General features: G+C 70.5%; 108 protein-coding genes and 3 tRNA genes (2 of these 111 cut by a window edge). 45 read left to right on the top strand and 66 right to left on the bottom strand.

Translation table 11 applies throughout. From position 1 onward, the window contains the following. A protein-coding gene (locus ACIBVP_RS39905) for a DUF445 domain-containing protein (protein WP_396111764.1) crosses the window boundary here: on the bottom strand, positions 1 to 445 show its 5' end (the start). The gene continues 758 nt to the left of window position 1, outside the view; only the first 445 of its 1203 coding nucleotides appear in the window; its start codon is at positions 443 to 445; its stop codon lies off the left edge, out of view. A 140-nt stretch (positions 446 to 585) separates the two neighbouring features. Here ACIBVP_RS39905 and ACIBVP_RS39900 point away from each other — a divergent pair, with 140 nt between their 5' ends. Both ACIBVP_RS39900 and ACIBVP_RS39895 read left to right on the top strand, forming a co-directional pair. Continuing rightward, positions 586 to 1746, top strand: coding sequence for a pyridoxal phosphate-dependent aminotransferase (locus ACIBVP_RS39900; protein ID WP_396111723.1), 1161 nt, complete (start codon positions 586 to 588; stop codon positions 1744 to 1746). A 245-nt stretch (positions 1747 to 1991) separates the two neighbouring features. Continuing rightward, positions 1992 to 2735, top strand: coding sequence for a hypothetical protein (locus ACIBVP_RS39895; protein WP_396111722.1), 744 nt, complete (start codon positions 1992 to 1994; stop codon positions 2733 to 2735). Positions 2736 to 3114: 379 nt separating this feature from the next. Here the strand turns inward: ACIBVP_RS39895 and ACIBVP_RS39890 are convergent, their stop codons facing one another. Continuing rightward, positions 3115 to 4527, bottom strand: coding sequence for a PLP-dependent aminotransferase family protein (locus tag ACIBVP_RS39890; RefSeq protein ID WP_396111720.1), 1413 nt, complete (start codon positions 4525 to 4527; stop codon positions 3115 to 3117). Between the two features lie 61 nt (positions 4528 to 4588). On the opposite strand from ACIBVP_RS39890, the gene ACIBVP_RS39885 reads away from it, so the two are divergent. Further along, complete coding sequence (locus ACIBVP_RS39885; protein WP_396111719.1) at positions 4589 to 5218, top strand: YitT family protein; 630 nt, start codon at positions 4589 to 4591, stop codon at positions 5216 to 5218. Positions 5219 to 5612: 394 nt separating this feature from the next. On the opposite strand, the gene ACIBVP_RS39880 is transcribed toward ACIBVP_RS39885, so the two are convergent. Further along, positions 5613 to 6434 carry a hypothetical protein gene (locus ACIBVP_RS39880; RefSeq protein ID WP_396111763.1) on the bottom strand — a complete coding sequence of 274 codons (822 nt, stop codon included), beginning with the start codon at positions 6432 to 6434 and terminating at the stop codon, positions 5613 to 5615. A 64-nt stretch (positions 6435 to 6498) separates the two neighbouring features. Between ACIBVP_RS39880 and ACIBVP_RS39875 the strand changes: the two genes are divergently transcribed. After that, a complete protein-coding gene (locus tag ACIBVP_RS39875) occupies positions 6499 to 6708 on the top strand; it encodes a helix-turn-helix domain-containing protein (RefSeq protein ID WP_330843313.1) in 210 nt (69 codons plus the stop codon). Next, positions 6709 to 7221 (top strand): Clp protease N-terminal domain-containing protein, encoded by a 513-nt coding sequence (locus tag ACIBVP_RS39870; RefSeq protein WP_396111718.1) that lies wholly within the window; start codon positions 6709 to 6711, stop codon positions 7219 to 7221. On the opposite strand, the gene ACIBVP_RS39865 is transcribed toward ACIBVP_RS39870, so the two are convergent. Continuing rightward, positions 7218 to 8522, bottom strand: a complete 1305-nt coding sequence (locus ACIBVP_RS39865) for a UDP-glucose dehydrogenase family protein (protein ID WP_396111717.1) — start codon at positions 8520 to 8522, stop codon at positions 7218 to 7220. The two genes, ACIBVP_RS39870 and ACIBVP_RS39865, sit on opposite strands and share 4 nt — an antisense overlap. 190 nt (positions 8523 to 8712) lie before the next feature. On the opposite strand from ACIBVP_RS39865, the gene ACIBVP_RS39860 reads away from it, so the two are divergent. From ACIBVP_RS39860 to ACIBVP_RS39805, 12 genes are all read left to right on the top strand, one after another. After that, positions 8713 to 10029 (top strand): nucleotide sugar dehydrogenase, encoded by a 1317-nt coding sequence (locus tag ACIBVP_RS39860; protein ID WP_396111716.1) that lies wholly within the window; start codon positions 8713 to 8715, stop codon positions 10027 to 10029. Continuing rightward, entirely contained in the window at positions 10010 to 11209 is a 1200-nt protein-coding gene (locus tag ACIBVP_RS39855; RefSeq protein ID WP_396111715.1) for a glycosyltransferase family 4 protein, read from the top strand. Before ACIBVP_RS39860 ends, ACIBVP_RS39855 begins: the two co-directional genes overlap by 20 nt. A gap of 108 nt (positions 11210 to 11317) precedes the next feature. Then, positions 11318 to 12670, top strand: coding sequence for an exopolysaccharide biosynthesis protein (locus tag ACIBVP_RS39850; protein ID WP_396111714.1), 1353 nt, complete (start codon positions 11318 to 11320; stop codon positions 12668 to 12670). Continuing rightward, entirely contained in the window at positions 12667 to 14154 is a 1488-nt protein-coding gene (locus ACIBVP_RS39845; RefSeq protein ID WP_396111713.1) for a Wzz/FepE/Etk N-terminal domain-containing protein, read from the top strand. The genes ACIBVP_RS39850 and ACIBVP_RS39845 overlap by 4 nt, the downstream gene beginning before the upstream one ends. Before the next feature lie 12 nt (positions 14155 to 14166). Next, positions 14167 to 16062: an asparagine synthase (glutamine-hydrolyzing) gene (gene asnB, locus ACIBVP_RS39840; protein WP_396111712.1), complete on the top strand. Its 1896-nt coding sequence runs from the start codon at positions 14167 to 14169 to the stop codon at positions 16060 to 16062. Between the two features lie 12 nt (positions 16063 to 16074). Then, a complete protein-coding gene (locus tag ACIBVP_RS39835) occupies positions 16075 to 18765 on the top strand; it encodes a bi-domain-containing oxidoreductase (RefSeq protein WP_396111711.1) in 2691 nt (896 codons plus the stop codon). Beyond that, positions 18762 to 20738, top strand: coding sequence for an alginate lyase family protein (locus ACIBVP_RS39830; protein WP_396111709.1), 1977 nt, complete (start codon positions 18762 to 18764; stop codon positions 20736 to 20738). Before ACIBVP_RS39835 ends, ACIBVP_RS39830 begins: the two co-directional genes overlap by 4 nt. Before the next feature lie 19 nt (positions 20739 to 20757). Beyond that, on the top strand, positions 20758 to 22263 hold the full coding sequence (locus tag ACIBVP_RS39825) for a right-handed parallel beta-helix repeat-containing protein (protein WP_396111708.1): 1506 nt from the start codon (positions 20758 to 20760) through the stop codon (positions 22261 to 22263). 9 nt (positions 22264 to 22272) lie between these two features. Then, positions 22273 to 23130: a class I SAM-dependent methyltransferase gene (locus ACIBVP_RS39820; RefSeq protein ID WP_396111707.1), complete on the top strand. Its 858-nt coding sequence runs from the start codon at positions 22273 to 22275 to the stop codon at positions 23128 to 23130. A gap of 86 nt (positions 23131 to 23216) precedes the next feature. Then, positions 23217 to 24314 carry an O-antigen ligase family protein gene (locus tag ACIBVP_RS39815; protein ID WP_396111762.1) on the top strand — a complete coding sequence of 366 codons (1098 nt, stop codon included), beginning with the start codon at positions 23217 to 23219 and terminating at the stop codon, positions 24312 to 24314. A gap of 8 nt (positions 24315 to 24322) precedes the next feature. Then, positions 24323 to 25522 carry a glycosyltransferase gene (locus ACIBVP_RS39810; RefSeq protein WP_396111761.1) on the top strand — a complete coding sequence of 400 codons (1200 nt, stop codon included), beginning with the start codon at positions 24323 to 24325 and terminating at the stop codon, positions 25520 to 25522. After that, entirely contained in the window at positions 25500 to 26615 is a 1116-nt protein-coding gene (locus ACIBVP_RS39805) for a nucleotidyltransferase family protein (protein ID WP_396111706.1), read from the top strand. Before ACIBVP_RS39810 ends, ACIBVP_RS39805 begins: the two co-directional genes overlap by 23 nt. A gap of 58 nt (positions 26616 to 26673) precedes the next feature. Here the strand turns inward: ACIBVP_RS39805 and ACIBVP_RS39800 are convergent, their stop codons facing one another. The 3 genes from ACIBVP_RS39800 to ACIBVP_RS39790 all read right to left on the bottom strand — a co-directional run bounded on the left by ACIBVP_RS39800 (position 26674) and on the right by ACIBVP_RS39790 (position 29147). Beyond that, positions 26674 to 27279, bottom strand: a complete 606-nt coding sequence (locus ACIBVP_RS39800; RefSeq protein WP_396111705.1) for a hypothetical protein — start codon at positions 27277 to 27279, stop codon at positions 26674 to 26676. Between the two features lie 552 nt (positions 27280 to 27831). After that, complete coding sequence (locus ACIBVP_RS39795; RefSeq protein WP_396111704.1) at positions 27832 to 28956, bottom strand: asparagine synthase-related protein; 1125 nt, start codon at positions 28954 to 28956, stop codon at positions 27832 to 27834. Between the two features lie 50 nt (positions 28957 to 29006). Beyond that, entirely contained in the window at positions 29007 to 29147 is a 141-nt protein-coding gene (locus ACIBVP_RS39790) for a lasso RiPP family leader peptide-containing protein (protein ID WP_396111703.1), read from the bottom strand. 123 nt (positions 29148 to 29270) lie between these two features. On the opposite strand from ACIBVP_RS39790, the gene ACIBVP_RS39785 reads away from it, so the two are divergent. Next, entirely contained in the window at positions 29271 to 31004 is a 1734-nt protein-coding gene (locus tag ACIBVP_RS39785) for an ABC transporter ATP-binding protein (protein WP_396111702.1), read from the top strand. A 141-nt stretch (positions 31005 to 31145) separates the two neighbouring features. On the opposite strand, the gene ACIBVP_RS39780 is transcribed toward ACIBVP_RS39785, so the two are convergent. Next, positions 31146 to 31361 carry a hypothetical protein gene (locus tag ACIBVP_RS39780; protein ID WP_396111701.1) on the bottom strand — a complete coding sequence of 72 codons (216 nt, stop codon included), beginning with the start codon at positions 31359 to 31361 and terminating at the stop codon, positions 31146 to 31148. A gap of 62 nt (positions 31362 to 31423) precedes the next feature. On the opposite strand from ACIBVP_RS39780, the gene ACIBVP_RS39775 reads away from it, so the two are divergent. Both ACIBVP_RS39775 and ACIBVP_RS39770 read left to right on the top strand, forming a co-directional pair. Beyond that, positions 31424 to 32248, top strand: coding sequence for a helix-turn-helix domain-containing protein (locus tag ACIBVP_RS39775; RefSeq protein WP_396111700.1), 825 nt, complete (start codon positions 31424 to 31426; stop codon positions 32246 to 32248). Further along, on the top strand, positions 32248 to 32403 hold the full coding sequence (locus ACIBVP_RS39770) for a DUF397 domain-containing protein (protein ID WP_396111699.1): 156 nt from the start codon (positions 32248 to 32250) through the stop codon (positions 32401 to 32403). The genes ACIBVP_RS39775 and ACIBVP_RS39770 overlap by 1 nt, the downstream gene beginning before the upstream one ends. Here the strand turns inward: ACIBVP_RS39770 and ACIBVP_RS39765 are convergent. The 3 genes from ACIBVP_RS39765 to ACIBVP_RS39755 are packed head-to-tail and all read right to left on the bottom strand — an operon-like array spanning position 32365 to position 33931. Beyond that, the gene (locus ACIBVP_RS39765) at positions 32365 to 33279 is read right to left on the bottom strand and encodes a hypothetical protein (RefSeq protein ID WP_396111698.1); all 915 of its coding nucleotides are present in this window, start codon (positions 33277 to 33279) and stop codon (positions 32365 to 32367) included. The genes ACIBVP_RS39770 and ACIBVP_RS39765 overlap by 39 nt on opposite strands. Next, positions 33276 to 33683 carry a lasso peptide biosynthesis B2 protein gene (locus tag ACIBVP_RS39760; protein WP_396111697.1) on the bottom strand — a complete coding sequence of 136 codons (408 nt, stop codon included), beginning with the start codon at positions 33681 to 33683 and terminating at the stop codon, positions 33276 to 33278. The genes ACIBVP_RS39765 and ACIBVP_RS39760 overlap by 4 nt, the downstream gene beginning before the upstream one ends. Further along, positions 33680 to 33931 carry a PqqD family protein gene (locus ACIBVP_RS39755; RefSeq protein ID WP_396111696.1) on the bottom strand — a complete coding sequence of 84 codons (252 nt, stop codon included), beginning with the start codon at positions 33929 to 33931 and terminating at the stop codon, positions 33680 to 33682. Before ACIBVP_RS39755 ends, ACIBVP_RS39760 begins: the two co-directional genes overlap by 4 nt. Positions 33932 to 34029: 98 nt before the next feature. Between ACIBVP_RS39755 and ACIBVP_RS39750 the strand changes: the two genes are divergently transcribed. After that, positions 34030 to 34671 carry a phosphatase PAP2 family protein gene (locus tag ACIBVP_RS39750; RefSeq protein ID WP_396111695.1) on the top strand — a complete coding sequence of 214 codons (642 nt, stop codon included), beginning with the start codon at positions 34030 to 34032 and terminating at the stop codon, positions 34669 to 34671. Between the two features lie 303 nt (positions 34672 to 34974). Here ACIBVP_RS39750 and ACIBVP_RS39745 read toward each other — a convergent pair whose 3' ends face one another. From ACIBVP_RS39745 to ACIBVP_RS39645, 21 genes are all read right to left on the bottom strand, one after another. After that, the gene (locus ACIBVP_RS39745) at positions 34975 to 35616 is read right to left on the bottom strand and encodes a response regulator (protein ID WP_396111694.1); all 642 of its coding nucleotides are present in this window, start codon (positions 35614 to 35616) and stop codon (positions 34975 to 34977) included. Further along, on the bottom strand, positions 35613 to 37865 hold the full coding sequence (locus tag ACIBVP_RS39740; protein WP_396111692.1) for a sensor histidine kinase: 2253 nt from the start codon (positions 37863 to 37865) through the stop codon (positions 35613 to 35615). Before ACIBVP_RS39740 ends, ACIBVP_RS39745 begins: the two co-directional genes overlap by 4 nt. Before the next feature lie 723 nt (positions 37866 to 38588). Beyond that, on the bottom strand, positions 38589 to 39884 hold the full coding sequence (locus ACIBVP_RS39735) for a glutamate-1-semialdehyde 2,1-aminomutase (RefSeq protein ID WP_396111691.1): 1296 nt from the start codon (positions 39882 to 39884) through the stop codon (positions 38589 to 38591). Then, entirely contained in the window at positions 39862 to 40431 is a 570-nt protein-coding gene (gene rfbC / locus ACIBVP_RS39730; protein ID WP_396111690.1) for a dTDP-4-dehydrorhamnose 3,5-epimerase, read from the bottom strand. The genes ACIBVP_RS39735 and rfbC overlap by 23 nt, the downstream gene beginning before the upstream one ends. 2 nt (positions 40432 to 40433) lie before the next feature. Then, positions 40434 to 41213, bottom strand: a complete 780-nt coding sequence (locus tag ACIBVP_RS39725; RefSeq protein WP_396111689.1) for a class I SAM-dependent methyltransferase — start codon at positions 41211 to 41213, stop codon at positions 40434 to 40436. A 68-nt stretch (positions 41214 to 41281) separates the two neighbouring features. Continuing rightward, a complete protein-coding gene (locus ACIBVP_RS39720; protein ID WP_396111688.1) occupies positions 41282 to 42475 on the bottom strand; it encodes a polysaccharide pyruvyl transferase family protein in 1194 nt (397 codons plus the stop codon). Continuing rightward, a complete protein-coding gene (locus tag ACIBVP_RS39715; protein WP_396111687.1) occupies positions 42472 to 43404 on the bottom strand; it encodes a glycosyltransferase family 2 protein in 933 nt (310 codons plus the stop codon). Before ACIBVP_RS39715 ends, ACIBVP_RS39720 begins: the two co-directional genes overlap by 4 nt. Continuing rightward, entirely contained in the window at positions 43401 to 44588 is a 1188-nt protein-coding gene (locus ACIBVP_RS39710) for a hypothetical protein (RefSeq protein ID WP_396111686.1), read from the bottom strand. The genes ACIBVP_RS39715 and ACIBVP_RS39710 overlap by 4 nt, the downstream gene beginning before the upstream one ends. Positions 44589 to 44646: 58 nt before the next feature. Further along, positions 44647 to 45900 carry a DUF4910 domain-containing protein gene (locus ACIBVP_RS39705; RefSeq protein ID WP_396111685.1) on the bottom strand — a complete coding sequence of 418 codons (1254 nt, stop codon included), beginning with the start codon at positions 45898 to 45900 and terminating at the stop codon, positions 44647 to 44649. Next, a complete protein-coding gene (locus ACIBVP_RS39700) occupies positions 45893 to 46915 on the bottom strand; it encodes an NAD-dependent epimerase/dehydratase family protein (RefSeq protein WP_396111684.1) in 1023 nt (340 codons plus the stop codon). The genes ACIBVP_RS39705 and ACIBVP_RS39700 overlap by 8 nt, the downstream gene beginning before the upstream one ends. A 2-nt stretch (positions 46916 to 46917) precedes the next feature. Then, the gene (locus ACIBVP_RS39695) at positions 46918 to 47562 is read right to left on the bottom strand and encodes a PIG-L deacetylase family protein (protein ID WP_396111683.1); all 645 of its coding nucleotides are present in this window, start codon (positions 47560 to 47562) and stop codon (positions 46918 to 46920) included. Then, on the bottom strand, positions 47559 to 48341 hold the full coding sequence (locus tag ACIBVP_RS39690) for a glucose-1-phosphate cytidylyltransferase (RefSeq protein ID WP_396111682.1): 783 nt from the start codon (positions 48339 to 48341) through the stop codon (positions 47559 to 47561). The genes ACIBVP_RS39695 and ACIBVP_RS39690 overlap by 4 nt, the downstream gene beginning before the upstream one ends. Next, the gene (locus tag ACIBVP_RS39685) at positions 48338 to 49561 is read right to left on the bottom strand and encodes a class I SAM-dependent methyltransferase (RefSeq protein WP_396111681.1); all 1224 of its coding nucleotides are present in this window, start codon (positions 49559 to 49561) and stop codon (positions 48338 to 48340) included. The genes ACIBVP_RS39690 and ACIBVP_RS39685 overlap by 4 nt, the downstream gene beginning before the upstream one ends. Continuing rightward, positions 49562 to 51061, bottom strand: coding sequence for a sugar transferase (locus ACIBVP_RS39680; protein WP_396111760.1), 1500 nt, complete (start codon positions 51059 to 51061; stop codon positions 49562 to 49564). 244 nt (positions 51062 to 51305) lie between these two features. Continuing rightward, positions 51306 to 51725 (bottom strand): PPOX class F420-dependent oxidoreductase, encoded by a 420-nt coding sequence (locus tag ACIBVP_RS39675; protein ID WP_396111680.1) that lies wholly within the window; start codon positions 51723 to 51725, stop codon positions 51306 to 51308. Between the two features lie 54 nt (positions 51726 to 51779). After that, entirely contained in the window at positions 51780 to 52652 is an 873-nt protein-coding gene (locus ACIBVP_RS39670; protein WP_396111679.1) for a hypothetical protein, read from the bottom strand. 346 nt (positions 52653 to 52998) lie between these two features. Next, positions 52999 to 53072: transfer RNA gene (locus tag ACIBVP_RS39665), tRNA-Phe, on the bottom strand. Between the two features lie 82 nt (positions 53073 to 53154). Then, a tRNA-Asp gene (locus ACIBVP_RS39660) sits at positions 53155 to 53228 on the bottom strand. A gap of 184 nt (positions 53229 to 53412) precedes the next feature. After that, on the bottom strand, positions 53413 to 54528 hold the full coding sequence (locus ACIBVP_RS39655) for a serine hydrolase domain-containing protein (RefSeq protein WP_396111678.1): 1116 nt from the start codon (positions 54526 to 54528) through the stop codon (positions 53413 to 53415). 76 nt (positions 54529 to 54604) lie between these two features. Then, positions 54605 to 54680: transfer RNA gene (locus ACIBVP_RS39650), tRNA-Glu, on the bottom strand. A gap of 72 nt (positions 54681 to 54752) precedes the next feature. Beyond that, positions 54753 to 55001 (bottom strand): hypothetical protein, encoded by a 249-nt coding sequence (locus ACIBVP_RS39645; protein ID WP_396111677.1) that lies wholly within the window; start codon positions 54999 to 55001, stop codon positions 54753 to 54755. Between the two features lie 384 nt (positions 55002 to 55385). Between ACIBVP_RS39645 and ACIBVP_RS39640 the strand changes: the two genes are divergently transcribed. Next, positions 55386 to 55598 (top strand): heavy-metal-associated domain-containing protein, encoded by a 213-nt coding sequence (locus ACIBVP_RS39640; protein WP_396111759.1) that lies wholly within the window; start codon positions 55386 to 55388, stop codon positions 55596 to 55598. Positions 55599 to 56091: 493 nt separating this feature from the next. Next, a complete protein-coding gene (locus ACIBVP_RS39635) occupies positions 56092 to 56382 on the top strand; it encodes a hypothetical protein (RefSeq protein ID WP_396111676.1) in 291 nt (96 codons plus the stop codon). A 76-nt stretch (positions 56383 to 56458) separates the two neighbouring features. Here the strand turns inward: ACIBVP_RS39635 and ACIBVP_RS39630 are convergent, their stop codons facing one another. Continuing rightward, positions 56459 to 56662: a cold-shock protein gene (locus tag ACIBVP_RS39630; protein WP_133905397.1), complete on the bottom strand. Its 204-nt coding sequence runs from the start codon at positions 56660 to 56662 to the stop codon at positions 56459 to 56461. Between the two features lie 359 nt (positions 56663 to 57021). Between ACIBVP_RS39630 and ACIBVP_RS39625 the strand changes: the two genes are divergently transcribed. Both ACIBVP_RS39625 and ACIBVP_RS39620 read left to right on the top strand, forming a co-directional pair. After that, on the top strand, positions 57022 to 58227 hold the full coding sequence (locus ACIBVP_RS39625) for an Ig-like domain-containing protein (protein WP_396111675.1): 1206 nt from the start codon (positions 57022 to 57024) through the stop codon (positions 58225 to 58227). Between the two features lie 66 nt (positions 58228 to 58293). Further along, on the top strand, positions 58294 to 59154 hold the full coding sequence (locus ACIBVP_RS39620) for a helix-turn-helix transcriptional regulator (RefSeq protein WP_396111674.1): 861 nt from the start codon (positions 58294 to 58296) through the stop codon (positions 59152 to 59154). Here ACIBVP_RS39620 and ACIBVP_RS39615 read toward each other — a convergent pair. The 5 genes from ACIBVP_RS39615 to ACIBVP_RS39595 are packed head-to-tail and all read right to left on the bottom strand — an operon-like array spanning position 59127 to position 62299. Continuing rightward, entirely contained in the window at positions 59127 to 59690 is a 564-nt protein-coding gene (locus ACIBVP_RS39615; RefSeq protein WP_396111673.1) for a hypothetical protein, read from the bottom strand. The two genes, ACIBVP_RS39620 and ACIBVP_RS39615, sit on opposite strands and share 28 nt — an antisense overlap. Beyond that, a complete protein-coding gene (locus ACIBVP_RS39610; protein ID WP_396111672.1) occupies positions 59687 to 60376 on the bottom strand; it encodes a hypothetical protein in 690 nt (229 codons plus the stop codon). The genes ACIBVP_RS39615 and ACIBVP_RS39610 overlap by 4 nt, the downstream gene beginning before the upstream one ends. After that, positions 60370 to 60648, bottom strand: a complete 279-nt coding sequence (locus ACIBVP_RS39605) for a hypothetical protein (RefSeq protein WP_396111671.1) — start codon at positions 60646 to 60648, stop codon at positions 60370 to 60372. Before ACIBVP_RS39605 ends, ACIBVP_RS39610 begins: the two co-directional genes overlap by 7 nt. Further along, the gene (locus tag ACIBVP_RS39600) at positions 60645 to 61829 is read right to left on the bottom strand and encodes a WXG100 family type VII secretion target (RefSeq protein WP_396111670.1); all 1185 of its coding nucleotides are present in this window, start codon (positions 61827 to 61829) and stop codon (positions 60645 to 60647) included. Before ACIBVP_RS39600 ends, ACIBVP_RS39605 begins: the two co-directional genes overlap by 4 nt. Then, on the bottom strand, positions 61829 to 62299 hold the full coding sequence (locus ACIBVP_RS39595) for a hypothetical protein (protein WP_396111669.1): 471 nt from the start codon (positions 62297 to 62299) through the stop codon (positions 61829 to 61831). The genes ACIBVP_RS39600 and ACIBVP_RS39595 overlap by 1 nt, the downstream gene beginning before the upstream one ends. Positions 62300 to 62629: 330 nt before the next feature. Here ACIBVP_RS39595 and ACIBVP_RS39590 point away from each other — a divergent pair, with 330 nt between their 5' ends. Together ACIBVP_RS39590 and ACIBVP_RS39585 are read left to right on the top strand one after the other, a co-directional pair. After that, positions 62630 to 63184 carry a PaaI family thioesterase gene (locus ACIBVP_RS39590; protein ID WP_396111668.1) on the top strand — a complete coding sequence of 185 codons (555 nt, stop codon included), beginning with the start codon at positions 62630 to 62632 and terminating at the stop codon, positions 63182 to 63184. Positions 63185 to 63208: 24 nt separating this feature from the next. Then, on the top strand, positions 63209 to 64420 hold the full coding sequence (locus ACIBVP_RS39585; protein ID WP_396111758.1) for a metallophosphoesterase: 1212 nt from the start codon (positions 63209 to 63211) through the stop codon (positions 64418 to 64420). Here ACIBVP_RS39585 and ACIBVP_RS39580 read toward each other — a convergent pair. From ACIBVP_RS39580 to ACIBVP_RS39570, 3 genes are read right to left on the bottom strand one after another with little or no spacing between them, the layout of a single operon-like run. Beyond that, positions 64413 to 67418, bottom strand: coding sequence for a tetratricopeptide repeat protein (locus ACIBVP_RS39580; RefSeq protein WP_396111667.1), 3006 nt, complete (start codon positions 67416 to 67418; stop codon positions 64413 to 64415). The two genes, ACIBVP_RS39585 and ACIBVP_RS39580, sit on opposite strands and share 8 nt — an antisense overlap. A gap of 10 nt (positions 67419 to 67428) precedes the next feature. After that, positions 67429 to 68415, bottom strand: a complete 987-nt coding sequence (locus ACIBVP_RS39575) for a transporter substrate-binding domain-containing protein (protein WP_396111666.1) — start codon at positions 68413 to 68415, stop codon at positions 67429 to 67431. Next, positions 68412 to 69773, bottom strand: a complete 1362-nt coding sequence (locus ACIBVP_RS39570) for a hypothetical protein (RefSeq protein WP_396111665.1) — start codon at positions 69771 to 69773, stop codon at positions 68412 to 68414. The genes ACIBVP_RS39575 and ACIBVP_RS39570 overlap by 4 nt, the downstream gene beginning before the upstream one ends. 200 nt (positions 69774 to 69973) lie before the next feature. Here ACIBVP_RS39570 and ACIBVP_RS39565 point away from each other — a divergent pair, with 200 nt between their 5' ends. Continuing rightward, positions 69974 to 70636, top strand: a complete 663-nt coding sequence (locus ACIBVP_RS39565; RefSeq protein WP_396111664.1) for a DUF5134 domain-containing protein — start codon at positions 69974 to 69976, stop codon at positions 70634 to 70636. Positions 70637 to 70641: 5 nt separating this feature from the next. On the opposite strand, the gene ACIBVP_RS39560 is transcribed toward ACIBVP_RS39565, so the two are convergent. Next, positions 70642 to 71244 carry a PadR family transcriptional regulator gene (locus tag ACIBVP_RS39560; RefSeq protein WP_396111662.1) on the bottom strand — a complete coding sequence of 201 codons (603 nt, stop codon included), beginning with the start codon at positions 71242 to 71244 and terminating at the stop codon, positions 70642 to 70644. A 52-nt stretch (positions 71245 to 71296) separates the two neighbouring features. Between ACIBVP_RS39560 and ACIBVP_RS39555 the strand changes: the two genes are divergently transcribed. Beyond that, positions 71297 to 72502 carry an FAD-dependent oxidoreductase gene (locus tag ACIBVP_RS39555; protein ID WP_396111661.1) on the top strand — a complete coding sequence of 402 codons (1206 nt, stop codon included), beginning with the start codon at positions 71297 to 71299 and terminating at the stop codon, positions 72500 to 72502. A 12-nt stretch (positions 72503 to 72514) separates the two neighbouring features. Here the strand turns inward: ACIBVP_RS39555 and ACIBVP_RS39550 are convergent, their stop codons facing one another. Beyond that, positions 72515 to 72673 carry a hypothetical protein gene (locus ACIBVP_RS39550; RefSeq protein WP_396111660.1) on the bottom strand — a complete coding sequence of 53 codons (159 nt, stop codon included), beginning with the start codon at positions 72671 to 72673 and terminating at the stop codon, positions 72515 to 72517. Beyond that, on the bottom strand, positions 72670 to 73677 hold the full coding sequence (locus ACIBVP_RS39545) for a PfkB family carbohydrate kinase (RefSeq protein WP_396111659.1): 1008 nt from the start codon (positions 73675 to 73677) through the stop codon (positions 72670 to 72672). Before ACIBVP_RS39545 ends, ACIBVP_RS39550 begins: the two co-directional genes overlap by 4 nt. Positions 73678 to 74221: 544 nt before the next feature. Here ACIBVP_RS39545 and ACIBVP_RS39540 point away from each other — a divergent pair. The 9 genes from ACIBVP_RS39540 (at position 74222) to ACIBVP_RS39500 (ending at position 83235) form a co-directional block, all read left to right on the top strand. Then, complete coding sequence (locus tag ACIBVP_RS39540; protein ID WP_396111658.1) at positions 74222 to 76180, top strand: BTAD domain-containing putative transcriptional regulator; 1959 nt, start codon at positions 74222 to 74224, stop codon at positions 76178 to 76180. Between the two features lie 115 nt (positions 76181 to 76295). After that, positions 76296 to 77183 (top strand): hypothetical protein, encoded by an 888-nt coding sequence (locus tag ACIBVP_RS39535; RefSeq protein ID WP_396111657.1) that lies wholly within the window; start codon positions 76296 to 76298, stop codon positions 77181 to 77183. Between the two features lie 163 nt (positions 77184 to 77346). Continuing rightward, on the top strand, positions 77347 to 78042 hold the full coding sequence (locus tag ACIBVP_RS39530; RefSeq protein ID WP_396111656.1) for a sensor histidine kinase: 696 nt from the start codon (positions 77347 to 77349) through the stop codon (positions 78040 to 78042). A gap of 7 nt (positions 78043 to 78049) precedes the next feature. Further along, complete coding sequence (locus ACIBVP_RS39525; protein ID WP_396111655.1) at positions 78050 to 78721, top strand: response regulator; 672 nt, start codon at positions 78050 to 78052, stop codon at positions 78719 to 78721. A 15-nt stretch (positions 78722 to 78736) separates the two neighbouring features. Continuing rightward, a complete protein-coding gene (locus ACIBVP_RS39520; protein ID WP_396111654.1) occupies positions 78737 to 79174 on the top strand; it encodes a hypothetical protein in 438 nt (145 codons plus the stop codon). A gap of 18 nt (positions 79175 to 79192) precedes the next feature. Beyond that, a complete protein-coding gene (locus tag ACIBVP_RS39515) occupies positions 79193 to 80860 on the top strand; it encodes an MDR family MFS transporter (RefSeq protein WP_396111652.1) in 1668 nt (555 codons plus the stop codon). A gap of 138 nt (positions 80861 to 80998) precedes the next feature. After that, on the top strand, positions 80999 to 81712 hold the full coding sequence (locus ACIBVP_RS39510; protein WP_396111651.1) for a hypothetical protein: 714 nt from the start codon (positions 80999 to 81001) through the stop codon (positions 81710 to 81712). Beyond that, positions 81709 to 82353: an NAD(P)-dependent oxidoreductase gene (locus ACIBVP_RS39505; RefSeq protein WP_396111650.1), complete on the top strand. Its 645-nt coding sequence runs from the start codon at positions 81709 to 81711 to the stop codon at positions 82351 to 82353. The genes ACIBVP_RS39510 and ACIBVP_RS39505 overlap by 4 nt, the downstream gene beginning before the upstream one ends. A 15-nt stretch (positions 82354 to 82368) precedes the next feature. After that, the gene (locus ACIBVP_RS39500; RefSeq protein WP_396111649.1) at positions 82369 to 83235 is read left to right on the top strand and encodes a TIGR03560 family F420-dependent LLM class oxidoreductase; all 867 of its coding nucleotides are present in this window, start codon (positions 82369 to 82371) and stop codon (positions 83233 to 83235) included. A 72-nt stretch (positions 83236 to 83307) separates the two neighbouring features. Here the strand turns inward: ACIBVP_RS39500 and ACIBVP_RS39495 are convergent, their stop codons facing one another. Next, a complete protein-coding gene (locus tag ACIBVP_RS39495; protein WP_396111647.1) occupies positions 83308 to 84726 on the bottom strand; it encodes an erythromycin esterase family protein in 1419 nt (472 codons plus the stop codon). Between the two features lie 302 nt (positions 84727 to 85028). Between ACIBVP_RS39495 and ACIBVP_RS39490 the strand changes: the two genes are divergently transcribed. Next, positions 85029 to 86222, top strand: coding sequence for an acyltransferase family protein (locus tag ACIBVP_RS39490; protein WP_396111645.1), 1194 nt, complete (start codon positions 85029 to 85031; stop codon positions 86220 to 86222). Positions 86223 to 86275: 53 nt separating this feature from the next. Here ACIBVP_RS39490 and ACIBVP_RS39485 read toward each other — a convergent pair whose 3' ends face one another. From ACIBVP_RS39485 to ACIBVP_RS39450, 8 genes are all read right to left on the bottom strand, one after another. Then, positions 86276 to 87202: a proline dehydrogenase family protein gene (locus ACIBVP_RS39485; protein ID WP_396111644.1), complete on the bottom strand. Its 927-nt coding sequence runs from the start codon at positions 87200 to 87202 to the stop codon at positions 86276 to 86278. Between the two features lie 109 nt (positions 87203 to 87311). Then, complete coding sequence (locus ACIBVP_RS39480) at positions 87312 to 88088, bottom strand: SDR family NAD(P)-dependent oxidoreductase (RefSeq protein WP_396111643.1); 777 nt, start codon at positions 88086 to 88088, stop codon at positions 87312 to 87314. A gap of 40 nt (positions 88089 to 88128) precedes the next feature. Beyond that, positions 88129 to 88992, bottom strand: a complete 864-nt coding sequence (locus tag ACIBVP_RS39475; RefSeq protein ID WP_396111642.1) for a GNAT family N-acetyltransferase — start codon at positions 88990 to 88992, stop codon at positions 88129 to 88131. 10 nt (positions 88993 to 89002) lie between these two features. Continuing rightward, positions 89003 to 89647 carry a hypothetical protein gene (locus ACIBVP_RS39470; RefSeq protein WP_396111641.1) on the bottom strand — a complete coding sequence of 215 codons (645 nt, stop codon included), beginning with the start codon at positions 89645 to 89647 and terminating at the stop codon, positions 89003 to 89005. A 43-nt stretch (positions 89648 to 89690) separates the two neighbouring features. Continuing rightward, entirely contained in the window at positions 89691 to 90968 is a 1278-nt protein-coding gene (locus tag ACIBVP_RS39465; protein WP_396111640.1) for an erythromycin esterase family protein, read from the bottom strand. 28 nt (positions 90969 to 90996) lie between these two features. Continuing rightward, positions 90997 to 92046 carry a methyltransferase gene (locus ACIBVP_RS39460; RefSeq protein ID WP_396111639.1) on the bottom strand — a complete coding sequence of 350 codons (1050 nt, stop codon included), beginning with the start codon at positions 92044 to 92046 and terminating at the stop codon, positions 90997 to 90999. Between the two features lie 31 nt (positions 92047 to 92077). After that, a complete protein-coding gene (locus tag ACIBVP_RS39455; RefSeq protein WP_396111638.1) occupies positions 92078 to 92866 on the bottom strand; it encodes an SDR family NAD(P)-dependent oxidoreductase in 789 nt (262 codons plus the stop codon). A 29-nt stretch (positions 92867 to 92895) separates the two neighbouring features. Continuing rightward, positions 92896 to 94074 (bottom strand): RCC1 domain-containing protein, encoded by a 1179-nt coding sequence (locus ACIBVP_RS39450; RefSeq protein ID WP_396111637.1) that lies wholly within the window; start codon positions 94072 to 94074, stop codon positions 92896 to 92898. A 390-nt stretch (positions 94075 to 94464) separates the two neighbouring features. On the opposite strand from ACIBVP_RS39450, the gene ACIBVP_RS39445 reads away from it, so the two are divergent. Then, positions 94465 to 95037 carry an NUDIX hydrolase gene (locus ACIBVP_RS39445; RefSeq protein ID WP_396111636.1) on the top strand — a complete coding sequence of 191 codons (573 nt, stop codon included), beginning with the start codon at positions 94465 to 94467 and terminating at the stop codon, positions 95035 to 95037. Positions 95038 to 95084: 47 nt separating this feature from the next. Here ACIBVP_RS39445 and ACIBVP_RS39440 read toward each other — a convergent pair whose 3' ends face one another. Together ACIBVP_RS39440 and ACIBVP_RS39435 are read right to left on the bottom strand one after the other, a co-directional pair. After that, positions 95085 to 96200 (bottom strand): DegT/DnrJ/EryC1/StrS family aminotransferase, encoded by a 1116-nt coding sequence (locus ACIBVP_RS39440; RefSeq protein ID WP_396111635.1) that lies wholly within the window; start codon positions 96198 to 96200, stop codon positions 95085 to 95087. Beyond that, positions 96197 to 96652 (bottom strand): sugar 3,4-ketoisomerase, encoded by a 456-nt coding sequence (locus ACIBVP_RS39435; protein WP_396111634.1) that lies wholly within the window; start codon positions 96650 to 96652, stop codon positions 96197 to 96199. Before ACIBVP_RS39435 ends, ACIBVP_RS39440 begins: the two co-directional genes overlap by 4 nt. A 191-nt stretch (positions 96653 to 96843) precedes the next feature. Here ACIBVP_RS39435 and ACIBVP_RS39430 point away from each other — a divergent pair, with 191 nt between their 5' ends. Beyond that, positions 96844 to 98028 (top strand): glycosyltransferase, encoded by a 1185-nt coding sequence (locus ACIBVP_RS39430; protein WP_396111633.1) that lies wholly within the window; start codon positions 96844 to 96846, stop codon positions 98026 to 98028. A gap of 970 nt (positions 98029 to 98998) precedes the next feature. Here ACIBVP_RS39430 and ACIBVP_RS39425 read toward each other — a convergent pair. Then, complete coding sequence (locus tag ACIBVP_RS39425; protein WP_396111632.1) at positions 98999 to 100450, bottom strand: DHA2 family efflux MFS transporter permease subunit; 1452 nt, start codon at positions 100448 to 100450, stop codon at positions 98999 to 99001. Between the two features lie 304 nt (positions 100451 to 100754). On the opposite strand from ACIBVP_RS39425, the gene ACIBVP_RS39420 reads away from it, so the two are divergent. Then, entirely contained in the window at positions 100755 to 102101 is a 1347-nt protein-coding gene (locus ACIBVP_RS39420) for a nucleotide sugar dehydrogenase (protein ID WP_396111631.1), read from the top strand. After that, positions 102098 to 103084 (top strand): NAD-dependent epimerase/dehydratase family protein, encoded by a 987-nt coding sequence (locus ACIBVP_RS39415; RefSeq protein ID WP_396111629.1) that lies wholly within the window; start codon positions 102098 to 102100, stop codon positions 103082 to 103084. Before ACIBVP_RS39420 ends, ACIBVP_RS39415 begins: the two co-directional genes overlap by 4 nt. 60 nt (positions 103085 to 103144) lie before the next feature. Here ACIBVP_RS39415 and ACIBVP_RS39410 read toward each other — a convergent pair whose 3' ends face one another. The 9 genes from ACIBVP_RS39410 to ACIBVP_RS39370 all read right to left on the bottom strand — a co-directional run bounded on the left by ACIBVP_RS39410 (position 103145) and on the right by ACIBVP_RS39370 (position 111038). After that, positions 103145 to 104752, bottom strand: a complete 1608-nt coding sequence (locus ACIBVP_RS39410; protein WP_396111628.1) for a PQQ-binding-like beta-propeller repeat protein — start codon at positions 104750 to 104752, stop codon at positions 103145 to 103147. A gap of 114 nt (positions 104753 to 104866) precedes the next feature. After that, positions 104867 to 105334 (bottom strand): hypothetical protein, encoded by a 468-nt coding sequence (locus tag ACIBVP_RS39405; RefSeq protein ID WP_396111627.1) that lies wholly within the window; start codon positions 105332 to 105334, stop codon positions 104867 to 104869. A gap of 49 nt (positions 105335 to 105383) precedes the next feature. Then, the gene (locus ACIBVP_RS39400; protein ID WP_396111626.1) at positions 105384 to 105740 is read right to left on the bottom strand and encodes an antibiotic biosynthesis monooxygenase family protein; all 357 of its coding nucleotides are present in this window, start codon (positions 105738 to 105740) and stop codon (positions 105384 to 105386) included. 8 nt (positions 105741 to 105748) lie between these two features. Next, positions 105749 to 106984, bottom strand: a complete 1236-nt coding sequence (locus ACIBVP_RS39395; protein WP_396111625.1) for a beta-ketoacyl synthase N-terminal-like domain-containing protein — start codon at positions 106982 to 106984, stop codon at positions 105749 to 105751. After that, positions 106981 to 108243, bottom strand: coding sequence for a beta-ketoacyl-[acyl-carrier-protein] synthase family protein (locus ACIBVP_RS39390; protein WP_396111624.1), 1263 nt, complete (start codon positions 108241 to 108243; stop codon positions 106981 to 106983). The genes ACIBVP_RS39395 and ACIBVP_RS39390 overlap by 4 nt, the downstream gene beginning before the upstream one ends. After that, positions 108240 to 109133: a cupin domain-containing protein gene (locus tag ACIBVP_RS39385; protein ID WP_396111623.1), complete on the bottom strand. Its 894-nt coding sequence runs from the start codon at positions 109131 to 109133 to the stop codon at positions 108240 to 108242. The genes ACIBVP_RS39390 and ACIBVP_RS39385 overlap by 4 nt, the downstream gene beginning before the upstream one ends. A gap of 16 nt (positions 109134 to 109149) precedes the next feature. Beyond that, positions 109150 to 109395, bottom strand: coding sequence for a phosphopantetheine-binding protein (locus tag ACIBVP_RS39380; protein WP_396111622.1), 246 nt, complete (start codon positions 109393 to 109395; stop codon positions 109150 to 109152). A gap of 11 nt (positions 109396 to 109406) precedes the next feature. Next, positions 109407 to 109724 (bottom strand): TcmI family type II polyketide cyclase, encoded by a 318-nt coding sequence (locus ACIBVP_RS39375; RefSeq protein ID WP_396111621.1) that lies wholly within the window; start codon positions 109722 to 109724, stop codon positions 109407 to 109409. Positions 109725 to 109973: 249 nt separating this feature from the next. Then, on the bottom strand, positions 109974 to 111038 hold the full coding sequence (locus tag ACIBVP_RS39370; protein ID WP_396111620.1) for a medium chain dehydrogenase/reductase family protein: 1065 nt from the start codon (positions 111036 to 111038) through the stop codon (positions 109974 to 109976). Positions 111039 to 111264: 226 nt separating this feature from the next. Between ACIBVP_RS39370 and ACIBVP_RS39365 the strand changes: the two genes are divergently transcribed. Both ACIBVP_RS39365 and ACIBVP_RS39360 read left to right on the top strand, forming a co-directional pair. Then, positions 111265 to 111741: an ester cyclase gene (locus ACIBVP_RS39365; protein ID WP_396111619.1), complete on the top strand. Its 477-nt coding sequence runs from the start codon at positions 111265 to 111267 to the stop codon at positions 111739 to 111741. Beyond that, positions 111741 to 112655 (top strand): NAD(P)-dependent oxidoreductase, encoded by a 915-nt coding sequence (locus tag ACIBVP_RS39360; protein WP_396111618.1) that lies wholly within the window; start codon positions 111741 to 111743, stop codon positions 112653 to 112655. Before ACIBVP_RS39365 ends, ACIBVP_RS39360 begins: the two co-directional genes overlap by 1 nt. 69 nt (positions 112656 to 112724) lie before the next feature. On the opposite strand, the gene ACIBVP_RS39355 is transcribed toward ACIBVP_RS39360, so the two are convergent. Further along, positions 112725 to 112990, bottom strand: partial view of a hypothetical protein gene (locus ACIBVP_RS39355; RefSeq protein WP_396111617.1) — the 3' portion only. Its footprint extends 199 nt past the window's final position; 266 of the gene's 465 nt are visible here — the last part of the coding sequence; the start codon falls outside the window, past its right edge — the gene reads right to left on this strand; it ends in the stop codon at positions 112725 to 112727.

Genomic DNA, 112990 nt, shown 5'->3' with positions numbered 1-112990 from the left:
TGACCACGGCCTGCTCCATGACCGCCTGCACGTCCTCGTCGCGCAGCACGGCGACCACGCCGCGCACCACGGTCGCCAGTTCGGCGGTCACCCGCTCCGCGTTGTCCGGTTCCGCCACCCACGCGCCGAGCCGGGACGCGACGCCGACCCGGCGCAGGCGTTCGCGCACGACCTGCTCGGACAGGAAGTTCGCGCCGACGAAGTCACCGAGGCTGTTGCCGATGGCGTCCTTGCGGGTCGGGATGATCGCGGTGTGCGGGATCCTGATCCCCAGCGGGTGCCGGAACAGCGCGGTCACCGCGAACCAGTCCGCCAGCGCGCCGACCATGCCCGCCTCGGCGGCCGCCCTGACGTACCCGGTCCAGGCGGGCTCGCCGGGCCACAGCGACATGACCAGGAACACCACGGCCGCGCCGACCAGGAACGACAGCGCGACCAGCTTCATCTTGCGCAGCGCACGCCGCTTCTCCGCCTCACCGGGAATCGGCGCTGCGACTGTTTGTCCGCTCCGCGAGCTCCGCTCACGGATGTGTTTGCTCTCGGTCAGTTGCCGCACACCACCATTGTCCGTGAGGATTCGAGACCGTGCGTCGTCCTCCTCTCGTGTCCCGCCTGACCCCGTTCACGTCGACGATCTTCGCGGAGATGACCGCGCTCGCGACCAGGACCGGGGCGGTGAACCTCGGCCAGGGCTTCCCCGACACGGACGGTCCCGCGAGCATGCTCGCCGCCGCCCAGGAGGCCATCGCGTCCGGCGTGAACCAGTACCCGCCCGGTCCCGGCCGCCCGGAACTGCGGGCCGCGATCGCCGCCCAGCGCGCCCCGTACGGGATCGAGTTCGACCCGGACACCGAGGTCCTCGTGACCGTCGGTGCCACGGAGGCCATCGCGTCGGCTCTGTTGGGGCTGGTGGAGCCGGGTGACGAGGTCATCCTGTTCGAGCCCTACTACGACTCGTACGCCGCCTCTGTGGCACTCGCCGGGGCGGCCCGGAAGGTGGTCTCCCTCGTCGACGGGGACCGGTTCTCCGTCGACCTGGACGCCGTGCGGGCCGCGATCACGACGAAGACCCGCGCGATCCTCGTGAACTCGCCGCACAACCCGACCGGGACCGTGTTCACCCGCGAGGAACTGGCCGGGATCGCGGCGCTCTGCGTCGAGCACGACCTGATCGCGATCACCGACGAGGTGTACGAGTCCCTCACCTACGGCGGTGTTCCACACCTGCCGCTGTGCACGTTCCCCGGCATGGCCGAGCGGACGGTGACGATCTCGTCGGCCGGGAAGATGTTCAACTGCACCGGCTGGAAGATCGGCTGGGTCTGCGCGCCCGCCGAGCTGGTCGGCGCGGTGCGTGCGGCCAAGCAGTTCCTGACCTTCGTCGGCGGCGCGCCGTTCCAGCCCGCGGTCGCGCACGCGCTGGAGCACGAGTCGGCGTGGGTGACGAAGCTGCGCGACGACCTCGCCGTCAAGCGGGACCGGTTGTCGGAGGGGCTCGCGGCGGCCGGTTTCGGCGTGCGGCCCAGCTACGGCACGTACTTCGTGTGCGCCGACGTGCGGCCGCTCGGGTTCGCCGACGGCGCCGAGCTGTGCCGGCAGCTCCCGGAGCGCATCGGTGTGGCAGCGGTGCCCGTGCAGGTCTTCACCGATTCACCGGACCAGTGGAAGCACATCGTCCGCTTCGCGTTCTGCAAGAAGGACGAGGTGCTGGACGAGGCGATCGAGCGGCTCCACAAGTTGGGGTGACGGAACGCATCCACATTGGAACCTGAACGGGCGGGGTCGAGGAGCACCGCCACGTCGGCGGCACAAAGGATCACCGGACGTGATCAACATTGCCCCATACGGCCGATACGGTGCGCTTTTGCCGTCTTTCCGGGTGGATCTCACGCGGCTAGGGTGCAGAGTGTCGGTGTGGTGCTAGATAGTGTGCACTGTCGGCACGGGTACCCCTGCCGGCGTACTCGCGTTGACGGACGGTGGTGGTCGCGGTGGAGCTGGGTCGCCTGCTTCGCCGCGGGCTGTTCGTCGTCGCCGTCGCCGCGGCCGGGTGGCTGCTGTCCGCCGTGTTCGCCGGTTCCGCCGGCGCTGAGGCACGCCACGACGAGCAACCACACTCGATGGAGCAGTCGTCCGGCGGCCTGCTCGGCGGTCTCCTGGGCGGGGTCACCCAGACGGTCACCGGGCTGACCGACGCGGTCGTCGGCGTCACCGGCTCGCTCACCGACACGACCACGACGCTGCCGGTACCCGTCGAGAACGAGACACCGGAGCCGGTCGTCGAGGAGCCTGTCTCGCCGCCCGCCGACGACGTGACGACCGGCACCGCGGGGACCGAGCGCGTCGAGACGCCGCCGCCCGCCCCGGAGCCCGTCGCGCCGGCGCCGGTGGCACCGGTCCGGGCAACCGCCCCGGTGGTGGCCGCCGCACCCAAGCCTGCCGCTGCGCCGGTCATCGCGCCGCGGCCCGCCGTCGCCGAGGAGCACGACCCCGCAGGCGACCGGTCCTTCACCGGTTCCGACCCGGAACCGGTGAAGACCCCCGCCGGCCCGTCCACTCCCGGCACATCGGTATCGGCAGCTCACGACCACCCGGGCCACGCCCGCGCGCACCACGGCGTGCTCGTCACGCACACCGCACCGGCCCACCCGGCGGACGCCGGGTTCACCACTCGCAGCCGCGCGATGGGCGCCGCGGGCCGAGACGTCGGTTTACCCGCGGCCACGCCTGACTGAACAGCCGGCGACACCGGACACCTGTGTCCCCAGCTGCCCACAACGACTTTTGACGTGATCCAGGCGGCCGAACCCACTGGTCCGAACGAACTCTCCCGGCGTCCCCCGAAAACATCACAAGCCACCCGACCTGCCGACCGCGCCCGGTCAGGTCGGGACCTGGCCCCGGCGCCGCGATGCCCCCGCGGCGCCGGGGCTCCCCCTCTGGCAGCTCGTCCCAGTCGGCACAACGAGGGGCTGTGCCGGCCGGCCCCTGCCGAGCGCGCCCAGAGGCGAGCAGTGCGCTGGATGGCATTCCTCCCGCCCGGCCGATCGGCCGACGGTGGACTAGGCCATCCAGCGCACTGCTTTCTACCCTGTATACAGTCCTCCGGTCCAGTCATGTGACCGGAATGAACCCGTTCTCCGCGATCGGGGCACGACATTCAGCGACTGACGCCGCCGCCGCGGTGAGCCTGCGCACCGCTTCGCCCAGCACGTCGACGGGCTGGGTGTACGGCACCCGCAGGTAGCGCTCGAGTCCCCCGTGCGGGGTGAAGAACGAGCCGGGCGCGATGCGGACACCGAAGTTCTGCGCCACGGCGGCGAGCCGGGTGCTGACCGGCGCGGGCAGCAGGCACCAGAGGCTCAGCCCGCCGTCCGGCACGGTGAACGCCCAGTCCGGGCACTGCTCGCGGAGCAGCGCGACGAGCGTGTCCCGTCGTTCGACCAGCACGCGACGGCGGTCGAGCATCGGCTCGGGCGGGCCGTCGAGCAGTTCGCTCAGCACGAGCTGTTCGAACACGGCCGATCCGAGGTCGAGGCCGCGGCGGGCGGTGGTGAGGCGGGCGATGACCTCCGCGGGTGCGCGGACCCAGCCGAGCCGCAGGCCACCCCAGTACGACTTGCCCGCGGAGCCGACGGCCACCACCAGGTCACCGCCGAACGCGCTGAACGGCGGCAGCGGCGCGGCGGTGAAGTCCAGGTCGACGTTGGTTTCGTCGATCACGACGGGGGTGCGGGCGCGGCGGAACGCGGCGCCGAGGCGCCTGCGCCCGTCCGCGTCGAGGCGGGCGCCGGTGGGGTTCTGGAAGTCGGGGATCAGGTAGGCGAGGCGGGGCGCGGTCTGGCGGAGCGTGGCCTCGACGCCGTCGAGGTCCCAGCCGGACTCGGTCATGGCGACCGGCACGGGCACGGCGTGCGCACCGAGGATCGCCTCGATCGCGTTCGGGTAGGTCGGCTGCTCGATGAGGACGCGGTCGCCGGGACCGGTGAACAGGCGCAACGCCATGGCGAACGCGACGTGGGCGCCGTTGGTGACGAGGATCTGGTCGGGCGTGGTGGGCAGGCCGCGTGCCGTGTACCGGTCGGCGAGGCGTTCCCGCAGGTCGGGCATGCCCTGTTCGTAGTAGCCGTGGGAGCACAGCTCGGTGGCGAGACGTGGTGCGGCAGCCTCGGCGGCGGCCGCGATCCCGGCGATGGCGGGTGGCACGGCGCGGGCGAGGTCGATGGTGTCCGGGTCGTCGGGCGGTTCCCGGTGACCCGCGGTCGCGGGGATGGCGGTCCACGACCCGGCGCCGCGGCGGCTGACGACGAGCCCGTCGGCCTTCAGCCGTTCCCAGGCGCCGGCGATCATCGTGCGGCTGACGTCGAGGGCGGCGGCCAGTTCCCGTTCGGGTGGCAGCGCGGTACCCGCGGGGAGGCGTCCGTCGAGGATGAGCAGCCGCAGGCCGGCGGCCAGGTCGGCCGTGCCCTGCCGGGAGCCGTGACGGCGCCAGTTGCCGAGCAGGTGTGCCAGACGTCTCGCGTTCACCAGGCCAATTTATGGAGATTGGCTATTGATGACAAGCCAATGTTGATCGCAACATGGCCACATGACCGTGGTCGATCTTCATCAGGTTCCTGTTCGCACGTCACCTGTCCGGCGCCTGGCCCAACTGTTCGGCGGCCTGGCCCTGTACGGGGCGAGCATGGGCCTGATGATCCGGTCGGGCCTGGGCCTGGACCCGTGGGACGTGCTGCACGAGGCGCTGTCGGAACTGACGGGGCTCACGTTCGGCACGGTCACCGCGTTGACCGGCGCACTGGTGCTGCTGTGCTGGATCCCGCTGCGGCAGCGCCCGGGCATCGGCACGGTGTCGAACATCCTGGTGATCGCGGTGGCGGTGGACCTCACGCTCGCCGTGCTGGCGCCACCGTCGGCACTGGCGCCGCGGATCGTGCTCATGGTGGCCGGGGTGGTGCTGAACGGCCTGGCGTCGGCGGCCTACATCGGTGTCCGACTGGGACCGGGCCCGCGCGACGGGTTGATGACCGGCCTGCACGCGCGGACGGGCTGGTCGATCCGACTGGTCCGCACGGCGATCGAACTGACGGTGCTCGCAACGGGCTGGCTCCTCGGCGGCACGGTAGGCGTAGGCACGATCCTGTACGCGCTGGCCATCGGCCCCCTGGTACAGGCGTTCCTCCCCCTCGTAACGTGGCAAAAACCCCCAACCAAATAAAGAAACACACCACCCCGCGAGTCACGCCCCAGAACACCGCGAGTCACGCCCCCACGCATAACGAGTTGGCGATTTCGTGCAGGCCCCGAACATCGAACAGCTGCACAAAACCACCAACTCACTACGCCCGGGAACGCGACTCGCGAGACTCAGGAAACGCGAGTCGCGCCCCCACACATCCCGAACTGGCGGTCTCGTGCAGATCCCAGACGCCGCGCAACTACACGAAACCACCAACTCGCTGTGTCCGGGAACGCGACTCGCGAGGTTTAGGGAACGCGAGTCGCGTTCCTACGCATCGCGAACTGGCGGTCTCGTGCAGGTCCCAGACGCTGGGCGGCTGCACGAAATCGTCAACTCGTTGTGTTCGGGGGCGCGACTCGCGGGGGATTGGTTATATGAAGGTCACTAGGGCCAGGGCTTGGTCGTCGTGGGGTTTGGGGCGGGGCCAGCGGGTGCCGTTCGGGTCGTTGTTTTCCGCGGTTCGGACGGCGTCCAGTACGGATTCCGGGCCCTCGGTTAGTGCCAGGTCGCGGACGGCGGTCCAGTCTGGGAAGACGTGGTAGGTGTCTACGCCGCAGGAGACGCCGTCGGTCGCCATCAGGACTGTGTGGACGTCGGCGCGGGGCCAGGTGGCGCGTTCGGCGTAGTGGGCGGCGTCGGGGTCGGCCTCCGCCACCCAGAAGCCGCCTTCGGTGTTGCGGCGGCGGCTCATGGAGGTGGCCGCCGCGCGTAGGGCCATCAGGTGGTCGTCGTCGTAGCCCGCGCCGGACGCGAGGCGGTCGCGGTAGCCGCTGCCTCTCGGCATGGACGCGAGGCGGTTGTCGGTCACGAGGTGTGTGCCCGTCGTGGTGAACGCGACGATCGGGCTGTCGGCCAGGACGAGGGCTTCGACGCGGGTGTCGTTCCAGCGCAGCAGCGCGACCGTGCTGGACGGGGACTCCCCGGGCACCAGGCCCTGGTCGCGGGCGAGGGCCTTGATCGCGGCGGCGAGCAGGTCGGCGAGGTCGGCGTCCGGGTAGCCGACCAGGCGACCGGAGAGTTCGTGTGCGAGCCGGTTCGCGTACCAGCCGCCGGACGGGAGCGCGGGGTCGAGCGAGGTCGCGCCGTCGAGCAGCACGACCGCGTTCGGCAGCACCACCACCACGTCCTCGCTGGGACGGACCGCGCCGTCCGGCCCGACGCCGGGCCGTTCGGCCACCTCGATGCTGGGCACCATGATCAGAATATAGATGTCAACTCAAGTTGACAGTTCGACGCTGTCAACCTATGTTGACATCATGACGGAAGCGACACAACTGGCCGCCGCCGCGGGCGACCGGGATCCCCGGGTCGGGCTCCAGGCGGTCGCGGCGCTGCGCAAGCTCCTCGAGCGGCTGGAGGCCGTGCAGGTCCGCAACGCGCGGACGAAGGGTTGGTCGTGGCAGGAGATCGCCGCCGAGCTGGGTGTTTCGCGCCAGGCGGTGCACAAGAAGCACGGGAGGGCGTAGATGTTCAACCGGTTCACCGCGGTCGCGCGGCACGTGGTGCACGAGGCGACGCGGCAGGCCCGCAACGAGGTGACCGACGAGCACCTGCTCCTCGCTCTCCTCGACCAGCCCGGCACGACCTCGGCGCGACTGCTTTCCGACGCGGGCGTCACGCCGTCCACGGTCGACACGGCGTTCCGTGAGGCCGAGCGGAAGGGCGGCCTGTCGGACGCCGAGGCCGCGGCGGTGCTGAGCGAATTGGGTATCGACGTGGACGAGGTCGTGGCGAGCGTAGAACGCGCGCTCGGCGAGGACGTGCTCGTGCCACCAGCGGGCCGCAACCGCTTCACCCGCACGGCGAAGGACGTGCTGCGTGGCGCACTGGACCAGGCGAAGTCACTCCGGGCACGCGAACTGGGCGACCAGCACCTGCTGCTGGCGCTGGCCGCCCACGACGGTGTGGCGGGTCAGCTGCTCGCCACGCACGGACTGTCGTATCTGGACGTCCGCGCGCGGCTCGCGGTCATGGGTTAGCGGCGGCCCAGGCCCAGCCATTCGAAGCCGGCGCGGCGGAGGACGTCCGGGTCCAGCAGGTTGCGGGTGTCGACCACGATCGGTCGGTTGACGACCTCGGCCAGCTTGGACCAGTCGAGGCCGCGGAACTCGGGCCACTCGGTGAGGACCACCAGGGCCTCGACGCCCTCCGCCGCGCGGTACGGGTCGTCGACCAGGGTGATGCCGTCCAGGTCGGCGCGGGTGTCGCCGGTGCGCAGCGCCGGGTCGTACGCGGTGAGCTTCGCACCCGCCTGGCGCAGCAGCGCCGACACGGCGAGCGCGGGGCTGTCGCGGAGGTCGTCGGTGCCCGCCTTGAAGGTCAGGCCCAGGACGCCGAGGCGCACCTTGGACAGTGAGCCGCCGCGCTTGCCGGTGACGGCGAGGCGGACCTTCTCGACCATGCGCTGGCGCTGGCGGTTGTTGGTGTCGATGGTGGCGCGGATGAGCCGGAACTCGAAGTCGGCCGCGTCGGCGAGCTGCAGCATCGCCGAGGTGTCCTTCGGCAGGCAGGAGCCGCCCCAGCCGGGGCCGGGGTTGAGGAACGCCTGGCCGATGCGCTTGTCGTAGCCCATGCCCTCGGTGACGTCGGAGATGTCGGCGCCGAGGCGGTCGCACAGTTCGGCGACGGCGTTGACGTACGACAGCTTCATCGCGAGGAAGCAGTTGGCGGCGTACTTGACCAGCTCGGCGGACGCGGCGTCGGTGAGCACGGTCGGGGCGCCGAGGCGGGCGTAGAGCGCGGCCACCTTCTCCGCGGCGTCCTGCTTGTCGCAGCCGACGACGATGCGGTCGGGGTGCAGGAAGTCGTGGACCGCGGAGCCCTCGCGGAGGAACTCGGGGTTCGACACGACGGCGACGTCGTCACGCTCCAGCAGTTCGGCGGTGCGCTGGGCGGTGCCGACGGGCACGGTCGACTTGTTGACGACGACGGCGCCGGCGGGCAGCAGCGGCCCGACCTCCTCCAGCACCGACTCGACCACGGACAGGTCGGCGACGCCGCCGACACCCATGGGTGTCGGCACGCACAGGAACACGACCTCGCTGCCCTCGACGGCAGCGGCGGCGCCGAGCACGAACGACAGACGGCCCGCGGCGAGACCGCCGGACACCAGGTCGGCGAGGCCCGGTTCGAGGATGTCGACCTCGCCGTTGGAAAGGCGCTTGACCTTCTCGGCGTCGACGTCCGCGCACACCACGTGGTGACCGAGCGAAGCCAGGCACGCACCGGTCGTCAACCCGACATATCCGGTTCCCACAACCGCAATCCGCCGTACGAACACGGGCCGGACTCCCCTCCTGATCCCCAACACGTCACGAAGAACGCTACATGTCTCGTAACGGGAACCGGCCGACGGCCGACTCACTGTCTGAACCAGGGTGCGGTTTCGGGGCCCCGCACAACATCCCATCGGAGGAACGCGTGGTAATGGCACGCTTCTTTTGTGCTGCCCTCAGACAGGCGGGCACGAGATGAGAGTCAGCGTTTTCGGCCTCGGCTACGTGGGCTGTGTCTCGGCCGCGTGCCTCGCCTCCCGTGGCAACGACGTCGTCGGTGTGGACGTCAACCCGACCAAGGTCGACCTCATCACGGGCGGGCACGCCCCGGTGGTCGAGGAGCGGATCGGTGAGCTGACGGCGGAGGTCGTGGCGACCGGGTTGCTGCGCGCGACCACGGACGTGCGGGACGCGGTCGCGAGCTCGGACGTGTCGCTGGTGTGTGTCGGCACGCCGTCGGCGCCGAACGGCAGCCTGTCCACCGCCTACCTGGAGCGGGTGGCGGAGCAGATCGGCGAGGCGATCGCGGAGCGGGACACCCGCCACACGGTGGTGTTCCGCAGCACGATGTTGCCGGGCACCTGCCTGAACCTGCTGGTGCCGATCCTGGAGAAGGCGTCCGGCAAGACGGCGGGCGTGGACTTCGGGGTGGCGGTGAACCCGGAGTTCCTGCGTGAGGGGTCGAGTGTCCGGGACTTCTTCGACCCGCCGAAGACGGTGATCGGCGAGCTGGACGCCGCCAGCGGTGACGTGGTCGCGGCCCTGTACGAGGGGCTGCCCGGGGACGTGTTCCGGGTGGCGATCCCGGTCGCGGAGATCACGAAGTACGCGGACAACTCCTTCCACGCGCTCAAGATCGGTTTCGCGAACGAGCTTGGCGCGATCTGCGGGGCGCTGGGCCTGGACTCGCACGCGGTGATGGACGTGTTCGTCGCCGACCGCAAGCTCAACATCAGCCCCGCCTACCTGAAGCCGGGGTTCGCGTTCGGCGGTTCGTGCCTGCCGAAGGACCTGCGCGGGCTGGTGCACGCGGCGCACCGCGCGGACGTGCACGTGCCGATCCTGTCGCATGTGCTGCCGTCGAACGAGGAGCACCTGAAGCGTGCGTTCGAACTGGTGGCCCGCACGGGGAAGCGCAGGGTGGGCCTGTTCGGTCTGTCGTTCAAGCCGGGCACGGACGACCTGCGGGAGAGCCCGATGGTGGAGCTGGCGGAGCGGCTGCTCGGCAAGGGCTACGACCTGAAGATCCACGACGCGAACGTGAGCATGTCGCGGCTGCTGGGCGCGAACCGCGAGTACATCGAGCAGCGCCTGCCGCATCTCGGCCAGTTGCTCGCTGCCGACGTGGACGAGGTGCTCGCGCACGCGGACGTGTACCTGGTCGCCACGACCGACCCGCTCGTGTTGGCGGCACTGCCGCACGGTGGTGATCGCACGCTGATCGATCTGGTCCGCCTCCCGGACGCGGAAGCGCGCCGGGCTGACAAGGGGTATGTCGGCCTTGCCTGGTAAAGCTCTGATCCTGGTCGAGAACCTGTCCGTCCCGTTCGACCGCAGGGTCTGGCAGGAGTCGCAGACGTTGCGGGACGCGGGCTGGGACGTGCACGTCATCTGTCCACAGGGGACGAAGCGGGACCGGGAGCCGTACGTCGAGCTGGACGGTGTGCAGATCCACCGCTATCCGCTGGACGCGGCGACCGGCGGACCGCGCGGCTATGTCAAGGAGTACGGCGCCGCGCTGTGGCATACGATGCGGCTGGCGCGTGCGATCAGCAAGGCGGGCAAGATCGACGTGGTCCACGCCTGCAACCCGCCGGACCTGCTGTACCTGGTGGCGAAGATGTTGCGGCGCAAGGGCACGCGGTTCGTCTTCGACCAGCACGACCTGTGCCCGGAGCTGTACCTGTCGCGGTTCGCGAACCGCGGCAAGGACGCCCTCTACAACGCGGTGTGCCGGCTGGAACGGGCCACGTACAGGGCCGCGGACGTGGTGATCTCGACGAACGAGAGCTACCGGACGGCGGCGATCACGCGTGGGGGCATGGACCCCGACAAGGTGTTCGTGGTGCGCAGCGCGCCGGTCATCGACCGGTTCCGGCAGGTCGCCCCGGAGCCGGAGCTGAAGAAGGGCAGGCCGCACCTGCTGTGCTACCTGGGGGTGATGGGCCCGCAGGACGGCGTGGACTACGCGCTGCGTTCGCTGGCGCTGCTGCGCGACGAGCTGGGACGCGACGACTGGCACGCCGTGTTCGTGGGCGCGGGTGACACGTTCGACGAGATGGTGGCGCTGGCGAAGCGGCTCGGCCTCGACGACGTCGTCGAGTTCACCGGCCGCATCCCGGACGAGGACCTGGTGCGGTACCTGTCGACGGCGGACGTGTGCCTGTCGCCGGATCCGCACAACCCGTTGAACGACGTGTCGACGATGAACAAGGTCATGGAGTACATGGCCATGTCGCGGCCGATCGTGTCGTTCGAGCTGACGGAGGCGCGGGTGTCGGCGGGCGAGGCCGCCGTGTACGCGCCGGCGAACGACGAGCTGGAGTTCGCGCGGCTGACTGCGCGGCTGCTCGACGACCCGGAGGAGCGGGCCCGCATGGGCAAGCTCGGCAAGGAACGCGTCGAGGGTCCGCTGGCGTGGAGCAACTCGCAGAAAGCACTGCTGGCGGCTTACGAGGCCGCCACATCTTGACCAAGAGTAACCGTCGGGGTGTAACCAAAGTCAGGCCAACCGCGACGGGACTCGTGAGGCGCCCGGCCCGATCAGGTGCCGAAGTACCTCGAAAGGGGGCCCGACGCGATGAACGACGCTGTCTCCGACGCCGCTGACTCAGCACGGCTCGCCATCATCTGGCACGTACTGCGGCTGAGATGGCGGTTACTCTTAGCGATCGCCGTGGTGGGCGCCGTTGTGGGTGCGGGTGTCTCGGCGCTGTTCTCCCCCGGCTACGAGACGTCCGCGAACGTGCTGTTACAGGGCCCGCGTGACCCGGACGAGCTGCTGACCGAGGCGCAGGTGGCGCACAGCTCGGTGGTGCTGGACCGGGCGGCGGCGGCGCTGCGCTGGGGGGTGTCGGGCACCGAGCTGGCCGACGACGTGGTGGCCGGGGTCGCCGACGGCAACATCATCGGGATCACGGCGATGGCGGACTCCCCGGAGCGCGCGCAGCAGCTGGCGGACCGGGTGGCGCAGGAGTACGTGACGTTCTCGACGCAGTTGACGGCGAACTCGGCGGACCCGTCGGCGCAGCTGTCGCAGGAGCAGCAGGAGACGCTGCGCCGGCAGATCATCGAGACGAACCAGAAGATCTCGGACCTGCACAACTCGGCGGGGCAGGGGCAGACGATCGAGAGCGTCGGGGTGCGCACGGAGCTGGAGTCGCTGCGGTCGGCGCTGTCGCAGGCGGTCGCGAAGCTCGACGAGCTGGAGACGGTGTCGGGTTCGTCGAGGATCGTCGTGATGGGTCCGGCGGACCGCCCGCTCGGCCCGGCCGCGCCGACGATGACGCATTTCGTCGCCGGTGGCGCGGTGGTGTTCTTCCTGCTCGGCCTGTTCGGGCACCTGTTCGCGGCGCGCACGGACCGGCGGCTGCGGGACGAGACGCAGATCGGGGCGGCGCTGGGCACGACGGTGCTGGGCGCGATCGACGTGCCGGAGGAGCCGTCGGCGGCGCCCGAGCCCGCGACGGTGTGGCGGCGGCTCGCCCGCCTGGTGGTGGACGACCGGCCGTGGCGTGTGCCGGAGCTGCCGCCCGCGGCGGACGAGGCGGGGCTGGAGATCCGCTACCGCCGCGCGGTGTCGCGGTTGCGTGAGCACCTGCCGCCGGGACCGGGCCGGGTGCTGGCCGTGGTAGCGCGGGACGACGCGGCCGCCCGCCGGGCAGCGGCCCGCCTGGCCGACTTCGCGGCCGAGACCAGGTTGACGGTGCAGGTGGTCGAGGTGGCCGCGGACCGGCCGACGGTGCCGGACGACGCGGTGCCGGGGGTGCTGGTGGTCGTCACCGTGGGCACGTGGACCGGCTGGCAGCTGGTGGAGCTCACGGCGGCCTGCGCCGACGCCGGGCACGACGTCCTCGGCCTGGTCGTCACCCACCGCACGCGTGCGGTCGTCCGCGAGACGCGCACCGAACCGGCGCTGGCAGGTGCGACGTGAGCCAGGCGAACACACCGCAGCACCTCCTCGACTTCTCCCGTCTGTGGACGGCGATCCGCCGCGGGCGGCGCCTGTGGATCGGTTTCGCGCTGCTCGGATTCCTCGCGGGCGGGCTGCTGACGGTTCTCATGCCGCCGACGCCGAGTGCGGTGACCCGGATCCTCGTGGTGCACGAGCAGGACGGCCCGTCCGACGGCGGCAGCCTGATCCGCACGGACGTGGCGTTGATGAGCACCACCAGGATCGCGGCGGACGCGGTGCGGCGGCTCAAGCTGGACGAGCGGCCCGAGGAGTTCCTGAAGACGGTCACGGTCGTCGGCGTCACCAACAACGTGCTGGAGGTGACGGTCGAGGGGCCGACGGGCGCGGAGGCGGCGCGGCGGGCGAAGGCGATGGCGGAGGCGTTCATCGCCGACCACGTGGGCCGCATCCAGTCGGCGGCGCAGGCGGAGGCGAAGGCGCTGACCGACCAGCGCGCCCAGGTGCAAGCCGAGCTGAAGCAGGTGAACGGGCAGATCTCGGGTGCGGAGGCGCAGGCGGCCCAGGAGCAGGAGAACCAGGAGAACGGCGAGGAAGCCGCGCCGCCGCCGTCGAACGCCGCGAACCTCGACTCGCTGTACGCGCGGCGGGCCGAGCTGACCGACCAGATCAGCCAGCTGACGCAGCAGGCGCAGCAGGCGGGTCTCGGCGCGCCACGGGTGTCGGCGGGCACGCAGATCGTGGACGCGCCGCGGCCGGTGCGCACGTCGTTGAAGGTCACCGGGGCCACGCAGGCGGGCATCGGGCTGGTGTTCGGCCTGGTCATCGGTCTGACGCTGGCGGCGGTGAGCGGGGTGGTGCGGGACCGGCCGGTGCTGCGCCGGGACGTCGCGGCGAGCCTCGGCGCGTCGGTGATCGCGCAGCTGCCGAGCCGCGGGCTGGGCCGTCGCCGCTGGCAGCTGCCGGACAAGAAGGCCGACGAGGAGCACGCGCGGGTCACGGCGACGCTGGTCCGGCTGGTGCGGGAGGGCACGGACCCGGTGTCGGTGCTGGAGCTGGGCGCGCCGAAGGTCGCGGCGAGTCTCGCGGCCGCCGTGGACGCCGAGGTGGGCAACGAGCACGTGCTCGGCGTCGGGTCGGTGGCGCCGGGTGCGCCGTGGACGGACCTGCCGCATCTCGGCACGGAGACGCTGCTGGTGGTGCGTGCCGGGTTCGCGAACACGGCGTGGCTGCACACGGTGGCCCGGCAGCTCGCGGAGCTGGGCATCCCGATCGTCGGCGTGGTGCTGGTCGACCCGGATCCGCGGGACAGGACGGACGGGACGCTGTGGGACGGCCTGCACACCGCGCTGCGTGGCCGGACGAAGCACGCGGCGTCGACCAACGGCACGAACGGGACCAACGGCTCGAACGCGGACCTGCCGACGAAGCGGTTCGCGCCGGTCGCGGCTCCGGGCCACGACCGACCCACGACGAAGCTGGCCCGGCGCAGGACACAGGGCTGAGAGGGCATACGCATGTGTGGCATCGCAGGCAGCTATCTGTGGCCGGACGGCGGTCCGCTGACGGACCGGCTGACGAAGACGCTCGCGCACCGCGGCCCGGACGGCTCCGGCCGCTGGTCGGGACGCGCGGGTGACGGCGAGGTCCACCTCGGGCACCGGCGCCTGTCGATCATCGACCTGACGGAGACGGGCGCGCAGCCGATGGTGGCCGAGGGCCTGGTCCTCACGTACAACGGCGAGCTGTACAACGCGCCGGAGCTGCGCCGGGGGCTGGAGTCACTGGGTGAGCGGTTCCGCGGCACGTCGGACACGGAGGTGCTGCTGCGGGCGTGGCGGCGGTGGGGCGTGGACTGTCTGCCCCGGCTGCGCGGGATGTTCGCGTTCGGGGTGTTCGACGAGCGGACCGGTGAGCTGACGCTGGTGCGTGACCAGCTGGGTATCAAGCCGCTGTTCTACGTGCGGCGCGGCGGTGGCGCGGTGTTCGCGTCGGAGCTGAAGGCGCTCGCGAACGAGCTGGGTGACCTGACGGTGGACGACGCGGCGCTGGTGGCGTCGCTGCTGTACTACTGGGTCCCGGACAGCCGGTGCGCGTACCGGGAGGCGTCGAAGCTGCCGCCGGGTTCGTGGTTGCGGCTGCGCCCGGACGGCACGTCGGAGAGCGGCACGTACTGGTCGCTGCGGGAGGTAGCCGCTTCGGCCCGCGAGGTGTCCGATGTGGACCTCGCGGCCGTGGTGGAGGAGTCGACGAAGGCGCACCTGCTGTCGGATGTGCCGGTGGCGACGTTCCTGTCCGGTGGTCTCGACTCCAGCTATCTGACGGCGCTCGCGGCGAAGCACCAGCCGGGGATCTCCGCGTACACGATCGGTTTCCGCGCGGAGGACGCGAAGTTCGAGGCGATGCCGGACGACCTGCGCTACGCCCGGGTCGTGGCGGCGAGGTTCGGCGTGGACCTGCACGAGATCGAGATCGCGCCGCGGGTGCTGGACCTGCTGCCGAAGATGACCTACCACCTCGACGAGCCGATCGGTGACCCGGCGGCGATCAACACGTTCCTCATCTGCACCGCGGCCCGCGATGCGGGGGTGAAGGTGATGCTGTCGGGCATGGGCGCGGACGAGTTGTTCGCGGGATATCGCAAGCACCTGGCGAACACGCTGGCGCTGGGCTACCAGCGGATCCCCGGTGCGGTCCGCCGTCCGGTGCACGCCCTGGTCGACAGGCTGCCGGTGGCCACGTCGAAGCGTGGCTACCGTTCGGTGCGGTTCGCGAAGCGGTTCCTGTCGTTCGCGGACCTGCCGGAGGAGACCGCGTTCCGGCGCAGCTACACCATGTACGACCGGGCGGAGCTGACGGCGCTGGTGAGCCAGGACCTGTCCGGCACGGTCGACGAAGTGCTGACCGAGCACGCGGACACCTACCACGACAACGAGCTGACCGACTTCGTGAACCGCATGTGCCTCGCGGACTCGCGGATGTTCCTGCCGGGCCTGAACCTGGCGTACACGGACCGGTCGAGCATGGCGGCGTCGACGGAGGTGCGGGTGCCGTTCGTGGACGTCGAGGTGGTGAAGGCGGCGTTCGCGATCCCCGGCAACCGCAAGATCGTGCGCAGGCAGGGGAAGGTGGCGTTGAAGAAGGCCGCCGAGCGGATCCTGCCGAGCGAGATCGTGTACCGCCCGAAGGGGCTGTTCTCGGCGCCGCTGCGTGCGTGGATGAGCCGCGATCTCGCACCGCTTGTCCGCGAGGTCGTGGAGGAGGGTCTGCTGGTGCGCAACGGTTTCCTGCGCCGCGAGGCGCTGCGGCGGTTGGTTGACGAGGACCGGACCGGTCGGGAGGACCGGTCGAAACACCTCTGGCACGTGCTGACGCTCGAACACTGGTACCGCGCCGCTCTCTCGGCTGAGTAAAGGACAAGGGTCTTGAAGCAGGTTGTGCAGAACTACAAGAGCGGCGAACTGGCGCTCCTGGACGTACCGGAGCCGGCGTGCAAGCCGGGCGGGGTGCTGGTGCGGACGCTGTACTCGCTGATCTCCACCGGTACCGAGCTGATGAAGGTCAGCGAGGCGAGCAAGTCGTTGCTGGGCAAGGCGAAGGCACGCCCCGACCAGGTGGCGAAGGTGATGCAGAGCGTCGCGACGAACGGCCTCGCCGCCACGTACCGCAAGGTGACCAGCAAGCTCGACTCGTACACGCCGCTGGGGTACTCGCTGTGCGGCGTCGTGACGGCGGTCGGCGAGGGCGTCACGGATGTGTCGGTGGGTTCGCTGGTGGCGTGCGCGGGCAACGAGCACGCGCTGCACGCGGAGCTGAACTGGGTGCCGAAGAACCTGTACGCCCCGGTGCCCGCCGCGCTGGCGCCGCAGCACGCCGCGTTCGGCACGGTCGGGTCCATCGCCATGCAGGGTGTGCGGCGCGGCGAGCCGCAGCTCGGCGACGTGGCGTTGGTGATCGGGCTGGGGTTGATCGGGCAGCTGGTGGTCCAGCTGTTGGTGGCGTCCGGGGTGACGGTGATCGGTGTCGATCCCGATCCGGTGCGGTGCGAGCTGGCGGAGTCGGTGGGGGCGTCGCTGTGCGCGGCTCCCGGCTCGGACACGGTGGCGAACGCCGTGGCGTCGCTGACCAACGGGTTCGGGGTCGACCAGGTGTACCTGGCCGCCGGTGGAGCGTCGAACCAGCCGGTCGAGCTGGCGGCGAAGCTGGCACGCGATCGCGGGACGGTCGTGGACATCGGGAAGTGCAGCCTGAACCTGCCGTGGAACGCGTACTACGAGAAGGAGTTGGATGTTCGGTTCTCCCGCTCGTACGGGCCTGGTCGGTATGACCCGTCGTACGAGTTGGAGGGGCGCGACTACCCGATCGGGTATGTGCGGTGGACGGAGCGGCGGAACCTGGAGTGCTTCCTGGATCTCGCCGCGCGTGGGCGGATCGACGTCGCGCCGCTGATCACCCACATCGCGCGGTTCGACGACGCGGTGGAGACGTACCGCTCACTGAACGACGGCGAACTGAAAGCCGTGGCGGTCCTGTTCGATTACCCCAGCGATGAGGCCCCGGATTTGTCGGTGCCCGCTGGTAACGTGGAAACCGGGGGCCCCCAGACCGCGCGAATGGGACTCTCGCACGAAGACGCCACCGAGAACACTTCAGAACCCCCCACCGCGAACGGTAATGTGGAAATCGGGGGGCCCCAGAACACGCGAATGGGACTCTCGCACGGACATGATTCCGCGGACGCTTCCCCAGCCCCCGCGGTCAACGGTAGCGTGGAAAACGGGGGCCCCCGGGGCGTGCGAATGGGACTTTCGCTCGGGGATGATTCCTTGGACGCTTCCGCCGAAACCGCCTCCGGCGGTAATGTGGAAAACGGGGGGCCCCAGGGTGCGCGAATGGGACTTTCGTACGGAGACGGTTCCGGGGCGGGGTTCGCGGGCGCCGGTTTTGACGGTAGCGTGGAAATCGGGGGTTCCCCGGGTGTGCGAATGGGACTCTCGTTCGGGGATGGGGCTTCCGGGGCTTTCGTTCGTCGTGGTTCTGTGGGTAGCGTTGAAAGTGGGGGGCCCCGGGAAGCGCGAGTGGGACTTTCGTCCGGGGGTGGGGGACGGTCGGGCTTGACTGGGCAGGGGGTGGCTGTTCGGAAGTCGACTGTGCGGGTTGGGTTCATCGGGGCCGGGAACTACGCCTCCTCGATGCTGTTGCCGCATCTTGCGGAGAACCAGCAGGTCGACCTGCACCACGTGGTCACGACCTCCGCGCTGTCCGGGGCCAACGCCAAACGGAAGTTCGGGTTCCGGCACGCCTCCACCGATCTCGACGACCTGCTCGACGACGACAGCATCGACGCCGTCTTCGTCGTCACCCGCCACAGTTCGCACGCGGCACTCACCGACCGGGCCCTGCGCGCCGGCAAGGCCGTTTTCGTCGAGAAGCCGCTCGCGTTGTCCGAAGCGGAGCTGGCGGCGGTTCGCGCGACCATCGACGAGACCGGGAACGACCGGCTCCAGGTCGGGTTCAACCGGCGGTTCGCACCTCTGCTGAACGAGACTCGGCGGCAGTTCGGGCGGCGGGTCGGGCCCGCGTCCGTCCGCTACCTCGTCAACGCCGGACGGCTCGACGGTGGCAGCTGGTACACGCAGTCCGCCGAGGGCACGCGGTTCGCCGGTGAGGGTGGGCACTTCATCGACACCGTGTCGTGGTTGCTCGCCGACGATCCCGTCACCGTGTACGCCACCGCCACCCCCGGGCACGCCGACCTGCAAGTCCTGCTGACCTACGCCGACGGGTCGACCGCGACCGTCACCTACACCACGACCGGGTCCGCGCAGTTCCAGAAGGAGACCATCGACTTCACCGCCGACGGGAAGGTGCTGCGGTTCGACGACTTCACGCGCGGTGCCGTGTTCGGGCGCAAGAAGTGGGTCAGTTCCCGGCTCCCCAAGGCGCGGGACAAGGGCCAGGCCGCCGAGCTGCGCGAGTTCGTCGAAGCGATCGCGTCCGGTGGGCCCATGCCGGTCTCGTTCGAGTCGCTCGCCGCCACCACCCGCGCCACCCTCGCCGTCGAGACCAGTCTCAACACCGGGGCGCCTGTCCACGTTCGCGAGCACGCGCCATGAGACCCACCTGGTACCTCCGACGCCTCTCCCGCATGGGGCCGCGCGAAGTCGCGGCCCGGGCGGTCGTCGCCGCGCGGGTGCACCGGTGGCGGCGGGTGCTCGACGACGACGTCGCCATGAACGCCGTGTGGCTGCCGCGGCGACGGTTTCTTCCCGTGCTGCCCGACCAGGCGCTCGCGGCCGTGACCCCCGCCGCCAAAGCGCGGTTGCTCGCCACCGCCGACGAGCTGATGTCCGGGCGGGCCGAGTACTTCGGGGTCGTGCGGGACGACATGGTGTCGCCGGACTGGTCGTGGGATCCCAAGACCGGCAGGCGAGCGCCGACCGACCGGTACGCGTTCGACATCCCCTACCGCGACGAGCACGCCGTCGGTGACATCAAGCAGCTGTGGGAGCCGTCGCGGCACCAGCACCTCACTGTCCTCGCCGCCGCCTACGCGCTCACCGGCGAGGAGCAGTACGCGGACCGCGTCGCCGAACACCTGCGTTCGTGGTGGGCGTCGAACCCGCCGCTGCGGGGTGTGCACTGGGTGAGCGGCATCGAGCTGGGCATCCGGCTCATCTCGTGGGTGTGGGTGCGCAGGCTGCTCGACCGCTGGTCCGGTGCCGCCGAGCTGTTCGAGGACAACCCCGAGGCACTGCACCAGATCTGGCACCACCAGCGGTGGCTCGCCGCACTCGGCAGCCACGGGTCGTCCGCCAACAACCACGTCATCGCCGAGACCGCCGGGCAGCTCGTCGCGGCCTGCGCGTTCGACTGGTTCCCCGAGTCGCCGTCGTGGCGGTCCGCGGCGCTGCGGCAGTTCGACGAGCACCTGCACCGCAACACCTTCGCGTCCGGGCTCAACCGTGAGCTCGCCACCGAGTACCACGGGCTCGTGCTGGAGCTGGGGCTCGCGGCCGCCGTCGAGGCCGACGCCGCCGGGGTCCGGGTGCCGGACACCACGTGGCTCGTGCTGATGCGGATGTGCGACACGCTCGCCGCGATCGTCGACGTGCGGCTCAACCCACCCCGGCAGGGCGACGCCGACGACGGGCACGGGCTGATCGTCGACGGCGCCGATGTGCACCGCTGGGCGAGCCTCCTGCACGTCGGCGACCAGCTGTTCGGCAGGCAGCGCTGGTGGCCGCGGGTGCCGGTCGACGACGTCCGCACCTCGCTCGTCGCGTCGCTGACCAACGGCGCGCACAACGACGCGGTCCGGCCGGGCAGCAGGCCCGACCACCTCGCCGACGCCGGCATGACGATCCTGCGCACGGCCGACGGGGAGCCCGGCGAGATCTGGTGCCGCTGCGACGGCGGGCCGCACGGGTTCCTGTCGATCGCCGCGCACGCGCACGCCGACGCGCTGTCGGTCGAGGTGCGCCACGACGGTGTCGAGATCCTCGCCGACCCGGGCACTTACTGCTACCACGGGCAACCCGAGTGGCGCGGCTACTTCCGGTCGACGCTCGGGCACAACACGCTCGAGTTGGACGGCCGGAACCAGTCGCAGTCGGGCGGGCCGTTCATGTGGACCCGGCACGCGCGCACCCAGGTGCTCGCCGCGGAGCCGGGCCAGGGTGACATCGCGATGTGGCGTGCCGAGCACGACGGGTACAGCCGCGGCCGCGAACCCGCCGTGCACCGCAGGACCGTCCGCCTCGACCGGAACATCCGCGAGCTGGAGATCCACGACGAGGTGCTGTCGGTCGGCGGGCGCGACTGCCGACTCGCGTACCACCTCGGCCCGCGGGTCACGGCGTCGCTGGAGGGCAACACCGCGTTGCTGTCGTGGGACGACCGTACGGCGGTGCTCGAGCTGCCGAAGAACCTCGAGTGGACCGTGTGCCGCGGCGCGGAGGACCCGCCGCTGGGCTGGTACTCCCCGGACTTCGGGCTGCTCGAACCCGCCACCGCGCTCGTCGGCACCGGTCGGGCGGGTGGTGACCAGGCCGCTTCGTTCGTGACCGTGCTCCGTTTCTCCTGCTGATCCCTCCGGAGGTTCTCCCGTGCGCACTCCACAGTGGACCCGATGGGCGCTGCTGTGCGCGTTGCTCACGTCGCTCACGTCCTGCACGAGCACCACCGAGCCGGTGAGCAAGGACCGCACGACTACCGCACCCGCGAAGGTCGCCGCCGTCTGCGGGCACACCAAACCCGGGCCTGCGCAGGCGCCCGACGGGGCGATCACCGTCGATCCGGCGGTCGACAGCGACCTGTCCGCCAAAACCGCGGCCAACCCGCCCGGCACCACGTTCTGGCTCGCTCCCGGCACCCACACGCTGGGTGGCGACGAGTACGGCTCGATCGAACCGAAGGACGGCAACACCTACCTCGGCGCCCCCGGCGCTGTCCTCGACGGCAAGCGGGTCAACAAGTACGCGTTCGTGTTCCACGCGGGTGACGTCACGATCCGCGGCCTCACGATCCGCGGGTTCGTCCCGCCACCCAACGAGGGCGTGGTGAACCACGACTCCGGTGACGGCTGGGTCATCGAGGACAACACGATCGAGAAGAACGGCGGCGCGGCGCTCATGGCCGGTTCGCGCCAGGTGGTGCGCGGGAACTGCCTGCGGGACAACGGCCAGTACGGCATCAACGCCTACAAGGACGGCGACCTGACCGACCTGCTGGTGGAGGGCAACGAGATCACCGGCAACAACACCGACGACTGGGAGTCCAAGCTCGAGGGCTGCGGCTGCACCGGCGGTGTCAAGTTCTGGGCGGTCGACGGCGCCGACGTGCGCGGCAACTGGGTGCACGACAACCGGGGCGCCGGGCTGTGGGCCGACACGAACAACAACGACTTCCTCATCGAGCAGAACGTCATCGAGGACAACGACGGGCCCGCGATCTTCTACGAGGTCAGCTACAACGCGGTCATCCGGGACAACACGCTGCGGCGCAACAACATCGTCGAGGGCCGCACGTTCGCCAACCGCGGCGACAACTTCCCGTCCGCCGCGATCTACCTGTCGGAGGCGGGCGGCGACGACCGCGTGCCCGCACGCACCGACAAGATCGACATCTACGACAACGTGCTCGTCGACAACTGGTCCGGCATCACCCTGTGGGAGAACGCGGACCGGTTCTGCAACAGCGCGGCCAACACGTCCGGCGGCTGCACGCGGCTCGTGGACGACATGGAGAAGTGCACGCCACCGGACATCTCCAAGGACCCGCTGTTCGACGACTGCCGCTGGAAGACCAAGCGGGTGGACATCCACGGCAACAGGTTCTCCGTGGACACCCGCAAGATCGGCTGCAACGCGTTGTGCGCGCGGATGGCCGTGATCTCCAACTACGGCACGTTCCCGGACTGGTCGCCGTACCAGGGCGACATCGTGCAGCAGGCGATCACGTTCGCGCAGGACAACACGTGGCACGACAACCACTACACCGGCCCGTGGACCTTCATGGCGAAGGACACCGGCCGGGTCATCCACCCGGCTCAGTGGCAGTCGGCGCCGTACTCGCAGGACAAGAACAGCACGTTCGTTCAGTCGGGGGGCTGAAGGAGAGACATGAACGAGACCCAGGTACAGGACTTCTGGAACGCGCACCCGTGCGGCGATCACATCGTCGGCGGGCTGCGGCAGGAGTTCGCCGACGACTACGAACGGTTCTTCGCGGCCTACGACCGCTGGCGCTACGACCAGGAAGGCCACATCCCGGCCTGCCTCGACCGCTTCGACTGGCGGGACAAGAAGGTCCTGGAGATCGGCCTGGGCCAGGGTGCCGAGTCCGAGCAGCTGATCCGTCGCGGCGCCCGCTGGTCCGGGCTGGACCTGACCGCCGAGTCCGTCGCCCGGGTCGGCGCCCGGCTCGCGCTGCGCGACCTGCCGCACGACGACCTCAAGCAGGGTTCGGCGCTCGCCATCCCCTACCCGGACGACAGCTTCGACCACGTGTTCAGCCACGGCGTGCTGCACCACATCCCCGACATCCGCACCGCGCAGGCCGAGATCCACCGGGTGCTCAAGCCCGGTGGCACGTTGGTCGCGATGCTGTACGCGCGGCGGTCGCTGAACTTCCAGCTGAGCATCCGGTTCGTGCGCCGCGCGGTGCTGGCGGGCGCGTACCCGTTCCGCGGCTTCGTCCGCGGCGACGGCATGCTGCGCATGCACCTGGACAACGCGGCGTCGACCGGGCTGCGGCGCTACCTGTCGTTGGAGACGTTCACGCACCGCAACACCGACGGCCCGCAGAACCCGTTCGCCCGGGTCTACTCCCTCTCCGACGTTGCTCGTGACTTCTCCTCCTTCGAGATCGTGGACTCCTTCCAGCGGTACATGCACGCACCACCGCTGCCCGTGCACCGCCTCCCGTTCGGTGACCGGCTCGGCTGGCACCTCTGGGTGACATTGAAGGCGCGGCCGTGAGCCTCGCCCCCACGCGGACCTTCCTGCCCGAGCGGACGTCACCCCGTCTGCTCGGCGCGGTGTGGGCACTGCTCGTGATCAACACCATGGGCTCGCAGGGTTCGATCACGATCTTTCCCATCCCGCGACCCGTGGCGCAGATGGTCACGATGGGGGCCGTTGTCGCCGCGTTCCTGCTGGCGCTGCTGCTGAACCCGAAGATTCAGCTGCGGTCCAGCGCATACCTCCTCCTGCTCACGCTGCTGCTCGCGGTCAGCATCGCGTCGAGCCTGCGGCTCGAGTCCGGGCTCGGCGCGTTGTTCCGGTGCTTCCGGTTCGCCATGTTCGTCGGCACGCTCTGGCTCGTCAGTCGCTGGTGGGACGACTGGCTCTCCCTACTGCGCCACCACGTCCGCGCGTTCGCCGCGGTGCTGTTCACCGTCGCACTCGGCCTGGTCATCGCCCCTGGCATGGCGCGACCGGAGACATACGGCGGCCGGCTCGTCGGTGCCATCTGGCCGTTGACGCCACCACAGATCGGCTTCTACTCGGCCACCATGACCGGCCTGGTGATCCTCCTGTGGCTGGGCAACAAGACGACGCGTTCGAGCCTGTTGTGGCTCGCGGTGCCCGGGATCGCGCTGCTGTTGCTGAGCCACACCAGGACCGCGCTGCTCGGGCTGGTCGGCGGTCTCGTCGTCGCGTTGCTGGCGCTCGCGACCACGTCGGCACGGGCCAGGAAGCTGTTCGCCCGTTCCGTGCTGGTCGCTGGTGCCGGTGCGGTCGTCGTCGGGTCGGCCGTGCAGGCGTGGTTCCGGCGCGGGCAGGAGGACCTGAGTTCGCTGACCGGCCGCGAGAAGGTGTGGGACGCGTTGCTCGCCGCGCCCCGCTCCCTCGAGGAGGAGATCCTCGGCGTCGGCCTGACGAACAAGTCGTTCGAAGGTCTGCCCATCGACTCCAGCTGGCTGGCGGTGTACCAGGAGCAGGGCTACCTGGGGCTCACGATCGTCGCCGCGTTCCTGGTGACCCTCCTTGCCGTCGCGTGCCTGCGGCCGCCGTCGCTGCCGCGTGCCATGGCACTTTTCCTCATCGTCTACTGCGTGATCGCCTCCTACACCGAGGCCGGGCTCGGTGACGCGTCGCCGTACCTGCTGAACCTGACACTCGCCGCGGCGTTGCTGACCCGCACCAAGGAGGCCAGTTGATGGACGCCATGCGCGTGCTCGTGGTGCACAACCGGTATCGCTCCGAGCAGCCGAGCGGCGAGGACAACGTCGTCGACCAGGAAGTCGCCCTGCTGCGGACGGGCGGCCACCACGTGGACCGCTTCGAGCGGCGCAGTGACGACATCGCGGACATGTCCTTGGCGCGCAAGGCACTCGTGCCGGTGCGCGTGCCATGGAATCCAGCCGCTCGTGCCGCGCTGGCCGAGCGGTTGCGGCGCGAGCGGCCGGACGTCGTGCACGTCCACAACACGTTCCCGCTGTTGTCGCCCGCCGTCCTCGACGCGTGCCACGCGGAGGGTGTGCCGGTGGTGGCCACCCTGCACAACTACACGCAGGTGTGCCCGTCCGGCACGCTCTACCGCGACGGCGCGACCTGCACCGCGTGCGTCGGGAAGTTCCCGCTGCCCGCGCTGCGTCACGGCTGCTACCGCGGTTCGACCGTGGCGACGGTGCCGCTGGTCGTGAACCTGCTCGCGAACCGCCGCCGCTGGTGGTCCACGGTGTCGAGGTTCTTCTGCATCTCCGACGCGCAGCGCCGCACCCTGATCGCGAACGGCATGCCCGCCGACCTGCTGACCGTGAAGTACAACTTCGTCGAGGACACCACGCTGCGCAGGACCGGCCCCGGCGACCACCTCCTCTACCTGGGACGGCTCACCGACGAGAAGGGTGTGCGGCTGCTCATGGCGGCCTGGGACCGGGTCGCGCGGGCGGGTGGCCTCGGGGTGCCGCTCGTGATCGCGGGCGCCGGCCCGCTCGGTGACGAGGTGAAGGAGTGGGCGCGGTCCCGTTCCGACGTGCGATTCGCCGGTTTGCAGGACAAGGCTTCGAGTCGTGCATTGATCTCCCGTTCTGTCGCTGTGGTGGTGCCGTCGCAGTGGCTGGAGACGTTCGGGCTCGTCGTGGTGGAGGCCATGGCCGCCGAGGTGCCCGCGGTCGTCGCCGGGCACAGCTCGCTCGCCGAACTGGTGGACGACGGCGTGACCGGCCTGACCCACACGCCGGGAGACGCTGCGTCGCTCGCGGTGGCGCTCGGTCAGATAGTTCGTGCCTCCACCTCCCTCGGGCACGCCGCACGCGCCCGGTACGACCGCGAGTTCACGCCGTCTGTCGGGCTCGCGAACCTCGTCACGCAGTACCAGCGCGTCATCGAGGAGAGCCGTCGTGGCGCGCAGACTGTGCGGTGAGGAGAACTATCCGGCGGCCCTGCTCGCGGTCGCCGGGCACGGGTTGCCAGACGCCGCGCGGCCGTTTCCGTCCGCGCCGCTTTCCGACGACTCATGGGCCTCGCTCCTGACCGCGGCCAAGGCGCACCGGATGCTGGGGCAGCTTCGGGCGGCCGTGGACGCCGGTCGGCTGCGCGTGACCGATGCCCAGCGGCAGCAGGCCCGCGGTGCGCACCGGGCGGTGCTGTTGCGGGTGTTGTCGCTGGAGCAGCATCTGGTGTCGCTGCACGACGTGCTGGCCGGGATCGAGTGGCGGGTGTTGAAGGGCAGCGCGTACGCGCACCTCGACTACCCCGAGCCCGCGTTGCGGTCGTTCATCGATCTGGACCTCCTGTTCCGGCCCGCGGACTTCGGGCGGGCCGTCACCGTGCTCTCCGAGGCCGGGTTCACCCGGATACTCGCTGAGCCCCGGCCCGGGTTCGACCAGCGGTTCGACAAGGGCACCACCCTGCGGGGCAACGGGTTCGAGATCGACCTGCACCGGACGTTCGTGCTCGGACCGTGGGGGGTGCGGGTCAACATCGACGAGTTGTGGGACGCGGGCGAGGAGTTCACCGTCGCGGGGCGGACGCTCGTGGCGTTGTCGGCGCAGAACCGGTTCCTGCACGCGTGCTATCACGCGGCGCTGGGTGATTGGCCGTTGCGGCTGGGGTCGCTGCGGGATGTCGCGCAGATGCTGCCGGGCTCGCTCGACGTGCTCGACCGGGCTCGGACGTGGGGGGTGCAGGCCGTGGTCGCGGCGGCCGTTGCCGACGCGACCCGGTTGCTCGGGTTGCCCTCTGATGTTCCTGTGCAGGACTGGGCTCTTTCTTATGTGCCGACCCGGCGTGAGGAGCACTGGCTCGGGCTCCACACACAGGCCGACAAGACCTTCGCCGCGCAGGCGATCGCCACCGTGCCGGTGTTGCCCGGCTTGCGGGACAAGGCCGCTTATCTGCGGGCGCTGGTGCTGCCGGACTCGCGGTACACCGCCGGGCGGCATGCTTCGGCGTTGGCGCGTTTTCGGTTCGGCGTAAGGGAAGCGTTGCGGGGGCGCGGCCGCCGCGCCGGTTGAATCGAACATGTGATCAGCTTACGCCGAATGGAGCAGTCGTCCACCGAGTTCGCAGAGTTCACTCTTTCGGGTACTTGGACGCGCGTGCGTTGTTGATGGCGGCCCGGAGTTGCAGCCAGGTCGGATCCGCTCTGGTCGCGGTGGTCACCGTTGACCGGTCGTCAGGCGTCCAGGCCCGCGTCCCGTCGGTCGTGACGACGTGCTCCCACAGATCGCCGTCATCGGGCACCTCGGAGGTGGAACTCACGAACGCGGCGACCGCGGCTCGTGGCGCTTCGTTGTCGGTGGCGTGCGCTGTTCCCGAGGCAGTGAGAACCGACAGGAGGACCAGTTCGCCGGCACCGTTCGCGACGACGAGTTCGCCTGTCCTGGTGGCGCACAGACCGGTCACCGGTGAGCCCGCCACCACGTCGTGCTCTTCGGCACGGCCGTCGTCCACGTCGACTTCGAGGAGAGTTCCCTCAGGCGTGCCGACCCAGAGCACGCCGGGACACGTGCCGAACGCGATGTTGTGACGCGACCAAGCCCGCACCTGTTCGAGCCGTTCGGGCGGACACGGGTAGTCCGGACTGGCCTCGCCAAGGGTCGTCGCCAGGACTCGGTGCAGCGCCGGAAACGTGAACACCTCGAGCGAGTTCTCATATGCGTTGCCGCGGATCGCCACGTGACGTCCATCGGAACTGAAGACCGGTGCCGCGTAGCCGTCGGCGTCGCACCCGCAGCACAGCGGGCGTGATCTGCTGGGCGACGCGTGCGAAGAACGCGAGCGTCGCGCCTTGGTCGCTGCACAACGTCACCACCAGCCCACCGGCCGGGTGCTGGACAATCCCGGTGTCCCACCGCGGTCCGGTACCGACCGTTCCCTTGGCCCGGTCCAGGACATCGGAGTGCTCCCACGCGTCGTCGCCACCGCGTGACGACGGCGACGCCCACACCGTCCGACCGTCTGGGGCTGAACGCCATGCCGCGTACGAGGCCGTGGGCGGGACGTCGTCCGGTTCGGCGAGGCCGGCCGGGCTCCACCCACTCTCCCGAGACCAGGAGGAGTGGCTGGTCGGGATGCCACACCACGGCGGGTGGGCGCCGCACCGAACGGCAGAACTGGCTGCTGGACGCGGACTGCGGGGTCACCTCCCACTACGAGCACGTGGAGACGACGTTCGCGTTCCGCACCCGCGTCCTCGACTACCTGTGGACCGGGCCTGCCGGAGTGCGGTCAGTGGTGCGGGTGCTCGGCCAGCCATGCCTGTTGCAGGAGGGACATCGACGGGGCATGCGGCGTGGTCGACAGCCAGTTGTCGCGCAGGGCCTCCGCGTTCACCAGGTCGGTGTCGACGCCGACGCCGTTCCACGTGCGGGCGAACTCGCGCGTGTGCCTGGTGAACACGGCGTTCGCGAACAGGGCCTTCGTGCGGCGTTCCAGCACGTCGCGTGGCAGCAGGTCGCCGAACAGGGTGCGCATGGTGGCGGTTCTGCCTGTCCAGCCCAGGAACCCGGCGCGGGCCGCCACCGCGGCCACCACAGACGGTTCCGCGAAGGCCTGTACGTACTCCACGTTCATGTCCGCGCCCAGGGCGCGCATCGTCTCGTAGCCGATGCGAGCGCAGCGGCGGGTCGCGAACTGCCACGTGTTGCGGCCCGCGTGCAGTGCGAACGCCGCCATGTCCGCCGCGTCCTTGCGGGCCAGCTCGGTCTCGACGTCCGGGTGGAGCCACGGTCTGCGGTAGCGGTCGCGCATCGCGGTGCGGCGCCGCAAGAGGGCTGGGGCCAGAGCTTTCGGGACGTCCCGGTAGATGGTCGGCGGGACGCGGCCCCGTGATTTCAGGACCTTGGTCAGCGGCGTGATCCGCTTCAGGCCGAACGTCTCGTCGCCGCCCTCGCCGGTGAGGAGCACGCCGCCGCGGGCCAGGTCCATCATGCGGAGGGTCGGGGCGAAGTTCGGGGGCCACAGCAGGCCGTGCCTGCGCAGGACCGGGGTCGCCACCGGGCCGAGCGGGTCGTGTTCGTCGTGGACGGTCAGGACGATGCGGTTCGTGATGCCGAGGTGGTCCAGCACCCGCTGTTGCCAGCTCGCCTCGTCACTGTCCGCCGCGTTCGGGTACGACAGGGTGACCGGCGTGGGCAGTGGTAGGCGTTCACGGCGGGCCAGGGCCACCGCCGCGGCGAGCAGCACCGACGAGTCGCGGCCGCCGGAGAAGGCCACCAGGCACGGGGATCTGTGCAGGTGGTGCAGAAGCAGGTCGTCCAGTACCTGTCTGGGAGAACCGGCCGGGGGCATCGGCAGCGGGTCGAAGCCGTTGACCCAGCCGCCTGCCACCTCCAGTGGGTCCAATGTGTACAAGGTGCTCCTTATGAGCTAGTGGCGGGCCTTTCAGACCCGCCACCGCCGGCTCACGAGTAGTCGTCGTTGTCGCCGAGGATCGGCAGGATCCATGTGAGGCTGTCGCTGGACTCTCCGAACAGACACGCCTGGGTCAGTTCCGACAACGACCCCAAAGCGGCGAGGCCCGGCGCTTCGTAGGGCTGGCGCATATTTTCACCTCCTCCCGGGTGTGACTGGTACGTCGTCAACCAGTCCGAATCATTACCGGCCGAGACGGTCCGGGCAGTAACGAAAGCGGTACGTAATCGGACTTTGTAGGTATGCGCCGGTTGGTGAAGACCCCACGACTGATCGCCTCCGCCGCGCGGGAGGTGTGGCGCGCGGACCGGGGTGGCGCTGTGCTCGCTTCTGTCTACCAACTACTGGGTGCCGTTGCGGCGCTTGGTGTCGTGGCGGCAGGGAAGCTCACGTTCGACGCCCTGCTCACACCCGAACACGCGGCGGTGGGGCTGACGCCGTCGTTGTTGTTGCTCGCGCTGGCGACCGCGGTGTCCGGGTCCGTCAGTCCACTCCAGACACAGCAGCACCGCATGCTCGGCGAGCGGGTGTCGCAGCGGGTGTGGGACCGGTTGCTGGACACCACCGCTCGTGCCGACCTCGTCACCTACGAGTCGACCGGTTTCGCGACGGCACTCGAACGGGTGCGGCAACACGCACTCACACGACCTTTCGCGGTCACAGCGGCATTACTCGGGCTTACCGGGAGTCTGCTCGGGGTCGTGGCCATGTCGGTTGTGTTGCTGACAGTAGAACCGCTTCTGCTGCCGCTCTTGCTGGCCGCCGGGGTGCCCGCGGTGGTGCTGGCCCGTTGGGCGAGCCGTACGGAGTTCGCGTTCGCGCAGCGGCTCACGGGGTTGGCCCGGCGGCGGCACTACCTCCAGGAGCTGCTCACGCAGCGGCCGTACGCGGCCGAGGTGCGTGCCTTCGACGCCACGGGACGGCTGCGTGCCAAGCACGACGCGCTCAACGCCGAGGTGAACGTGGCGCTGCGGGTCCAGGTGCGCCGTCGGCAGCTGATCGCGGCGCTCACGACCCTCGGGGTGGCGATCGCCCTGACCGGCGCGTTGCTGGCAATTGTCCAACTGGTACGGACGGGACGCATCGACCTCGCCGAAGCGGGGGCCGCCGCGATCGCCGTGCGGTTGCTCAGCGGGCAGTTGGGGACGGTGTTCGGGTCCGTCGGCGGGCTGCTGGAGTCGGCGCCCTTTCTCGCGGACCTGGAGCGGTTCGTCGCGAGTGGACCGCCTGCCGGGCCCGTGGGCCGCGTGCACGCGTTGCGGGACGGGGTGTCGTTGCGCGGTGCGCGGTTCGCCTATCCCGGGCAGGAGCGGGCGGCGGTCGACGGGGTCGACATCGAGATCCTGGCCGGTGAGGTGGTCGCCGTCGTCGGGGAGAACGGGTCGGGCAAGACGACGCTCGCCAAGCTCGTCGCCGGGTTGTACGAGCCGGACGACGGGGTGCGGTGCTGGGACGGCGGGGAGCTGCCCGCGCAGGACGTCCGCGCCTCGGTGACGGTCATCTTCCAGGACTTCGTGCGCTACCAGATGACCGTGCGGGACAACATCGTCATCAGCGGGGACGGAGCCGATCCCGAGGGTGCCGCGCGGGCCGCCGGGTTGCTGCCGACCGTGCGGGCGTTGCCGGACGGGATGGACACCATGCTCGGGCGCGACCTCGACGAGGGCGTTGACCTGTCGGGTGGGCAGTGGCAGCGGGTGGCGCTCGCCAGGGCACTGCACCGGGACACGCCGTTGATCGTGCTCGACGAGCCCGCGGCCGCGTTGGATCCCCGCGCCGAGCACGACCTGTTCGCCAACGTGCGGGCCACGTTGGGCGGGCGTGCGGCCCTGCTGATCTCGCACCGGTTCTCGAGCACGCGGATGGCCGACCGGATCTACGTCATGGACGCCGGGCGGGTCGTGGAGTGCGGCACCCACGACGAGCTGATGGCCGCCGCCGGGCAGTACGCGGAGCTGTACCGGTTGCAGTCGTCGGCCTATCACTGACCCTGGATCGGGAGCCACACCTCCACGCACGGCCAGCCGACGCCGCACACGAGGCACAGGCCCGAGCGTTCGCCGGGGCGGTGGTGCTGGAGGGTGAGGACTAGCAGTTCGTACTGGGCCGTGGCTTCCAGGTCGCCGGACTCACTCCGCCGATGCCTGCCCACGCTCGTCCATCTCGTGCAGGGCCATCGTGGCGAGGTGCAGGAAGTCGCGCAGTGCGGTGGCGTCGTAGACGAACTCGAACGGGTCGCGTACGCCGCCGAAGGAGAACTCGACCGTGTCGCTGTCGACGACGTGGTAGCGCATCGGGCAGTGGTCTCGAATGGTGACGTACGTGTTCACGCTCGGGTTTGTCATGCGATCAGAGAGTAGTGTCCTTCTCGACAGGACGGGTCTGATTGCACGAGGTGACAGGAACGATGGGGAAGAGCGATCCGCGAGCACGGGATCGGATCATTGGAGCAAAGCTGCGGGCGATTCGCACTGAGCGGGCGGATATTTCGCTCGAACGTGCGGCGGAGATGGCCGGGTGGTCACCGAGTCGGCTCAGCCGGACCGAGCGTGGGCTGCGGAACGTGACCACGGACGAGGTGGCCACTCTCCTGACTGCATGGCGGATCCCCGCTGGGGAGCGGGAGGAGGTTCTCGCCGAGGTTCAGGCTGGGTCTTCGTCGGGGTGGTGGGATCGGCCGCTGCCGGGCGTTCCGGCGCACGTGGGGGCGCTCGCCAGCTATGAGGCGGACGCCTACGAACTGGTGGACGTGTCACCTAACGCGGTGCCAGGGCTGCTCCACACCTATGAGACCGCGATTGCAGTGATGCGAGCGGGCAGCCTCCCGGAGGACGACTTGGAGACCCGCTGGATGGTTCGACTGCGGCGGCAACAGATTCTCGGCAAGGTGGACTACACGGCCTTCATCGGCGAAACAGCGTTGCGGACGCCGTTCGGCGGCCGCCAGGCGCTCAAGGGACAGCTCGAACACCTTCTAGGCGCTCAGGACAGGGCGATGCGAATCCGCGTCATACCAGCACACCAGACGAAGGTGCTGCTCCTCCACTCCTGGATGTTTATGCGTTTCCCGAACACGAAACCCGTGGTTTATGTTGAGCTGTCGGTGGGAGCGTTCTACATCCACGATCAGGACGTAGCGCCCTACACAGCAACGCTTGAACGGCTGGATCAGGTGGCCCTGACACAGGATGACAGTCGTAAGCTGATGGGCGATCTGGTGAAGAGGTTGTGATGATGTGGCGCAAGTCGAGCAAGAGCAACACTGGGGACTGTGTTGAAGTGCGGCGGGATTTAGCCGCGTTGCGGGACAGCAAGCAGCCGGGTGGGCCTCAGCTGGCCACGCCTGAGTTAGGCATGCTGATCAAGCGGTTGAAGAGCGGCGAGTAGGTCTTCCAGCGCCCCATCCGGGAAGGGTGGGCCCCAGGGGATCCTCGCTTCGAAGACGGGGACCTCTTCCACCAGGTCGCCCAGGGCCTGGAAGGTCGCGGCCATAGACGCTGTGTCCTGCCAGCCCAGAACCCTCGGGTAGCGGCTCAGCCTCAGCAGGGCTTCCGCCGCGCCCAGGCGGCGTAGCGCCACCTCCGTGACCTCGCGGCTCGGCCTCGGGACCACGCACGCGGCCAGGGGCAGCGGAGCCGCCGCGAGAGTGCGGGGGCGTTGGGCCAGGCGGCCGTCAGCCGTCTCGTACGTCTCGCCCGTGGCGAGTTGGCGGGCGTTGTCGCGTAGGCGATTCTCTGTCCCGCCTGGGTGGGCCAGTCCGTTCTGTACGTGCAGCACGTCATCCGTCAGCAGGGCGCAGCCGAGGTTGCACAGGGCCGCCGCGAGGGTGGACTTGCCCATGCCTGACGAACCCACGAACGCTATGGCCGATCCATGGGTCTCTACCGCGCTGGCGTGGAGTACCAGGGCGTTGTGGAGCATCAGGTGGATGGCCACCACCGCGCCTGCGATGAGTACTGGGAGCAGGGCCCCGTCAGCGTCGGGGTGTTTGTGCACCGTGATGTGCTCGAAGGCCCGGTCTCCTTCGAAGTCGCACAGGGCCGGGTAGCGGAGGACTGTTCGGCTGCCGCGGGAGAGGGTGTAGAAGATCGTCCTGTTCGGGCGGGCGACCTCGGCCAGGCGTTCACCCGGGGGGCGTTCGTGCGGGACTTCCCGGTCGTCGCCTCGGCACAGGGTCAGGTCCGGGATGCCCTTGCCGGGTGGCATGGGAAGGGGGAAGTCGCTCGCTATGTGGAGGCCGTGGGCTCGGTAGGTGTGGGTCATACCGCTCCCAGGGTGGCGTAGCGGGCCGACTCCGGGTCCAGGGTGCGGCCGTCGATCTCCAGCCAGGAGTGGGCCACGAACTCCGTGCCGTCCTTGCGGACGCCGATGCGGAGGACCGGGTTCAGGTGGCGCAGCCGTCTGCCCAGGACCAGGCAGCGGCGCAGGCAGGTGCTGCCCGGGGGCCAGTGGGCCACCGCGTACTGGCAGGCGTGGACCGGCGTGCGGGTGTTGCGGGGCAGCACCGCGCGCTTCGTGGCCGGTGGGGTGGCGCTTTCGAGGTCGCTGGTGATGCCCAGGGTGCGGCAGACCGCCGTGAGGTCGGCACGGTGGAGGCCGCGTTCGATCCTGGCCAGCCAGTAGTAGGCCCTGGCCAGTTCCAGGGCGAACCGCACTCCGCGTCTCATGCCAGCAGCCGTGCCTGGCGGAGGCGGTCCACGAAGACGGCCACGTCACGGCGGGCTGTGGGCTCGTCGACGTCGTACTCGGCGACGATCGTGGTGACCAGGTCGTCCATGCAGCGTTCCTCGGCCAGCAGCTCGAAGACGCGGCTGCCCACGCCGGTGATCGCGAAGTACCGCGAGTTCGGCAGGTCCAGCACGATGGTCTCGCCGCCGATGGTGCGTGCGGAGATGTCGGTGGTGCGCAGTCGCATGGCATCTTCCTTCCCGCGCTCCACTGTGGATTCGGGCGGAGACGGCGCCGCGTTACCCGACGAGAAACAATCGTGACCGCTTCGACGACATCCTGTGTGTGCGGGTCGACTCGGAGGTGCGTGCGCTGCCTGCGCGGGTCGGTCCGCCGCTCGGTGTGACGTCCGTGCTCGCGGCGATCACGCTGGTCGTGCTGGGGTTCCTGTTCGCCGGGGAGTCCGTCGGCGCTGCCGTCGACGTGGGGATCCGGGAGGACCTGCGCGATCTTGGGGCGCCGTGGCGGCAGCTCGCTCTCGTCGTGGACTGGACCGGGGAGCCGGTGGGCGCGGCCGTGGTGCTCACCACTCTGGTGATCGTCTTTCTGCGGGCGGGAAACCGGCGTGCGGCGGTGCTGGCGGTGGCGGGACCCGCGGCCGCGGTCGCCGTGACGACCGGCATGAAACCGTTGGTGGGCAGGACGATCAACGACGGGTTCCTGGCTTTTCCCAGTGGGCACACGGCTTCCGCGACCGCGTTCGCACTCGTCGTGATGCTGGTGGTGGTGCGTCAGCGGTCCGCCGGGGTCGGCATGGCGCTGATCGGGGTCGTGACCGTGGCAGCCGCGTTCGCGATGGCGTGGGCGCAGGTGCTGCTCAACGCGCACTACCCCACCGACACGCTCGGCGGGTTCTGCGCCACGTTCGCCGTCGTGCCCGCCGTGGCGTGGACCATCGACCGGCTCGCGGAGCGCCGCACCGGATGATGGGTGATCGGGTTACGGCACCGGCGTGCGGATCCACCGCCTGTTGAACTCGCCCGGTGGAACAAGGCGGTCGCCGCCCCGGGCTGCCCCTGCCCGTGGCGGCCGACCGCCGACCGGGAACTCACTCTCCCTGCGCGCGGCGGCGCACCGGCCGTGCCGCCGTCACCGGAAGCCACCCACGACTGACCTGGGGTCTCGCCGTCGCCTGTGGAGCTGGGTGCCTCTCTCGGTGCCGCGTGTGACGTTCCCGTCACTCACTACGTTAGGGCCGGTTCGCCGTCGCGAATGAGACACGTTCGTACCTCAAAGTTCGTCGATCGTCACCAGACCGTCCTGGAGGGCCCGTGCGACCAGGGCCGCCTTGGTCGGGGCGGCGCGGCCCGCGCTCGCGTACTTGGCGCGGACGCGGGTCAGGTAGGTGTTGACGGTGTTCACCGTGATGTTCAGGGCGTCGGCCACGGTCTTCTTCGACTCGCAGTGGAACCACTCGCGCAGGACGTTGATCTCCTGCTCGGAGAGCTTCGGGCGGTTCGGGTTGGTGTCCGTGCCGAGCGCGCCCGCCAGCGCGGGCGGGGTGTAGGGCTCGTGGCGGGCGGCCGCGTGGATGGCCGCGACCAGGTGCGACTCGCCCTCGGCCTTCGTGAGGTAGGTGAACGCGCCGATGTCGAGACAGGTCAGCGCGGTCTCCTGGTCGTCACGCATGGTGCTCACGACGACCGTGCGGCCGGCGTCGACGAGGCGCTTCAGCTCGCCGTAGGCCGGGCCGGTCATGTCGAGCTGCAGGTCCAGCACCACCACGTCGGCGTCGGCGCCGGGGCCGACCCACGCCGTCGAGACCGTCGGGCCCGACGCCACCACGTCGATCGGCGGGTCGGCTATCGCGCACCACGCCCGCACACCCGCCACCACGACCGGGTGGTCGTCGACCACCACCACTGTGATCATGTTCGCCGCCATGTCGTCTTGACCCACAGCTTTCCCCCGTTGTCCACAGTAGACATCCTGATGGCCGGGTCCTTGGTCGTCGGTACCAGCTCCAGCGGCGCGTCCGCGACCACGGACACGGTGACCTCGTCGGCGGCACCGAGCACCGTCACACGTGCGGTGCTGGCGGCCGTGGCCAGCGCGGCGACCGCGGGATCGGTCAGCGCGCGGCGCACGGCCTTCGGCACCTGCGGACGTTCGCCGCGCTCGGTGAACTGGACCGTGATCCCGTTGCGTTCCGCCAGCTCCACACAGGCCCGCAGCTCGTGGGAGAGCTGGTCGGGCACGCTCGAGTCCTCCGCCAGCAGCCGCCGCACCCGCGCCGCCTCCACCGCGCACGCGCGGCGGAACACCGGGTCGCCCGGGTCGGCCTTGCCGGACGCGAGCGCGGCCAGCAGCGGGGCGGTCGAGTCGGCGAGGGCCGCGTAGCGCTCGGTGCGGTCGCGGTGGACCTGCTCGGCCACGGCCCGTTCGGTGCGCAGCCGTTCCTCGCGGTAGGTCACGGCCGCCGCGGTCATCGCGACGGGCCGCAGCACCACGGTGACCACGCCGACCGCCAGCTGGTAGCTGAACACGACCACCGTCGCGTTCACCGCCTCGGCGACCGTGATGGCCGCGTCGCCGCCGAGCGCGGTGTGCGTGAAGGTCATCGCGTAGTGGGCGGCCAGCGCCACGGCGATCACCGCGACCCGGTAGTCGAGGACGAGCAGCAGGAGCGTCCACGCCGCGTCACCTTCTGACCAGTGGGGCAGGCCGAGGCGCAGCTCGGGCGGGATGGACTCGGTGCTCAGGGCCGCGATGCCGAACACGACCGCCACCAGCGGCCAGCGCAGGACGCCGAGCGGGCGTTTGCGCCACAGGTGCCACGCCACCACCAACGTCACGGCGATCAGCACCGCCAGCGTGAGGATCTGGACCGTCAGCGACCGGTAGTGCTGCTGGTTGGCGACGAGCCGGGGCACGTCGAGGCCGAACAGGATGATCAGGTTCATCACGACGACCGCCCACCGCAACGCCGTGCCGACGCCGGTCCTGATCGTCTCGAGGTCCGCGCCGGAACGCACCGGTTCGGGGAAGGTGGTCAGCGGACGGGTCAGGCGGACCCGCGTGCCGTCGCCGGGTCGGCTGATCACCTCGGCGGAACCACCCGCGCGGGTGAGGCGTTCGACGATGGAACGGGTGACGCCGTAGCGGTGGCCGTTGACGCGCGACGGGTCGAAACCGGTGCCGCGGTCCGCGACCTCCACCACCACGGTGTCGTCGTACCCGTGGACGGACACCGTGGTCTCCGTGACGCCCGCGTGGCGGACCACGTTCGTCAGCGCCTCCCGGACGCCGCCCGCGAGCGCGACCGCGTCGGCGGCGGGCACGGTCAGCTGGGCGGGGGCGTCCCAGCGGACGGTCAGTGGCATGTGGCGGGCGACGTCCCGCAGGTGCGCGACGAGGTCGATCTCGCCCGCCGGGGACGCGTGGTCACCGCTGATCGCCGCCAGGTCGCTGGCGGCCTGCGCGGACAGCCAGGCCGACGGTGTGGCCGCGACGCCCGAGCCGATCATGAGCAGGGTCGCGCTCGCGGTGTCGTGGAGGGCGGCGAGGTACTCGCGTTCGTCGGTGCGGCGGGCCTCGGCGACCGCGGCGTCCCGGCGTGCCTGCTCGCTGCGGGCGACCGCACGGTCGGCGTCGCGGGCACCCTTGCGGACCAGCAGGTACAGGGCGCGGGACAGGCCCGCCTCGATGAACGTCCACAGTTGGAGCGGCAGCACGTCGAGCCAGCCGGGTGAGTCGGCGATCGCCGCGCCGGCGAGGAAGGCGGCCATGACGATGAGCGTCGCGACGATGTGGGCGGCCAGGCTCATCTGCCACGCGTAGGCGATGACCGTGATGCCGATGATCGCGATGATCCAGGTGACGCCGTGTGCGGAACCGTTCGGGACGGTCCACGGCTGCGTCAGGCAGACGGCCGAGACGATGACGACGTCCACCGGGATGAGGAGGCGGCCGCGGCGCGGGTAGCGGAAGTAGTAGAAGACGGTCCAGGAGACGTAGCCCAGGACCACGAACACCGTGAACAGGGGTGCCGGTGTGGTCTCGAGTGCGATGGAGACCAGGCCCGCGACGGCCGACATGACGATCCGCAGGCCGATCGCGTAGCGGGTTCCGGCACGCAGCAGTTCCCGCTCAGTGCTCCCGAGCTGGGTGTCCCCGACCACGCGCCACCGCCTTGCCGGATGGATGCGTCATCGGCATGTTACCCAGCGCTGTGATCTTTCAGGCAAACGTGCGGATCAGGGCTCGAGGCAGGCGTCGCCGTCGCGATGCCACGGCAGCGCCCCGCGAGTCGCGTTCCCAGACACAACGAGTTGGCGGTTTCGTGCAGCCCCGAGTACCGGGCAACTGCACGAAACCACCAACTCGGTATGCGCGGGAACGCGACTCGCGGTGTTCGGGAACGCGACTCGCGGTGTTCGGGAACGTGACTCGCGGGGTCACTGCGGCGGCGCCGCGCGAGTCGCGTTCCCAGACACAACGAGTTGGTGGTTTCGTGCAGGTTCCCAGTGCCGGGCAACTGCACGAAACCACCAACTCGGTATGCGCGGGAACGCGACTCGCGGTGTTCCCAGACGCGACTCGCAGGGTCACCGCCGCCGCGGCGCCGCGCGAGTCGCGTTCCCGGACACAGCGAGTTGCTGGTTTCGTGCAGGCCCCCAGTGCCGGGCAACTGCACGAAACCACCAACTCGGTATGCGCGGGAACGCGACTCGCGGTGTTCCCAGACGTGACTCGCGGGGTCACTGCGGCGGCGCCGCGCGAGTCGCGTTCCCGGGCACAGCGAGTTGGTGGTTTCGTGCAGGTCCCCAGTGCTGGGCAGCCGCACGAAACGACCAACTCGGTATGTGCGGGGGCGCGACTCGCGGTGTTGCCGCGGCGGCGGGTCAGGCTTGTTTGCGGAAGACCGGCTTTGTCGGGCGGCCGCCCAACCATGGGGTTGGGTCGCCCGCGTCCAGGGCCTGTCGGTAGACGGCGCACGCGTCGGCGACCACCGACACCGTGCGGTCGATGTCGGTGTCCGTCAGCGCGCTGCTGACGACGAACGACGGGCCGATCACGCCGCCCATGATGAGCCTGCGCATGAACAGCGTCCGGTACGGCTGCGACGGGTGGCCGTCCTGGTCCAGGGTCGCGAACACGAGGTTGCTGTCACGGCCGCGGACCACTACGTGCGTGCCCACCCCGGCGGCCGCCGCGGCCTGTCGTACGCCCGCGGCCAGGCGGGCGCCGAGGTCGTGGAGGCGCTGGGCGATGCCCTCCGCCGCATAGGTGTCCATGACGGCCATCGCCGCCGCCAGGGCGTGGGTCTCGCCGCCGTGGGTGGTGGACAGAAGGAAGACGCGTTCGCGGGAGTCGCGCAGCCCGCCCAGTTCCATCAGGTCGCGGCGGCCCGCCAGCGCGGACACGGCGAAGCCGTTGCCGAGGGCCTTGCCGAACGTCGACAGGTCCGGGGTCACCCCGTACACGCCCTGCGCGCCCGCCTCCGACCAGCGGAAACCGGTGATCATCTCGTCGAAGACCAGCACCACGCCGTGACGGGTGCACAGGTCACGCAGGCCCTCCAGGTAGCCCTCCGGCGGGTCGGTCTGGGTGGCCGCCTCCAGGACCAGGCATGCGACGTCGTGCGTGTCGAACAGCCGCGACACCGCCGCGACGTCGCCGTACGGGAACGAGACCACGTCCTGTGCCGGGATGCCCGCGTTCATCGCCGTGGTGCCGATGAACCAGTCGTCCGTGGAGAAGAACGGCTGGTCCGCGCACAGGGCGACGACGGTGCGGCCCGTCGCGGCGCGGGCCAGGCGGACCGCGGCGGTCGTGACGTCCGAGCCGTTCTTCGCGAACTTGACCATCTCGGCCGTCGGCACCGTCGCGAGGAACTTCGCGGCCGCCTCCACCTCCAGCGCCGCTGGCCGGACGAAGTTGCTGCCCAGGTCCAGCTGCGCCCGCACGGCCTCGACGACGCGCGGGTGTGCGTGGCCGAGGCTCACGGCGCGCAGGCCCGAGCCGTACTCGATGTAGGAGTTGCCGTCGACGTCCCACACGTGCGCGCCGCGCCCGTGGGAGATCACCGGGGCCATGCCCTCCGGGTACTGGTCCTCGCCCTTGGCGTACGTGTGCGCGCCGCCGGGCACCATGTCGTGGAGGCGCTTGTTCGCTTCAGCGGAGCGGGCGAAGTCCATCGCGTGTTCCTTCCAGCGCCGCGGCCAGGCTCGGCGCCTGCCGGTCACGTCGCGACAACAGTGCCGGGGGCAGCGGCCACGGGATCGCCAGCTCCGGGTCGTCGAAGGCGATCGCCACGTCCTCCGCCGGATCGTGTGCCCGGTCGATGCGGTAGGAGACGTCGGCGGGCTCGGTGAGCGCCTGGAACCCGTGCGCGCAGCCGGCGGGCACGTACAGCGTCACCTGTGTATCGCCCGACAGCTCCACGTGTTTCTGGTTCAGGTACGTCGGGGAGCCCGGCCGCAGGTCCACGATCACGTCGAACACGCGGCCGTAGCTGCAACGGACCAGCTTCGCCTCCCCGCGCCCGGACCGCAGGTGCATGCCGCGCAGCACGCCACGCGCCGACCGCGACAGGCTGTCCTGCACGAACCCGTCCGGGTCGATGCCCGCCGACCGGACCACCTCGGCGTCGAAGGTGCGGCTGAAGAAGCCGCGCTCGTCGACGTGCGGGGACGGTTCGAACACGTACGCACCCGCGATCTCGGGCACGGGAATGGCTTTCATCGCTAGTCCTTCGACACCAGGAAATACGCGTAGCGCCGGTCGAGCTCGTTCTCCGGCACCAGGGTCAGGCCCTCCGGGCGCAGACCGACACGGGTGACCAGGTCCCAGAACTCGGGCACCGAGTAGGTGGTCATGCCCGCCACGCTCGTGCGGTAGCCGCGGCGGCGTGGGCGGGACCAGAAGTCACCCTCGTGGTACTTCACCTGGATCAGTGCCAGGCCGCCCGGCGCCAGCACGCGGGACGCGATGCGCAGCAGCCGTTCGCCGTACTCGGGGGTGGGGATCAGCTCGAAGAGGTAGAAACAGAGGAAGAGATCGCAGGTGCCGATCTCCTCGATGACCCGCTCGGGACGCGCCACCTCGGCGAGCACCGGGGTGAACGGGACGTCCGAGTGGGTGGACACCTGCCGTGCGCACTCGTCGAGGGTCGCCGTCACCACGTCGACGCCGACGAACTCGGTCGCCCTCGGTGCGAAGTGGATCGCGTTGGCGCCGCCGCCGCAGCCCCACTCCACCACGCGCCCGAGCGGGCGGTCGAACCCGACGGCACGCGCACCGCGGTCGAACATCTCCAGGTGCCGTTCGCCGATCTCGTACCAGAGTTCGCCGTCGCCGAAGACGGGTGCGTCCCGCCAGTGCGAGTTCGCCTTCCACGACGCGCTTCCCACGGACGTCCGGGACGCCCAGTAGTCCTGTGCGTCCGCGGCGATCCGGGACTCCGACTGGGCGAGCCCGACCCGGGCGAGGACGCGTTGCACGAGGTCCTCCGCGCGGCTGCCCATCCGCCGCACACATGCCGAAACACTCGGGGGACGAACCGGCCCGTGCCGCCGTCGTCCAACCCTGATCGTCAAGACACCACTTCCTTCTTGGTCGTGGCCGGCAACCCCAGAGATGCCGACAGGACCTCGAACTGGCGTGTCAGGAGTGCGGTCCTGTGTGCCGACCGCTCGGCGAGGGCCGGGGTGATCTCCTTCGCCGCGGCCGCCACCGCGGTGAACTGTTCGATCAGCCGGTCCACGTCGACGGTCCTGGCGTCCTGCGTGTACTCGCCAAGACCCATGTCGGCCATGATCCGGTCGTTCTTCGTCGAGTAGCTGACCGAGATGGTCGGCTTCGCCTGCTTCAACGCGCAGAGCACGTTGTGGTAGCGGGTGCCGACCACCACGTCCGCCGTCGCGATCCGGGCCATGACGTCGCCGAGCGTCCTGATGGGCTCGTAGGTCACCGCGCCCGCCGGGTGCTCGCCGAGCACCTGCCGGACGACCACCTCGTCCACCTCGTCGCCGATCAGCAGCCGTACCCGCCTGCCGCTGTCGACCAGAAACCGTACGAACCGCCGCATTCCGTCCACGTAGGTCCTGTGGATGGAGTCGGCACGGGCCCGGTCGTCGTTACTCCCGTGGAAGTCCATGAGACCCACCGCGACGGTGCCGCTCTCGACCGTGACATCGGGGCTCGCCATGGCGAACACGAGGTCCGGGTAGACCTCGTCGCGGGACGTGTCGACGCCCATCTCCGCGAGCGCGTCCCGGGTCAGGGTGTCGCGGAACGAGCGGTAGTGCGCAAGCCTCGTGGCCCAGCGGACGAAGAACCGCATCGTCCGCTGCCGGATCACGTTCGACCCGACGTTGACGAACGCGACCTTGGTGCCGGTGAGCCTGCCGAAGAAGCTGAGCAGGAACAGCGACAGCGGGAACCCCCACGCCCGCAACGGAAGCGTGTTCTCCAGCACCCCCGCGCCGGGCACGATCACGACGTCGTGACGGCGCACCCAGCGCAGAACCCGTGCCGAGTCACGGAACTTGCAGACCGCCTTGACGGCGACCCGCACGGGCAGCACGGGGTCGCGGTGCCGCGTGAAGTACCAGTACAGCGGGGTCGACGGGATGCCGTAGCGCTCCTCGACCACCTCCGGACCCGAGCACAGCGCGCTCACCTCGACGTCCGGGTGGTGGTCACGCAAGTAGGCGAGCACGACCTCGAGCGAGCCGTCGTTGCCCATGTTCCCCGCGCCCAGCAACCCGAACACGCCGACCTTCACTGGTGCGCTCCCCGGGGGACGATGCCGTCGATCGACAGGACCTGGTTCTTCGGCGCCTCCGCGGGCCTGCTGGAGGCGGCCACGACCTTCCGGGTGACGCGGCTGCGCAGGTACTCGGCGAGGTAGCCGTAGCACTTCCGCTTCTCCGCCGCGCTGATCGGGGCGCGGCGGATGAGCGCCACGTACGCCCACGCGTACTCGGCGAGCAGGCGCGGCGCCGGGTTGAAGCCCTTGGCGCGCTTCGGGTCGAGGTTCGCGCAGCGGCTGCGGATGCTCGGGTTGGCGCGTTCGGCGCGGGTCTCGTGGTCGCGGCGGAAGTACAGCAGCTCCGGCACCTGGTGGAAGCGGCCCTGCATGGCGACGTCCATGACGAAGGTGCGGTCCGCGTGGTGGTAGCTGTCGTGCGGCTTCACCCGGCGCAGGTCCGCGGTGCGGATGACGCCGTAGAAGTCGTCGCCGCCGGGCGCGTGCAGCAGGCCGCGGAACCGTTCCGACGGGGACGGCGAGTCGGTGGGGATGCGGTAGTCGTACGGCTCGATGATCGCGCCCTTGCTGTCGATCGTCGCGTTGTAGGAGTGCGCGAGGACGTGGTCGGGGCGCTCGTCCAGGGCCTCGACGCAGCGTTCGAGGAGCGTGCGGCCGTACAGATCGTCGTGGGAGGCCCACTTGAACAGTTCGCCGCGGGCGAGGGTGAACACGTGGTTGTGGTTGCCCGCGGCACCGATGTTCGCCGGTAATCGGTGGTAGGCGATGCGGGAGTCCATCGCCAGGTACCGCTTGCAGATGTCGGCGGTGCCGTCGGTGGACGCGTTGTCGGTGATGATCAGCTCGTAGTCCTCGTAGGACTGGCCGAGCAGCGCGTCGAGCGACTCCGCGAGGTACTCCTCGCCGTTGTAGACGGGTAGGCCGATCGTCAGTCGTGGTGTCATGACGTCCTCACGAGTTCGGGTTCTGGCGTGTGCTCGCGCAGCGCCGCGCGTAGTTGCAGCCACCACAGGCCCGCGCCGAGCCACATGGCGGTGGTGGAGCCCCAGCTCATGCCGACCGCGCCACCCAGCCACGCGCCGACCAGGCCGAAGCCGAGGTAGCCCGCGGACGCGACCAGCTGGGCACGCAGGCTCCTGGGTGCCGCGCCGAGCGCACGGAGCCCGGCGGCCGCACCGGCGACGACGCCCGCGCCGGTCACCGACAGGGACACCGGCAGGATCAGGGGTTCCGCGTGTGCCCAGACGTCGTCGAGGACGAGCCTGCCGAGCGCGTCGGGCACTCCGAACAGCAGGATCGCGCCCCAGGTCGCGGCGGCGCCGGCCTGCACGCCGCCGAGGGTGAGGCAGAAGCGGAAGAGTCGTTCCGGCGCGCGGCGCAGGACACGCGCCGCTTCCGGCACCGCGACCAGGTTCAGGCCCATGAGCAGCGCCAGGAACGGGCCCAGCAGCAGTTCGGCGCCGCGGATCGCGCCGACGTCGGCGAGACCGGCGATCGCCCCCAGCCCGTACATCCGCAACTGGGAGGCACCGGAGTTGCTCACGTTCTCGACCAGGTAGCGGGAACCGAGTTCCTTGTGCCGGCGCAGCCAGTCCGTGACACCGGCGAAGTGCGGCACGATCCCGCTCTGCAGCCAGCCGCAGGCGGCGGCCAGCAGCGACGCGCCACCCCAGGCCAGGACGAAGCCCCACACGGTGCCGTGCGCGGACGCCAGGAGCAGCAACGGAACCATCGCGACTGCCCACACGACGTCGTTGACGAACGCCTTGTGGCCCTGACCGTTGGCGAAGAACGCGAACCGCCAGCTGTCCTGCAGCAGCATGCCGGGCGCGACGACGGCCAGTGCGACGAACGCGGCCCCGAGCGTGCCGCCCAGCGCGAGGCCCGCCAACGCGGACAGCGCCGCGAACGCGGCGCCGACGGCGATCGCCGTGCCCGCCGCGCGGGAGGTGGCCGTCTTCCAGTCCGCTGTGGACACCCCGCTGAAGCGCACGACGAGCGGGTCGGTGGCGAGGCCACGCGAGACGTTGAGGAGCACGCCGTAGGTCACCCACGCGAGGCTGAAGATGCCGAACGCGGCGACACCCAGCTCGCGGGCGACGAAGACGCCGACCACGAAGTTGGTCATGCTCGATACGGCCTGGTCGCCGAGCCCCCACGTCAGACGCCGTGCGATGCCACCCAAGCTAACCCTCTTTCAGTAGACCGGCGGCAGCTAGTGCGCCGGCTGCCGCGGCCACGGCGGGGAACGGGAGGCGGGCACGTTCGGCGATCGCGAGCAGGTCGTGGTCGCCGTCGGACAGGTTCAGCACCCACAGCATCGCCAGCTGCGCGTCCTGCGCGTCGCTGCGACCGCCGAGCGACTCGTACAGACCCCGCCTGCCCAGCTGCGGTTCGCCGTACGGGCTCAGGTTGACGTACCGCCGGTTCCGGTCGAGCACGTCGACCGCCTCGCGGCACACGGTGAGGGTGTCCACCATGGACTCGGGCGTCACGAAGTCCGGGTTGTCACCCGAGGTGTGGTACTCCGGGTAGCCCGCGTACGGGGTGCGGGTGAGCGAGCCGACGCCCAGGTCGTAGCCCGGAGAGCAGTACTGGCGCTCGTCGTAGCCGTACGGGGAGAACTCGCGGATCTCGTGCGGCCGGTCGCGGAGCACGTGCGCGAGGACGCGGTCGATCTCGGCGTTCCCGCGGCGGCTCTGCTTGTAGGTCAGCGAACCGCGGTCGCCCGCGCAGGCCAGGACGATGCCGTGCTTGACCTTGGTGGCGTCGTTGCGGGCCAGCCACGTGATCGCGCCGATCGTGCCGGGCGCGAAGATGAACCGGTAGGTGTAGTACGGGTTCTCGAGGGACTTCGCCAGCTCCACCGCCACCGCGACACCCGCCAGGTTGTCGTTGGCGAGCGACGGGTGGCACACGTGGCAGGACACGATGACCTCGTCGGCCACCCGGCCCGGCACCACGTGCTCGGCGTAGGTGAGCGACCCGTCGGCCAGCGTCGAGTCGACCACCACCTCGTAGTCGCCGTCCGGCATGGCGTCCAACGTGGACTGTGCGAGGCAGAAGCCCCACGTCGGCGCGTAGTAGGACGTGCGGTACGGGACGAGCCACGGCTGCTCGGGCAGCGTGTGGAGGTGGCTGCGCAGCTCGGACAGCGGCATGGTCCGGTTGACCGGCACGCTGTAGCCGACCACGTGCAGGTTCAGCGCCTGGAAGTCCACGACCCGCTTGCCGTCGCGGGCGATGTACGCGTCGCGGATGTTCCACTCCTGCGGCACAGTCCAGTCGAGGACCTGCGTCCCGGTCGGCACCTCGTGCACGGTCAGGTCGAGGTGCTCGCCGACGACGGCCAGGGTCTCGCGCACGCCGTCACCGGTGATGCTCCGGCACAGCGGGTACAACCGCCGCACCAGAGCGTGCATGCGATCACCACTAGACATGCCGCAGCGTTCCGTCCACCGTGCCGTCGTTCGCGCGGTCCTTCAGCCATGCCAGACGCGTGAACCGGCGCTCGAACGACTCCTTGGTCAGCCCGTGCCTCTGGTAGGCCTCGAGCAGCTCGACCGCGCCCGCCTTGACCGACCACTCGCAGTCGAAACCCGGGATCGCCGCACGGAAGCGGGAGAAGTCCACCCGGTAGGAACGCGGGTCGGCGCCGGCCTCACCGGTGATCCGCAACGTCGACCCGGGCACCGCCTCGACGACCTCGTTCGCGATCTCCGCGACCGTCACGTTGTTGCGTTCGGCGCCGATGTTGAACGCCTTGTCGTGCACGGCCTCCCGCGGCGCCGTCAGCGCGGCGGCGAACGCGCGCGCGATGTCGGCGGCGTGCACCAGCGGCCGCCACGGCGTGCCGTCGGACAGCACCAGCACCTCACCCGACAGGAACGCGTGGCCCACCAGGTTGTTCAGCACGATGTCGGCGCGCAGGCGCGGCGAGTAGCCGAACGCGGTGGCGTTGCGCAGGTACACCGGCGTGAAGTGGTCGTCGGCCAGCTCGTGCAGGTCGTCCTCCACCCGCACCTTCGACTCCGCGTACGGGGTCACCGGGCGCAGCGGCGCGTCCTCGCCGACCAGGCCGCCACCGCCGGACGCGCCGTACACCGAGCACGTCGACGCGTACAGGAACCGGCTGACCCCCGCATCGCGGGCCAGGCGCGCGAGCCGGGTGGACGCGCGGTGGTTGATGTCGTAGGTGAGGTCCGGCGCGAGCGCGCCGAGCGGGTCGTTCGACAGCGCGGCCAGGTGGATGACCGCGTCGAAACCCTCCACATGCGACAGGTGCACGTCACGCAGGTCGACCGTGTGGCCGGGCGGGTCGAGCGGCGCCGGGCCGAGCAGGCACGGCGAGAACAGGCCGGAGTCCAGCCCCACCACCTCGTGGCCCGCGGCCGTCAGCACGGGTGCCATGACCGTGCCGAGGTAGCCCTTGTGTCCGGTGAGCAGCACTCGCATGGCTAGCCCTCCCAATCGAGCAGCAGCTTCGTCACCGAGAACGCCTCCGCGTAGCGCGCCTGGCATTCGATGCCGCGGATACGCGCCAGGCCGAGGAAGGCCTCCCGGTCGTACCAAGGACGGTGTCGCTGCGAGGCGTAGTGCTGTTGCAGCAGCTCCACCTTTTTCTCCGCGATGTCCGTCGTGAGCGGCTGGTATGCGGTGGGGCGGCCGAGGTCGGCGTCCCACTTGACGATCTCGTAGCCCAGGGCGAGGTGGTTCCGGTACACCGTCGGCACCAGCCGCGCGAGGCCGCGGTGGTCCTGGTGCGCGTCCTCGGTGCGGGGCGCGAAGATCAGGTCCGGGTCGGTGCGGGTGCGCAGTTCCTCCAGCGCCGACTTGGCCTCGTCCCAGTGCGCGGGCAGGCGGCCGTCGGGCAGCTTGTGCACGGTGACGTCCAGCTCGGCGCCCGGGCAGAACGCCGCCAGCGCGTCCCGTTCCTCCTCCTCGCGTGCCGTGCCGCCGCCGGAGAGGACCAGCGCGTCGACCCGCAGGCCGGGGTTGACCTCGCACAACGTGAGCAGCGTGCCGCCCGCGCCGATCGCGATGTCGTCGCAGTGGGCGCCGAGCACGACCACCTCGCGGACGCGCGCGCCAAGACCGATCACGCGGGCACCTGCTCCCACAGCGCCCAGGGGCGGACGCCGCGCGTGTAGCCGTCGTCGAGCATGGTGCGTTCCTTGACGGTGTCCGTCGGCTGCCAGAAACCGCGGTACGGGTAGGCCAGGAGCCTGCCGCGTTTGGCCAGCTCCCCGCAGCCGTCGGCGACGAGGTCGCCGCCCTGCGGGATGTGGTCGAAGATCTCCTGCCTCAGCACGAAGTAGCCGCCGTTCTCCCACAACGGCATCTCGCTCACCGCGGTGATCGCGCCGACCATGCCGTCCGCGCCCATCTCGACGCAGTGGAACGACGACTGCGGCGGCACGACCATCATCGACGCGCCCGCGTCGGAGCTCGTGAAGCGGTCGATCATCGCGGGCAGCGGGGCGTCGGTGAGCACGTCCGCGTAGTTGGCGAGGAACATCTCGTCACCGTCGAGGTACTCGCGCACCCGGCGCAACCGCTCCCCGATGGCCGACTCGATCCCGGTCTGCACGAACGTGATCGTCCAGTCGGCGATGTCGGTGGACAGCAGTTCGGGCCTGCCGTCGCGCAGGACGAAGTCGTTGGACGTGGTCTCCTCGTAGGAGAGGAAGAACTTCTTGATGTGGTGCGCGCCGTAGCCCAGGCACAGGATGAACTCCGTGTGCCCGAAGTGGGCGTAGTAACGCATCACGTGCCAGATCAGCGGGCGCGGGCCCACCATCGCCATCGGCTTGGGCACGTCGTCGGCGGCACCGTTGCGCATCCGCATGCCGTAGCCGCCGCAGAACAACACGACCTTCATGACTTGGCCTCGACGATCTCCAGGTGCGGGATGGGGAAGACGAGCTTCCCGCCCCATTCGCCCACATAGGACAGCTGAGCGGTCAGCTCTGCGCGGAGGTTCCACGGCAGGACCAGGACGTAGTCCGGCTTGTCCGCCGCGATCTGCTCGGGCGGCAGGATCGGGATCCGCGTGCCCGGGGTGAACCGGCCGTGCTTGTACGGGTTGCGATCCACCGTGTACCGCAGGAGATCGGAGCGGATGCCGCAGTGGTTGAGCAGCGTGTTGCCCTTGCCGGGCGCTCCGTAACCGACGACGGTCCTGCCCTGCTCTGCCGCGTCGACGAGGAACCGGAGCAGGTCGCGACGGACCTTCGCGACGCGCTCCGCGAACTCGGTGTAGCCCGCCAGTTCGTGGAGACCGGCCGCCTTCTCGCGCGCGAGCACGTCCAGGACACGCTGGGTGGGTTCGCCCGCGTTCTCGGTCGGCTGGGCCAGCAGACGGATCGAGCCGCCGTGCGTCGGCACCAGCTCGACGTCCACAAGGGACAGTCCGCCGCTCGCGAGCGCACGCTTCGCCGAGGCGACCGTGTAGTACTGGAAGTGCTCGTGGTAGATGGTGTCGTACTGGTTCAGCTCGATCAGCGTCAGCAGGTGCTGCACCTCGATCGACACCCAGCCGTCGTCGGCGACCAGCGCGCGCAGGCCCTGGGTGAACCCGACGACGTCGGGGATGTGGGCGTACACGTTGTTGGCGACCACCAGGTCGGCAGGGCCGTGCTCGTCACGCACCGCCTGACCTGTCTCGGGGGACAGGAACGCGGTCAGCGTCGGCACACCCTTCTCGCGGGCGGCCTCGCCCACGTTCACCGACGGCTCGACGCCCAGGCACCGGATGCCGTGTCCGACCACGTGCTGCAGGAGGTAGCCGTCGTTGGAGGCCACCTCGACCACGAACTTCGGGTCGGTGCGCGCGACCTGCGCGTCGACGAAGTCCTTCGCGTGGCGCACCCACGAGTCGGAGAAGGACGAGAAGTAGGCGTACTCGGTGAACGTCTCCTCCGGGGTGATCAGCGGCGGCAGCTGCGCCAGCAGGCAGTCCACGCACAGGCGCAGGTGCAGCGGATAGGTCATCTCCGGTGCGTCGACCGCCTCGGCCGACAGGAACAGCTCACAGGGTGGGGTGGCCCCGAGGTCGACAACGCTCGCGAGGTTCGTCGAGCCACACAAACGGCAGTTCATCTAGTAAGCCCCCTGACCACCGAGCACCGCCCGGAAGGTCTTCCACAGGATCATCGCGTCGAGCGCGAGCGACCAGTCCTCGACGTAGCGCAGGTCCAAGCGCACCGCCTCTTCCCACGGCAGGTCGCTCCGTCCGCTGACCTGCCACAACCCGGTCAGACCGGGCTTCACGAGCAGCCGCCGCCGCACGTCCGCCTCGTAGCGGGCGCTCTCCTCCGGCAGCGGAGGCCGTGGCCCCACCAGCGACATGGCGCCGGTGAGCACGTTGAACAGCTGCGGCAGCTCGTCGATCGAGTACCGCCGCAGCAGCGCGCCGACCCGGGTCACCCTCGGGTCCCGGCGCATCTTGAACAGGACCCCGGCGCCCTCGTTGGCGGCCGCGAGGTCCTTCTTGATCCGGTCCGCGTTCCGCACCATCGTGCGGAACTTCAGGATCGTGAACTCCTTGCCGTCCTTGCCGACCCGGCGCTGCTTGTAGAACACGCCACCGCGGCTGTCGATCGCGATCGCGACGGACGCGAGCAGCATGACCGGCAGCCCCACGGTGAGCAGCAGGAACGCGCCGACGCGGTCCACCACGCCCTTCACCACGCGACGGACGCCGGTGAACGCGGGCGCGCTGACCCGCAGCAACGGCATGCCGAGCACACCGGAGACGTGCAGCCGCGGCCCGGCGACCTCCATGAGCGTCGGCGCCACCACCATCTCCGCGCCGCTGCCTTCGAGGCTCCACGCGAGCTGCTGCAGGCGGCGCGGCGTCCAGTACTGGTCGGCGGTGATCGCGACGATGCGGTAACCGCCGCGGCGGACGTGGTCGGCCAGCTCGTCGAGCGAACCGATGACGGAGACGCCGTCGACCTCCATGGCGCCGTCACCGGCCTCGCCGTCGACGGTGCAGATCGCGTCGACGCGCCACCCGACGTGCGGGGCGGCGTTCGTGCGCCTGATCAGGTCGCGGACGGTGTCGATGCTGCCCGCGGCCATCACCGGCAGCAGGCACTCGCCCTCGTAACGTGCGCGGTGCAGCACCTGTCGGAGCAGGTAGCGGGCGAGGAGCGCGAGGACCGCGGTCGCCGGGATGACGACGAACACCCACGGCCGTGTCGACACGACCCCGGTGGCGAGTCCGGCGAGGCCGAGCGCGACGGCGCCCGCGAACATGCCGCGGCCGAGCCGGACGTACTCGTCGGCGCCCTGGCCCAGCACGGTCGGGTGCCACGCCCGGTTCATCGCGAGCGAGCAGATCACGGAGATCACGGAGAGGAAGCCGAGCGTGAGGTCCTTGAACAGCGCCGCCCCGTCGACACTGAGCAGACCACCGACGACCACGGCGGTGAGGATCGTCACCAGGACGTCACTGGTGATCACGTAACGTCGGTATCGGGGTTCCCATCCGCCCACCGGCGGGTGCGAGGGTTCCTGCGGGAGTCGGCGGTTGGCAGACAGGCCCCGCAGGATCACAGGTCTCCGCCGTGGGGCCCCTAGTTGCTGGTCACGCATCGTGGTCCCCCCAGCCATGCGCGCACGCGCGCATGGCGGGTTGTTGGGCGTCCCCGCTTGCCCAGGAATGGCCGAATGTCGTTGCGACCCAACGATTCGGATTGCCCCTGCCGCTCCGCGGTCGCGTTCACTGATTCGCTCGGAACGGGGATGCCGTTACACGCACAGTGAGTCAGCCTTGAAAAGACACAGGTGCTTACGAGTGGTTATCGCTCGGGTAACCCGCGTGACCAGCCCAGTTTCACTATTGTCCGGGTGCCGAATGGTCCGTTCGGGTAACCGGATACCACTCGTCCGTAGCAGGGCGCCCGTCGAGGTTCCAGCTCCACGACACGTCGGAGGTGATCCGCACGTAGGTGCCGGGCCCGACCATGCCCACACGCTGGCACGGGTCGCCGGCGGTGCCGTACACCCGCACTCCGCGCGCCACGAACGGGTCGAGCGAGACGAGGTCGTCGATCACGAGCGCGACCCGCCGCCGCCCGGCGGCGACGTTGCGGATCTTGCGGGTGGCGACGACGGTCGCCCCGCCGCCGACCCAGAACCCGGTCTCGTCGGCCTCGAAGGCGACGGGCACGACATCGGGCTGGTCACCCGCGTTGAGGGTGGCGAGCCGGGCGAGCGACTGGCTACGCAGGTAGGTGAGCTCCGCTGGACTGAACAAGGTGACTCCTTCCGTCGCCACCCACACGAACAGCCCCGGCCGGAATCGACAACTTCAGCGCGAGAAGGACGCCCGCCTGGACGGCGGCGGGGTCGGCGGCGCCGTCCGCCTGCCCTGGGCGGACGCCACGATGCCGCCGACGATGACCGCGAGACCACCGACGCCGCACACGATCCAGGCCATGGTCTGCACCTGGCTGGTCAGGGCGTCGTAGAAGGAGCCGGCCAGCTCGGGCCGCGGGCTGCGCGCCGTCACCTGGCTGCGGGCGATGAACTGGAACAGCACGAGCAGCAACATCACGACGACGAGCCCGATGCCACCGACGATCAGGACCCGCCCCCGCCGCGCGGCGATCAGCACCCCGCCGACGAGCAGGAGCAGCGCCACGATCGGCAGCACGACGCTGAGCGTCTCGAGCAGGTCGAACGCGGGCACCAGCTGCCGCACAGCGGGCCGGGAGATCAACTCGACGGACGCGTCGACCCGCGGGATCTGGTCCGCGAACGGCACGCCCTCGGCAGACATGCGGTCCCGGAGCTGGGTGGTGACGTCCCCCAGGTCCAGCACGATGGCGTCGCCCCGCACGCTGAGGCTGCCGCTCTCCTCCCCCCGCAGCATGGCGAGAACCTCCGGGTGGGCCTCCTTGTTGACGGAAAGCCACAGCTGCCGGAACTCCTCGCTCCTGACGAACGAGTTGACACTCTGGTCCACCAACGGCTGCGCGGCCTCCGGCACCTTGTCCCCGAGCGCGGTGTCGATCTGCGAGGCAACGGACTGCTGGATGGCGGGATCGTCAGCGAGCGGCTCGACGGCGTCGAGATACCGCTGCTGATCGGTCACCTCCCCGACCAGCGCGTAGGCCGCCACCGCGGGCGCGGCAAGCAAACACCCGAGCAGAACAAGAATGGTGCCAAAGGAAGTCCGCACGCGCCGCACCCTAGCGGCCCACCGGACTTCAGGCACTGACGAGGTCAACCCGGCCGGGCAGCAAGCCCACCACCGTAGGGGGTCTACGGGACCGACACGCACCCAAACCAAGCTGGGTCGGGAGCCACCGCGCCGTAGGGTCTGCGGGATCGGCACGCCACCCAAACCAAGCTGGGTCGGGAGCCACCGCACCGTAGGGTCTGCGGGATCGGCACGCCACCCAAACCAAGCTGGGTCGGGAGCCACCGCACCGTGGGGTCTGCGGGGGTCGCCCCCGCAAAATAATGATGGCCGACCCGGCGAGCTTGCCAACGGCAAGCGAGCAGGGTCGGCCAGAGGCCATCCGTGGCCAGGGGCGGGATCGAACCGCCGACCTACCGCTTTTCAGGCGGTCGCTCATACCAACTGAGCTACCTGGCCGGAAACACCAAAGTGGTCCACCACCCAACCAAGGCAGGGACCACGCTGGGATCAGAAGTTCCGGAACTTCCCGGAACTTCCGCGACCCTGACGGGACTCGAACCCGCGACCTTCGCCGTGACAGGGCGACGCGCTAACCAACTGCGCCACAGGGCCTTGCTTGTACTTCTAGGATACTCGGTGCTCTCAACGGGCTTTGGAGCGCCGCTCGGGAGCAACGGGTGGAACTCTAGCAGACCCGGATGGCCGGTGATGCGGGGGCCTGGTGCCGCGAAAACACCACGTCGGCCTGGGCGTGGACGCCGTCCCGGCACGGCAGGCCCGGCGCCCACACCCCGGGTCAGCCGGCCGCGGCGGCGGCGATCCGCTGGACGATCAGGGGCTGGCCGTCCTGGGACTTCACGGTCGGGTTCACCGAGTAGACCAGCTTGCGCGCCAGGTCGCGGGTGGCGAAGACGCCGCTCGCGTAGCCGTGGCGACTGCCGGTCTTGCCCCAGACCGTGATGCCGTTGACGGTGAGCTTCATCAGCCCCTGGCTGTAGTACGCCGGGCCGCTGCCGTCGAACATGGGCACGTCCGGCACGGCGAAGAGCCTGGTCGTCATCTCGTCGCCGAGCAGCCGGCCGCGGAACAGGCCGGTGACGAACCTGTCCAGGTCCTCGGCGGTGGCGACGATCGCGCCCGCCGCGCCCGGGATCGACTGGTTCATCAGCGTCGCGTCGACGAGTTCGCCGTCCACGTCGAGGTATCCGCGAGCGGCCGGGGCGGGCAGGCACGGGTCGTCGTTCGGGTAGTACGTCTGCCGCAGCCCCAGTGGCCCGGTGATCCGGTCGCGCAGGTTGCGCGCGTAGGACCGGCCGGTCACCTTCTCGACGAGCATGCCCGCCGTGACGTAGGAGGTGTTCGTGTACTTCTGCGCGGTGCCGGGCGGGAAGTCGATCGGGTGCCGCAGTGCGGTGTCGACGACCTGCCGTGGGCTCCAGTGGTCGAAGCGGTGTTCGAGGATCCACCGCGGGTCGTAGAGCCCGGGGATGTCCACCGACGGCAGGCCGGACGTGTGGTCGAGCAGCGTGTACACCGGCACGGGCGGGTAGTCGACGGGGAGCAGGTCCGGCAGGTAGTGCTGCACGGACTGGTCGAGGTCGATGCGGCGCTCCTGGGCGAGCTGGAGCACCAGCACGGCGGTGTAGACCTTGGTGACGCTGCCGATCCGGAAGTGCCCGTCCGGTCGGACGGCGGCGCCGGTACGGAGGTCGGCGACCCCGGAGGTACCGGACCACTCGCCCGCCGACCCGGTGATCCTGACCAGGGCGCCGGTCGTCTCGTGGGTGGGCAGCCCGGCGATCGCGGCGGTCAGCGCGGCGTCGTTGGGCGGGGGGAGGGCGGGCGCCGCGGCCGCGGGCATCGCGGTGGCGGCGACGGCGGCGACAGCAAGTGCGACAACTGCGGATTTCATGTCACACAGGATGTCGATCAACGACACCCTCGCCATCAGGGCTTTTCCCTGGCTCACCAGATCAGGGAAATCAGGGTGGTGCTCCCAACGGGATTCGAACCCGCGCTGCCGCCTTGAAAGGGCGGAGTCCTAGGCCGCTAGACGATGGGAGCCCAGGGTGCCTGCCTAGAGCAACGAAAGCATATGGCATGCCCCTGGGAGCCCAGTGACGCGGGTGACCCCGATCAGCGACGCACCGGTGGGACACCGTCCTCTCCGGGCACGAGACCCAGCATGTCCAGCAGTTCCCGGCAGTCCTCGACATCGCGCGACCCGAAGGCCACGGCGAGCTGTGCGCGGCGCACCTGCTCGTCGGTCACGCGTGAGGACTCACCGTTCCGCTGGGTCGGCACGCTGCCGTTGCCGAAGTTGAGGCTGCTGTCCTTCGACTCGTGCTGCAACAGGAAGTCACGCACTTCGACCGGTCCGCTCATGTCGCCTCCCCGACCATCAGGTTTCGGGGAAATCTATGAGACGCGGGCGCTCTACCACAGCCCCCCGAGGAGTGAATCCGCCCCCCACGGATAGTAGTCACGGCCGATGTGCCGGACGGTCGTGCGGCGGAGGCGGTTGCCTGACGGCGCGGCGCGGTCACTCGAATGGCCGCATCCCGTCACCGGTCACGTGTCGACCACGTGGTCTGAGTATGCGCGCTGATCGAGGTCACCCTGACGGATGCGCACGCGACCAGCGGTAACGGCGTCGCGGACAAGGCGAACCCATGTGGGGGACACACGCTCCCTCAAGCGCGGCGTGTCGAGGGTCGAAGGCAATAGGTGGGGAGGCCGTTGAAGAAAGGAAGCCTGAGACCAGTGCCGATGCACACGATCTACAACGTGTACCGGGTCGCCGGCATGACCTGCGACCACTGCGCCGCCTCGGTGACCGAGGAGCTGTCCGGGCTCGACCACGTCACGGACGTGGCCGTGAACCTGAACACGGGCGCCGTCACGATCACGAGTGCCGACGAACTGAGCCGGCCCCGCGTCGAGGCGGCCGTCGCCATGGCCGGTCACCGCCTGACCGAGTGACCCGGCCGCGCTGAAACGTTTGACGCCGCGCCACGGGATCGGTCCACAAGAAACCGGGGAACCTCTCCCATAGCGGAGCTTCGTCCCCGGGAGGGTCGACATCCACGCTGGTCACGACGTTGCGGGGTGGAGAGTTGAGCGTCGAGGCGAACACCAGGTGAATAGTTCTCTAGATTTTTTCACCTTCGCCCCCTCGCACGGGACGCGTGCGCGTGCAACAATCGACTCGCTGACACACCCCCGGTCAGCGCCTGTGGAGATCCCCTCCGGCCCCCGCGTTCCTCCCCCTGGCGCGGGGGCCTCTCCATGTCCGCACCCGGAACACGCAGCACAAATACCCAGAGTGACGCAACCCTTACCCGTGATTTGGGTTGCTTTGCTGGTGAGACCGCAATCTGTTCGTTATCCTCCTCTGGTGCTTTTCACCGGACGTAGTCGACCAAGCGCCAAAGCGGCGGCAGACAGTGCCGACCCGGGGCGCCATCGCACCGAGGTGGAGCAGGGCGAAGCCCTGCCGGACCGCGAGCTCGAGTCGTACCTGGCCGCCCTTTCCCCCGAGGGTGACCCCGAGTCGACCGGCTCCGGTCGTCGCTTCGGTGGGTCGCAGGTCTACCAGCTGCGCATGTCGCTGATGGCGAACGAGCAGCTGCGTGAGATCGCGGCGCACAACCAGACCTCGCCGCTCGCGCTCGCCCAGGAGTGGGTCATGCAGCGCCTCGAGTGGGAGGCCCAGCAGCTCAACAACCGCCGCTGGCCGACCGCAAGCCCCGACAACCAGTACTGAGCAAACCGAGCAACATCCAGTCGAAACACGAAGGGCCCCGGTCGCACCCGACCGGGGCCCTTCGGCGCTGAGCTACCTACAGTGCGCGTACGTTCGTCGCCTGGGGGCCCTTCGTGCCCTGCCCGACCTCGAACTCGACACGCTGGTTCTCTTCCAGAGTGCGGAAGCCCTTGCCCTGGATCTCCGAGTAGTGCACGAAGACGTCATCGCCGCCCTCGTCGACGGCGATGAAGCCGAAGCCCTTCTCGGAGTTGAACCACTTCACAGTGCCCTGTGCCATCCGCCTGCCTCCATCGCAGGATCAGCATGGGGTTACACCGTGCAACCCCGGCAGCCCCTCGGGCGTTCCTCCGCCGGTTTCCCGCCGGACACGCGGCACGCCCGCGTTTGTCGTTCCGCGAGCGTGTAAAGCACGAACACAGAAACTACTAACGGCCTGCGCGGCAGAGCGTAGCGCGACGAACACCCGCAGCACTACTACTTGCACACGGCTGATTACACCCCTCAGTCGATCGTCGCTGGCTGCGAGCGGGCGAACCCCAGTGATCTGCATCACACGCGAACGAGCCAACGTGGATCGACTCAAAGGCGTCGAAACAGATGTGAGCACGACGCGGCGGCGTGAACAGGGGGAATCCAATGGGTGAGCGGTGGTCTCGGCGTGTGCCGAGAGCGATGGTGGCGGTGGGGATCGCGGCCGTCCTGGGGTTGACGGCATGCAGCACGGGCGACGACTCGGCCGGCGCTTCGGGCGCCACGTCGACGTCCTCGGAGACGCCGGAGCAGCAGGCGGCGCCCAAGCCGCCCGCGAAGGTGGCGCTGACGCCCGCCTCCGGCGCGACGGACGTCTCGCCGGTCGCCCCGGTGAAGGTCACGGTCGCCGACGGCACCATCGAGGCGCTGACCCTCACCAACCCGACGGGCAAGAAGGTCATCGGGCAGCTCTCGGCGGACAAGACGTCCTGGACGGTCGGGGAGCCGCTGGGGTACGGCAAGACGTACACGTGGGCGGGCACCGCGACGGGCACGGACGGCGAGACGGCGCCGATCTCGGGCTCGTTCACCACGGTCACGCCCGCGGGGACGATCGACGCGTCGCTCAACGTGGGCGACGGCAGGACCTACGGCGTCGCCATGCCGATCGTCGTGCGGTTCGACAGCCCCGTGACCGACAAGGCCGCGGTGCAGAAGGCCATGACGGTCACGACGTCCGTGCCGACCGAGGGCGCGTGGGCGTGGCTCGACGACCGCAGTGCGCACTGGCGGCCCAAGACGTACTGGGCGCCCGGCACGCAGGTGAACCTGGACGCGAAGCTGTACGGTCTCGCGTTCGGTGACGGGGTGTACGGCGCCGAGGACCGGACCGCGCACTTCACCATCGGCCGCTCCCAGATCGTCAAGGCCAACACCCAGACCCACCGCCTCGTGGTCATCCGCGACGGCAAGCAGGTGGCGGACTTCCCGGCGAGCTACGGGCTGGAGTCCGACCCGGGCCGCGTCACGAACAGCGGCACCCACGTGGTCATGTCGAAGCACGAGACGTACGCGATGACGAACCCGAAGTACGACTACGAGAACGTGGTCGTCCCCTGGGCCGTGCGCATCTCGAACAACGGCGAGTTCATCCACGGGTACGCCCCGTCGATCTGGGCGCAGGGCAAGGAGAACGTGTCCCACGGCTGCGCCAACCTCGCCCCGGCCAACGCGAAGATCTACTTCGACAGCGTGATGACCGGTGACCCGGTGGAGATCGTCGGCAGCACCGAGCAGCTCGGCCCCGAGGACGGTGACTACTACGACTGGGCCCTCACCTGGGACCAGTGGCTCGCCAAGTCCGCCGTCTAGAAAGCACCGAGAACCCGGTCAGGGGTGTTGCTCCCTGGCCGGGTTCTTCGCTTAGGGTGTTCCACCGTGTCCGGGCCATCCACTTTCCGCGTGCCCGCGGCGTTGCCGTCCGCACCGCCGTCCCCGCCGCAGGACGCGACCGACGACGAGGTCGCCGCCGGTTATCTCGTGGTCCGGGCCTCCGGCGCCAGCGCGGCGCGGATGGCCATCGACTCGCCGTCCGCCGCCGCTCGCGAACCGGCTCAGATACAACTGGTCATGCGTGCGTCGCTGCCGAAGTACGTGCCCGCGCGTGGCGTCGGCCTGTCCTTCCCGGAATGCGCGCTGCGCGCCCGGCCCGCCGGTCGCAGCGGCACGGTGCTGTTGACCGTATCGACCGGAAAGCTGTCGCTCACCTTCGCCGAGCTGCGGCCGCTGATGTTCCGGCCCGTCCCGCTGGACCGGTCACTGCAGACGTTGTTCGCGGCGGCGGTGTCGCACCTGCTCGTGGTGGCGGATTCCCTTGACCCGCACGGGATCAAGCCGTACCTGACCGGGCTCGCTGAGCTGGTGCTGCGCAGCGCCCTGCGGACCGAGCTGAACCGGGCGGACGCCATCGCCACCCGCCGCCGGGACGCGGTCGCCTACATCAAGGAGCACCTGTCCGATCCGGCGCTGACGGCGGAGCGGATCGCGGAGGCGCTGTTCATCTCACGACGGCGGCTTTACCAGTTGTTCGACGACGGCGACGGGGTGTCCGGGCGCATCCGGCAATTGCGGATCGACCGCGCGAAAGAACTGCTCGGCGACCCCGCACACGCGAAACGGGGTATCGGGGAAATCTCCCGGCAATGCGGTTTCGCGAACGCGGCACACTTTTCCCGGACATTCCGGAAAGTGGTTGGAGAAACGCCCCGCGACTACCGCGACACACTGCTCGCGGACTGAGCGAAATCCACCGAAGACACCAGTCTGCCCAACACAGCCGCCAATTCCAGCCAACCCCGGCCGGTCGTCGAATGCAGCGTGAACACCGCCATCCGGCGCCCGTCCGGCTCGACGACCACTGCCTGTAGCTGCGCACCGGCCGTCGGCGGGCCGGACAGCAGGATGCGTTCCGCGATCACCACCGGGTAGCCGCGGCCGGTCACCGACGACGTGACCTCGCGGAAGTCCTGCCCGTCCCCCTCGGACAGGTGCTGTGCCAGCTCGTCGGCCGCGCCGGGACCGAGCGGGCTGTCGGTGGTGACGACCATGCCGACGAGGATCGCCGGGTCCGCCTGCGCGTGCTCGACGACCGCGACCAGGCTCGCGCCGTTCTCGTGCGCCAGCTCTGCCGCGTCCCGTGCCGCGAGCGCCACCCCGGGGTCGTGTGCCGACTCGGGGCCGCGGACGGACACGAGCAGGTCGGTCAGCGCGTCGGCCGTCGCGTCGAGCGAGTCCATCGTCACCGGGGTGATCCCCGGCACCGCGGCCAGCTTCACCGGACCTCGCCCAGCAGCGCGGCCACCGCGCCGTCCGGCGGCGCGGTGAACGTGCCGGGGGTGACCAGCGCGGCGAGCGTCGCCGACACCCGTGACGTGCGGTGCAACGCACCCGCGAGCGCGCGGATCGCCGGCGTCTCCGGTGCCGGGGTGGCGTCGGGGTCGAGGTCGGTGGCCACCTCGTCGGCTGCCCGCCGGTGCGCGCGTGCCAGCTCCCGTGCCTCCGACAGCACGTCCTCGAGTGCCGACTCGGCCGCGGCGACCCGGTCGGTGGCCGCGGCGACCTCGACGCTCGCGCTCGCCGCCGCGGCGGGAGTGGCGGCGAGGTCGAGCGCGTTCTGCTTGTCCTGCAGGGCGTCGCGGGCGTCGTCGAGCGCGCGACGGGCCCGCCGGGCGCGCGCGTCGAGGTCCTCGGTGCGGCGCTTGTGCTCGGCGAGCGTCTCGGCCCAGCGCTCCAGCACGGGGATCGCGGCCCGTGGTCTGGCGGTGTCCACGGTCGGGAGCCCGGTGCGGAACGCGTCGGCGGCGGCGCCCTGCCACGACTCGGCGTGCCGGGCCGCGGTACGCACGGCCGGTGCCACCGACGCCAGCGCGTCCGCCGCCGCCCGCAGCTGCGCGATGGTCTGCGCCACCGCGTCGACGGAGCCGGGCGTGGGGTCGAAACCAAGCCCCCGGTAGGTCACCACGGGCCCTGATCGAACCGGCTCGCCGCGTCGGTGTCCAGTGCCTCGTAGGTGCGCCGGACCTGCGTGACGGACTCGGTCAGCGCCGTGACCGCCGCGCGGGCACGGGTCACCTCGGCCTCCGCGTCGGCCAGCAACACGCCGACGACCGCCCCGAGCCTGCCCGGGCCCACGTCGCCGGGCGCGGTGAAGGACACCTCGAGGTCGTCGCTCACGGCACGCAGCGCCGACTCGGCCGCCGCGATGCCGGGCAGGTCCGCCGCGAACCCGGTCACGCGCCGAACACCGGCGGGTAGGCGGGCGGCAGGTCGTCGAAGAAGTCCATGCCCTGGTCGTACTTGTTGCGGTGCTCCTTGTCCTCCTCGCCCTGCGCACCGTGCCCGACGGGCATGCCACCGAACGCACCCGCCGCGCCCGCGCCACGCGCGCCGCCGAGGAGCCCGCCCGCGCCCGCCGCCCCACGGCCGGGCACCGGACCGGCACCGGCGAGCCCACCGGCGCCGAAGCCCGGCGAGTTGCGGATGACGTCGGACCCGCCGGAGCCCAGGCTGCCGACACCACCACCCGGCCCGCCGAACGCACCGGGAACCCCGCCCGAGGTGCCGCGGCCGCCCGCGAGCGCGGGGTCGGCGACGCTCGACGCCGACGTGGCCGCGTTGCCCGGCCCGGAGACGGACGGCGGGGTCGCGGGGGTCGACTGGGGCGGGGTGTGCTCGGGGACCGGGTCGTCCGCCCACTGCGTGCCCGGCCCGTCCTCGACGCTCTGGTTGGTCGTCGGGGCGGCGTCGGAGAAGTGCGGCATCGTGTCGTGGACGTCCTTCGACTGCGCCTCGTAGGCCGCCATGACCTGCACGGCCTCCGCCTTGCGGGAGCGGGCCTCCTCGTGGCTGACCATGCCGTCGGTCAGGAGTTCCTTCAGCAGGACGGCGGTGCTCGGGCCGCCCGTGCCGACGACCGTGTAGCCGTCGCGGAAGTTGCGTTCCGCACTGGCGAACCCGGGCTTCGGCATGCGTGACTGCGCGCGGTCGACGGCCTCGGCGTACGACGACATGCCCTGCGCGATCCGGCCCGCCGTCTGGCTCGCGCTGCCCGCCCACCGCATCAGCCGCGTGCTGGACTCGGCGGAGCTGACCGCGGCCTGGCCGTGCCACGCGCCCATCACGCGCTCCATCACCCGCTGCACGTCACCGGTCGTCGCCTCGATCTTGGCGGCGAGCGTGCTCCACTGCCCGGCGCGGTTCGCCATCTCGGCGACGTTCGCGCGGTGGATCATGTCGTACAGCTGGTCGTGCTGGTAGGCCTCCCAGTTGACCTTGCCGAACCGGCCGGGCTCGCGGTTGCGCCTGCGCTTCCTGCGCAGCGCGGCACGGCGCTTGCGGGCCCGCTCCGACAGGCCGTGCACCTCCCGCCACGTCTCGTTGCGGCGGTCGCGGTCGTAGTCGTCGGGGACGTGCATCAGGACAGCTCCTCCAGCTGGCCGAGCTGCCGCCGCAGCTGACCGACCGTCTCGTTCTCCACACCCTCGTAGGTGGCGAGTGTCTGCAGGATCGCCATGCGGACCCCGACCAGCTCCTCCAGGTAGTCGAGCAGCGCGGTCTGGACACCGCCCTCGAGGTCGGCGCGGTCGCGGAACGCCTTGCGCATGGCGCGGGTGACCGGGCTGGTCCCGTCCCCCAGCGGACCGGTCAGCTCGGCGGCGTCCCTCAGGTGGGCGACGAGGTCGTCGTGCAGGGCGGCGAGGTCGCGTTCGGCCTGGCGCAACGTCGCGAAGTCGGCGTGGATGCCGTCCATGCCCAGGCCCGCGACCCCGTGCTGGACGTTCGGGAGTGCCGCCGTGTCCGGCACGGCGTAGGCGACCAGTTCCTCCCGGTACTCACCCCGCAGCCGCTTGGCGTCCGTGAGATTGTCGATCCGTTCGCCCGCCATGGGCTACCTCCACCCCGATCCTGCCGTCCCGGGCACCCAGCCTGGTCAATCGTGACCGGCCGGGGACAGCAATTCCAGCACAGAGTGCACGGCTGGACACAAGAGCCGCTCAGCTGAACAAGCCTTCCGGCAGCAGCAGCCGAGCCAGCCGCTCGGCGAGCGCGGAGCAACGCTCCAGCTCCGGTCCCACCAGGTCGAGCACCGTCAGGTCGTCCTCGTCGTCCACCGGTCCATTGCAGCTGGTGAACGGTGCGGTGTGGACAGGCGTTGCACCCGTGGTCACGGGGGCGACTCATCCGGACAACACGGCACCCGAACTAGGCTGAACGAGTGAGTCGCGTACCCCCGAAGTGGCCGCCGGTCGACGTGGAACACCCGGCGCCGCACCCGGACGCCCCGGCCCCGGGCACCAAGCTCGGCCCGCACTACGCCCAGTGCTTCGGCTGCGGCGACGAGACCGAGGGCGGTCTCCACCTGCGGACCGAGGCCGGTCCCGACAGCACGATCATCGGCCAGTTCCAGGTCACCAGGGCCCACCAGGGCGCGCCCGGCCTGGCCCACGGCGGGCTGCTGGCCTGCGCGTTCGACGAGGCGCTCGGGTCGACCGTCGGGCAGCTGCTGCGCAGGCCCGCGGTGACCGGCAAGCTGGAGACCGACTTCCTGCGGCCCGTGCCGGTGGGCTCCACCCTGCACATCCTCGGCAAGCTCGACGGTGTCGCGGGCCGCAAGGTGTACGCGAGCGCCGACGGCAGGCTCGACGCGCCCGACGGGCCGGTTGCGCTGCGCGCGCGGGCGCTGTTCGTGATCGTCGACTTCAGCCACTTCACCGAGCACGGCACCGCCGACCCGCGCGACGTGCATCCCGACCGCGACATCAACCCGTAGGGGACCGCCACCATGTTCGGCGTGATGCTCAGCGTGCTGGTCGCGCTGATGCACTGGTACATCTGGAAAAGGCTGGTCAAGGACACGCTCAGACCCGGCCGTGCGCGGCGGGTGCTGACGGTCGTGACCGTGCTGCTCGCCGTCCTCGTGGCGGGGACGCTGATCCTGCCGCGCACGGTGGGCCTCACCGGGGCGGGGTTCTACGCGTGGCCCGGCTACATCTGGTTCGGGCTGCTCGTGTACCTGTTCCTGATCCTGGCGGTGCTGGAACTGCCACGGCTCGCGCTGCGCGGCTGGGTGCGGCGCACACCCCTCGAGGCGACGGCGACCGCGCCCACCCCGCCCGCCGAACCCGCCGAGGCCGTGCCGGACGAGCCCGTCGCTCCCGCCGCCGCCAAGCCCGACCTCAGCCGCAGGCTCTTCCTCGCCCGGGGCGCGGGCCTCGTCGCCGGCGCCGCGTCGGTCAGCCTCGTCGGCGTCGGCATGGCGAACGCGCTGGGCCCGCCTGACCTGCTGCGTGTGCCGGTGCGGCTGCCGAACCTGGACCCGGCGTTCAACGGGTTCCGCATCGCGGTGGTGTCCGACATCCACCTCGGTCCACTGACCGGGCGCGCCCACACAGAACGCCTCGTCCGGATGATCAACGAGACGTCGCCGGACATGGTCGCGATCGTCGGTGACCTGGCGGACGGCACGGTCGACGCGCTGGGCCCGGCCGCGGAACCGTTGCGTGACCTGGCGTCCCGCGAGGGCACGTTCTTCGTCACCGGCAACCACGAGTACTTCGAGGAGCCGTTCGAGTGGCTGCGTGAGCTCGAAGGGCTCGGCCTGAACCTGCTGCGCAACGAGAACACGGTGATCCGGCGTGACGGCGCCGCGTTCGACCTGGCGGGCGTGAACGACCTGTCCGGCCGCATGGCGGACGACGGCCCGGACTTCGACCGCGCGCTGGCCGGCCGTGACCCGTCCCGGCCGACGGTGCTGCTCGCGCACCAGCCGGTGCAGGTGTCGGAGGCCGCGAAACACGGCGTGGCCCTGCAGCTGTCGGGGCACACGCACGGCGGCCAGTTGTGGCCGTTCCACTACATCGTCGGCTTGCAACAGGGCGCGGTCGCCGGCCTGTCGACCGTGGACGGAACGCAGCTGTACGTGACGCGCGGCGCCGGCTTCTGGGGCCCGCCGATCCGGGTCGGCGCACCACCGGACATCACCGTGCTGTCGCTTGAGGCTAGGTGAGGGTGCGCGGGCGGATGGCGTTCGCCTTGTCGACGAGTTCGTAGCGTCGTTCCTGGTCACCGGCCAGGCGGGCCAGGGAGCGGTAGCAGCGTTCCAGCCCGAAGCGCAGGTCGCGTTCGGTCAGTCTGCAGCCCAGCACCACCCGGTTCGCGGACTCGCCCGACGAGCCGGGGCGACCGGCGCGGACCCACGAGTGGGCGGCCTCCAGGACCTCGGCGGACAGCGTGGTCGCGCGTTCGGCGTCCAGGGACAGGCGTTCCAGGCGGCGGGCCGCGTCGTGGAGGTCCTGTTCGGTCAACCGTGCCGCATCGCCCCCGCGGGTCTTGATCTTGATGGCGGCGACCTGCGCGGCGACGTGGTGGCTGGAGGTGTCGGGGACCGCTTCGAGCACCTCGATCGCACCGGCTCGTGCCCCCTGCGCCAGGTAGACGCGGGCGAGGCCGAACGCCGCGCTCACCCAGGTGCGGTCGGTGCGCCAGACGAGCTCGTAGTACCGCGCGGCCTGGAAGTAGTTGCCCGCGTACTCGGCGCTGACCGCGAGCGCCAGCTTCGGCGGGATCTCACCGGGCACGGCGTCGTAGACCCGTTCGAAGGAGGCGGCCGCGTCCGCCGGCCTGCGGGTCGCGATCGCGATGAGGCCCTGGTACCAGTCCGGACGCCAGTCGGCGGGGTCGGTGGCCAGGCGGCGCGCGGCTTCCAGCTCGCCCTGGGCGGCACGCAGGTCGCCGAGTTCGAGCCGTGCGCGCACCATCCGCAGCCGCACCTCGATGGAGTCCTGCGGCGCCGACTGCAGGGCCGCCAGCATCTCGGCGGGTTCGTTCGCGGTGACGCTGGCGAGGGTGCTGGCGGCGTGGTCGTGGGTGTCGACCATGGGCAGCGGCATGATCGAGGCGACCTCGAGCGGGTCCGGGGACGGCAGCGTGCCGTGCTCCCCGACGACCATGCCCGACCCGAAGGTGCGGGTCTCGAGGGCGAACACGTTCGACATGCTGGGCCGCGGCCTGCCGGTGCCGAGCGCCATCACCTCGCGCAGCACGCCGGTCAGCTGGTCGGCCATGTCCTCAGCGGAGGCGAACCGCTGCTGCGGGTCCTTGTGCGTGGCGCGCTTGAGCACCCGGTAGTAGGACCCGAAGAGCGCGAAGAGCGGCTCCTCGTCGGGGCCGGGCAGCGTGTACTTGTGGCGGGTCGTGTACCCGGCGAACTCGATGGACAGGACCGCGAGCGTCCGCCCGACGGTGTAGATGTCGCTCGCGACCGAGGCGCCCTCGGTGGCCAGCTCCGGCGCCGAGTACCCGAGCGTGAAGAACAGCGGCGACTCGTAGTCGTCGGTCTGCCGCACCGCACCGAGGTCGATCAGCTTGAGCTGCTCTCCGGACTGGATCACGTTGTCCGGCTTGAGGTCGCAGTACAGCATGTCGACGCTGTGCAGGTACCCGATGGCGGGCAGGATCTCCAGCCCGTACGCGATGACCTGCCCGATCGGCAGCGGTTCGGCCTTGCCGGTCTCGCGGTGGTGTTCGAGGGCGAGCTGCCGCAGGGACTGCCCGCCGACGTACTCCATCACGATGTACCCGACCAGGTTCCCCGTCTTCGGGTCGGGGTGCTGGACGAAGTTGTAGATCCGGACGACGTTCGGGTGCTCGACCTCGGCGAGGAACCGCCGCTCGGCGACGGCGGACGCCATCGACGTGGCGTCGCCGGTGTCGATCATGCCCTTGAGCACGACCCACCGGTCGCTGACGTTGTGGTCCTTGGCGAGGTAGATCCACCCCAGCCCGCCGTAGGCGAGGCAGCCGAGCACCTCGTACTGGCCGGCGACGAGGTCGCCGCGGAACAGCCGTGGCCGGAAGTTGAAGTAGGTGCCGCAGGTGGCGCACTCGCCCTCGGTCACCCCGGGCTGGCCGTCCTTGGCGCGGCCGACCTCGGCGCCGCAGTTGCTGCAGAAACGCTTGTTCTCGGAAACGGCCGGATCGGTCAGGACGGCCGAGGCCGGGTCCTTGACCGGCACCACGGGCACCTCGACCAGCCCGGCACCGAGCCGCCCGCGCCCGGTCGTCCGCGACGACGTGCGCCGCCCGGTGCCGGGGAACGAACTGGACCCGGTGCTGATCGGGCTGTCCCCCCGCGTGGGCTGCGGCGAGTCGGGGTGCTTGGGCGGCGGCTCGACGCTGTGCGTGACGGGTGTTTCGTCGAGCACGCTGGTGGGCAACGGCTCGTCCGGGGCCAACGCGGTCGCGGGCCGAACCCCCGGCTGCCGAGGCGCCACGTTGGGGACGGGAACGCCCTGCGCCCACTGCATGCCGGGCTGCGGCGCGGGCCGGGCCCCGGTGCCGGGCCGCGCGTACCCGGCGGAAGCCTGCCCGACGGACTGCGGGCCCGGCGACGGCGGTCCGGCAGGCTGCGGGCCGGTCGCCGGTCGCCCGGGCGCGGCCCACCCACCGGGTGGCGTCTGTGTCCGTGGGCCGGTGGCCCACCCGGTGCCGCCCTGCGGCTGCCCAACCCCGGGCTGCGAGCCAGTACCTGTCTGCGGCGCCCACCCGGCCGCGGGCTGGGAACCGGTCGCGGGTCGCACCTGCTGCGGCCCGCCCTGGCCCGGTCCCGGCTGCCCCCAACCCGGGTGCGGCCCCGGTGCCCGGCCATGGCCTGGCCCGGGCTGAGAACCCGTCGCCGGTCCGGCGTTCGCGCGCCCCGGCTGGGCACCGCCCTGCTGCCCCATCCCCGGCCGCGCACCACCCGGCGGCGAGGCCGGGGCGTCGTCGGACCTGCGGTGTGCGCCGCGGCCACGTGGCGGCTCGCCGTCGAGCGTGTCCGGAGACGCGAACCAGCCGGTGCCGGCCTCGCCGCCGCGGTGGGGCAGGCGGGCCGCACGCTCCTCCGCCTCCTGCCGTAGGCGGGCCGCGGCCTGTTCCGGTGTCTCGGCGACCGCGATGCCGCACTCCTGACAGTTGCCGTTCACGACCTCGCCGGAGCAGCCGGGACGGGGACACGACAGCGCCATCACCAACCCCCTAGTCCCGGTACACCGGCGTCGGCGGCGCGGGACGGGACCCGCCTGTCTGGCCGAGCCACTTGTCGTAGCTCTTCGCCCACGTGCCGTCGTTGATGGTCTTGACCAGCACGCCGTTGACGAACTTCACCATGTCCACGTTCGCCTTCGGGATGCCGATGCCGTAGGGCTCCTCGGTGAACCGCGGACCCGCCATCGTCAGGTTCGGGTCCTGCGCGACCATGCCCGCGAGGATCGTGTCGTCCGTCGACACGGCCGCGACCTGGCCCTGCTGCAGCATGATCAGGCAGTCCGACCAGTTGTCGACCTGCACCGGGATCAGCTTGGCCGGGTTGGCGGCGATGGTCTTGATGGACGTGGAGCCCTTGGCCGCGCACACCTTCTGCCCGCCGAGCTGGTCGAGGCTCGTGACCTCCGACCCGCGGTCGACGAGCAGGCGCTGCCCCGCCGTGTAGTAGATGGCGGAGAAGTTGATGTCCTTCCACCGTTCGCAGGTCGCGGTCATCGTGCGGACGACGACGTCCACGTCGCCCTCCTGCAACGCCTTGATGCGCCCGGCGGACGTGACGACCTTGAACTGCACCTTGTTCGGGTCGCCGAAGATCGCCTTCGCGATCTGGCGGACGATGTCGATGTCGAAACCCTCGAGCGCGTTCGTCGTCGGGTTGCGGAAACCGAAGAGGAACGTGTTCTGGTCGACGCCCGCGATCAGCTGGCCCCGATCCTGGATGGCCCTCATCGTGGTGCGTGGCGGCATCTGACCGGCGGGCGGCAGCGCGCCGTCCGGGCGGAAGCTCGCCTTGGGGTCGCAGTCGGGCGCGGGCGCGGAGGTGCCGGACGACGCGGGCGGGTTCTCCTCGGCGCCGACCGGTGTCGGCCGTTCCACGGACGTGACGTTGGCGAGGTCGACCGGCCGCCCGTCGCCCGCGCACGCGGACACGGCGAGCAGCAGTGCCACGAAGACGAGGCTCGCTCGTACAGCCCTCACCGGTACTCCTGCAGTCGGTCCCTGATTCCCATTGTCACTCCCGCCGCCGCCACCAGGGCCAGCACCGCGACACCCGGCGCGAGCCCGGTCATCACCTTGCACGCCGCGCTGGTCTCCTCGGCGAAGTGCACCCTGCCGTTGCGCAACGCCTTCATCAGGTTGTCGTCGAGCTGGGTGAACATGGCGGCCGCGCTGTCGTCGGCCGCCGTGCTGATCGCGAGCGACACCGCCTCCTGGTAGGAGCCGCCGTCGTCGAGCTCGCGTACCCGCTGGTGCGCGGCGAGCCAGTCGTCGGCGTCCTTCTGCGCGGCGTCGATCAGGTTCTGTGTCTCCTGGTCCTCGGCCAGCCCCCGCGCCTGGTTCAGCAGGTTGCGGTCGCCATCGCCGCTGATCTCCTCCGCCAGCTTCGTGAACTCGGCCTCGTACTCGCCGCCGTCGCCGCGCGCGACGAGCGTCAGCGTCTCGTTCGCGCGCATCTTGAGCGCCACGATCCTGGCCTGGACGATCACCTCGACCTGTTTGCTGCCATGGTCGTGGCCCGCCGACACCCGCGACGACTCGATCAGCAGCGCGGCCGTGCCCCAGACGAGCGTGAGGACCACCGCGCCGGTCGCGACGACGAGCCCGACGTTGAGCAGCCGGTTCGTCCGCCGTGTCAGGTACCGCTGCGCGACGATCAGCGCCCCGAGCAGCACGATCACCAGCGCGAGCGAGAACCACGGGACCGAGCTCGCCGAGTCCTGTTCGCCGGCGAGCCGTTCGAAGTCGATCTCGTACAGGCGCTGCGCGGCAGGCAGGAGCTTCGCGCGCATCAGGCCGGACGCCTCGCGCAGGTAGGCCGCACCGGCCGGGAAGCCCTGCCGGTTGTAGGCACGGGCGGTCTCGACCAGACCGGTGTAGACCGGCAGCTGCTGGGACAGGACGTTGACCTGCGCCTCGGCGTCCGGCACCCCGCCGACGTCCGCGGACGCCTTCGCGAGGTTCGCCCCGGCCGTCGCGATGTCCATGTCGTACCGCTCGCGCAGCTCGGCCGGGATGGTGCCGCCCGCGAGGAAGGCGCTGGCCGCGGTGGCGTCGGCGTCGGACAGCGACCGGTAGATCTGCTGCGACGCGGCGGCCACCGGTTCGCGGTGCGCGATCAGGTTGTCGATCGTGTTCTGTTTCCTCTGGATCTCGATCGCGCCGAACGCCCCGGTCAGCACGGCGAGAAGCGCGAGGGAAACGCCGATCAGGAACAACCTGCCCGGGGTGCTCGCCGCCGACTTGCGGACACTGCGGACCGCGGTCGCTGGCAGGCTGAGCACCCGCCGGGCGCCCGGCGCCGTCGACTCCTCGCCGACCGGGGTGGTGGTCACCATCGGTGATCCACGGGACCACTCACGATGTCCATGCCCCCCTCGCCCCAACTGTGACCTCGTTCGCAGACGAACTTAGTGCAGCGACGACCTGCGCGGCCACCGAAACGGTGACGTCGTCGACCGTCGTGTGGTGACAGCAAGTGAACGAGCACCGTGCGTGACGAAACGTCGCCCGGTTGCGTGCTGGCAGGGCGTGGACCATGTCTGCCAACCTCGAACCGAGGTGGGTCATGGACTGGCTGCGGGACTCGCTCGGCTGGCTCGGCACCGCGGCGTTCGTCGCGGTGGCGGGCTACTGCGTCGCCCGGCTGGTCGCGGCGGCCAGGGCGCCCGTGACGTATCCCGGCCGCCACCGCGCCGTCGACACGGCACACGTGCTGATGGCCGTGGGCATGGCCGCGATGTCGTCGCCGGTGGGCGGACCGCTCCCGATGGCCGCGTGGCAGACCGTGTTCCTGGTGCTGACCGTGTGGTTCGCCGGCTCCTGGTGGCAGGCCAGGGGCGCCGCGCGCACGGAAACGGACGGCGCCTGGCACGGCGGCTGGCACGGCAACGGCCTGCACCACGCCCTCGGCGCCGCCGCGATGCTGTACATGCTCACGGCGATGCCGCACGCCGGGCACAGCGGCACCCCGTGGCTGCCAGGCGGGCTCGGGCCGGACATGGCGGGGCTGGCGCTGCCTGTCGTCGGGTGGGTTCTGGCGGCCTACTTCCTCGCGTCGGCGGTCGTGCTCGTGCGGTGGCGGTCGCCCGCCGGCCCCGCCGGGCTGCCCGCACTGATCACCGCACCCGCGGCCATGACCGCCTGCCAGACCACGATGGCGGCGGGCACCGGCGTGATGTTGCTCGCGATGCTCGCCTGAGCGGGTCAGGCGTTCTTCTCGGCGACGGACCTGATCCACTCCTCCGACCAGGTCAGCTCGCCGGAGCGCAGCGCGTCGAGCACGCCGTCGACCCAGTGCAGCTCGGCCTCCCGGACCGCGATCGAGTACTCCTCGTCCAACAGGAACAGGCGGGGCAGGTCCGGCACGGCCGCCATCTCCTTCCTGTCCTCCTCCAGTGACGCACGGAGGTCGGCGGACCGCTGTTCCAGGCGGGCGATGGCGTCTTCGGGAGTGAGCACCATGAGCGAGGCCAGCGCCGCGGGGAACTCCGGGTAGTCCCGCGCGGGGCTCGCGATCATGTCGCCGGTCCACTGGCGCAGGGCGAACCAGCCGTCGGGGGTGATGGCGTAGACCGTGCGCTCCGGCCTGCGCTCGTCCCGCGTCGTCGCCAGCACGGTGATCAGCCCGGCCCGCTGCAACCGGTCGATCGTCTGGTAGACGCTGTTGCGCTGCGCCACGTTCGCGACCCGGTCCTTGCCGCGCTCCTTGATCACCTCGTGCATGCGGTACGGGTGCATCGGCCCCTCCGCCAGCAACGACAGCACCACGAGCGCGAGCGGCGACCGTCGATGAGTACTCCTCGCCACCCGCAGACCGTACCGTGCTTGCCTGCTTAGTCATTTCATGTATAGTCATGGCATGACTGTAGCACTCATCGCCGGCGGCGGCATCGCCGGACCGGTCACCGCAATGGCACTGCGCAAGGCGGGCATCGACGCGACCGTGTACGAGGCCTACGACCGGGCGGCGGACGGCGTCGGCGCCTTCCTGACGCTCGCGACCAACGGGCTCGCGGCGCTGCGCGTGCTCGACCTCCACACGCTCGTGCGCGACCTCGGCTTCGACACCCCGTCGATGTCCATCGGAATGGGCGGCAGACCGTTCGCGGAGTTCGACTTCGGTGACGCGCTGCCCGACGGCACGGTCACGCAGACCATCTCCAGGGCGGCGCTGTACACGGCACTGCGCGACGAGGCGGTGCGCCGGGGCGTGCGGATCGAGTACGGCAAGCGCCTCGAGTCGGTCTCACCGACCGCGGACGGCGTCACGGCCACGTTCTCCGACGGCACCACCGCGCACGGCGACCTGCTCGTCGGGGCCGACGGCCTGCGCTCGACGACCAGGACGATCATCGACCCGGCGGCGCCACCGCCCCGGTACGTGCCGCTGCTCAACGCGGGCGGCTACGCACGCGGCCTCGACCTGGACGCGGAACCGGGCCGGATGCACATGGTGTTCGGGCGGAACTGCTTCTACGCGTACGTGGTCCACCCGTCCGGAGACGTGTGGTGGTTCGCGAACCCGCGCCAGCCACGCGAGCTGACCCGCGAGGAGCTGGCTCGGGTGCCGTGGCGGGAGACGCTGCACGGCCTCTTCAGCGGGCAGGACGGCCCGGCCCTCGACCTGATCGACGCTACGGAGGAGATCTTCGCGGGCTGGAACACCTACGACTTCCCGAAGGTCCCGACGTGGCACCGCGGCCGCATGGTGATCATCGGCGACGCCGCGCACGCGACCTCCCCCGCCTCCGGGCAGGGCGCGTCGATGGCGATCGAGGACGCGGTGACGCTCGGGAAGTGCCTGCGGGACGTCGAGGACGTGCCCGCCGCGTTCACGCGTTACGAGGCACTGCGCCGGGACCGCGTCGAACGGGTCGTGAAACAGGGAAAGCGCAACGGTGACGGCAAGTCGCTCGGTCCGGTGATGAGGCACGTGCTGCCGCTGATCCTCAGGTTAGCCAAGCCGAGCGCGTCCGGTATGCGGTGGCTGTACGGCCACCGCATCGACTGGGACGAGCCGGTGAGCACCGATGACGTCGTCGGACAGCGGACGAAAGCGAGGTGATGCGGTACGGACTCAGGCCGCCGGCCGGTCAGCGCGCGGCGGCGCGCACCGCCTGCACCGGGTCAGCCTCGGCCAGCCCTGGCGGGCACCCCACATCTGCCACGCCACCCCGGCGAGCGAGTTGATCAGGCAGCCGCGGCAGATCCGCCGCTTTCCCGTCGAGCCGGTCATCGGTGATACCTCCGTGCCGTGTCCACATCGGACGGACGCGCCGGTTCGAGCTTGTGCTCGACCTCCAGGGCCGCGTCGGGGCCGTACGCCTCGTCGAGGCGCTTGAGGAACATGTCGGGGTCGAACCGGTACTCCTGGGCGCCACGCGACTCGAGCGCCAGCGCGGCGAGCAGGCAGCCGACCTGTGCGGCGCGCAGGCTGGGCAGGCGCCAGCCCAGCCCGGCCAGGTAGCCGGCACGGAACGCGTCCGCGACGCCCTGCCGGTCGACCTCGACGCGGTCCGGCACGGCGGGGACCATGACCGGCGCGGCACCGGAGGACTCCAGGCGCACGCCGTCGGCGCCGAGGGTCTCCACCCACGTGCCGATCCGCGCGAGCAGTTCGGCGCGGGACCAGCCCACCGCGTCGAGCAGGACGTCCGCGTCCCGGCCGTTCGTGAACACGTGGTCCGCACCGTCCACGAGGGTCCTGAGCTGGTCGCCGGTGAGCGTGCCGTGCAGCGGCGCCGGGTCGACGGCCACCCGTTGCCCGAGCCGCCTGCACTCGGCGGCGTGCGCGAGCATCGCGCGTGCGTCGCCCGGCGCGATCATGACGAGGTCAACCCCCGGCACCGCGCTCAGCTCGATCGCGTGTGCCTCGGCGAGCGCGCCGGGATACAGCGACACGATACTGTTGCCGTGCTCGTCCACTGTGGACAACGTGCGTGCGGTGCTCCTGGTGAGCGACACCCGCAGCCAGCTCGTGTCCACGCCGTGGCGCTCCAGCCAGCCGCGGTACTCGCCGAAGTCGGTGCCGACCGCGCCGACCAGCGCCGGCCGGTGCCCGAGCGCGCCGAGGCCGAACGCGATGTTCGCCGCGTCGCCGCCCGGCCGGACGTCGAGGGAGTCGACCACCATCGACAGAGTCGTGCCCGCCGGGCGGTCCGGCGGGAAGCCGGTGGTGAACCGGCCGGGGAACACCATCTGGTGGTCGGTCGCGATCGACCCGGTCACCGCTGTGCGCATCGCACTGCTCCTTCCGCCACCGCTCCGCCGGATGGGCGTCGCCAGCACAGGCTGCGAGCGCGAACTCAAGAGTGCCTCGAGAACCAGCTGAGAACGCTGGACAGGACGGCTTAGTGGTCGGTTTCGGAAGTCTTTCGGGGGTTGGCGGCGACGTCGGCGTGGCGGGTCCGGCGCCGATGTCTCGAAGGTGCCCCTCGGGACGTGGCTGATGTCTCGAAGGGCGCCATGGGGTCATCGAACGTCTCGAAGGGCACTTTCGAGACACCGAACCGGGTCACGCGGCCAGCCAACCCCGAACGCGCCTCAGCCCCCGAAGAACTTCCGAATCCGACCACTTAGCAGGCGGGTCGAAGGGGAGTCGAAGATCGCTGACGATCGCCGGTGACGACCCGGAGCGGTGTAACCATGAGTCGTCGGGGATGAGCTCGTTTACCCAAGAAGCGTGCGGAAAGCCGTTCGTTCTCGCCGACCGGGAAAGCTCAGTCTGGGAGTTTCCATGCAGAATCGTCAAACCGGAGCAGCAGCCGCCCAGCCACTGTTATCGATGTCGCAGGACGACGTGGTCGACACGGCGGCCCCCGCGACGTCGAGCTGGGTGCCGGCCCAGGCGACCGACCACACGCTCAAGATAGCGTTGCTCGGTCCGCTGTCGCTCTCGCGGGGTGGCAAGCACATCACCCCGTCGGCGCCCAAGCTCCGCAAGGTGCTGGCCCTGCTCGCGGTCCAGGCCAACTCGGTCACCAGGGTCGACCAGCTCGTGGAGGAGCTGTGGGAGGAGTCCCCGCCGCCGAGTGCGCTCACGACGGTGCAGACCTACATCTACCAGCTGCGCAAGCTGCTGCGGCTCGACGACCGGCCCGCGCAGGCAGGCGGTGACCCCGCGCCGACGCTGCTCAGCCACCCCGGCGGCTACATCCTGCAGCTGCCCGACCTCTGCGACATCGACGCCAACCGGTTCGAGACGCTCGTCCGCCGCGGTCGTCAGGAGTTGCTCGCCCAGCGGACGTCGGCCGCGTCCGAGACCTTCCGCGAGGCGCTGGCGTTGTGGCGCGGTGGCTGTCTGGAGGACGTGGCGACCGGACCGCTGCTGTACTCGCACGCCACCCGCCTCGAGGAGCTGCGCCGTACGGTGCTGGCCCTGCGCATCGAGGCGGACCTGCAGCTCGGCAGGCACCAGGAGATCGTCGGCGAGCTCACCAGCCTGGTGAACGCCGAGCCCACCCGCGAGGACTTCTCCGCCAAACTGATGATCGCGCTGTACCGCAGCGGAAGGCGGGCCGACGCGCTCGGCGTGTACCAGCGCATCCGCGCCGCGCTCGTCGACGAACTGGGCCTGGACCCCGCACAGGAGCTGCAACGGCTGCACCAGCTGATGCTCGAGGCCGACCCCGAGCTCGACCTGCCCGAACTGTCCACATCGGAACCGAGCGAGGCGCCGCCGACGCTGACCCTCCACGTCGGACATTCGACGCCCGCCCAGCTCCCCCCGGAGGTCCCGGACTTCGTCGGCAGGCAGCGGGAGACGGACCGGTTCGTCGGGCTGCTCACCGGGCCGGACGTCCAGGGGCTGCAGGTCGTCAACGTGGTCGGCAGGCCCGGTGTCGGCAAGAGCGCGTTCATCACCCACGCGGCGCGCACCGTGCGCGGCCACTTCCCGGACGGGCAGCTGTACGTCGACCTCACCGGTGACGACCTGCGCCCGATGCCCACGAGGCACGTGCTCGTCCGCATGCTCAAGGCCATCGGCGCCGACGAGGTGGACATCCCGCAGTCGGTGGCCGAGGCGGCGCTGATGTTCCGGAGCTGGACCGCCGACCGGCGGCTGCTCGTGGTGCTGGACAACGCGTCGGACGCGGGCACGCTGCGCCACCTGGTCCCGACGGGTTCCGGCAGCGCGGTCGTGATCGCCAGCCGGGTTCCGGTGGCGGGGTTGTCCGGCGTGGTCCGGCTGCGGCTGCCCGTGCTGTCGCTCGCGGAGTCGGTGCGGCTGCTCGCCAACACGGTCGGCGAGCAGCGGGTGAGCCAGGAACTGGACGCGGCGGAGCGGCTCGCGGAACTGTCGGACCGGCTGCCGCTGGCGCTGCGGGCGGTCGGCGCGAAGCTCGCGGCCCGGCCGGGATGGCGACTGTCCCGGATGGTCGGGAGGATCTCCGACGAGAGCAACCGGATGACCGAGCTGAGCTACGCCGGTTTCGACGTGCAGGACCGGCTCACCGAGGCCTACCAGACGCTCGCGGCCCAGCAGCGCTGGGTGTTCCGCAGGCTGGCCGCCGCGCACGGTGAGCCGCTCACCGCGGCGGAGCTCGCGGAGCGGGTCACCATGAGCGTGTCGGCGGTCGAGACGGTGCTCGACGAGCTGGTCGACGCCGACCTGGTCGAGGAGACCGACGACGGCGTCGGCGAGCCGAGGCACCACGTGCCCGCGTTGTTGCGGCAGGTCGCGCTGGCCGGGGCGATCGCCACCACGTGGTGGCGCAACACCGCGCAGCGGTCGCCCGGCTAGGCCGGTCTGTCCGGTTCCTCCCGAGCGGTTCTCGACCGATCGTTGCCCGGTTCTCGTGCCCGTTTTCCTAGCTTGACGTGACCAGCAGGGGGTCGGCAGGAGACGAGGAACCGTCGTGCAGTCCGAGACGCGGGCCCCCGAGGGGTGGCCGAACGAGCCGAGAGCTGTCACCGGGCCCGACGGTGACCCGGACATCTTCGTGCTGGCCGGTGCCCCGGCCGAACAGCGGGGGCTACGGCTCGGCGCGCGGGTGTTGCCGCTGCGCCGCTGGATGGCGGGCAGGCACGCCACCGTCGGCGCCGAGGTCGCGGTGACCGCGAGCCTGCTCGACAGGCTGCCGACCGGGCCGACCGCGGTGATCGTGGTGGCGCCGGACGTCCCGGTGTTCTCTGTGGTCGACCAGGTGCTGCCCGCGGCGCACGGGATGCTCGCCGGGAAGCCGGCGCAGGCCGGTTCGCTGACGCTGGGGGTGGCGAGCCCGCGACCGGTCCACCCCGGCACGGCGGCCAGGCTCGCCATGTACAACCAGCATCTCGAGGCGCTGCCGGAAGCGGTCGTCGAATGTGTCGTCGCGGCCCGGCGCTGCGGGCTGGTGACCGCACACGGCAACTGTGTGCTGCTGCTCCAGCCGTTCGTGCCGGCGGGCGCGTCCGCCGTGGTGCACGCGAGCCCGGCACGCCACAGACCGGTGCTGGTCGACTGCCGCTGGGGCGTCACCGAGACGAGCTCGCCCGCGGACACCTTCGAGGTCCCGGTCGACGGGCCCGTTTCCGAGAAACTCGCGTGGAAACCGACCGCGCACGTCGTCGCGCCCGGCGGCACCCGCACGGTGCGCCTGCCGGTGCGCTGCAGCGACCGCTACTCGCTCGCGCTGGAGACCGTCCGCAGGCTCGCCACGGTGTCCCGCGACGCCGCGGTGGCCACGGGCCGCTCGCTGTCGCTGGACATCGCGGTGGGACCGCGCGGGCCGGTGGTGCTGCGCTGCCGCCCGACAAGAGAGTGACGTCCCACTCGAATGGGCGCTGCTCCCGTTTCGAGATGACTTCCAGCCCACCGGCCAACCATGACGGGACAAGCCAAGTCACCAGTCGTCGGAGGTCTCGGAGGTCACCGTGCCCCGCGCAGTCACCGTGGAACAAGGTCACGCGACAACATCGCATGCCGACATGACGAGCGCATGCTCAACCGGTACGTGTGCGCACTACCAGGAGATGGTCCGGCTGCAGCGGAACCTGCACGACGGCCTCGGTCCCGGTCTGGCCGGGATCATGCTCCGGGCCGACATCCTCGCCGAACTGCTCACCGCGAACCAGTCCGCCGCCCAGGAGATGCTGCGCGACCTGCGCCACGAGGCGGCCGCGTTCATGACCGAGTTCCGCCGGGTGCTGGCCGACCAGAGCCCGGCCGAGCTGGAGGGCCGCGGCCTCGCGGGCGCACTGCGCGCGCTGGCGGCGCGGATGAGCAGGGCCACCGGCGAGACCCTCGCGATCACGACCGACCTCGGCGCGGAACACGAACTCGACCGCGAGGTCGACCGCAGCGTCCAGGTGGCGGTCTTCTGGATCGCCAAGGAAGCGCTGACCAACGTGGTCAAGCACGCCAAGGCACGCAACTGCCGGATCGGCGTCCGCGTCGTGGACGGCGTCCTCCAACTGTCCATCGTGGACGACGGGATCGGCCGCGTCGGCCTCTCCCGGCGCGGCATCGGGCTCACCTCCATGGGCAGCAGGGCGGCCGAGCTCGGCGGGTGGTGCGAGGTCACCGACGGCGCACCCGGTGCCGGTGTCGCGGTCACCGCCCACCTGCCCGCCCGCGACCCGGGACTCGGGTGCCACGCCCCCCACCCGCCGACAGAACGGTAGGCCAACCGTGACCGCGAACCTCGAACTCGACGCGCCACCGGAGACCACCCGCGTCCTCATCGCCGACGACCACCCGGTGTACCTGTCCGGGCTGCGGATGCTGCTCGAGCTGATCAGCTCCGTCGAGGTGGTCGGCGAGGCGCGGACCGGCAAGGAGACCCTGTCCGAGATCTACCGGCTGCGCCCGCATCTCGTGCTGATGGACGTGAACATGCCCGGCACCAGCGGCATCGAGGTGACCAGGACGATCACGCCGCGGTACCCGGAGATCTCGGTGATCATGCTCAGCATGCTCGAGGACCGGGACACGTTCCTGTCCGCGGTCCGCGCCGGTGCCCGCGGCTACCTCGTGAAGGGCGCGAGCACCGGCGACATCGAGCAGGCGATCGGCACCGTCCGCCGCGGCGGCGTGGTCTTCGGCGCCGAGGTCGCGTCGTGGGCGCTGGACTACCTGAACAAGCCGCGTGAGCTGAGCAAGCCGTTCCCGGAGCTGACCGACCGCGAGCGGGCCGTGCTCGAACTGGTGGCCGACGGCCTCGGCAACGCCACGATCGCCCGCAGGCTCGGGCTGTCCATCAAGACGGTGCGCAACTACCTGTCGCGGATCTTCGCGAAGCTCCAGATCGCCGACCGGACCGAGGCGGCCGTCCAGGCGCGCCGCGCCGGACTCGGCCACTGACCACAGAGGATTGCCATGCGAGCCAAGCAAATTGCCGTCGCCGCCGCCGTGACCGCCGCACTGTGCGCCGCTCCGCAAGCCGCCGCGGAGACGACCTGCGGCACGACCGCCGACCAGTGGGTCGGCACCTTCACGGGCTCCGTGTACTACGAGCAGTTCGACTCGACGTCCAAGCTCCGGGTCGTGGTCGATCTCGGTGGCCCCAACGGCCTGACGGTCCAGACCACGAACGGCGGCGAGACCTATGCGCCGCGTGACGAGTACACCGCGATCAACTCCGGCACCCTCGACTGGTACGGCGTGACGGAACTCGATTACTGGCACTACTACAACACGACCGCCGCGACCTGCTCTGGCGAAGCCGTGTCCACCTTCTCCGGCCGCGAGCGCGTCCCGTGGGCGGCGCCGGGTTGGTACTACTACGGCGACTTCCAGCTCACCCGGGTCGGCTGAATCCACAAAGGAGTATCGATGTCCGAACAGACCTCAGCCGGGACCGGGCAGGAGGCAGGGCCGTCCTCGGGCCTGTCCCCGCTGCAGTTCCGCACCGTGCTGACGGTGTTGCTGACCGGGCAGCTGTTGTCCGCCCTCGACCAGACGCTGGTCGGCACCGCGCTGCCCACGATGGTGGGCGACTTCGGGCAGCTGGACAGCTTCTCGCTGGTCGTCACGTCCTACCTGCTCGCGTCGACCGCGTCGATGGCGTTGTACGGCAAGCTCGCCGACCTGTACGGCCCGAAACGGGTCTACATGGCGGCCATCGGCATCTTCACCGTCGGCTCGCTGCTCGTCGGGATCGCGCAGGACATGACCCAGCTGGTCATCTTCCGCGCGGTGCAGGGCATCGGCGCGGGCGGGCTGGTGGTCATCGCGTTCACCATCGCCGCCACGGTCGTCCCGCCGCGCCAGCTCGGTCGCGTCCAGGGGCTGGTCGGCGCGATGTACGCGCTCGCGTCGCTGCTGGGCCCGCTGGCCGGTGGCGCGCTGACCGAGTACCTGTCGTGGCGCTGGTGCTTCCTGATCAACGTGCCGATCGGCATCGCGGCCGTCATCGCGCTCGGCGCCCTGCTGAAGCTGCCCGCCACCCGGCGTGAGGCGTCGGTGGACTACCTCGGCGCGATGCTGCTGGTGGCGTCGGTGTCCGCCCTCGTCCTGATCACGATCTGGGGCGGCAGCACCTACGAGTGGGGCTCCGCGCCGATGATCGGCCTGATGGCGGGCACCGCGCTGCTCGTCGTGGCGCTGATCCTGTGGGAACGGCGGGCCAAGGAACCGATCATCCCGCTGTCCCTGTTCCGCAAGCCGGAGATCAGCCTGGCGCTGGTGATCACGTTCGTCATCGGCCTCGCCACCATCGGCGCGTACTTCTTCGTCCCGATCTACCTGCAGGTGGTGCGGGGCAACGATCCCACGACCGCCGGGCTCAACATCGTGCCGCTGATGGTGGCGGTGATGATCGGGTCCGGGGCGAGCGGGTGGCTCATCGCGGTGGTGCTCGGCCGGATGAAGGTCATCGTCATCGGCGGCGTCGGCATCATGACGGTCGGGCTGTACCTGTTCTCGCTGCTGGACGAGAACACCCCGGCCTGGCAGCTGTGGTGCTACCTGGCGGTGATGGGCATCGGCATGGGCATGGTGATCTCGAAGCTGATCGTCAGTGTGCAGAACAGCGTCAGCGGCCGGGACATCGGCACGATCACCGCGCAGGCCAACTACTTCCGGGTCATCGGCTCGGCCATCGGCACCGCCGCGTTCGGTGCGATCCTGGCGGCCCAGCTGGTGTCCGGGTCGGCCCGGCTCGACCCCGAGGTGCTGGCGCAGCTGCCGGACGGCTCCGCCGTGGTCTACGAGGACCCGGCGGCGATCCGGTCGCTGGCGGAGACGGCGCCGGAGGCGCACGCCCAGGTCGTGCGGATGTTCGCCGACGCCATGCAGAACGTGTTCCTGGTGGCCGTGCCGCTGATGCTGCTGGCGTTCGTCCTGTGCTGGTTCCTGCCCAACACCAAGCTGCGCGACGGCGGCCACGGGCACGGGCACGGTGGCCACGGCGGCGCACCCGCCGACGAGGCACCGGCAGGCGCGCCGGCCGACGCGCAGGCCGCCCCGACGGCGATGGTCGCGAAGGTCGAACCCGCCTGACGCGACCGGCGGTGGGGCGTGCTCGGTGCCCGCTCCACCGCCGGTCGTGAACACCTCGCGGGGGACGGGCTTTCCCGCTCTTTCCCCGCCACCACGAGGACACTCGGCTGCACAACAGCCACCCATGAGGAGCTGATCATGACGTCCACCCAGGTCCACACCCGCGCACGCGGCGCGCTCGGTGGCCTGCTCGCCGGGCTCGGGTTCTTCGGCGGCATCGCGGCGACGAAGGCCACCGAGAAGTCGGAGTACCCGCGCCCCGGCACCCCGCCGGAGGAGGTCCAGAAGTACTTCACCGAGTCCACCACGGCGGCCCGGCTCTCCGTGCTGGGGCACGCCGTGTCCGTCTCCGGGCTGGCCCGGTTCACCGGCACGGTCGCGGGCCTGGCGAAGCGGGCGGGCAAGGGCTCCGGTGCGCTGCGTGCCGCCGCGCTGACCGGCGGCGGGTTCGCGGTCGCGACGCAGATGCTGTCCGCGTCCTCGACGCTGCTGCTGACCAGCAAGGACAACCACCTGCAGACCACGAAGGACCTGCGCGAGGTGTCCTACCACCTCGGCGGCCACCTGCACGGCGTCGGTTTCGGCCTGCTGACCGGGGCGCTGGGGATCGCGGGCCTGCGTTCCGGGGAGCTGCCCAAGCCGGTGGCGATCGCCTCGCTGGTCGCCTCGCCGCTCGGCATCCTCGGGCCGCTGACCCTGCTCAAGAAGCAGACGATGGTGGCGCTGCCCATCGGGCACCTGCTGTCGCTGCTCGTGAGCGGCGCGGCCGGCGTGACGCTGGCCCGCGGCTCCCGTCCCCGCCAGCTCACCGACGGCTCCGCCAAGGCGGCCGACAAGGAGGAAACGTCATGAGGGTGACCGTGTTCGGCGCGACCGGCGGCACCGGCAAGCAGGTCGTCGACCAGGCACTCGCAGCGGGCCACAAGGTCACCGCGGTGGCCAGGAACCCGCAGGCCGCGGAAGCCGCCCTCGGTGAACGCGACGGGCTCACCGTGGTGCCCGGCGACGTGCTCGACGCGGAGTCGGTCGCGACGGCCACCGCGGGCAGCGACGCCATCATCTCGGTGCTCGGGGTCGCCGACCGCAAGCAACCCACTACCGTGTACTCCGCCGGGGTGGCGAACATGGTGCGGGCCATGGGTGAGAGCGGCCCGCGCCGGATCATCGCGCTGTCCGCGGACGGCGTCGAGCCCAACCCGAACGTCAACATCGGTCAGCGGCTGGTGATGGCGCTCGTGGTGGCGCGGATGTTCAAGCACCAGTACAAGGACATGCTGGAGATGGAGCGGGTGCTGGCCGAGGCCGACGTGGACTGGACGGTGGTCCGCCCGCCCCGGCTGTCCGACGGTGAGCACACCGGCGAGTACCGCGTGGACGCCGAGGAACCCATGAAGGACTCCTCGACGATCTCCCGGGCCGACCTCGCCGACTTCATCGTCACGCGCCTCGCGGACGAGGACACCCACCGGAAGATCGTCTGGGTGTCCAAATAGGAAGGAACGAAAGGGATGCGGGTCAGTATCAGCGTCAGCGACTTCACCTGGCCGGGCGGGCCTGCCGCGATGGGCGCGCACCTCGCCGCCCTGGCCGGGGCCGCGGACGCGGCCGGGGTGCACACGCTCTGGCTGCCGGACCACCTCGTCCAGGCAGACCCGAGGAAGAGCCCGGACGCCGAGATGCTGGAGACGTACACGACGCTGGGGTTCATCGCCGCACGCACCGAGCGGATCCGGCTCGGCGCGATGGTGACCCCGGTGTCGTACCGGTCGCCGTCGGTCGTGGTGAAGGCCGCCACGACCCTGGACGTGCTGTCCGGCGGCCGGGCGTGGTTCGGGATCGGCGCGGGCTACAGCGAGGGGGAGGCCAGGGACATGGGCCTGGACTTCCCGCCGACCGCGGAACGCTTCGAGCGCCTCACCGAGGCGCTGGAGATCGCCTTCCGGATGTGGGCGGGCGACACCACGCCGTACGAGGGCACGCACTACCGGCTCGGCAAGCCGCTCAACAGCCCCAACTCGCTGCAGCGGCCACACCCGCCGGTGCTGATCGGCGGGAGCGGCGAACGCAAGACGCTGCGCCTGGTCGCCCAGTACGCCGACGCGTGCAACCTGGGCGACATGCCGGACAAGGGCGCCACGATCCGCCGGAAGCTGGCCGTGCTCGAGGAGCACTGCGCGGACGTCGGCCGTTCCTTCTCCGACATCGACAAGACCGTCAGCACGGTGTTCATCGACGGTGAGAGCCCCGAGGCGTTCGCGGAACGCTGCGGGGTCCTGGCCGGCTACGGCACCGAGCACGTGGTCCTGTTCCACTCGTGGACGCTCGAGTCCCTCGACGCACTCGCCAAGCTCATCCCGGCCGTCGCGGACATCTGACGACCTGGACACCACACGGGACGGCGCCGGTACCCCCTCGCGGTACCGGCGCCGTCCCGTGTGCTTCCGCGGCTACAGCCCGAACATGCGGGCCGTCTCGATCCGGTCCACGTAGAGGATGGCGTCGAACGCCACGTCCCGCCACGGGTCGACCAGCTGCTTGTACTCGGTGTCCTTCGCCGGGTCGTACGGTGAGGCGATGAGCCGGATCTTGGTCGGCCCGTTGAGCCATTCCCGCACCTCGGGGGACTGCGGACCGCAGGCGTTCAGGTCGAGCAGGAAGTTCGACACCCTGGCCTGGCCGAGCGTGTGGTCCACGAACGACGGGTCCGGCGCCGGGATGTCGGTGATCGCGGGCCCGGACGGGCTCTGCCAGCCGACGAACACCTGCCCCTGGCCGAAGCAGCTGCCGATCGCGACGTACCGGTCGCCGTAGTCGCGGCGGAAGTAGTGCGCCGACAGCACCCTGGAGCGGTTCATGTCGAAGGGCGGGATCGAGATCACCATCGTCGGGTTCGCCGCGATGTGGCCGTTGTGCGCGAGGTAGACCACCCGGTGCGGGACCCGCCGGAGCCACCGGTTGGTCTGCTCCGAGATGTAGTACTCGCGGGTGTCCCCGAGTGTGCCCTTCCAGGAGAGGAAGTCGAAGAACCCGAGGATGTTCTGCGCGTGCGACACCGCGTCCAGGTAGGCGACGGCCGACGGCGCGTCCGGCAGTCCCTCGACGAGCGCGAACATGGCCTTCGCGTGCGCGACCATCTCGTCGCGCCATTCCTCGGTCTTGTTCGGGTCGACGTACCACATGATGGTTTCCTGCGGGTCGCCGTGCATCGCGAGCGGGTCGAGGTGCTCGTGCAGCTCCCCGAGGCGGTCCGGGGCGACGTCGGTGACGTACTGGATCACCGCGTCGTACTGGAACTGGCGGACCTCCAGGGAGTCGTTGCCGAGGAACCGGACCTTGTCCGACTCCCGCCTGCCGACGTTGAACTCGCTCATCCAGCGCACGATGTCGACGAACGCCTCGTGCCGCACGATGGGGAACGCCGTCGCGACGACGTCACGCGCTGCCTGCGGGTCGCCGCCGCCGTCGCGCACGTACTCGTCGATGAGCACCCCCGCGCCCCAGCTCTCCTCCCACGCGACCGTGCGGAAACCCATGTGCTCCACCAGGAACCGGATCACCCGGTGGTGCAGCGTGGTGATGTTGTGGGTGCCGTGCGCGTCGTAGCCGACCCCGACGAGCCGTGCGTCGCCGACGATCCGCCACAGCGGGTAGAGATCGTAGAGCGGTCCCTGTGCGTCGAGGGTGCGCAGCGGTGCGGCGTGCCGGTTGATCCACGAGACCACCTCCCTGGACGTCGCGGCCTGCGCGGGCTGGCCCCCGACCAGCCCGGTGCCGGTCGCCACGGCCCCCACCGCCGCCGCGGCGGCTCCGACGAACCGGCGCCGAGTCAGCTGAGGTCGCGGATCACCCGTTGTCGGTTCGGGCATGTTCATCAAGGAACCCCATTCGTCGACTTTCTCAAAAAGCGGCACCACCATGCTCCCCGACACGGGTGGTGAACGGCTGAGTACACAGACGAATCACGGCGCTACCTTGACCAATGGGCTACTGGTGTTCGAGTCCACGCCCAATCCTCACCATCCGTAACTTTCGGGCACGGCGAACCCACCCGTTCGGGGCAACTCACCCATCATTTGATGACGTCACACCCTGCGAATTTGGGCGAGAAGAACGGGATGATTTCACGAATATGAGTCACACACGCATTCACTACCCAAGGCAGGAATACATGACACTCGTCAACGGCGGTTTGACGAAGAAGATCCACGCTGATCCCCAGGTCGGCTTTGCCTGGCTGCGGCTGATCAGCGCGCTGCTGGTCGTCGCCGACCACAGCATCTTCTTACCCAATCCCGCGAACCAGTTACTCCTCCTCGATATCCCGGTCGGCGACTACGCGTTGATGTTGTTCTTCGCCCTCAGCGGCTACCAGGTGCACGACAGCTGGCGAAGAGACCCGAACTGGTGGCGGTTCAGCGCGAGAAGAATTCTGCGCATAGTTCCGCCGCTCGCCGTCGTGCTCGTCCTCACGGCGTTCGTCATCGGCCCGCTGTTCACCACGCTGTCCCTCGGCGACTACCTCACGAACCCGATGACGTGGAGCTACCTGTCCACCACCGTCCCGTTCCTGCTGCAGGGTCCGCTGCCGGGAGTGTTCGAGACGAACCCGCACAACATGTCGGTGAACCCGTCGCTGTGGACGCTGCCGATGGAGGTGTTCGGCTACGGCCTCGTGCTGGTGCTCGGCGTCGCCATCGCGATCGGCGTGCCGCGGCTCGTGCTGCCGGTGCTGCTGGGCGGGCTGATGCTGCTCCTGGGCGTGTACGACGCCACCCTCGGCCAGTACGACGCGGGCGGGTTCCTCGGCGTGATGCCGATGGCCATGCTCGTGAAGTTCATGATCCCGTTCTTCGTCGGCGTCGTGCTGCACGCCTACCGGCACCGGGTCGCGTTCCGGCCGAGGTACGCGCTGGGGCTCGCCGCGTCGTGGCTGGTGATCCACGTCGGCTTCATGCCGGACGCGGTCGGCATCCCCGGCGGCACGACCGGGCAGGACGGTTCGATCTTCCGGTTGGTGACGCTGGACAAGTGGCTGCTGGCGTTCGCCGTCGCGTACGGGGCGATCGTGCTGGGGCAGCACTGGCCTGCCCGGCTCCAGCGGGGCGCCCGCTGGGTCTACGGCAGCTACGGCGCCTACATCTGGGGAGCGCCACTGCAGCAGTCGCTCATCGCGCTCGGCGTCACGAACGGCTGGGTGCTCCTGCTCGTCTCGGCGCCGGCGGCCTACCTGTTCGGCCTGGCCTCGTGGCGCCTGGTCGAGATGCCGACACAACGGCTCCGCAGGCACCTCAAGGCGAGCCAGCTCCCGATGACGACCGCGGAGCCGGTCCGGCGGCAGCCGGCCGGCGTCTCCGCCGGGTGACACACGAGAGCCGCCGGCTCCGCCTCGGCGGGCCGGCGGCTCAGTGGTGTCGACTATCCGCGCGAGACGAGGGACCTGAGGAACAGCGCGGTGTTGGCGGGCCGTTCGGCCATCCGCCGCATCAGGTAGCCGTACCACTGGACGCCGTAGGGCACGTACACCCGCACGGTGTGCCCCAGCTCCGCGAGCCGCCGCTGCTCGATGGGTCGCACGCCGTACAGCATCTGGAACTCGAAGCTGTCCGCCTTGCGTCCGTGGTGGGCCGCGCGGTCCGCGACGATGTCGACCAGCCGGGGGTCGTGCGTGGCGAACATCGGGTAGCCGTCGCCGGACAGCAACGCGTTCACGCACCGCACGTAGCTGAGGTCGACGTCGTGCCGGTCGGGGAACGCTACCTCGGCGGGCTCGGCGTACGCGCCCTTGCAGAGCCGCACGCGCGACTCCGGTGTGGCGAGCGCGGCCGCGTCGGCCTCCGTGCGGCGCAGGTAGGCCTGCAGCACGGCACCGACCCACGGCCACTCACGGCGCAGCCGTGTCAGCACGCGCAGTGTGGAGTCGGTCGTGGTGTGGTCCTCCATGTCCAGCGTGACGGTGGTGCCGCAGCGCTCGGCCGCGAGACAGACCCGGCGCACGTTGTCCAGCGCGAGCTGCTCGTCGAGCAGCTGACCGACCGCGGTCAGCTTGACGCTCACCTCGACGTACTGGGCGAGGCCCGCGGACGGCAACGCCTCCAGCAGTTCGAGGTAGGCACGGGTGGTCGCGTCGGCCAGTGCCTCGTCGGTGGTGTCCTCGCCGAGGTAGTCCAGGGACACCGTCAGCCCCGCGGCCACCAGCCGCCTCGCCGCGGCGAGTGCGTCCCGTGTGGACTCGCCCGCGACGAAGCGGCGGACGACGTCCCTGGTCACCGGTGCGCGCGTGATGACGCGCTTGAGCGCGTCACTTCCCGCCGCGGCCAGGATCATGCTGCGTAGTGGGTGCATCGTGCTCCTTCGCCAGCTCCATACCGCACCGAAGAGCGCGGTAAGGGCAGCGTGTGCCGACACCCGATCGTCACACCCTGCCCTCCTCGCGTGGAACGTGAAGGACGCGTCAGACCATGATCTTCCCGCCCGCGATGTCCGTCGTCTGGCCGGTGATCCAGGACGACGCGTCGGAGGCGAGGAACAGCGCGCTGTTCGCGCAGTCGGCGGGGGTGCCCCAGCGGCCGAGCACGAACTGCTCCTTGATGACCTGCTCACGGACGTGCGCCGGGATGCGCTGCTCCTGCTTCTTCGTCAGGATCGCCGACGGGGCGAGCGCGTTCACCCGCACGTTGAACTTGCCGACGTCCTGCGCCACGCGCCGGGTCAGCTGCAGGATCGCGGCCTTGGCCGCGGCGTACCCGTACGACGACCAGCCGGGCAACCTGCCCGCCGCCGACGACATCGTGATGATCGACCCGCGGCCGCGCTCCGTCATGCCCGGCACGAACGCCTTGAGCGTGAGGAACGTGCCGGTGAGGTTGCCGTCGATGATCGCCCGCCAGTCCTCCTCGGTCACCTGGTCCATCGTGGACGGACCGGGCTCGAAGCCCGCGAACGTGCACAGCACGTCCACCGGCCCGAACGCGTCCGTGGTGGCCGCGTCCAGGTTGGCCAGGTCCGCGCTGGAGAGGGTGTCGGCGGGCACGCCGACGGCCTCGCCGCCCTGTGCGCGGATGTCGGACACGACCTCCTCGATGGCGTCCTTGTCACGGCCGCTCACCACGACCTTCATGCCGTTGGCCGCGAAATGGCGGCACGTCTGCCCACCGATCTCGCCTGAGCCACCGGTGACGACGGCGACCTTGCCGGCCAGATCGGGGTAGGTGGGAATGCTCGTGGTCATGGAGATCGAACCCTTTCGGTGAAATGGTGGCGCGCTGATGTCACTCGAATCGGTACTCGGTGAAGTCGGCCACCCGCCGGTAGCCGACCTTCTCCACGACCGCCAGCATCGACTCGTACTTCAGGAAGTGCGTGCACACGGTGGCGTCCGCACCGTTCTCCAGCGCCCGTGCGGTCACCTCGCCCAGCAGCAGGGTCGCGTAGCCGCCGGAGCGGTGGTCCGGTGAGACGAACACGCCGGCGGGCCGGACCACACCCGCGATGTCGAGGCCCCACCCCGCGGCGCCGACCGGGGTGCCGCTCTCGTCCTCCCACACGATCTGGCGCCCGCCCGCGATCTGGCCGCCTGCCAGCTGCCGCGCCCGCTGCGCGATCTGCTCCGGCGGCAGGCCGCTGTCGCGCATGCCCGCCATGAACCACTCGGCGACCGTGTCCAGGTCGTCCTGTGTGGACATACGGGGGCCGCCGCCCGCGTTCGTCGGCCGGGTCGTCTCCGTGCAGACCATCAGCCACTGGTCGCGCTCGCTGTGCGCGCTCTTGCCGGTCAGCTCGGCCCACCGGGCGGCGAACGTCTTCGCGCTGGCCGCGGCGCCCGCGACGCCTTCGAGGTCCGGCAGCACGGTGACCAGGTGCTCGGCGAGCGCCCTGGCGGCCGCGTCCGGCATCTCGGAGAGCGGCATGCGGTAGGGCAGCCGGGCGAACGCGGCGCCCACGATCGCGCCGTCGGCATCGGTGACCCACGAGAACACCGGGTCGCCCTGGCCGGGCGGCACGCCGTTCGGGTCCAGGGCGTGCACCAGCAACACGTTGTTGCGCACCGGTTCGAGCTTCAGCCAGTCGCCGACCCGCGCGGCGAACTCCGCCGCGCTCGACGTCGTGTGCACCTTCATGTCGTCCGCCTCCACAGTGGACACCTCAGCCCGCACGGCGGGTGGCGAGCCGACCGCCTGCGATGCCGTTGACCAGCAGGCCGGAGAACCGGCCGATCGGGATGAGCAGCGCCACCTTCTCCGTGGCGAAGTACAGCGGGGACAACAGGCTCGCCGCCGCGGAGACCAGCCCCGCCACGGCCAGCGGCTTCGGCAGCTCACCCGAACGCAGGCCGGCCAGCGCGAGCGAGCCGGTCAGCACCCCGAACCCGACGCCGTGCACCGGGCCGCCCGCCGCGAACGCGGTGTCGTTGAGGCGCACCGCGGCCGCGTCGTCCTCGCGCCGGTCCGTCGTCAGCGACGCGGTGCACGCCGCGGACGTGGCCAGCGACGCGACCGTGGCCGCGCCGCCCGCCAGCGCGGCCGCCCGCAGGGACCGCGACCCGGACCGCTTCGCCGCCTTCGCCACCGACGAGGTGAACCTGGCGACCGACAGCAGCGACACCACCTGTCCGACGGCACTGACCTTGCCCGCCTTGGGGCTCGCGTCGTACCACTTGCGGACGTCCTCCGGGGCCGAGCCCGGTCGTGGCGGCGGGCCACCCGCCAGCTTGATGGAACCGCCGACGCTGGCGATGAAAGCGGCGCCGGCGAGCGGGGCGCTCAGGGCTCCGAGATCGCGTGATGCCATTGCGGCACAACCTTTCCGAGTCCGGCCGCGGATACCGTGCGGATCAGAGGGGAGTCGACGGCGTGACCGTCTGCTCGTGGATGACGGCGTCGTACCAGTCCAGGAGCGAGCCACCGGTCATGTAGTGGTCGTCGGGTCGGGAGTCGTCGCAGACCGAGCCGATGACCCGGCCCTTCACCGTCCTGCCCAGCCACTCCCGGACCGCCTCGTCCGCCTCGGCGCGCAGGTCGACGAGGTAGCGCGGCACGTCGTTGGCGAACGGCCGCTCGTGGAAGTCCTCCGGCTGCGTCGGCGTCTCCAGCGGCCGGGCCGCGAACGGCGGCGCGCTCCAGCCGGAGTTCACCGTGCCGCGGTCGTAGGTCAGCCCGATGGAGACGTACCCGTCGCCGAACACGCTCGCGAGCGTGGCGCCCGTCGGCTTGAACGTCAGCGAACCGCGCGGCGGCACCGAGATGTCCAGCGACTCGGCCCGCACGCTGTGCGCGTTGGTCGACCAGTAGGCGATCCTGTCGCCGCTGTACTGGTGCCACCAGCGCAGGTTCTCCGCCATCTGCTCGTCGCGGTAGCCGTCGTCGACCAGGTGGTAGGCGTAGTGCTCGTAGAACGCCACGATCTGGCGGGCGTGCTGCACCGCCAGGTCGTGGCCCTTGCCCGACCCGCCGGACTCCTGCACCAGCCGCAGCGCCTGGCGTGCGTGCTCGACGTAGGGGTCCTTGTCCTTGACCTGCATGATGAACCACGGCACGTGGTCCGGGCGGGTCGGGCGGATGACGTCGATGTGCGCGGCCAGCTCGTCCGCGCGCGCCGGCGCCACCTTCGCCACGTACTCGGTCACCGCGTCGTAGACCGGGAGCCGGGTGTCGATCACGCCGACGCCGACGAACTGCACGAGGTCGTCCGGGTGCGTGGCGTTCCACTGCCGCAGGTACTCGACGGCGTCCCGCATCTCGTGGACCCGCCACGGCACCCCGGACTCCTTCATCAGGGCGTCGAGGTCGCCGTAGCCGGACCGCACGTAGTCGTTCAGCGGCAACGCGACGTCCCAGTCCTCCTCGGTCGCCACCGCGCGGAAACCCAGCTCCTCGACGAGGAAGCGGACAACCCGATGGATCGTCGTGAACTGCTCACGCGCCCCGTAGGTCGACCCGCCGAGCCCGACGATCACCGCGTCGCCGACGATGCCGCGCAGCGGCTCCAGGTCGTCGACCGGTGCCGCCGGGTCGGTGGTCGCGAGCGGCTTCGCGTTCGCCCTGATCCAGTTCGCCACGTCCTGCCGGAGCTTGGCCTCGGGGTCGGGGCTCGGCAGCCGGTGTGCGTTCATGTCTCGTCCACTTCCTTCTTCGCGGGGGTCAGGCGGGCTCGGCGATGATCATGTCCGTGGGGCCTGCCGGCCACATGACCCGCGTCTCGGCGAGCTTCAGGCCGGACGCGGCGAAGAGCGCCTCCCACTCGGGCACCGTGCGGATGCCGCCGCGGTGCAGCGCGAGCTGCGTGACGTCGAGCAGCTTGCCCGGGTGCGGGCCGTTGCCGTCCGGCAGCACGGGCTCGAGGATCAGGATCCGGCCGTTCGGGTCCATGGCCTCGCGGATGTTGCTCAGGACCTTGCCTGCCTCGGGGTCGTCGTAGCTGAACAGGATCGACGACACCACGTACACGTCGCCGCCGGCCGGCACCGACTCGAACATGTCGCCGGCGACGCCGTTCGCCCGGTCGGCGATGCCGACCCTGGCGAACACCTGCTCGGCGGCGTGCACCACGTGCTCCTCGTCGAACACGGTGGCCTTCAGGTTCGGGTAGTGCGGTGCGACCGCGGCGATCAGCCAGCCCTCGCCGCCCGCGATGTCGATCAGGTGCTTCGCGTCGGACAGGTCGTAGTTGGAGAACGCGACCGAGTGCGCCTCGCTGGCCAGGTTGCCCATGGCCTTGCCGAAGAGCGCGACCTCCTCGGGGTGGCTCTGCAGGTAGTTCCACATGCTGGTGCCGTGCGCCTTCTCGAAGGCCACCTCACCGGTGCGGACGCTGTGCGCCAGCTCCGAGTAGGCCACCAGCCGGGTCCGGCCGCCGACGTCCTGGGCGATCTCCTTCATCGAGCCCTTGACCCCGGAGCGCAGCGTCTCGCCGAGCGGGTTCAGCCCGAACACGCGGGGCGAGACCTCCTCGAACACGCCGAGGCCCGCCAGCCCGCGCAGCAGGCGGAACAGGTTGACCTCGTGCGCGTCGACGGCCGCCGCCAGCTCCGACACCGGACGGGGGCCGTCCGCGAGCTGGTCCGCGATGCCGAGCTCGGCGGCCACGGAGATCATCTGGGTGGCCAGCGCGCCGTAGAGCATCTCCATCATCTGCATCGGCGGCGGCGCTTCGCCGTTGTAGGGAAGGGCGTAGGAGCCGGGGGTCGTCATGTGCGTGCCTTTCTGTGACGCGTTGGCTGGCTCACTGCGAGGCGGACAGGCCACCGTCGACGTAGAGGATCTGACCGGTGATGAAGCTTGACCTGGGGCCCGCGAGGTAGATCGCCGTGTTGGCGACCTCCTGGATCTCGGCGACGCGGCCGAGCGGCGTGCGGTCGGCGACCATGTTGGCGAAGTCCGGGTTCTGCAAGGCGGCCTCGGACAGGGCGGTGCGCACGAACCCGGCGCCGACCCCGTTGATCGAGATCTGGTGCTTGCCCCACTCCGAGGCCAGCTGCTTGATCAGCAGGTGCAGGCCGGCCTTGCTCGCGCCGTAGGCGGCGAACCCGCCGAGCTGGAGCCCGATGTGGCCGCGCACGGAGGTCATGTGGACGATCCGCCCACCCTCACCGCTCTTGATCATCGCGCGGCCGACCGCCTGGGAGAGCAGGAAGGCGCCGGTGAGGTTGATGTCCACGACGGAGCGCCACTCGGCGGTGTCGAAGTTCTCCGCCAGGTTGATCTTGAGGACGCCGACGCAGTTGACGAGGATGTCGACGCCGCCCCACTCCTGGGTGAGGTCGTCGACCAGACCGGCCACGCTGTCGGCGTCCGAGGTGTCGAACGCGTACCCCGCGGTCCGGTTCTCCCCGTTGGCGAGACGATCGGCGAGCGCCTGGCACGACTCCTTCTCCAGGCCGGCGATCGCCACGTCGGCGCCGTCGGCCGCGAGTCCGGCGCTGATCACGCTGCCGATCTCGCCGTCCCCACCCGCGATCAGGGCCCGCTTGCCCGCGAGGGGCTTGTTCAACTCGCCGATCGTCTCGACCATGATGTCGTTCTCCCTGGGGTTGAGGCGGATCAGGCCGAGTGGATGGCCAGGGCGTAGCCGCCGCCCGGGTTCTCGCGGGAGATCGGCACCTCGCCGCCGACCGTGATGTGCCGGACACCGGTCAGGCCGGGCACGGGCTCGGCGACGACGCGCCGGTCGGTGTTGCCGTTGCCCAGCTCGCCCTTGTCGTTGCAGCCCCAGGCCCACACGGTGCCGTTCTCGAGCAGCGCCAGCGTGTGGCCGTAGTTGCCCGGGTTGGCCTCGCCGCCGCCACCGGTGCCGGCGATCTGCTTGACCCCGCTCAGGCCCTTGACCTCCACCGGCGTCAGCTTGTTCTCGGTCGTGCCGTCACCGAGCTGACCGCGGTCGTTGATGCCGAACGCGCGCAGCGTGCCGTCCTCCAGCAGCACCACCGTGTGGTGGTAGGCGCAGGTGGCCGCGACCGCCGTGTTGATGCCCTCGACCTTCTTCGGGCTCGACAGGTGCACGGTGTCGCCGTGGCCGAGCTGGCCGCGGTCGTTGTCACCCCAGGTCCAGACGGTGCCGTCGGTCTGGATCGCGACGCTGTGCCCGCCACCGGCGGCGAGCGAGCGGACCTCGCCGAGGCCGTCGATCTTCGTGGGCGCCGGGCGGCTGTCGTAGCCGCGGCCCGCGTGCTCCTGGTAGGTGCGGCCGGGCACGCGGTCGTTCGCGTCCGGGCCGTCGCCGAGCTGGCCGTAGTCGTCCCGGCCCCAGGTCCACACCGTGCCGTCGGCGCGCAGCGCGACCGCGTGGCCGCCGCCGGAGATCAGCTGCACGACCTCGTCGATGCCGTCGACCAGCACCGGCACGGGGTGCAGCCGCAGGTTCTTCGGGCCGAGCAGGCCGAAGAAGCCACCGCCCGCGCCCCACACGGTGCCGTCCTCGAGCAGGTACAGCGTCTGGCCGCCGCCGGGGACGACGTCCTTGATGTTCTTCAGGCCCTTCACCGGGGTCGGCTCGTGGGCGTTGACGTCCACCGCGCCGTTGCCGACCTGACCGAAGGCGTTGCGGCCCCAAGCGACGGCGGTGCCGTCCTCGAGCAGCGCGACCACGTGGCCACTGCCCGACTCGACCGTGCGCACGCCCTCCAGCCCGGGGACGGCGGCGGGGCTGGGGCGGCTGTCGGTGGTGCCGTCACCGAGCTGACCATTCGAGTTGTCGCCCCACGCGCTGACGATCTCAGTCATACCAGTTCCTCTCCTTCGCGGCGTCCGCCGTTTCCTGGAGTCCGGCGGCGGCGTTTCGGCGACATTTCAGTGGCGTTCGGTGGCGTTCCGTGGCATTTCGCGAGAACCGTCCGCACCGCGTGGCGAACGCCACCTGGCACCGAACCGGGCCGCGAACACCGCGTTGCCCTCGGACGTTTCCAGGCTCCGTCCCAACCGTCCCCACGTCGTGGGGCTGCTGTCCCAGCCCCCGTGGGATCCGGTCCTCGGAACGCCCGGATTGCCCCGATTTCGGCGATTACCGATGGGTATTTCGCACGTGATTTCCCGGATGCGCAGGACGACCGGCCCATGGCGGCGGGAATTGCCTCGAACATGATTAGTGAACGGGTCGAGAGATGAGGAGCGACAATGCGATGGATCGTGCACGGTGAACGGCGTGTCTACACCAGCGCATATCTGGACCTCTGCCTTTCCGACGTCGAGGTGCCGGACGGCGACCGCTACGAGCACCACCTGGTCCGGCTCCCCCGCTCGGTCGGCACCCTCGTGCTCGACTCGGCGCAGCGGGTGCTGATGGTGTGGCGGCACCGGTTCACCACCGACACCTGGAACTGGGAGCTGCCCGGCGGCTGGGTCGACCCCGGGGAGAGCCCGGAGCGCGCGGCCGCGCGCGAGACCGAGGAGGAGACCGGCTGGCGACCGGGCGAACTGCGCGAGCTCGCCTACATCCAGCCCTGCGCCGGGATCACCGACGCCGAGCAGTACCTCTACCTCGCCTCGACCGCGCGGCACGTCGGCCCGCCCCGGGACGGGTTCGAGTCCGACCGCGTCGCGTGGCTCCCGCTGGCCGACACCCCGGGGATGATCGCGCGACGGGAGATCGTCGGCGGGGTGTCGTTGATCGGTCTGCTGAGTGTCCTCAACGGACACGCGGTCGCCACGCAAGCCGTCGTGGCACCGGCGCCGCGGTCGGCCGCCTGAGCCCGCCCGGTCGGACTGAAGGACCCCTTCGGTGCGGTCGGACACCGTCACGCGGCGGCGCGGGCACCGGCGGCCGCCGCGCGCACCGCGGTCACCACCGTGCCGACCTCCTCGGCCGACAGGTGCGGTCCCATCGGCAGGCTCAGCACCTGGTCGGCCAGCCGCTCGGCCCGGGGCAGCGTGCCCGCCCGCATGCCGAGCTCCGCGAACGCCGGCGACCGGTGGGGCGCGACCGGGTAGTGGATCAGCGTCTGCACACCGGCGGCGTCGAGCCGTTCCCGCAGCCGGTCCCGGTCCTCGGTGCGCACCACGAACAGGTGCCACACCGGCTCCGCCCAGTCCGCGACCGCGGGCAGCGCCAACCCGTCCAGACCGTCCAGTTCGGACAGATAGCGCCGCGCGACGGCCACCCTGCGGGAGTTCCAGTCGTCCAGGTGCGCGAGCTTGACCCGCAGCATGGCCGCCTGCAGTTCGTCCAGCCGTGAGTTGGTGCCCTTGATCTCGTGGTGGTACTTCACGGTCGAGCCGTAGTTCCGCAGCAGCCGCAGCTTCGCGGCGAGCTCCGCGTCCGAGGTGACGACCGCGCCGCCGTCGCCCTGCGCGCCGAGGTTCTTCCCCGGGTAGAAGGAGAACGCCGCCGCGTACCGGGAGCCGATGCGCTCGCCGCGGTAACGGGCGCCGTGGGCCTGCGCCGCGTCCTCCACGACCGCGAGGCCGTACCGGCGGGCGACGGCGTCGACGGCGTCGAGGTCCGCGGGCTGACCGTACAGGTGCACCGGGACGATCGCCTTGGTCCGGCTGGTGACCGCGGCCCCGATCGCGGACGCGTCGATGTTGTGCGTCCCGTCCGGTTCCACCGGCACCGGGGTGGCGCCGGTCGCGGCGACCGCGAGCCAGGTGGCGATGAACGTGTGCGACGGGACGATCACCTCGTCGCCGGGCCCGATCCCGAGCGCCCGCAACGTGAGCACGATCGCGTCGAGCCCGGACCCGACCGCGACGCAGTGGCGGGCGCCGCAGTACTCGGCGAACTCCGCCTCGAACGCGTCGTGCTCCGGGCCGAGCAGGTACCGCCCGGACGCGAGCACCCTTCCGACCGCGGCGTCGATGTCGGCGCGCAGCTCGCGATAGGTGGCGCCGAGGTCGAGGAAGGGCACGGTCATGCGATGCTCCTGGCGTCTCGGAGGAACTCGTCGTAGTCGCGGTAGTACTCGTCGGCGTCGTAGGTCTCCGAGACCAGCCACAGCCCGACCGTGCCGGGCGTGAAGTTGATCATGTCCCGCCACACCATCGGCCCGACGTAGAGCCCCCGGCTGGGGTTGTCCAGCAGGAACGAGCACTGGGTGTGCCCGTCGTCCACGATCACCTCGAAGCTGCCGTGCACCGCGACGATCAGCTGGCGCAGGCGCCGGTGACCGTGGGCGCCGCGCTCGGCGCCGTCGGGCACGTGGTGGATGTAGTAGGCCCGCTTGACGACGAAGTCGATCTCCTTGCCGGACTCGACCACGGTGAGGCTGCCCCGCGGGTCGACGTGCTCGGTGAGGTCGACCATCCGGCACGGGCTGATCCGCCCCACCGGCCCGCCCGCCACCGGCCTCGACGCTGTCTCGGTCACCGAACCACCCCGCTCGCTCGCCAACGCAACCTCGGTCCCGTCGAGCGTGCCACCGCGTGCTCACCCCCGCGTAGGCCGTGGCGCCCGGTCTCCCGGGACCGGTTCCCGGCCCTCCCGGGATGCTCGGCGCTGGTTCGAGGACACCTCGAAGCGTTGCCCGGCAAAGAAAACCCGGTCGTAGCATCGGCGGCATGCGCGTACTCTTCTCGACGCTCACCGCCTACGGGCACTTCTTCCAGGTGCTGCCGCTCGCGGTGGCGGCACACCGGGCCGGGCACCACGTCACCTTCGCCACCGGGGAGGTGCGGCACAAGCTGCTCACCGAGCTCGGCCTCGACGTCGTCAAGGCGGGTGGGGAGACCGAGGAGCTCGTCGCCGAAGCGGCGCGCACCGTCGGCGTGCCGCCGCCGAGCGAGCAGAAGGCGCCGGACCGGGCCGCGATGGAGCTCATCTCCCGCGAGTTCTGCCGGCTCGCCCCGAAGTCCTATGTGGACGACCTGCTGCCCGAGTTCGAACGCAGCAGGCCGGACCTGGTGGTGCACGCGTCGTACAACCCGGGCGCGGGTCTCGCCGCCAAGGTGGCGGGCATCCCCGCGCTGTGCCACGCGTCCGGCCGGGTCCGGCCCGCCGACGACTACCTGATGGTGATGTCCGAGGACGTCCTGCGCGAGTACGCCACCGAGCTGGGGCTCGAGCTGCCCGCCACGTACACGACCTACCTCGGCCACCCCTACCTGGACATCTGCCCGAGGTCGTTGCAGGACCAGGACTTCGTCGCCGCGTGTGGCGACCTGCGCAGCGAGCTGCGGCCGGTCGGGTTCAACACGCCCGGCGAGCTGCCCGCGTGGGTGCGGGAACGGGCGCAGTCGCGGCCGCTGGTCTACCTGACGCTGGGCACCGAGTCCGACAACCGCGTGCTGCAGATGATGCGGGAGACGATCGCCGGACTGTCCTCGTTGGACGTCGACGTGTTCGTGGCCACCCCGAAGCTGGCCGACGAGCTGGGGACGTTGCCGGACAACGTGCGCGTGGAGCGCTGGGTGGCGCAGGCGGAGCTGCTCCCGCACGTCGACCTCGTGGTCCAGCACGGCGGGAACGGCACCACGTTCGGCGCGCTGGGCAGCGGCATCCCGCAGCTGTTCCTGCAGAACCTGCCCGGTCCGGACCAGCTGCTGAACGCGGGCATGGTGTGCGACGCGGGTGCCGGCGAACGCCTCAAGCACGAGGAGGTCACCGAGGCCACGGTGGCCACGGCGGCACGCAGGCTGCTCAGTGACCCCGAGTGCGTCGCGGCGGCCAAGGAGATCGCCCGCCAGGTGGCCGAGATGCCCTCGCCGGACGAGGTGGCGCGCCGCCTGCCCGAGTACGCGGGCTAGGGCCGATCCCGCCGGTGATCATGTTCGGTTGTGTATGGGGCGGCTCGGGTTTCCCTCCGGGGGGTCCTCGCCGGACGGGCTGATCTCGGGGAGGGCATTCCGGTTCGGGCGTATTGAGATTTGGCATGGATGGGTTCTGCCTGTCCTCCCGTCGACCTCCCTCCGGGCTATCACACCGCGTCAAGGGGCCGGGCTTCTGTAGAGGGTGTTTCGGGTAGGGCCCCTTGACGCGGTGTGATCGGGCTTCGCCAGGTCGACGGGAGGGCAGGCAGGCCGTCTTGTGGGCTTGCGCCCGGCCTGTGCGCGGGGTTGGGGGCAATGCCCTGAAGGGCACTTTCGGGACACTCAACCTGGATCCACCGGTGGTCAACCTGGTTGTTCCCGACCTGCGGCAAGCGCGACCTGGTCAGACCCGCTTCGCGGGCCGGGCGCGCAGCGCCCGGCGGGCATCCGCGCGCCCGGGCCCGCGCAGCGGGGCGCCTCGTACACGGCCGACCCTGATCAACGGTCGATCCGGGACGTTGAGTGTCCCGAAAGCGTCCTTCAGGACGTTGAGTGTCCCGAAAGGCGCCTTCGGGGCATCCCACCCGGGCGCGCAGCGCCCGAGGCCCCGCGAAGCGGGCCCCAGCCCCGTGCACAAGCCGGGCGCAAGCCCACAAGACGGCCTGCCTGCCCTCCCGTCGACCTGGCGAAGCCCGATCACACCGGGTCAAGGGAGCCAGCCCGACCCAGCCCCCCATGCCAAGGTGATGGCCCCTTGACGCGGTGTGATAGCCCGGAGGGAGGTCGACGGGAGGGCAGGCCACCCATCCATGCCAAATCTCAGCAGGCCCGAATCGTGAGGCCCCTCCCCGAGATCAGCCCGTCCGGCGAGGACCCCCCGGAGGGAAACCCCGCACACAACCGAACATGATCACCGGTGGATCCAGGCTCAACGTCCCGAAGCGTCTTTCAGGGCATCACCGTGCTGTCAGCGTGCGGTGGCGAGTTCCTCCGGCTCAGCGGCGGGCTTGGCGGCCGCGTCCGCCGCGGCGCGACGGGCCGCGGCCCTCGCGACCAGCAGCGCGGGCACCAGCACCAGCAGCGTGAGTGCCAGCGGCAGCCAGAACGAGGTGTCGAACGCGACCGCGCCCGGGTTCGTGCGCAGCTGGGCGTCCAGCACGACCACGAACAGCGCCACCGCACCGGACGCGCCGACCTCCTGCGCGATGCTGAACGTCGCGGACGCCCGGGGGATCTCCGCCGGGCCGAGTGCCCGGTAGGCGGTGGACATCGCCGGCATGATCGTGCAGCCCGCGCCGACGCCGATCAGCCACAGCGACAACGCCAGCCGCAGGTAGCTCGCGTCGTCGCCGGCCTGGGTGAAGGAGAAGAACCCGACCACCAGCGCCGGAAGGCCGCACAGGATCACGAGCCCGGACTTGCCCCGGTCCACCAGCCTGCCGGTGATCGGCATGGTCATCGCCACCCCGATGCCCTCCGGCACCAGCAACAGCCCGGACGCCAGCGGCGAGACGTCCCGCACCAGCTGGAAGTACAGCGGGAACAGCATCATCGAGCCGCTCAGCGTCGCGTTCATCAGGAACTGGGTCGCGACGGTCGCGGAGAACGTCCGGTTGCGGAACAGCCGCAGGTCCAGCAGCGGCCTCTCGGTGCGCAACGCGTGCCACACGAACAGCGCGGACAGCACGACCCCGCCGAGCGTCGGCAGCAGGAAGCCGGTCCGCGTCAGGCCGTCGACGGACGTGACGTTGGCGAGGCCGAAGACGAGCAACGTGATGCCGGGGCACAGCAGGAGGAAGCCGAGCCGGTCGATCGGTTCCGGCCGGGTCGGCTGGTTGCGGTCGAAGAACACCCACGCGAGCGCCAGCGCGATCAGGCCGATCGGCAGGTTGAGGAAGAAGATCCACCGCCACGAACCGGCGTCGACCAGCACGCCGCCGACGACCGGGCCGAGCACCGGGGCGAACACGATCGCGATGCCCATCAGGCCCATGGCCCGGCCCATCCGCTCCGGGCCCGCCGCCCGCGCCACGAGCGCGGTGCCGACCGGCGCCATCAGGCCCGCGCCGATGCCCTGCAGCACGCGGAGGGCGATCAGGCTGCCCGCCGACCACGCGAGTCCACACGCGACGGACGACACGGTGAACAACAGCACCGCGGACAACCACAGGCGCCTGCCGCCGAACCGGTCGGTCGCCCAGCCGGTCAGCGGGACGACCATGGCCGTGCTGAGGATGTAGGCGGTCGTCACCCACTGGGTGGTGGACAGGCCGACGCCGAAGTGGTCGGACACGGTGTGCAGCGCGACGCCGACGATCGTCATGTCGAGGACGACCGTGAACGACCCGAGCGCCACGATCAACGCGACCGCCAGAAGTTTTCTGTCCAGCGGCGGTGCGCCCGCCTTTCCGCCAGCCATGATCGCTCCCTCGCCGTTCCGGACTTTCCCCGACTGTCACCCGGCGCGGGTCCTCCGGTCGTGGGTCGGCAGTCCCCGCGCACCAAGGCAATCGGCCCAGTCCGGCTCGAAAATCGCCGGAGCAGGACAGGTTCCCCCGCGCCGGTGATTGCGAGCCCACGACGGAGGGACCGCCGTGACCGACTCTTGAGCTTGCCGCTAGCTCACGTCGAGCTGTGGTGCCACAAACACCCTCCAACAGGGGGAGACCTTGGAAATGAACCGGAACATCGGCTGAACCGGCATTTCTGTTAGGAGCCCAACAATGCGATTTCTGTCCGGTCAAAAAGACGTGAAGGTCGCGGTCATCGGCCTCGGGTACGTCGGTTCGTGTGTGGCCGCCGCACTGGCCGACCGCGGCATCGAGGTCGTCGGCATCGACACCAACACCGCCCTGGTCGACGAGCTGAACAGCGGTTTCTGCAGGTTTCAGGAGAACGGGCTGCCCGAGCTCGTCAGCAGCGGGGTCGCGGCCGGGAAGCTGCGCGTCACCACCGACGCCGCCGCCGTCCGCGAGGCCGACGTCGTGCTGGTCACCGTCGGCACGCCGGTGCGCGACGACGGCTCGCTCGCCGACGAGCAGCTGACCGGGGCCTGCATCGAGCTGTCCCGGCACCTCCGGGTCGGCCAGCTGATCGTGCTGAAGAGCACCGTGCCGCCGGGCACCACCCGCAGCGTCGTGCTCCCGCTGCTGCAGCGCAGCGGTCTGGTGGGCGGCGAGGACTTCGGGCTCGCGTTCACCCCGGAGCGCCTCGCCGAGGGCACGGCACTCGCGGAACTGCGCTCGTTCCCGATCGTCGCCGGCGGGCTGGACGACGACAGCGCCCAGGACGCCGCCGAGTTCTGGCGGAACGCCCTCGACGTCGAGGTCATCCCGCTGGACACCCTGGAGGCGGCCGAGCTCGTCAAGCTGGCCGACAACTGGTGGATCGACGTGAACATCGCGCTGGGCAACGAGGTCGCGAAGTTCTCCGCGCTGTACGGGGTCGACGCGCTGGACGTCATCAAGGCGGCCAACTCCATCCCCAAGGGCAACGGCAACGTCAACATCCTGCTGCCCAGCGTCGGCGTCGGCGGGTCCTGCCTCACCAAGGACCCGTGGATGGTCTGGCACTCGGCGCGTGAGCGGGGCCTGGAGATCCTGACCGCGCCCGCCGCCCGCCAGGTGAACAACGACATGCCGGTCTACACCGCGCAGCTGGCGATCGACGAGCTCACCAAGCAGGGCAAGGACCCGATGGCCTGCAAGGTTGCCGTGCTCGGCCTCGCGTTCAAGAACAACACCGGTGACCTGCGGGCCACGCCGGTGGTCGACGCCGTCGCCGCGTTCGAGCGGGGCTGCGGTGAGGTGACGCTCTTCGACCCGCTGGTGGACGTCGAGGAGGCCGAGGAGCTCTTCGGCAAGTCGCAGGCCGCGAGCCTGCACGAGGCGGTCGAGGGCGCGGACTGCATCGCGATCCTCGCGCTGCACCGGGAGTTCGCCGACGTCGACTTCGGCTCGCTGCCGGTGGCCGAGAACTGCCTCGTCCTGGACGGCCGGGCGTACTACTCCCGGGAGAAGATCGCCGAACTGCGCGCACTCGGCTTCGCGTACCGGGGGGTCGGCCGATGAGCCGCGTCGTGGTGACCGGTGGCTGCGGCTTCATCGGCAGTCACCTGGTGGAGGAGCTGGTCGCCCGCGGCGACGACGTGACGATCTTCGACGGCACCCCGCCGCCGGAGTGGCAGCGGGTCGCGCGGGAGCGGGTGTCGTTCGTCCAGGGCGACATCCTCGACCGGGCGGCGCTGGCCACGGCCATCACCGGCAACGTGGACGTCGTGTTCCACCTGGCCGCGGTGGTCGGGGTCGACCAGTACCTCGCGCGGCCGCTGGACGTGATCGACGTCAACTTCACCGGCACCCGCAACGTGCTGGACCTCGCGCACAGCGCGGGCGCCAAGGTCGTCGTGGCGAGCACCAGCGAGGTCTTCGGCAAGAACCCGTCCGTGCCGTGGCGTGAGGACGACGACCGGGTGCTCGGCGCGACCGCCGCGGACCGCTGGACCTACTCGTCCAGCAAGGCGCTCACCGAGCACCTGACGTTCGCGTTCGTGCGCCAGCACGGGCTCGCGGCCACGATCGTCCGCTACTTCAACGCCTACGGCGCGCGGCAGCGGCCCGGTTTCGTGATCAGCCGGTCGGTGCACCGGGCCCTGAACGGCAAGCCGCTCGTGATCTACGACGACGGCAAGCAGACCCGGTGCTTCACCCACATCACCGACGCGATCCGCGGCACGCTCCTCGCCGCGGACAGCGACGCGGCGAACGGCGAGGCGTTCAACATCGGCAGCATGACCGAGACGACGATCGGCGAGGCCGTCGAACTGGTCGCGGAGCTGGCCGGCCCGGGGATCGAGATCACCAGGGTGGACACGATCGACAAGCTCGGCAAGTCCTACGAGGACCTGTCGAGGCGGGTGCCGGACAACGCCAAGGCACGGCGGCTGCTCGGGTGGCAACCCGAGACGACGCTGCGCGACGGGCTCGCCGACACCATCAAGTGGGCCAGGGACAACGACTGGTGGCTCGCCCTTCCCGACAGCGGGGCGGCGTAACCGCGAAGAACGGCGCTTTCCCGACCGGTCCGGTCGGGAAAGCGCCGTTCGCGCTACCGGTTACAGACCGAACGCGAGCAGCACCGTGCCCTTGTCGGTCGGGTAGAACGGGTAGTAGCCGGCCTGCACGTACAGCATGCCGTCCACGATCACCGCACCGCCGTTGCCGGAGATGCCGCTGCCACGCCCGGGTACCCCGTTGACGCCGGCGAAGTCCCGGATCGCGTCGAACTCCCACAGCAGGTCGCCGTTCCGGGACGAGAAGATCCGGATCTTGCCGTCCGAGCTGCCCTCGTAGATCAGGCCGGGGGTGGCGCTGACCGCCGGGGTGAACGACAGCTCGCACATCTCGGCGAAGGCGGCCGCACCGCCGGTCGTGCACCCGTCCGCCGGGTGCCGGGCCTCCCACACGACGTCGCCGTCGACCGGGTCGACCGCGAACAGCCTGCCCGGGTCGCTGTGCCAGGTCGCCGCGTAGAGGTAGCGGCCGTCGTACGCGGTGCCCCACTGGACGCCGACGGCGTCCGGGCTGTTCGGCACGAGCGGCGTCTGCCACGCGATCCGCCCGGTGCGCGCGTCGAACGCGTGCAGCCTGCCGTCCTTCTGCCCGACGACCACCAGCGTGCGACGGCCGACCTCGACCAGGGTCGCGGTGGCGCCGATGTCCTTGTCCAGCGCGTAGGTGCCCTTGCCGGGGCAGGTCTCGTCGGGCACCTCGGTCATCTCGCACGCGGCCGTGTAGGTGTCCGGGAACGTCACCTGCTGCTTCCACCGGAGCCTGCCGGTCTCGGCGTCGATGGCGAGCATGCTGTCGGCCATCGCGGTCTGCCCGGTGGCGTTGTTGCCGGTGCCGACGAACACGGTGCCGGTGCGCCGGTCGACGACGGGGGTGGCCCACACGCTCGCCCCGGACGGCTCGAACTTCTTGGCCCCGCTCGGCCAGGTGCCGGTCTCGACGGGTTCCGGCACGGTGTGGAACCGCCAGTCCTCCGCGCCGGTGTCGGCGTCGAGCGCCACCACGGCGCCGCGGTGGGTGCAGCACGGGTAGCTGGGATCGCGGGTCGCACCGCCCTCGCTGGTGGACAGCCCGATGTAGACCCGTCCGTTGTAGACAGACGGGGAGCTGGTGAGGTTCGCCAGCGGGTGCTCGTCGACGTGCGCGGCCCACACGAGCCGTCCCGTGCGCTTGTCCAGCGCGTACACCCGGCCGGTGCTGTCGCCGAAGTAGACCTTGTCACCGACCACCGCGGCGCCGTCGCGGACGCCGTTGGCGGCGAACTGCTCGCCGGGCCCGGTGACCGCGGTGAGGTCGAAGGTCCACTTCGTGGCGCCGGACTTCGCGTCCAGCGCGACGAACTTGGCGTCCGGCGCACCGACGTACAGCACGCCGTCGACGATCGCGGGCTGGCTCCCGACCCGCGTGTAGGGCAGCCGCGCGAACGTGTACGCCCACTTCAGCTCGAGCTTTCCCACGGTCCTCGGGTTGATCTTCCACTCGGCTCCGTTGTAACGGCTGCCGGACGCGTCCTTCTGCCAGAAGGGCCAGTCAGCGGAGTGACGGGCTTCGGCCTGCGGCACGCCTCCCGACGGGCTCGCCCAGACGACGCCTAAGGAGGCCATCGTCAGCACGGCCGCGCCGAGCGCGAACGCCTTGGCATTGCGGCGCATTTCCTTTCCTTTCCTTTGTACCGCCCGCAAAACGCGACGAACGGCGCCTTCGCCACCACTGTCGGGCTGCGAGGACGCCGTCGCGCATCACGGGCCGGGTCGAGAATCAGGGGATCAGACGGTGAGCATCGCGCCGATGTACGCGAAGACCGCGACGATGCCGAAGTAGGTCCGGACGACGTGGGCGATGTGCCAGATGTGGCGCTTGCCCGCCCACTGCTCGTCCTCGACCTTGTCGACCGGCCACTTCTCGATCTGCCGCCAGATCGGCCGGTTGACGCCCTCCGACGTGAGGCCGACGCCGAGCATGCCGACGGAGCCGACGAGGAAGAACACCGTGGCGGCGGTGGACGACGTGAGGAACGCGGCCACCACGCCCAGGCTGCCCGCGATCACACCCATCCACACCGCGATCGGGTGGAACACGTGCATCTTGATGAGCTGGCAGGTGTTGACCCAGCGGCCGTAGGGCTGCGCGTTGAGCAACGGCAGGATCGACAGCTTCATGATCCAGAGGGTGCCCAGCTGGATACCCGCCGAGGCGAGGACCCAGATGCCCAGAATGTTGAGAACGGTGTCCATTCCTGCTCCAAATCAGTTTCTCGACACCAGGGAGATCGTCAGCGGGCACTCAGCTCGCGAGCCTGCCCTCGTCCTTGGTGGTTTCCTTCCTGACGACGAACTTGATCGACTTGGCCTCGCTCATGCACGCCCGCATCGGGCCGGCCAGCTCGCGGTGTCCCGGGCTCTGCTCCCAGGTCACGAAGTGCTCCAGCGACTCCCACTCGCTCGTGATCAGCCACTGCTCCGGGTCGGCCGGGGACTGGCAGACCTGGTCCAGGATGTGGCCGGGCACGCCCTCCGCGACCTCGTAGCGGATCCGCTCGTAGGCGCGCAGGAACTCGTCGGTGCGTTCGGCCGGGACGCGGACCAGGAAGACGATCCGCGCGTGGCCGTTTCCCGCCTGGCCGTTGTCGTTGTCTGGCATGGGCTTCCTCAGTCCTCGTACCGGCCGACGACCAGCGACGTGTTGTAGCCGTCGTAGCCGCGGGCGTTGATCATCGCCACCGACGTGCGCGCGGCCGTGGTCTCGCGCACGAAGTTGAGCTCGCAACCCGGGGCGGGGTCGGTGAGCCCGTTGGTGGCGGGCACCATGTCGTAGCGCATGGCCTGCAGGGCCGTGGCCACGTCGACCGCGGCGCCGCCCTGGTACATCCGACCCAGGGTGCCCTTCTGCGTGGTGACCGCGACGTCGGTGTCCGCGCCGAACACCGCGCGCAGCGCGTCGGCCTCGGACCGGTCCGCCGCCGGCACGCCGACCGCGTCCGGGAACACGACGTCCACATCGGACGTGGCGCGGTCCGCTCGCGCCAGCGCGAGCCGCATGGCCCTGGCGTACTGCTCGACGTCGCCGCCGTCGCCTGGCCTGCTCGCCCTGCCGTCGTGCGTGGCGGCCCAGCCGAGCACCTCGCCGTGGATCTCCGCACCGCGCGCGAGCGCGTGGTCGAGGTCCTCGAGGAGCAGCACCGCGCCACCCTCGGCCGCGACGTAGCCACGCGCGCCCGCGTCGAAGGGCCGGTACGCGGTGGCCGGGTCGTCCGAGGTGGACAGCCGCCCGGTGGACAGCTGGCAGGTCAGCGCGTACGGCGACAACGGGCCTTCCGTCCCGCCCGCCAGCACGACCTTGGTGCCGCGGCGGATGGTCCGCGCGGCCTGCGCGAAGCTGTCCAGCCCGCCCGCGCTCTCGGCGACCAGCACACTGCACTGGCCCTTGAGCTGGTGCAGGATGGAGATCTGCCCGACGCTCGCCGCGTAGAACCACGCGATCGACTGGTACACGCTGACCTTGCCGTCCGGCTCCGACCACAGCGCCTGCAGCTCGCGCTGACCGAACTCGTTGCCACCGGACGACGACGCGAGCGCCACCGCGGTGTCGTACGGGTCGATCGTCGACAGGTCGACACCCGAGTCCTCCAGCGCCTCCTGTGCCGCGGCGAAGCCGTGCCAGGTCCACCGGTCGGTGGCGACCTTCAGCCGGGCCGAGACGTAGTCGTCCACGTCGAACTCCGGCACCTCGCCCGCGAGCGTCACCGGGTACGACGACGGGTCGAACCGCGTGATCCGGCCGAGCTTCGAGGTCCCGTCGAGCACGGTCTTCCAGTGCGCGTCCGCGCCGATGCCCGAGGGCGCGACGACTCCGACACCGGTGATGACCACACGTGTGCTGGTCATGCGGCCTCCTTCAAGCGGCTGAACACCATTGCCGACTGGAACCCGCCGAACCCGCTGCCGACCGACAGCGCGACGTCCACCTTGGCCTCACGCGCGGTGTTCGGCGTGTAGTCCAGATCGCACTCCGGGTCACGCTGCGACCAGTTGGCCGTCGGCGCGATCACGCCCGTGTCGATCGTCAGCGCGCACGCGGCCATCTCGATGGCCCCGATCGCACCGAGCGAGTGCCCGATCATCGACTTGATCGAGCTGACCGGCGTCCGGTACGCGTGGTCGCCGAGCGCCCGTTTGAACGCCGCCGTCTCGTGGCGGTCGTTCTGCTTGGTGCCGGAACCGTGCGCGCAGATGTAGTCGACGTCGGTCGGGTTGGTGCGGCCCTGGTTGAGCGACACGGTGATCGCCTCGGACATCTCCAGCCCGTCCGGCCGCAGGCCGGTCATGTGGAACCCGTTGCTGCGGCTCGCGTAGCCCGTGACCTCGCAGTAGATCTTCGCGCCGCGCGCGAGCGCGTGCCCGAGCTCCTCGAGGATCAGCACCGCGCCGCCCTCGCCCATGACGAAACCCTTGCGGGTCTTGTCGAACGGGCGCGAGGCGTGCTCCGGGTCGTCGTTCTCCGGGGTCGTCGCCTTGATGGCGTCGAACGAGGAGACCGTCACCGGCGAGATCGGGCTGTCCGACGCGCCCGCGATGACGACGTCGGCCTCCCCGTCCTGCACCAGGTGCCACGCGTAGCCGATGGCGTCGATGCCCGACGTGCAGCCGGTGGAGACCACCTGCGCCGGGCCGTGCGTGCCGTACCGGTGCGCGATGTCCGCCGCCAGCGACGACGGCACCAGCGCCTGGTACAGGAACGGGCCGGCGTAGGTGTGGTCGACCAGCCATTCCTTGCCGGTGTTGGACACGGCGACGTACTCGTCCTCGAGCGCCATCGTGCCACCGACCGCGGAACCCATGACCACACCGGTGTTCTCGAGCGTCCGCTCGTCGAGCTCCAGGCCGGAGTCGGTGAGCGCCTCGGCGGCGCACGCCAGTCCGAACTGGACGTACCGGTCGGCCCGCCGGATCTCCTGTGCGGAGAGGCCCGCGGCGACCGGGTCGAAGTCGGCCTCGGCGGCCACCCGCGACCGGAACTTGGCCGCGTCGAAGAAGGTGATCTTGCGGGTCGCGGTGCGTCCCGCGGTCAGGGTGTCCCAGAACTGGGTTCTAGTGACGCCACCGGGGGCAACAACACCCACCCCCGTGACGACTACCCGCCTCACGCCGCCTTCTTCTGGCGGTCCGCCAGGATGCGCGCCGCCACCGCGGCCGCTTCCTCGCGGGTCTCCGTGTCCACGTGCCCCAGCTCCGGGCGCGGCGCGAGCGGCCCCAGGTGGAACACCGCGAAGACCTCCTCGTCGCCGACGTTGCGCAGCCGGTGGCGGGTGTCCTTCGGCACGAGGATCGCGCTGCCCGCGGGCAGGTCCACGACCTCGTCGTCGATGTCCACCTCGAGGTGCCCGCGGATGCAGAACACGAACTCCTCGCTGTACGGGTGCAGGTGCTCGGCGATCGCCTCGCCGGTCGCCAGCGTCGCGCCGCCCATGAACCCGGACGTCGAGCCGACCGTGCGCGGCGACAGCAGCGTCTGGATCGTGCCGCCGCGGCGGTGGTCCTGCGGGCAGTCGTGGATGGACACGACCTTCTTGTCACTCGCCCGGCGCGAGTGGTACACCTTCTCGATCTTGTCCTTGATGATCTGCATCTGGACCTTGGAGTTCTTGTTGATGTTGTTGACCATCCACTCGTCGTCCACCGGCGCGGTGTCCTTCATGTGGAAGTCCTGCACCCAGCGGAGGATGACGGCGCCCTCGACCTCCTCGTAGTACCAGTCGAGGTTCATGTACTCGAACGGACCGGTCTCGATGCGGTGGGAGTGGGTGCGCTTCTCGTCGAGGTAGCGCGTGCGCTCGCTGACCCAGCTCCACACGGTGCCGTTGTCGTCGGGGTACATGGTCAGCCGGAAGGTGATCGTGTCGCCTTCCTCGCTCAGCACGTCGGTCGCGGCGTACTCGGTGAAGAGGTCCGGCCAGTTCGGGACGTCGTTGGTGATGTCCCAGACGAGCTGGAACGGCGCCTCTATCCGGATCTGGTTGTCGGTGTGTCCAGCCATGTCGGCCCTTTTCCCCTCACGCCGCCTGCTCGGTGGCCTCGTTGATGAAATCGACGATCTCGCCGACGTTGAGCTCACCCGACTCGTCGGGGATCTCCACTCCGTACTGCTTGGTGATCACGATCTGCAGCTCGAGGACCGCGAGCGAGTCGAGGCCGAGGTCCTCCAGCGAGCCCTCCGGGTTTCCGGCCAGCGTCTCCGGGGCCAGTCCGACCTTCTTCACCAGGATCGACTCGACGTCAGAGAACGTCACGTCCGCCATGAGGGCTCTCCCTATTTCTCGTAGGTGTAGAAGCACTGCGCCTGTGCGTCCTTGGGTGAACGCCAGGTCGACAGGTACGGGGAAATGAACTCGCTCAACCGGTCACTGATGCGGACGAACTCGGGATGTCCCTTGATCCGGTCGATGGTCTCCTGGCCCGGCTCCGACGTCTCCAGCAGCTGGATGTACACGTCTCCGAGTGTCCACAGTGAACGGTGCTCGACCCCGGCGAGCCGGGGGAGTTCCGTCGCGTCGGACTCGGCCCAGATGTCGCGGACCTTCTCCTGTGAGCCGGGCATCATTCGAGCGACAATCAATGATCGGTGCACGCCAGTCTCCAGCTTCGACAAGCGCTCGTGGCGTTGTTCTCCACACGTTCGAGCGGCAGATTCGGATGGATTTCCCACTAAGAATGCGTGTCCGGCCGTCCCATGGTCATGAGTCGGATGTCCCGGCTTCCTGGGCCGTGGACCAGGGCACGAGCGCTCCTCAACCGACAATGCCCTGAAAGACGCTGCCGGGACGTTGAACGTCCCGACAGCGTCTTTCAGGGCAGGTGGGGCGACGCGGCGGCGCCGTTACGCTTCGGTGCAGTCCAGCACGATCTTGCCGGTCACGCCGCGCTCCAGCTCGACGAACACCTGAGCGATGTCACGCAGCGGCACCTTGGTGACCGACCGCGGCGCGATCTTGTCCGCGGACAGCAGGTTCAGCACCTCGGCGAGGTCCTGCTGGTAGGCCTCGGGGTGGGACTTCTCGAGGGCCCACGCGTTGTAGAAACCGGTCTTGCGGCCGTCCGGGCGCAGCTTCGGCAGGACGATCCCGCCGAGGAAGCCGACCGCGCCGATGAACATGTTCGGCTTGCCGTCGCGCAGCGCGTCGTTCTGGCCGTACGCGACCAGTCGGCCGCCCTTGCGCAGCACGCTGTAGGACCGCCAGAAGTGGGCGCCACCGATGGGGTCGAACGCGGCGTCGACGGTGCCGTCCTTGTCGTACGCGGTCGTCACGTTGGCCGTGCCGTCCTCGGCGACCGTGCCGCGCACGACGTTGGCGAAGTCCTGGGCGCGGTAGTCGATGGCGACCGCGCCGTGCCTGCGCACCACGTCCAGGTTCGCGGCGGACGCCGTGCCGAACACCGTCACGCCGCCGATGTGCTCCGCGAGCTGCAGGAACGCGAGGCCGACGCCGCCGGACGCGCCGTGCACGAGGATGCGCTGCCCGGAGCGCACCTGCGCGACCCGGTGCAGCATCTGGTAGGCGATGAAGTAGTTGAGCGACACCGACGCGGCGCTCGCCGCGTCGACCCCTTCCGGCACCGGGACGACGCGCTCGGCCGGCAGGTTCACCGCGGTGCTGTAGCCGCCGGAGACGACCAGCGCGGCCACGCGCTGGCCCGGCTCGAGGCCGGTCACACCCGGGCCGACGGACTCGATGACACCGGCGAGATCGCAGCCGGGCACGAACGGCGGCTTGGGGCCGCCGGGCACCACGCCGCGCTGGAAAAGCAGGTCCCCGTAGGAGACGCCGGCCGCCTCGACCTTGATCCGCACGTGCCCGGCGGGCGGTGCCTCGATCTCCTCGGTGCGAACTTGCAGGCAGTCGGCCGTGTCCCGGTTGACCGCGTAAACCTGGGTGGTCAGCATCTCGGCCTCCGTCGAATACAATTCTTGGCAGTCCGAAGCTAACACCGGTCAAAAGCGCCGGACAAGAAAACCGGGATCGGTTCCCCGCCACCCCGGGAAATGTTCACGAAATTCCGGGACGGCTTTCCGAATTCGCCGGGAATTCCCCGTGGGACAGTGTGCTCGACTGGGCACATCATAGCTGAAGGCCGTACCACGGCCGGACAACGTCACGCGGAGGTTGTGCATGTCCGAAGAGAACATCGAACTGGTCCGGTTCGTGACGGAAGAAGGGTTGAACAAGGCAAATCTCGACTTCATCGACGACGTGTTCTCCGCGGACTACGAGGTGCACACCGCGGGCCTCGCCCTGCCGAAGGGCCCGGCCGCGTTCCAGATGGCGGTCGAGTTCTGGAAGCGGGCGTTCCCGGACTTCACCTGTGGCATCCAGGACATGTTCGCGAGCGGTGAGCTCGTCGGCCTGCGGTTCCGCACCACCGGCACCCACACCGGGCCCCTGATGTGGATGCCGCCGACCGGCCGCACCTTCGTCGTCGAGGGCGTCGACCTGCACCGGGTGCGGGACGGCAAGGTCGTCGAGTCGTGGATCAGCGACGACTTCCCGCGCATCCTGTTCGAGCTGGGCATCGTCGAGGAGCCGAAGCCGCCGATGGGCGCGGCGCCGCCGGCCGGGGTCGCGGTGCCCGAAGCGAGGGCGAGCTGATGGCACACAAGATCGCCTTCATCGGCCTCGGCGCGATGGGCGGTGGCATGGCCTCCCGCCTGCTCGCGTCGGGCGCCGCCGTGACCGTGTACAACCGCACCCGGTCGCGTGGCGAGGCGCTGGCCGAGGAAGGCGCGGTGCTGGCGGACACCCCCGCGGAGGCGGCGAACGGCGCGGACGTCGTGTTCCTGTCCCTCGCGACGAGCGAGGTCGTCGAGGCACTGCTGTTCGGACCGGACGGCGTGGTCGGCGGCCTGCCGCAGGGCGCGATCGTCGCCGACATGTCCACGGTGGCACCGGACTTCGCCACCTCGCTGCAGGCCCGGCTGGCCGAGACCGGCCACCGCGGCGTGGACGCGTGCGTGCTCGGCAACGCGCAGCACGCCAAGGACGGCGAGCTGCGGTTCATGATCGGCGGCACCGCCGACGACGTCACCGCGCTCGAACCGGTGCTGGAGCCACTCGCCAAGGAGATCGTCCACCTCGGCGCGGGCGGCATGGGCGCGACCGCCAAGCTCGCGCTGAACCTGCTGATGGGCGTCCAGATGCAGGCGCTGGCCGAGGCGATCGTGTTCGGCGAGCGGGCGGGCCTCGACCGGGGCGTGCTGATCAAGCTGATCGCCGCGGGCGGGTACAGCTCGCCGATGATGAAGTTCAAGGCGGGCGCGATGGCGCGCAGGGCCTTCGAGAAGGCGGACTTCCGCCTGAAGCTGATGCGCAAGGATCTCGGCCTGGTGCTCGCCGAGTGCCAGCGCCTCGGCGTGCCGATGCCGACGACCGCGACCAGCTACGACTGGCTGACCGCGGCCACGAACGCAGGCCTCGGCGAGCACGACGTCGCCGCGCTGCTCGCGTTCATGGAGACCGTCTCCGGCCTGGAGCACTACCCCAGGCCGGGTGAAGCGGCCGCCTGAGCCCGGCCACACGAACGCCGCGTCCGGCATACCGGGCGCGGCGTTCTGTCGTGCTCAGTCACTCGACGGTCAGTCCGGGCAGTCAGCGTCGGTCCAGGTCGCGACCAGGTCACGGCTGACCACGGTGAGCGATCCGGCAAGGAACCCGATCTCGTGGCTGCACCCGTGCTCGTGGGGCAGGATCTCGTCCAACGTGACCGCACCGAAGCTGGTCCAGTCCGAATGGCCGACCGTGCCGAGGCTGAGAACGCTGACGCCGATGTAGTGAATACTCAGGTCTTCGTCGTGCTTCCAGCAGTTGTGGCGGAAGCCGAGTCGCAGCCAACCCTCGCCAG

It is taken from the genome of Actinophytocola sp. NPDC049390 (assembly GCF_044466355.1).
Taxonomy (GTDB): domain Bacteria; phylum Actinomycetota; class Actinomycetes; order Mycobacteriales; family Pseudonocardiaceae; genus Actinophytocola.
The sequence above is the reverse complement of the archived record's forward strand: the minus strand, read 5'-3'. Positions and strand labels throughout refer to the sequence as shown.

Coding starts and splice junctions, on each gene's coding strand:
- ACIBVP_RS39595 (WP_396111669.1), bottom strand. CDS start 62,299: ATGGCGGGCGAACGGATCGACAATCTCACGGACGCCAAGCGGCTGCGG.
- ACIBVP_RS39425 (WP_396111632.1), bottom strand. CDS start 100,450: ATGGCTGGCGGAAAGGCGGGCGCACCGCCGCTGGACAGAAAACTTCTG.
- ACIBVP_RS39760 (WP_396111697.1), bottom strand. CDS start 33,683: ATGAGACGCGGAGTGCGGTTCGCCCTGGAACTGGCCAGGGCCTACTAC.
- ACIBVP_RS39680 (WP_396111760.1), bottom strand. CDS start 51,061: ATGCGTGACCAGCAACTAGGGGCCCCACGGCGGAGACCTGTGATCCTG.
- ACIBVP_RS39860 (WP_396111716.1), top strand. CDS start 8,713: ATGAGAGTCAGCGTTTTCGGCCTCGGCTACGTGGGCTGTGTCTCGGCC.
- ACIBVP_RS39770 (WP_396111699.1), top strand. CDS start 32,248: ATGATGTGGCGCAAGTCGAGCAAGAGCAACACTGGGGACTGTGTTGAA.
- ACIBVP_RS39400 (WP_396111626.1), bottom strand. CDS start 105,740: ATGCCAGACAACGACAACGGCCAGGCGGGAAACGGCCACGCGCGGATC.
- ACIBVP_RS39505 (WP_396111650.1), top strand. CDS start 81,709: ATGAGGGTGACCGTGTTCGGCGCGACCGGCGGCACCGGCAAGCAGGTC.
- asnB (WP_396111712.1), top strand. CDS start 14,167: ATGTGTGGCATCGCAGGCAGCTATCTGTGGCCGGACGGCGGTCCGCTG.
- ACIBVP_RS39755 (WP_396111696.1), bottom strand. CDS start 33,931: ATGCGACTGCGCACCACCGACATCTCCGCACGCACCATCGGCGGCGAG.
- ACIBVP_RS39850 (WP_396111714.1), top strand. CDS start 11,318: ATGAACGACGCTGTCTCCGACGCCGCTGACTCAGCACGGCTCGCCATC.
- ACIBVP_RS39810 (WP_396111761.1), top strand. CDS start 24,323: ATGCGCGTGCTCGTGGTGCACAACCGGTATCGCTCCGAGCAGCCGAGC.
- ACIBVP_RS39565 (WP_396111664.1), top strand. CDS start 69,974: ATGTCTGCCAACCTCGAACCGAGGTGGGTCATGGACTGGCTGCGGGAC.
- ACIBVP_RS39510 (WP_396111651.1), top strand. CDS start 80,999: ATGACGTCCACCCAGGTCCACACCCGCGCACGCGGCGCGCTCGGTGGC.
- ACIBVP_RS39700 (WP_396111684.1), bottom strand. CDS start 46,915: ATGCGAGTGCTGCTCACCGGACACAAGGGCTACCTCGGCACGGTCATG.
- ACIBVP_RS39460 (WP_396111639.1), bottom strand. CDS start 92,046: ATGACGACCCCCGGCTCCTACGCCCTTCCCTACAACGGCGAAGCGCCG.
- ACIBVP_RS39445 (WP_396111636.1), top strand. CDS start 94,465: ATGCGATGGATCGTGCACGGTGAACGGCGTGTCTACACCAGCGCATAT.
- ACIBVP_RS39655 (WP_396111678.1), bottom strand. CDS start 54,528: ATGAAATCCGCAGTTGTCGCACTTGCTGTCGCCGCCGTCGCCGCCACC.
- ACIBVP_RS39515 (WP_396111652.1), top strand. CDS start 79,193: ATGTCCGAACAGACCTCAGCCGGGACCGGGCAGGAGGCAGGGCCGTCC.
- ACIBVP_RS39450 (WP_396111637.1), bottom strand. CDS start 94,074: ATGACTGAGATCGTCAGCGCGTGGGGCGACAACTCGAATGGTCAGCTC.
- ACIBVP_RS39500 (WP_396111649.1), top strand. CDS start 82,369: ATGCGGGTCAGTATCAGCGTCAGCGACTTCACCTGGCCGGGCGGGCCT.
- ACIBVP_RS39685 (WP_396111681.1), bottom strand. CDS start 49,561: ATGAACTGCCGTTTGTGTGGCTCGACGAACCTCGCGAGCGTTGTCGAC.
- ACIBVP_RS39780 (WP_396111701.1), bottom strand. CDS start 31,361: ATGACAAACCCGAGCGTGAACACGTACGTCACCATTCGAGACCACTGC.
- ACIBVP_RS39705 (WP_396111685.1), bottom strand. CDS start 45,900: ATGTCTAGTGGTGATCGCATGCACGCTCTGGTGCGGCGGTTGTACCCG.
- ACIBVP_RS39735 (WP_396111691.1), bottom strand. CDS start 39,884: ATGGACTTCGCCCGCTCCGCTGAAGCGAACAAGCGCCTCCACGACATG.
- ACIBVP_RS39370 (WP_396111620.1), bottom strand. CDS start 111,038: ATGCTGACCACCCAGGTTTACGCGGTCAACCGGGACACGGCCGACTGC.
- ACIBVP_RS39440 (WP_396111635.1), bottom strand. CDS start 96,200: ATGACCGTGCCCTTCCTCGACCTCGGCGCCACCTATCGCGAGCTGCGC.
- ACIBVP_RS39570 (WP_396111665.1), bottom strand. CDS start 69,773: ATGGTGACCACCACCCCGGTCGGCGAGGAGTCGACGGCGCCGGGCGCC.
- ACIBVP_RS39815 (WP_396111762.1), top strand. CDS start 23,217: ATGGGCTCGCAGGGTTCGATCACGATCTTTCCCATCCCGCGACCCGTG.
- ACIBVP_RS39725 (WP_396111689.1), bottom strand. CDS start 41,213: ATGGGCAGCCGCGCGGAGGACCTCGTGCAACGCGTCCTCGCCCGGGTC.
- ACIBVP_RS39710 (WP_396111686.1), bottom strand. CDS start 44,588: ATGACCAACTTCGTGGTCGGCGTCTTCGTCGCCCGCGAGCTGGGTGTC.
- ACIBVP_RS39455 (WP_396111638.1), bottom strand. CDS start 92,866: ATGGTCGAGACGATCGGCGAGTTGAACAAGCCCCTCGCGGGCAAGCGG.
- ACIBVP_RS39410 (WP_396111628.1), bottom strand. CDS start 104,752: ATGCGCCGCAATGCCAAGGCGTTCGCGCTCGGCGCGGCCGTGCTGACG.
- ACIBVP_RS39530 (WP_396111656.1), top strand. CDS start 77,347: ATGACGAGCGCATGCTCAACCGGTACGTGTGCGCACTACCAGGAGATG.
- ACIBVP_RS39580 (WP_396111667.1), bottom strand. CDS start 67,418: ATGGCGCTGTCGTGTCCCCGTCCCGGCTGCTCCGGCGAGGTCGTGAAC.
- ACIBVP_RS39645 (WP_396111677.1), bottom strand. CDS start 55,001: ATGAGCGGACCGGTCGAAGTGCGTGACTTCCTGTTGCAGCACGAGTCG.
- ACIBVP_RS39470 (WP_396111641.1), bottom strand. CDS start 89,647: ATGGCATCACGCGATCTCGGAGCCCTGAGCGCCCCGCTCGCCGGCGCC.
- ACIBVP_RS39870 (WP_396111718.1), top strand. CDS start 6,709: ATGTTCAACCGGTTCACCGCGGTCGCGCGGCACGTGGTGCACGAGGCG.
- ACIBVP_RS39540 (WP_396111658.1), top strand. CDS start 74,222: ATGTCGCAGGACGACGTGGTCGACACGGCGGCCCCCGCGACGTCGAGC.
- ACIBVP_RS39625 (WP_396111675.1), top strand. CDS start 57,022: ATGGGTGAGCGGTGGTCTCGGCGTGTGCCGAGAGCGATGGTGGCGGTG.
- ACIBVP_RS39420 (WP_396111631.1), top strand. CDS start 100,755: ATGCGATTTCTGTCCGGTCAAAAAGACGTGAAGGTCGCGGTCATCGGC.
- ACIBVP_RS39745 (WP_396111694.1), bottom strand. CDS start 35,616: ATGATCACAGTGGTGGTGGTCGACGACCACCCGGTCGTGGTGGCGGGT.
- ACIBVP_RS39765 (WP_396111698.1), bottom strand. CDS start 33,279: ATGACCCACACCTACCGAGCCCACGGCCTCCACATAGCGAGCGACTTC.
- ACIBVP_RS39630 (WP_133905397.1), bottom strand. CDS start 56,662: ATGGCACAGGGCACTGTGAAGTGGTTCAACTCCGAGAAGGGCTTCGGC.
- ACIBVP_RS39790 (WP_396111703.1), bottom strand. CDS start 29,147: ATGCGCCAGCCCTACGAAGCGCCGGGCCTCGCCGCTTTGGGGTCGTTG.
- ACIBVP_RS39480 (WP_396111643.1), bottom strand. CDS start 88,088: ATGACCACGAGCATTCCCACCTACCCCGATCTGGCCGGCAAGGTCGCC.
- ACIBVP_RS39715 (WP_396111687.1), bottom strand. CDS start 43,404: ATGACACCACGACTGACGATCGGCCTACCCGTCTACAACGGCGAGGAG.
- ACIBVP_RS39485 (WP_396111644.1), bottom strand. CDS start 87,202: ATGCACCCACTACGCAGCATGATCCTGGCCGCGGCGGGAAGTGACGCG.
- ACIBVP_RS39415 (WP_396111629.1), top strand. CDS start 102,098: ATGAGCCGCGTCGTGGTGACCGGTGGCTGCGGCTTCATCGGCAGTCAC.
- ACIBVP_RS39555 (WP_396111661.1), top strand. CDS start 71,297: ATGACTGTAGCACTCATCGCCGGCGGCGGCATCGCCGGACCGGTCACC.
- ACIBVP_RS39365 (WP_396111619.1), top strand. CDS start 111,265: ATGTCCGAAGAGAACATCGAACTGGTCCGGTTCGTGACGGAAGAAGGG.
- ACIBVP_RS39875 (WP_330843313.1), top strand. CDS start 6,499: ATGACGGAAGCGACACAACTGGCCGCCGCCGCGGGCGACCGGGATCCC.
- rfbC (WP_396111690.1), bottom strand. CDS start 40,431: ATGAAAGCCATTCCCGTGCCCGAGATCGCGGGTGCGTACGTGTTCGAA.
- ACIBVP_RS39830 (WP_396111709.1), top strand. CDS start 18,762: ATGAGACCCACCTGGTACCTCCGACGCCTCTCCCGCATGGGGCCGCGC.
- ACIBVP_RS39465 (WP_396111640.1), bottom strand. CDS start 90,968: ATGAACGCACACCGGCTGCCGAGCCCCGACCCCGAGGCCAAGCTCCGG.
- ACIBVP_RS39490 (WP_396111645.1), top strand. CDS start 85,029: ATGACACTCGTCAACGGCGGTTTGACGAAGAAGATCCACGCTGATCCC.
- ACIBVP_RS39855 (WP_396111715.1), top strand. CDS start 10,010: ATGTCGGCCTTGCCTGGTAAAGCTCTGATCCTGGTCGAGAACCTGTCC.
- ACIBVP_RS39640 (WP_396111759.1), top strand. CDS start 55,386: ATGCACACGATCTACAACGTGTACCGGGTCGCCGGCATGACCTGCGAC.
- ACIBVP_RS39380 (WP_396111622.1), bottom strand. CDS start 109,395: ATGGCGGACGTGACGTTCTCTGACGTCGAGTCGATCCTGGTGAAGAAG.
- ACIBVP_RS39495 (WP_396111647.1), bottom strand. CDS start 84,726: ATGCCCGAACCGACAACGGGTGATCCGCGACCTCAGCTGACTCGGCGC.
- ACIBVP_RS39820 (WP_396111707.1), top strand. CDS start 22,273: ATGAACGAGACCCAGGTACAGGACTTCTGGAACGCGCACCCGTGCGGC.
- ACIBVP_RS39585 (WP_396111758.1), top strand. CDS start 63,209: ATGCTCAGCGTGCTGGTCGCGCTGATGCACTGGTACATCTGGAAAAGG.
- ACIBVP_RS39405 (WP_396111627.1), bottom strand. CDS start 105,334: ATGGACACCGTTCTCAACATTCTGGGCATCTGGGTCCTCGCCTCGGCG.
- ACIBVP_RS39395 (WP_396111625.1), bottom strand. CDS start 106,984: ATGACCAGCACACGTGTGGTCATCACCGGTGTCGGAGTCGTCGCGCCC.
- ACIBVP_RS39545 (WP_396111659.1), bottom strand. CDS start 73,677: ATGCGCACAGCGGTGACCGGGTCGATCGCGACCGACCACCAGATGGTG.
- ACIBVP_RS39600 (WP_396111670.1), bottom strand. CDS start 61,829: ATGCACGTCCCCGACGACTACGACCGCGACCGCCGCAACGAGACGTGG.
- ACIBVP_RS39775 (WP_396111700.1), top strand. CDS start 31,424: ATGGGGAAGAGCGATCCGCGAGCACGGGATCGGATCATTGGAGCAAAG.
- ACIBVP_RS39360 (WP_396111618.1), top strand. CDS start 111,741: ATGGCACACAAGATCGCCTTCATCGGCCTCGGCGCGATGGGCGGTGGC.
- ACIBVP_RS39430 (WP_396111633.1), top strand. CDS start 96,844: ATGCGCGTACTCTTCTCGACGCTCACCGCCTACGGGCACTTCTTCCAG.
- ACIBVP_RS39690 (WP_396111682.1), bottom strand. CDS start 48,341: ATGAAGGTCGTGTTGTTCTGCGGCGGCTACGGCATGCGGATGCGCAAC.
- ACIBVP_RS39885 (WP_396111719.1), top strand. CDS start 4,589: ATGACCGTGGTCGATCTTCATCAGGTTCCTGTTCGCACGTCACCTGTC.
- ACIBVP_RS39385 (WP_396111623.1), bottom strand. CDS start 109,133: ATGGCTGGACACACCGACAACCAGATCCGGATAGAGGCGCCGTTCCAG.
- ACIBVP_RS39520 (WP_396111654.1), top strand. CDS start 78,737: ATGCGAGCCAAGCAAATTGCCGTCGCCGCCGCCGTGACCGCCGCACTG.
- ACIBVP_RS39550 (WP_396111660.1), bottom strand. CDS start 72,673: ATGACCGGCTCGACGGGAAAGCGGCGGATCTGCCGCGGCTGCCTGATC.